The 115,343-nt window shown below is 72.3% G+C and carries 96 protein-coding genes and 1 riboswitch (2 of these 97 cut by a window edge); of the genes, 49 read left to right on the top strand and 47 right to left on the bottom strand.

Annotated elements, in window-relative coordinates; translation table 11 throughout:
- The 17 genes from AMK10_RS22120 to AMK10_RS22040 all read left to right on the top strand — a co-directional run.
- Positions 1-373, top strand: the 3' end of a protein-coding gene (locus AMK10_RS22120; RefSeq protein ID WP_073749641.1) for an ABC transporter substrate-binding protein. The gene continues 968 nt to the left of window position 1, outside the view; the window shows 373 of its 1,341 coding nt (coding positions 969-1,341); its start codon lies off the left edge, out of view; its stop codon occupies positions 371-373.
- Between the two features lie 98 nt (positions 374-471).
- Positions 472-2,529, top strand: a complete 2,058-nt coding sequence (locus AMK10_RS22115; protein ID WP_073749640.1) for a beta-galactosidase — start codon at positions 472-474, stop codon at positions 2,527-2,529.
- A gap of 205 nt (positions 2,530-2,734) precedes the next feature.
- Positions 2,735-3,919 carry a S8 family peptidase gene (locus AMK10_RS22110; RefSeq protein ID WP_073749639.1) on the top strand — a complete coding sequence of 395 codons (1,185 nt, stop codon included), beginning with the start codon at positions 2,735-2,737 and terminating at the stop codon, positions 3,917-3,919.
- Between the two features lie 369 nt (positions 3,920-4,288).
- Complete coding sequence (locus tag AMK10_RS22105; RefSeq protein WP_073749638.1) at positions 4,289-8,578, top strand: discoidin domain-containing protein; 4,290 nt, start codon at positions 4,289-4,291, stop codon at positions 8,576-8,578.
- Between the two features lie 329 nt (positions 8,579-8,907).
- On the top strand, positions 8,908-9,225 hold the full coding sequence (locus tag AMK10_RS22100; RefSeq protein WP_073749637.1) for a cupin: 318 nt from the start codon (positions 8,908-8,910) through the stop codon (positions 9,223-9,225).
- A gap of 119 nt (positions 9,226-9,344) precedes the next feature.
- Positions 9,345-10,259, top strand: a complete 915-nt coding sequence (locus tag AMK10_RS22095; protein WP_073749636.1) for a YihY/virulence factor BrkB family protein — start codon at positions 9,345-9,347, stop codon at positions 10,257-10,259.
- 49 nt (positions 10,260-10,308) lie between these two features.
- Positions 10,309-11,001, top strand: a complete 693-nt coding sequence (locus AMK10_RS22090; RefSeq protein WP_073749635.1) for a GNAT family N-acetyltransferase — start codon at positions 10,309-10,311, stop codon at positions 10,999-11,001.
- Between the two features lie 5 nt (positions 11,002-11,006).
- Complete coding sequence (locus tag AMK10_RS22085) at positions 11,007-11,888, top strand: ABC transporter substrate-binding protein (protein WP_073749634.1); 882 nt, start codon at positions 11,007-11,009, stop codon at positions 11,886-11,888.
- A 67-nt stretch (positions 11,889-11,955) separates the two neighbouring features.
- Positions 11,956-12,699 (top strand): helix-turn-helix domain-containing protein, encoded by a 744-nt coding sequence (locus tag AMK10_RS22080; protein ID WP_073749633.1) that lies wholly within the window; start codon positions 11,956-11,958, stop codon positions 12,697-12,699.
- Positions 12,700-12,755: 56 nt separating this feature from the next.
- Positions 12,756-14,012 (top strand): MFS transporter, encoded by a 1,257-nt coding sequence (locus AMK10_RS22075; protein WP_338014658.1) that lies wholly within the window; start codon positions 12,756-12,758, stop codon positions 14,010-14,012.
- A 101-nt stretch (positions 14,013-14,113) separates the two neighbouring features.
- Positions 14,114-14,377, top strand: coding sequence for a type B 50S ribosomal protein L31 (locus AMK10_RS22070; protein ID WP_073749631.1), 264 nt, complete (start codon positions 14,114-14,116; stop codon positions 14,375-14,377).
- 112 nt (positions 14,378-14,489) lie between these two features.
- A complete protein-coding gene (locus tag AMK10_RS22065; protein WP_073749630.1) occupies positions 14,490-15,437 on the top strand; it encodes a carbohydrate kinase family protein in 948 nt (315 codons plus the stop codon).
- A gap of 49 nt (positions 15,438-15,486) precedes the next feature.
- The gene (locus AMK10_RS22060; RefSeq protein WP_073749629.1) at positions 15,487-17,382 is read left to right on the top strand and encodes an acyl-CoA dehydrogenase family protein; all 1,896 of its coding nucleotides are present in this window, start codon (positions 15,487-15,489) and stop codon (positions 17,380-17,382) included.
- Entirely contained in the window at positions 17,379-17,558 is a 180-nt protein-coding gene (locus AMK10_RS22055; RefSeq protein WP_073749628.1) for a hypothetical protein, read from the top strand. The genes AMK10_RS22060 and AMK10_RS22055 overlap by 4 nt, the downstream gene beginning before the upstream one ends.
- 164 nt (positions 17,559-17,722) lie before the next feature.
- A riboswitch (cobalamin riboswitch) is annotated at positions 17,723-17,909 on the top strand.
- 103 nt (positions 17,910-18,012) lie between these two features.
- Complete coding sequence (locus AMK10_RS22050; protein ID WP_107428474.1) at positions 18,013-19,008, top strand: ABC transporter substrate-binding protein; 996 nt, start codon at positions 18,013-18,015, stop codon at positions 19,006-19,008.
- A gap of 29 nt (positions 19,009-19,037) precedes the next feature.
- Positions 19,038-20,087, top strand: coding sequence for a FecCD family ABC transporter permease (locus tag AMK10_RS22045; RefSeq protein WP_073749626.1), 1,050 nt, complete (start codon positions 19,038-19,040; stop codon positions 20,085-20,087).
- A complete protein-coding gene (locus AMK10_RS22040) occupies positions 20,084-20,899 on the top strand; it encodes an ABC transporter ATP-binding protein (protein ID WP_073749625.1) in 816 nt (271 codons plus the stop codon). Before AMK10_RS22045 ends, AMK10_RS22040 begins: the two co-directional genes overlap by 4 nt.
- Positions 20,900-21,094: 195 nt before the next feature.
- Here the strand turns inward: AMK10_RS22040 and AMK10_RS22035 are convergent, their stop codons facing one another.
- Positions 21,095-22,105 (bottom strand): PRC and DUF2382 domain-containing protein, encoded by a 1,011-nt coding sequence (locus AMK10_RS22035; RefSeq protein ID WP_073749624.1) that lies wholly within the window; start codon positions 22,103-22,105, stop codon positions 21,095-21,097.
- A gap of 362 nt (positions 22,106-22,467) precedes the next feature.
- Between AMK10_RS22035 and AMK10_RS22030 the strand changes: the two genes are divergently transcribed.
- Together AMK10_RS22030 and AMK10_RS22025 are read left to right on the top strand one after the other, a co-directional pair.
- Complete coding sequence (locus tag AMK10_RS22030; protein WP_073750143.1) at positions 22,468-23,070, top strand: adenosylcobinamide amidohydrolase; 603 nt, start codon at positions 22,468-22,470, stop codon at positions 23,068-23,070.
- Between the two features lie 48 nt (positions 23,071-23,118).
- On the top strand, positions 23,119-24,015 hold the full coding sequence (locus AMK10_RS22025) for an NAD(P)-dependent oxidoreductase (RefSeq protein ID WP_073749623.1): 897 nt from the start codon (positions 23,119-23,121) through the stop codon (positions 24,013-24,015).
- 31 nt (positions 24,016-24,046) lie between these two features.
- Here AMK10_RS22025 and AMK10_RS22020 read toward each other — a convergent pair whose 3' ends face one another.
- Together AMK10_RS22020 and AMK10_RS22015 are read right to left on the bottom strand one after the other, a co-directional pair.
- A complete protein-coding gene (locus AMK10_RS22020) occupies positions 24,047-25,306 on the bottom strand; it encodes a sulfite oxidase (RefSeq protein WP_073749622.1) in 1,260 nt (419 codons plus the stop codon).
- A gap of 319 nt (positions 25,307-25,625) precedes the next feature.
- On the bottom strand, positions 25,626-26,507 hold the full coding sequence (locus AMK10_RS22015) for an RNA polymerase sigma factor SigF (protein WP_073749621.1): 882 nt from the start codon (positions 26,505-26,507) through the stop codon (positions 25,626-25,628).
- Between the two features lie 440 nt (positions 26,508-26,947).
- Between AMK10_RS22015 and AMK10_RS22010 the strand changes: the two genes are divergently transcribed.
- The 4 genes from AMK10_RS22010 (at position 26,948) to abc-f (ending at position 32,444) form a co-directional block, all read left to right on the top strand.
- Positions 26,948-27,808, top strand: coding sequence for a GNAT family N-acetyltransferase (locus AMK10_RS22010; RefSeq protein ID WP_079180819.1), 861 nt, complete (start codon positions 26,948-26,950; stop codon positions 27,806-27,808).
- A 24-nt stretch (positions 27,809-27,832) separates the two neighbouring features.
- Complete coding sequence (locus AMK10_RS22005) at positions 27,833-29,029, top strand: PP2C family protein-serine/threonine phosphatase (protein WP_073749620.1); 1,197 nt, start codon at positions 27,833-27,835, stop codon at positions 29,027-29,029.
- A gap of 115 nt (positions 29,030-29,144) precedes the next feature.
- Positions 29,145-30,350 carry a glycoside hydrolase family 6 protein gene (locus tag AMK10_RS22000; RefSeq protein WP_073749619.1) on the top strand — a complete coding sequence of 402 codons (1,206 nt, stop codon included), beginning with the start codon at positions 29,145-29,147 and terminating at the stop codon, positions 30,348-30,350.
- Between the two features lie 396 nt (positions 30,351-30,746).
- Entirely contained in the window at positions 30,747-32,444 is a 1,698-nt protein-coding gene (gene abc-f, locus AMK10_RS21995) for a ribosomal protection-like ABC-F family protein (protein WP_073749618.1), read from the top strand.
- On the opposite strand, the gene AMK10_RS21990 is transcribed toward abc-f, so the two are convergent.
- Entirely contained in the window at positions 32,408-32,914 is a 507-nt protein-coding gene (locus AMK10_RS21990) for an NUDIX domain-containing protein (RefSeq protein WP_073750141.1), read from the bottom strand. The two genes, abc-f and AMK10_RS21990, sit on opposite strands and share 37 nt — an antisense overlap.
- 183 nt (positions 32,915-33,097) lie before the next feature.
- On the opposite strand from AMK10_RS21990, the gene AMK10_RS21985 reads away from it, so the two are divergent.
- Together AMK10_RS21985 and AMK10_RS21980 are read left to right on the top strand one after the other, a co-directional pair.
- A complete protein-coding gene (locus tag AMK10_RS21985; protein WP_107428473.1) occupies positions 33,098-36,589 on the top strand; it encodes a phosphodiester glycosidase family protein in 3,492 nt (1,163 codons plus the stop codon).
- 229 nt (positions 36,590-36,818) lie between these two features.
- Positions 36,819-37,970, top strand: coding sequence for a GH12 family glycosyl hydrolase domain-containing protein (locus AMK10_RS21980; protein WP_073749617.1), 1,152 nt, complete (start codon positions 36,819-36,821; stop codon positions 37,968-37,970).
- Between the two features lie 63 nt (positions 37,971-38,033).
- Here AMK10_RS21980 and AMK10_RS21975 read toward each other — a convergent pair whose 3' ends face one another.
- The 6 genes from AMK10_RS21975 to AMK10_RS21950 form a co-directional block, all read right to left on the bottom strand.
- A complete protein-coding gene (locus tag AMK10_RS21975) occupies positions 38,034-38,444 on the bottom strand; it encodes a PTS-dependent dihydroxyacetone kinase phosphotransferase subunit DhaM (protein ID WP_073749616.1) in 411 nt (136 codons plus the stop codon).
- Entirely contained in the window at positions 38,441-39,058 is a 618-nt protein-coding gene (dhaL, locus tag AMK10_RS21970; RefSeq protein WP_073749615.1) for a dihydroxyacetone kinase subunit DhaL, read from the bottom strand. Before dhaL ends, AMK10_RS21975 begins: the two co-directional genes overlap by 4 nt.
- Before the next feature lie 38 nt (positions 39,059-39,096).
- Positions 39,097-40,083 (bottom strand): dihydroxyacetone kinase subunit DhaK, encoded by a 987-nt coding sequence (gene dhaK / locus AMK10_RS21965; RefSeq protein ID WP_241839627.1) that lies wholly within the window; start codon positions 40,081-40,083, stop codon positions 39,097-39,099.
- A 195-nt stretch (positions 40,084-40,278) separates the two neighbouring features.
- Entirely contained in the window at positions 40,279-41,031 is a 753-nt protein-coding gene (locus AMK10_RS21960; protein WP_073749613.1) for an SDR family oxidoreductase, read from the bottom strand.
- 29 nt (positions 41,032-41,060) lie between these two features.
- The gene (locus tag AMK10_RS21955) at positions 41,061-42,245 is read right to left on the bottom strand and encodes a glycoside hydrolase family 26 protein (protein ID WP_073749612.1); all 1,185 of its coding nucleotides are present in this window, start codon (positions 42,243-42,245) and stop codon (positions 41,061-41,063) included.
- 112 nt (positions 42,246-42,357) lie between these two features.
- A complete protein-coding gene (locus AMK10_RS21950; protein WP_073749611.1) occupies positions 42,358-43,647 on the bottom strand; it encodes a cytochrome P450 in 1,290 nt (429 codons plus the stop codon).
- Positions 43,648-43,848: 201 nt separating this feature from the next.
- On the opposite strand from AMK10_RS21950, the gene AMK10_RS21945 reads away from it, so the two are divergent.
- Together AMK10_RS21945 and AMK10_RS21940 are read left to right on the top strand one after the other, a co-directional pair.
- Positions 43,849-44,364: a tyrosinase family oxidase copper chaperone gene (locus AMK10_RS21945; RefSeq protein ID WP_073749610.1), complete on the top strand. Its 516-nt coding sequence runs from the start codon at positions 43,849-43,851 to the stop codon at positions 44,362-44,364.
- Positions 44,365-44,383: 19 nt separating this feature from the next.
- Positions 44,384-45,244, top strand: coding sequence for a tyrosinase family protein (locus AMK10_RS21940; RefSeq protein ID WP_073749609.1), 861 nt, complete (start codon positions 44,384-44,386; stop codon positions 45,242-45,244).
- A gap of 73 nt (positions 45,245-45,317) precedes the next feature.
- Here AMK10_RS21940 and AMK10_RS21935 read toward each other — a convergent pair whose 3' ends face one another.
- The 9 genes from AMK10_RS21935 to AMK10_RS21895 form a co-directional block, all read right to left on the bottom strand.
- Positions 45,318-45,599: a chaplin gene (locus AMK10_RS21935; protein ID WP_073749608.1), complete on the bottom strand. Its 282-nt coding sequence runs from the start codon at positions 45,597-45,599 to the stop codon at positions 45,318-45,320.
- A 149-nt stretch (positions 45,600-45,748) separates the two neighbouring features.
- Positions 45,749-46,912 carry a GNAT family N-acetyltransferase gene (locus AMK10_RS21930; protein WP_073749607.1) on the bottom strand — a complete coding sequence of 388 codons (1,164 nt, stop codon included), beginning with the start codon at positions 46,910-46,912 and terminating at the stop codon, positions 45,749-45,751.
- Positions 46,909-47,586, bottom strand: a complete 678-nt coding sequence (locus tag AMK10_RS21925; RefSeq protein WP_073749606.1) for a YveK family protein — start codon at positions 47,584-47,586, stop codon at positions 46,909-46,911. Before AMK10_RS21925 ends, AMK10_RS21930 begins: the two co-directional genes overlap by 4 nt.
- Complete coding sequence (locus AMK10_RS21920; RefSeq protein WP_073749605.1) at positions 47,583-48,734, bottom strand: glycosyltransferase; 1,152 nt, start codon at positions 48,732-48,734, stop codon at positions 47,583-47,585. Before AMK10_RS21920 ends, AMK10_RS21925 begins: the two co-directional genes overlap by 4 nt.
- On the bottom strand, positions 48,731-49,492 hold the full coding sequence (locus AMK10_RS21915) for a polysaccharide deacetylase family protein (RefSeq protein ID WP_073749604.1): 762 nt from the start codon (positions 49,490-49,492) through the stop codon (positions 48,731-48,733). Before AMK10_RS21915 ends, AMK10_RS21920 begins: the two co-directional genes overlap by 4 nt.
- Positions 49,482-51,098, bottom strand: coding sequence for a lipid II flippase MurJ (locus tag AMK10_RS21910; RefSeq protein WP_073749603.1), 1,617 nt, complete (start codon positions 51,096-51,098; stop codon positions 49,482-49,484). Before AMK10_RS21910 ends, AMK10_RS21915 begins: the two co-directional genes overlap by 11 nt.
- Positions 51,095-52,471 carry an O-antigen ligase family protein gene (locus AMK10_RS21905; RefSeq protein ID WP_073749602.1) on the bottom strand — a complete coding sequence of 459 codons (1,377 nt, stop codon included), beginning with the start codon at positions 52,469-52,471 and terminating at the stop codon, positions 51,095-51,097. Before AMK10_RS21905 ends, AMK10_RS21910 begins: the two co-directional genes overlap by 4 nt.
- 3 nt (positions 52,472-52,474) lie before the next feature.
- A complete protein-coding gene (locus tag AMK10_RS21900) occupies positions 52,475-53,950 on the bottom strand; it encodes an exopolysaccharide biosynthesis polyprenyl glycosylphosphotransferase (RefSeq protein ID WP_073749601.1) in 1,476 nt (491 codons plus the stop codon).
- Positions 53,947-55,122, bottom strand: a complete 1,176-nt coding sequence (locus AMK10_RS21895; RefSeq protein WP_073749600.1) for a glycosyltransferase family 4 protein — start codon at positions 55,120-55,122, stop codon at positions 53,947-53,949. Before AMK10_RS21895 ends, AMK10_RS21900 begins: the two co-directional genes overlap by 4 nt.
- Before the next feature lie 581 nt (positions 55,123-55,703).
- Here AMK10_RS21895 and pgm point away from each other — a divergent pair.
- Positions 55,704-57,350 (top strand): phosphoglucomutase (alpha-D-glucose-1,6-bisphosphate-dependent), encoded by a 1,647-nt coding sequence (gene pgm, locus AMK10_RS21890; protein WP_073749599.1) that lies wholly within the window; start codon positions 55,704-55,706, stop codon positions 57,348-57,350.
- A gap of 91 nt (positions 57,351-57,441) precedes the next feature.
- Here the strand turns inward: pgm and rho are convergent, their stop codons facing one another.
- The 5 genes from rho to AMK10_RS21865 form a co-directional block, all read right to left on the bottom strand.
- A complete protein-coding gene (gene rho, locus AMK10_RS21885) occupies positions 57,442-58,581 on the bottom strand; it encodes a transcription termination factor Rho (RefSeq protein ID WP_241839626.1) in 1,140 nt (379 codons plus the stop codon).
- Between the two features lie 426 nt (positions 58,582-59,007).
- The gene (gene meaB / locus AMK10_RS21880) at positions 59,008-59,997 is read right to left on the bottom strand and encodes a methylmalonyl Co-A mutase-associated GTPase MeaB (RefSeq protein ID WP_073750139.1); all 990 of its coding nucleotides are present in this window, start codon (positions 59,995-59,997) and stop codon (positions 59,008-59,010) included.
- Positions 59,998-60,007: 10 nt separating this feature from the next.
- A complete protein-coding gene (gene scpA, locus AMK10_RS21875; RefSeq protein ID WP_073749597.1) occupies positions 60,008-62,251 on the bottom strand; it encodes a methylmalonyl-CoA mutase in 2,244 nt (747 codons plus the stop codon).
- Positions 62,251-64,107, bottom strand: coding sequence for a methylmalonyl-CoA mutase subunit beta (locus tag AMK10_RS21870; protein ID WP_073749596.1), 1,857 nt, complete (start codon positions 64,105-64,107; stop codon positions 62,251-62,253). The genes scpA and AMK10_RS21870 overlap by 1 nt, the downstream gene beginning before the upstream one ends.
- A 167-nt stretch (positions 64,108-64,274) precedes the next feature.
- Positions 64,275-66,659 (bottom strand): ATP-binding cassette domain-containing protein, encoded by a 2,385-nt coding sequence (locus AMK10_RS21865; protein ID WP_073749595.1) that lies wholly within the window; start codon positions 66,657-66,659, stop codon positions 64,275-64,277.
- A 288-nt stretch (positions 66,660-66,947) separates the two neighbouring features.
- Here AMK10_RS21865 and AMK10_RS21860 point away from each other — a divergent pair, with 288 nt between their 5' ends.
- Positions 66,948-67,442: an SHOCT domain-containing protein gene (locus AMK10_RS21860; RefSeq protein WP_073749594.1), complete on the top strand. Its 495-nt coding sequence runs from the start codon at positions 66,948-66,950 to the stop codon at positions 67,440-67,442.
- Between the two features lie 99 nt (positions 67,443-67,541).
- Positions 67,542-68,339 carry a tyrosine-protein phosphatase gene (locus tag AMK10_RS21855; protein WP_073749593.1) on the top strand — a complete coding sequence of 266 codons (798 nt, stop codon included), beginning with the start codon at positions 67,542-67,544 and terminating at the stop codon, positions 68,337-68,339.
- A gap of 121 nt (positions 68,340-68,460) precedes the next feature.
- On the opposite strand, the gene AMK10_RS38150 is transcribed toward AMK10_RS21855, so the two are convergent.
- Entirely contained in the window at positions 68,461-69,048 is a 588-nt protein-coding gene (locus AMK10_RS38150; RefSeq protein WP_073749592.1) for a hypothetical protein, read from the bottom strand.
- Positions 69,045-69,620 (bottom strand): hypothetical protein, encoded by a 576-nt coding sequence (locus tag AMK10_RS21845; protein ID WP_073749591.1) that lies wholly within the window; start codon positions 69,618-69,620, stop codon positions 69,045-69,047. Before AMK10_RS21845 ends, AMK10_RS38150 begins: the two co-directional genes overlap by 4 nt.
- 216 nt (positions 69,621-69,836) lie before the next feature.
- Between AMK10_RS21845 and AMK10_RS21840 the strand changes: the two genes are divergently transcribed.
- Entirely contained in the window at positions 69,837-70,319 is a 483-nt protein-coding gene (locus tag AMK10_RS21840) for a GNAT family N-acetyltransferase (protein WP_073749590.1), read from the top strand.
- A gap of 60 nt (positions 70,320-70,379) precedes the next feature.
- Here the strand turns inward: AMK10_RS21840 and AMK10_RS21835 are convergent, their stop codons facing one another.
- Positions 70,380-70,766, bottom strand: a complete 387-nt coding sequence (locus AMK10_RS21835; RefSeq protein WP_073749589.1) for a VOC family protein — start codon at positions 70,764-70,766, stop codon at positions 70,380-70,382.
- A gap of 237 nt (positions 70,767-71,003) precedes the next feature.
- Here AMK10_RS21835 and AMK10_RS21830 point away from each other — a divergent pair, with 237 nt between their 5' ends.
- A complete protein-coding gene (locus AMK10_RS21830) occupies positions 71,004-71,573 on the top strand; it encodes a DUF6328 family protein (protein WP_073750138.1) in 570 nt (189 codons plus the stop codon).
- A gap of 8 nt (positions 71,574-71,581) precedes the next feature.
- On the opposite strand, the gene AMK10_RS21825 is transcribed toward AMK10_RS21830, so the two are convergent.
- Together AMK10_RS21825 and AMK10_RS21820 are read right to left on the bottom strand one after the other, a co-directional pair.
- Positions 71,582-72,409, bottom strand: coding sequence for a VOC family protein (locus AMK10_RS21825; RefSeq protein ID WP_073750137.1), 828 nt, complete (start codon positions 72,407-72,409; stop codon positions 71,582-71,584).
- Positions 72,410-72,538: 129 nt separating this feature from the next.
- On the bottom strand, positions 72,539-72,871 hold the full coding sequence (locus AMK10_RS21820) for a DUF6479 family protein (RefSeq protein ID WP_073749588.1): 333 nt from the start codon (positions 72,869-72,871) through the stop codon (positions 72,539-72,541).
- Between the two features lie 186 nt (positions 72,872-73,057).
- Between AMK10_RS21820 and AMK10_RS21815 the strand changes: the two genes are divergently transcribed.
- From AMK10_RS21815 to AMK10_RS21785, 7 genes are all read left to right on the top strand, one after another.
- On the top strand, positions 73,058-73,453 hold the full coding sequence (locus AMK10_RS21815; RefSeq protein WP_073749587.1) for a hypothetical protein: 396 nt from the start codon (positions 73,058-73,060) through the stop codon (positions 73,451-73,453).
- 38 nt (positions 73,454-73,491) lie between these two features.
- Positions 73,492-74,064, top strand: a complete 573-nt coding sequence (locus AMK10_RS21810; RefSeq protein ID WP_073749586.1) for a 2Fe-2S iron-sulfur cluster-binding protein — start codon at positions 73,492-73,494, stop codon at positions 74,062-74,064.
- On the top strand, positions 74,061-75,047 hold the full coding sequence (locus tag AMK10_RS21805; protein ID WP_073749585.1) for an FAD binding domain-containing protein: 987 nt from the start codon (positions 74,061-74,063) through the stop codon (positions 75,045-75,047). The genes AMK10_RS21810 and AMK10_RS21805 overlap by 4 nt, the downstream gene beginning before the upstream one ends.
- A gap of 49 nt (positions 75,048-75,096) precedes the next feature.
- Positions 75,097-77,190 (top strand): xanthine dehydrogenase family protein molybdopterin-binding subunit, encoded by a 2,094-nt coding sequence (locus AMK10_RS21800; protein WP_073749584.1) that lies wholly within the window; start codon positions 75,097-75,099, stop codon positions 77,188-77,190.
- Between the two features lie 152 nt (positions 77,191-77,342).
- The gene (locus tag AMK10_RS21795; protein ID WP_073749583.1) at positions 77,343-77,804 is read left to right on the top strand and encodes an ATP-binding protein; all 462 of its coding nucleotides are present in this window, start codon (positions 77,343-77,345) and stop codon (positions 77,802-77,804) included.
- Between the two features lie 149 nt (positions 77,805-77,953).
- Positions 77,954-79,354 carry an NADP-dependent succinic semialdehyde dehydrogenase gene (locus AMK10_RS21790; RefSeq protein ID WP_073749582.1) on the top strand — a complete coding sequence of 467 codons (1,401 nt, stop codon included), beginning with the start codon at positions 77,954-77,956 and terminating at the stop codon, positions 79,352-79,354.
- 15 nt (positions 79,355-79,369) lie between these two features.
- Positions 79,370-81,733 (top strand): phosphoketolase family protein, encoded by a 2,364-nt coding sequence (locus AMK10_RS21785; protein WP_073749581.1) that lies wholly within the window; start codon positions 79,370-79,372, stop codon positions 81,731-81,733.
- 69 nt (positions 81,734-81,802) lie between these two features.
- On the opposite strand, the gene AMK10_RS21780 is transcribed toward AMK10_RS21785, so the two are convergent.
- Together AMK10_RS21780 and AMK10_RS21775 are read right to left on the bottom strand one after the other, a co-directional pair.
- Positions 81,803-82,210 (bottom strand): hypothetical protein, encoded by a 408-nt coding sequence (locus AMK10_RS21780; RefSeq protein ID WP_073749580.1) that lies wholly within the window; start codon positions 82,208-82,210, stop codon positions 81,803-81,805.
- 110 nt (positions 82,211-82,320) lie between these two features.
- Entirely contained in the window at positions 82,321-83,436 is a 1,116-nt protein-coding gene (locus tag AMK10_RS21775) for a baeRF3 domain-containing protein (protein WP_073749579.1), read from the bottom strand.
- A 138-nt stretch (positions 83,437-83,574) separates the two neighbouring features.
- Here AMK10_RS21775 and AMK10_RS21770 point away from each other — a divergent pair, with 138 nt between their 5' ends.
- A complete protein-coding gene (locus AMK10_RS21770) occupies positions 83,575-84,069 on the top strand; it encodes a DUF1269 domain-containing protein (RefSeq protein ID WP_073749578.1) in 495 nt (164 codons plus the stop codon).
- Between the two features lie 46 nt (positions 84,070-84,115).
- Entirely contained in the window at positions 84,116-85,468 is a 1,353-nt protein-coding gene (gene glsA, locus AMK10_RS21765; RefSeq protein ID WP_073749577.1) for a glutaminase A, read from the top strand.
- Positions 85,469-85,472: 4 nt separating this feature from the next.
- Here the strand turns inward: glsA and AMK10_RS21760 are convergent, their stop codons facing one another.
- Positions 85,473-86,294 carry an endonuclease I family protein gene (locus AMK10_RS21760; protein WP_073749576.1) on the bottom strand — a complete coding sequence of 274 codons (822 nt, stop codon included), beginning with the start codon at positions 86,292-86,294 and terminating at the stop codon, positions 85,473-85,475.
- A gap of 212 nt (positions 86,295-86,506) precedes the next feature.
- Between AMK10_RS21760 and AMK10_RS21755 the strand changes: the two genes are divergently transcribed.
- The 5 genes from AMK10_RS21755 to AMK10_RS21735 all read left to right on the top strand — a co-directional run bounded on the left by AMK10_RS21755 (position 86,507) and on the right by AMK10_RS21735 (position 91,803).
- On the top strand, positions 86,507-86,713 hold the full coding sequence (locus AMK10_RS21755) for a hypothetical protein (protein ID WP_073749575.1): 207 nt from the start codon (positions 86,507-86,509) through the stop codon (positions 86,711-86,713).
- An 80-nt stretch (positions 86,714-86,793) separates the two neighbouring features.
- A complete protein-coding gene (locus AMK10_RS21750) occupies positions 86,794-87,951 on the top strand; it encodes a methyltransferase (RefSeq protein WP_073749574.1) in 1,158 nt (385 codons plus the stop codon).
- Positions 87,952-88,169: 218 nt separating this feature from the next.
- A complete protein-coding gene (locus AMK10_RS21745; RefSeq protein WP_073749573.1) occupies positions 88,170-88,382 on the top strand; it encodes an EF-hand domain-containing protein in 213 nt (70 codons plus the stop codon).
- A 239-nt stretch (positions 88,383-88,621) separates the two neighbouring features.
- Entirely contained in the window at positions 88,622-89,563 is a 942-nt protein-coding gene (locus AMK10_RS21740) for an oxygenase MpaB family protein (protein ID WP_073749572.1), read from the top strand.
- Positions 89,545-91,803 (top strand): serine/threonine-protein kinase, encoded by a 2,259-nt coding sequence (locus AMK10_RS21735; protein ID WP_073749571.1) that lies wholly within the window; start codon positions 89,545-89,547, stop codon positions 91,801-91,803. Before AMK10_RS21740 ends, AMK10_RS21735 begins: the two co-directional genes overlap by 19 nt.
- A gap of 10 nt (positions 91,804-91,813) precedes the next feature.
- On the opposite strand, the gene AMK10_RS21730 is transcribed toward AMK10_RS21735, so the two are convergent.
- Positions 91,814-92,440, bottom strand: coding sequence for a DinB family protein (locus AMK10_RS21730; protein ID WP_073749570.1), 627 nt, complete (start codon positions 92,438-92,440; stop codon positions 91,814-91,816).
- A 152-nt stretch (positions 92,441-92,592) separates the two neighbouring features.
- Here AMK10_RS21730 and AMK10_RS21725 point away from each other — a divergent pair, with 152 nt between their 5' ends.
- Entirely contained in the window at positions 92,593-94,167 is a 1,575-nt protein-coding gene (locus AMK10_RS21725; RefSeq protein WP_073749569.1) for a phytoene desaturase family protein, read from the top strand.
- A 9-nt stretch (positions 94,168-94,176) separates the two neighbouring features.
- Here AMK10_RS21725 and AMK10_RS21720 read toward each other — a convergent pair whose 3' ends face one another.
- The 11 genes from AMK10_RS21720 to AMK10_RS21670 form a co-directional block, all read right to left on the bottom strand.
- A complete protein-coding gene (locus AMK10_RS21720) occupies positions 94,177-95,151 on the bottom strand; it encodes an acetylxylan esterase (RefSeq protein ID WP_079180818.1) in 975 nt (324 codons plus the stop codon).
- Between the two features lie 4 nt (positions 95,152-95,155).
- Entirely contained in the window at positions 95,156-97,558 is a 2,403-nt protein-coding gene (locus tag AMK10_RS21715) for a polysaccharide lyase 8 family protein (RefSeq protein WP_073749568.1), read from the bottom strand.
- An 11-nt stretch (positions 97,559-97,569) separates the two neighbouring features.
- The gene (locus tag AMK10_RS21710; protein ID WP_073749567.1) at positions 97,570-98,727 is read right to left on the bottom strand and encodes an SGNH/GDSL hydrolase family protein; all 1,158 of its coding nucleotides are present in this window, start codon (positions 98,725-98,727) and stop codon (positions 97,570-97,572) included.
- On the bottom strand, positions 98,724-99,803 hold the full coding sequence (locus AMK10_RS21705) for a DUF1565 domain-containing protein (protein ID WP_073749566.1): 1,080 nt from the start codon (positions 99,801-99,803) through the stop codon (positions 98,724-98,726). The genes AMK10_RS21710 and AMK10_RS21705 overlap by 4 nt, the downstream gene beginning before the upstream one ends.
- On the bottom strand, positions 99,800-100,402 hold the full coding sequence (locus AMK10_RS21700; protein ID WP_073749565.1) for a DUF624 domain-containing protein: 603 nt from the start codon (positions 100,400-100,402) through the stop codon (positions 99,800-99,802). The genes AMK10_RS21705 and AMK10_RS21700 overlap by 4 nt, the downstream gene beginning before the upstream one ends.
- Positions 100,403-100,404: 2 nt before the next feature.
- Positions 100,405-102,399, bottom strand: coding sequence for a hypothetical protein (locus tag AMK10_RS21695; RefSeq protein WP_073749564.1), 1,995 nt, complete (start codon positions 102,397-102,399; stop codon positions 100,405-100,407).
- Positions 102,400-102,402: 3 nt separating this feature from the next.
- Positions 102,403-104,190 (bottom strand): heparinase II/III domain-containing protein, encoded by a 1,788-nt coding sequence (locus AMK10_RS21690; protein WP_198959762.1) that lies wholly within the window; start codon positions 104,188-104,190, stop codon positions 102,403-102,405.
- On the bottom strand, positions 104,178-104,942 hold the full coding sequence (locus AMK10_RS21685; RefSeq protein ID WP_073749563.1) for an SDR family NAD(P)-dependent oxidoreductase: 765 nt from the start codon (positions 104,940-104,942) through the stop codon (positions 104,178-104,180). The genes AMK10_RS21690 and AMK10_RS21685 overlap by 13 nt, the downstream gene beginning before the upstream one ends.
- 45 nt (positions 104,943-104,987) lie before the next feature.
- Positions 104,988-105,842 (bottom strand): carbohydrate ABC transporter permease, encoded by an 855-nt coding sequence (locus tag AMK10_RS21680; RefSeq protein WP_241839625.1) that lies wholly within the window; start codon positions 105,840-105,842, stop codon positions 104,988-104,990.
- Between the two features lie 49 nt (positions 105,843-105,891).
- The gene (locus AMK10_RS21675) at positions 105,892-106,773 is read right to left on the bottom strand and encodes a carbohydrate ABC transporter permease (RefSeq protein ID WP_241839624.1); all 882 of its coding nucleotides are present in this window, start codon (positions 106,771-106,773) and stop codon (positions 105,892-105,894) included.
- A 97-nt stretch (positions 106,774-106,870) separates the two neighbouring features.
- Positions 106,871-108,139 carry an ABC transporter substrate-binding protein gene (locus AMK10_RS21670; protein WP_073749560.1) on the bottom strand — a complete coding sequence of 423 codons (1,269 nt, stop codon included), beginning with the start codon at positions 108,137-108,139 and terminating at the stop codon, positions 106,871-106,873.
- A gap of 225 nt (positions 108,140-108,364) precedes the next feature.
- Between AMK10_RS21670 and AMK10_RS21665 the strand changes: the two genes are divergently transcribed.
- Entirely contained in the window at positions 108,365-109,504 is a 1,140-nt protein-coding gene (locus tag AMK10_RS21665) for a LacI family DNA-binding transcriptional regulator (RefSeq protein WP_073749559.1), read from the top strand.
- Positions 109,505-109,632: 128 nt separating this feature from the next.
- Here AMK10_RS21665 and AMK10_RS21660 read toward each other — a convergent pair whose 3' ends face one another.
- The 3 genes from AMK10_RS21660 to AMK10_RS21650 all read right to left on the bottom strand — a co-directional run bounded on the left by AMK10_RS21660 (position 109,633) and on the right by AMK10_RS21650 (position 114,155).
- Positions 109,633-111,018: an endo-1,4-beta-xylanase gene (locus AMK10_RS21660; protein WP_073749558.1), complete on the bottom strand. Its 1,386-nt coding sequence runs from the start codon at positions 111,016-111,018 to the stop codon at positions 109,633-109,635.
- A 594-nt stretch (positions 111,019-111,612) separates the two neighbouring features.
- The gene (locus AMK10_RS21655; protein WP_073750134.1) at positions 111,613-112,257 is read right to left on the bottom strand and encodes an SIMPL domain-containing protein; all 645 of its coding nucleotides are present in this window, start codon (positions 112,255-112,257) and stop codon (positions 111,613-111,615) included.
- A gap of 29 nt (positions 112,258-112,286) precedes the next feature.
- Entirely contained in the window at positions 112,287-114,155 is a 1,869-nt protein-coding gene (locus AMK10_RS21650; RefSeq protein ID WP_073749557.1) for a serine hydrolase domain-containing protein, read from the bottom strand.
- 466 nt (positions 114,156-114,621) lie between these two features.
- Between AMK10_RS21650 and AMK10_RS21645 the strand changes: the two genes are divergently transcribed.
- Positions 114,622-115,343 carry the beginning of an acyl-CoA synthetase gene (locus AMK10_RS21645; protein ID WP_073749556.1) on the top strand. It continues 778 nt past the right edge of the window, so 722 of the gene's 1,500 nt are visible here — the first part of the coding sequence; it begins with the start codon at positions 114,622-114,624; the stop codon falls past the right edge of the window.

The raw sequence follows: 115,343 nt of genomic DNA, 5'->3' as shown, positions 1-115,343 counted from the left end.
GATGAAGGACGGCAAGAACAAGGACCTGGCGTACGCCTTCAACGAGTACGCCAACCACTCGGACGGCGTCCAGGCGCGCATCAAGGCCGGGGCCTTCCCCGCGACCACCGCGGACCTCTCCTCCGCCAGCTTCCTCGACACCGCCTTCCCGTACTTCGGCGGCCAGAAGGCGAACGAGATCTTCGCCCGCTCCGCGAGCCAGGTCCCCGAGGACTGGTCGTACCTGCCGTACCAGGTCTACGCCAACTCCATCTTCAACGACTCCGTCGGCAAGGCGTACGTCTCCTCCACCACGCTGGCCGACGGGCTGAAGCAGTGGCAGAAGGCCGCCGTCGCCTACGGCACGGACCAGGGCTTCAGCGTCAACAAGTGACAACCCGCCGCTGACCCGGCAACCGGGGCGGCCGCCCGTACCTCAGACGGGCGGCCGCCCCGCGCTGTACTCGCACCTCCGCATCCGAAAGGATCATCATGACCTCCTCCCCGCGCGCATGGCTGCGCCCGCTCTCCGACGACAGCCCCGCCCACCTCGCCTACGGGGCCGACTACAACCCGGAGCAGTGGCCGCGCGAGGTGTGGAAGGAGGACGTACGGCTGATGCGCGAGGCCGGCGTGACCGTCGTCTCCGTCGCCATCTTCTCCTGGGCGCGGCTGCAGCCGGCCGAGGACCGCTGGGACTTCGGCTGGCTGGACGAGATCCTCGGTCTGCTCCACGACAACGGGATCGCCGTGGACCTCGCCACCGCCACCGCGTCGCCGCCGCCCTGGCTCTCGACCCTGCACCCGGAGATCCTGCCGGTCACCCGGACCGGTGAGACCCTCGCCCAGGGCGCACGGCAGCACTGGCGGCCCACCTCGCCCGTCTTCCGCACGTACGCCCTGCGGCTGGTCGAGGCCATGGCCACCCGTTACGCGGACCATCCCGCGCTGGTCGCCTGGCACATCTCCAACGAGCTCGGCTGTCACAACATCTACGACTACTCCGACGACGCCGCGCAGGCCTTCCGCGACTGGCTGCGCACCCGCTACGGCACACTCGACGAGCTCAACCGCGCCTGGGCCACGTCCTTCTGGTCCCAGCACTACGGCGAGTGGGAGCAGATCCTGCCGCCGCGGCTGGCCGCGAGCCACGCCAACCCCACCCAGCAGCTCGACTTCAAGCGCTTCTCCTCGGACGCGCTGAAGGACTATCTCCGCGCCGAACGCGCCATCCTGCGCCGCATCACGCCCGGCATCCCGGCCACCACCAACTTCATGGTGATGAGCGGCACCAAGGGCATGAACTACCCCGACTGGGCCGAGGAGATCGACTTCGTCTCCAACGACCACTACACCCGCCCGGGGCCGCAGCGCCTGGACGAGCTCTCCTTCTCCGCCGGCCTGACGCACTCCATCGCCGGCGGCAAGCCCTGGTTCCTGATGGAGCACTCCACCAGCGCGGTCAACTGGCAGACCGTGAACGTCGCCAAGAGCGAGGGCGACCTCGCCCGCGACTCGCTGCTCCACGTCGCCCACGGAGCCGACGCGGTCTGCTTCTTCCAGTGGCGCCAGTCCGCCGCGGGCGCGGAGAAGTACCACTCCGCGATGGTGCCCCACGCGGGCCCGGACAGCGAGGTGTTCCGCTCGGTGACCGCCCTCGGCCGGACCCTGGAGGCGCTCGCCCCGGTCGCCGGCTCCGTGCGCGCACCGGCGCGCGCCGCCCTGGTGTACGACTGGGAGTCGTGGTGGGCCGTCGAACGCGACTCCCTGCCGTCGTCCCTGCTGGACTACCGGCAGGAGGCACTCGACTGGTACTCGGCCTTCCTGGCCCTGGGAGTCCGGGTGGACGTCGTGACCACCGAGGCGGACCTCACCGGCTACGACTTCGTCGCGGCCCCCCTCCTGCACGTCGTGCCCCAGGCCCTCGCCGGCCGGCTGGACGCCTTCGTGCGCGGCGGAGGCCACCTCGCCACCACCTACTACTCGGGAATCGTCGACGAGAACGACCACGTCCACCTCGGCGGATACCCGGGAGCGCTCCGCGAACTGCTGGGCATCCGGATCGAGGAGTTCGGCCCCCTGCTGGACGGCACGGACGTACAGCTCGACAACGGTCTGACCGGCACCCTGTGGACCGACCGGATCGACCTGACCGATCCCGATACCGAGGTGCTCGCGCGGTACGGCACGGGGGACCAGGCAGGGCGCCCCGCGCTCACCCGGCGCCCCCTGGAAGGCGGCGGTTCGGCGGCCTACGTCTCCACCCGGCTGAGCGGCGACGGGCTGTCCGAGGTGCTGCGCTCCCTGCTCTCCGCCGCCGGAGTGTCCAGCGAGCTGCCCGCCGGTGTGCGGGGGCACGTGGAGCCGACGGTGCGTACGGACGGCTCCCACGCGTACTGGTTCCTCGTCAACCGTACGGACCAGGAGGCCGTGTGCGGGGCGGTGGCGGGGGAGATCCTCACGGGGCCGTCCGCCGACGGCGGCCTCGTCCTGCCCCCGCGCGGGGTCGCGGTGCTCCGCACGGCGCACGGCGCGACGCCCTTCGTCTGAGCGGGCCCGGCCCCGGCGTGCCGCCGCGCATGCCGGGGCCGGTTCCTCCCGGTCGCCAGGAAGCGGCCTCCCCGTGTACTGATCGTTGCGCTGTACGGCTGACGTGGCTCAAGGCCCTCCCCGGATGTGGACGAAAGGTCAGGTGTTCGCATGTCGCGGGCCCGACGCGGTCCGCGATCCGCTCCTCCACCTCAAGGGAGAACGCATGCGCCTGCGCGCCCGCTGGGCACCAGCCGCTCTACTGCTGATCGCCCCCCTGATCGGCACCACCACGGCCACGGCCGACACCGGCGAGACCCTCGTGCCGGTGCAGAAGTCGGCCCGGGCTGTGCCCGGGCAGTACATCGTCACCGTTTCGCCCGGACAGACACCGGGCGTCATGGCCGAGCAGCTGGGTGTCGACACGCTCTTCACCTACAGCAAGGTCCTGCACGGCTTCGCGGCCTCGCTCACCCCCGCCCAGCTCGAGAAGGTGCGCGCCACGGCGGGTGTCCAGGCCGTGGAGGAGAACAGCGAGGCGTCCGTCTCGCCGCCCGCGGCCAAGAAGGCATCCGGGAGCCGGGCCGTCGCGGGCAGCTGGGGCCAGGACCGCATCGACCAGCGCGCCCTGCCGCTGGACGGCACGTACGACGTGACCGGCACGGGCCAGGGGGTGACCGCGTACATCCTCGACACCGGCATCGAGTCCGCGCACGCAGAGTTCGGCGGCCGGGTCGGCGCGGGGTACGACGCGGTCGGGGACGGCCGTGACGGCGAGGACTGCAACGGTCACGGCACCCATGTCGCCGGGACCGTGGCCGGCGCCACCTACGGTGTCGCCCCCGCGGCCTCCCTCGTCCCGGTGCGGGTCCTGAACTGCGAGGGCTCCGGCACCTGGGCCGGCATCATCGCCGGCCTCGACTGGATCGCCCAGAACGCCGAGCAGCCCGCGGTCGTCAACGCCTCCCTCGGCGGGCCCGCCTCGTCGGCCGTGGACGACGCCTTCGACGCGCTCGCGGCTGAGGGCACCCTGCCCGTGGTCGCGGCGGGCAACGAGAACCAGGACGCCTGCGACGTCTCCCCGGCGCGCGCCGACGGTGTGCTGGCCATCGGGGCCAGCGACGACCAGGACCGGCAGGCCACGTTCAGCAACTGGGGCACCTGTGTGTGGGAGTACGCCCCCGGTGTGGACATCGTGTCCGCGAACCTCGGCGGCGGCTCCACGACGCTGAGCGGAACGTCCATGGCCAGTCCGCACGTCGCCGGTGTGGCCGCCCTCTTCAAGGAGCAGAACCCGGACGCCTCCCCGCAGGAGGTCGCCGACTGGCTCGCCGCGGAGGCCACCCCGGACGTCCTGACGGGACTGGGATCCGGCTCGCCCGACCTTCTCCTGTACACCGGCGGCCTCTGAACCTCGTCTCCGGCCGCATCCGAGCGGGGTCCGCGTCCAGCGGGCCCCGCTTTCGCTGTGCCGTGGAGCAGGCACTTTCCGGAACCTTGCAGTCCCACGCAAATTTCCTACGTTGCTCGCCGGTCGCCGCGTCACCAGTCTCGACCTCCCAAATCGACTGTGCCGACAGGTCTTTGTTCATACCGAGCTGTCCGTTCCCGCGCTCCGTTTTCTGTCCCAACGGTGGACGCTCTCGCACTTCTCTGCAACTCTCTGACAGCTGCGAGCAAATCTAAGCTGAGTATGCGCAGAAACAAGTGTCACAAGGGCAGTAACAGACAGAGCCGCGCCCTCGGCGCATCATGCGCCGAGGCCGAAGATCGGGGACTTATGAGAGCCCAACGCTGGAGATGGCGGGCCCTTTCCGCCATGGTCACCACCAGTCTTCTGATGATCGGCTGGCCGTCGTTCACCGCTGCGGCGGCCGACGGCCCCAACATCGCCGCAGGCCGGACCGCCGCCGCCAGCAGCACGGGCGGCGAGTACGCCGCCCGCAACGTGACGGACGGCAACCAGGCGACGTACTGGGAAGGTTCGGGCGGCACGCTCCCGCAGTGGGTACAGACCGACCTCGGCACGACCGCCCGGGTCGACGAGGTGACGCTGAAGCTTCCGGCGGGGTGGGAGGCCAGGCAGCAGACCCTCGCCGTCCAGGGGAGTGCCGACGGCACCAGCTTCTCGACCCTGAAGACCTCGGCGGCGTACACCTTCAGCCCCGGCACCTCCAACACCGTGAAGATAACCTTCCCGGCCACCCAGACCCGGTTCGTGCGGGTGAACGTCACGGCCAACACGGGATGGCAGAACGCGCAGCTCTCCGAGCTCGAGGTCAGGGCCGCGGGCGAGTCCTCCGTCAACCTCGCGGCGGGCAGGACGCTCAAGGCGAGCAGCTGGACCGAGACGTACACGGCCTCCAACGGCAACGACGGCAACCGGGCCAGCTACTGGGAGAGCAGGAACAACGAGCTCCCGCAGTGGATCCAGGCCGACCTCGGTTCCTCGGTCCGGGTCGACCGGGTCGTGCTGCGGCTGCCCGACGGCTGGGAGCAGCGCACCCAGACCCTGAAGATCCAGGGCAGTGCCGACGGCACGGAGTTCAGCGACCTGACGGCGTCCAAGGCGTACACCTTCAACGCCGCGGGCGGTCAGTCGGCGACGATCTCCTTCGACGCGACCACGACCCGCCACGTGCGGGTGCTGGTCACCGCCAACTCCGTCCAGCCGGCCGCCCAGCTCTCAGAGCTGGAGATCTACGGCCCGGCCACCGGTGACACGCAGGCGCCCACCGCGCCCTCCGGGCTGGCCTTCACGGAGCCGGCCACCGGGCAGATCAGGCTGACCTGGTCGGCGTCCTCGGACGACACCGGCGTGACGGGTTACGACATCTACGCCAACAACACGCTGCTGACCAGCGTGGCGGGCGGTGTCACCACCTTCACCGACACCCGCCCGGCGAGCGAGACCGTCTCCTACCACGTCCGGGCCAAGGACGCGGCGGGCAACCAGTCGGGCAACAGCAACACCGTCACCCGCACCGGCGACTCCGGTGACACGCAGGCGCCCACCGCGCCCTCGGGCCTGGCGTTCACGGAGCCGGCGGCCGGGCAGATCAAGCTGACCTGGACGGCGTCCTCGGACAACAAGGGCGTCACGGGCTACGACGTCTACGCCAACAACGTGCTCCGCAAGAGCGTGGCCGGCGACACGACCACGTACACCGACACCCAGTCCGCCGCCACGACCGTCAGCTACGTCGTGCGGGCCAAGGACGCGGCCGGCAACGTCTCCGGCGCCAGCAACACCGTGACACGGAACGGGTCCACGAGCGGCGCCTCCAACCTCGCCGTCTCCAAGCCGATCACCGCGTCCTCGGTCGTCCACACCTTCGTCGCGGCCAACGCCAACGACAACTCCCTCACCACCTACTGGGAGGGCGCGGGCGGCAGCTACCCCAACACCCTGACCGTCAAGCTCGGGGCCAACGCCGACACCGAGAGCGTGGTCGTCAAGCTCAACCCCGACAGCGCCTGGGGAGCGCGGACCCAGAACATCCAGGTGCTCGGCCGTGAACAGGACGCCACCTCCTTCACGAGCCTCGCCGCCGCCAAGGACTACGCGTTCAGCCCGGCGACGGGCAACACGGTGACGATCCCGGTGACCGCCCGGGTGGCCGATGTGCAGCTGAAGTTCACCTCCAACACGGGTTCCGGTGCCGGTCAGGTCGCCGAGTTCCAGGTGCTGGGCACTCCGGCCCCCAACCCGGACCTCCAGGTCACGGCTGTCGCCGCCTCACCCTCGGCCCCCGTTGAATCGGACGCCATCACCCTGTCGGCCACCGTCCGCAACTCCGGCGCGGTCGCCTCTCCCGCCGGGAAGCTGGACTTCGAGCTCGGCGGATCCAAGGCCGCCACCGCCTCGGTGGGCGCACTTGCCGCGGGCGCCTCCACCCAGGTCACCGCGTCCGTAGGAGCGCGTGACGCGGGCAGCTACACCCTCGGAGCGGTCGTCGACCCGGCGGGCGAGATCATCGAGCAGAACGAGACCAACAACCGCTTCACCAGCGGCACCCCGCTGGTGGTGAAGCCGGTCTCCAGCTCCGACCTCGTGACGAGCGCGGTCACCACCTCCCCGTCGTCCCCCTCGAACGGCGACACGGTCACCTTCTCCGTCGCCGTGAAGAACCAGGGCACCGTCTCCTCCGCGAGCGGCAGCCACGGCATCACCCTCAGCCTCATCGACTCCAAGGGCGCCACGGTCAAGACCCTCACCGGCGCGCACAACGGAGCCATCGCCGCGGGCTCCACGACCGCACCGGTCTCCCTCGGCACCTGGACGGCCGCCAACGGCTCGTACACGGTGAAGGTGGTGCTCGCCGACGATGCCGAGGAACTGCCGGTGAAGCGCGAGAACAACACCAGCACCGAGTCGCTCTTCGTCGGACGCGGCGCCAACATGCCGTACGACATGTACGAGGCGGAGGACGGTGTCACCGGCGGCGGTGCCAAGGTCGTCGGCCCCAACAGGACCGTCGGCGACATCGCGGGTGAGGCCTCCGGCCGCAAGGCCGTCACCCTCGACAGCACCGGGAACTACGTGGAGTTCACCACCCGGGCGACCACCAACACCCTGGTCACCCGGTTCTCCATCCCGGACTCAGCCGGCGGCGGCGGCATCGAGTCGAAACTGAACGTCTACGTGGACGGCACCTTCCTGAAGGCGATCGACCTCACCTCGAAGTACGCGTGGCTGTACGGGAACGAGACCGGACCGGGCAACGACCCCGGCTCGGGCGCGCCCCGGCACATCTACGACGAGGCGAACGTCATGCTGGGCAAGACCGTCCCGGCGGGCAGCAGGATCCGGCTGCAGAAGGACGCGGCCAACACCAGCACCTACGCCATCGACTTCGTCAGCCTGGAGCAGGTCTCCCAGGTCGCCAACCCGGACCCGGCCACCTACACGGTGCCCGCCGGCTTCACCCACCAGGACGTCCAGAACGCCCTGGACAAGGTCCGGATGGACACCACGGGGAAGCTCGTCGGCGTCTACCTGCCTGCTGGTGACTACTCCACCGCCAGCAAGTTCCAGGTCTACGGCAAGGCCGTGAAGGTCGTCGGCGCGGGCCCCTGGTTCACCCGGTTCCGCGCCCCGTCCACGCAGGACAACACCGACATCGGATTCCGTGCCGAGGCGAGCGCCAAGGGCTCCTCGTTCTCGGACTTCGCGTACTTCGGCAACTACACGTCCCGCATCGACGGGCCCGGCAAGGTGTTCGACTTCTCCAACGTCTCGGACATCGTGATCGACAACATCTGGAACGAGCACATGGTGTGCCTCTACTGGGGCGCCAACACCGACAGCGTGACCATCAAGAACTCCCGGATCCGCAACATGTTCGCCGACGGCATCAACATGACGAACGGGTCCACCGACAACCACGTCACCAACAACGAGGCACGGGCCACGGGGGACGACAGCTTCGCCCTGTTCTCGGCCATCGACGCGGGTGGCGCGGACATGAAGAACAACGTGTACGAGAACCTCACGTCCATCCTCACCTGGCGGGCCGCGGGAGTGGCCGTCTACGGCGGCTACGACAACACCTTCCGCAACATCCACATCGCCGACACCCTGGTGTACTCGGGGATCACGGTCAGTTCGCTGGACTTCGGCTACCCGATGAACGGATTCGGCACCGGCCCCACGGCGATCGAGAACGTGTCGGTCGTACGGGCCGGCGGACACTTCTGGGGAACGCAGACCTTCCCCGGGATCTGGCTCTTCTCGGCCTCCAAGGTCTTCCAGGGCATCCGGATCTCGCACGTCGACATCGTGGACCCGACGTACAGCGGGATCATGTTCCAGACCAACTACGTGGGAGGACAGCCGCAGTTCCCGATCAAGGACACGGTGCTCACGGACATCTCGATCACCGGTGCGCGCAAGAGCGGTGACGCGTTCGACGCGAAGTCCGGCTTCGGTCTGTGGGCCAACGAGATGCCGGAGGCGGGCCAGGGGCCTGCCGTCGGTGAGGTCACCTTCAACGGGCTGAAGCTCAGCGGCAACGCCCAGGACGTGAAGAACACCACCTCCACCTTCAAGATCAACATCAACCCGTAGGGTCTCCGGGCCGCACGCCGGGGTGTCTCCCGGGTCCCCGGCAACGGGGTCCGGGCGGCACCCCTCCTCGACAACGTGATGTCCGCGGTCCTCGCCGACGAGGACGCGGACATCGCCGCGCTGCTCGACACCGCGGAGCAGCAGGTCAACCAGGTTCTGGCCGACCGGTGACGGAAGTGCGGGGGCAGGGGCGCGACGTCCCGGGCCCCCGTGTCCGGACCGTCCGCGAGCGGCCCGCCGGACGCGTCGGGCCCGCTGCCCGGCGGCACCGCGGCCTGGCCGCGCGGGACGCGATAGCGGGGGAGCGGAGGCTGCGGCACAGTGGTCGTATGGACGATCTCAACGCTCTCGCCGACGAGCACCTGGCCGCGGCCCGCACCCACGCGCACGGGCGCAGCGCGCACCTGCTGCTGCGCCAGGAGCCACTGCGGCAGACGGTGATCGCGCTCACGGCGGGATCGGCCCTGGACGAGCACAACGCGCCTCCCGCGGCCTCACTCCAGGTGCTGCGCGGCTCGGTCCGGCTCACCGCGGGGTCCGGGGACGTGGACCTCGCGGAGGGCGGACTGCACCCCATTCCCCAGGAGCGGCACGGGCTGCTGGCGCTGGAGGACTCGGTGGTGCTGCTCACCGCGGTGAACGACTGAGAACACCTGGAGTAGGGCCAGGGGATCGAGGCATGAGAGAAAGGGGGACGTCAGAACGCCGCGCGCACCCGTGACGGCCTCCTGACGTCCGCCTCTCCTACGTCCCCCGGAGTATCCGCGTGCCCAGCAGGACCCACACCCCCCGCGCGGAACGCGTCCCGTCCCAGGCCGGGCGTCCCGCGAAGCCGCCGAGGCGCTGGGGCACCGCTCTGCGCCGTACCCCCGTCTCCCTGTGGAACGACGACCTCTCCGACTGGGCCGCGGCCCTCACCTACTACGCCATCCTCGCGCTGCTCCCGGCCCTCCTGGTCACCGTCTCCGTCATCGGACTGGCCAACCCGGGCGCCACCAACGCGCTGATCGCCGACATCACGGCCTTCGCCCCGGCCGAGTCGGGGGCCGCGCTGCGCCGCCCCCTCGAGGCGGCGACCCAGGAGCGCACCGCCGTCTGGCTCCTGGTGGTCACGGGGAGCGTGAGTGCCGTGTGGTCCGCCTCCAGCTATCTGGCGGTCTTCCGCAGAGCCATGCACGCCATGCACGACGTGAAGGACACCAGGCCCCCTCTGCGTCAGGCACACATCATCGTGGTCTCCGCCATCGGCCTGCTCGTCCTGCTGATGGCCAGCGCCTTCGCCCTGGTGCTGACCGGCCCCCTGGCGCGCTGGCTCGGCCACCGGCTGGGCCTGGACCAGGCGGGCGAGACGCTCTGGGCGGGCCTCAAATGGCCGGTGCTGCTCTGTCTGGTCGCCTGTCTGATCGTGGTCCTCTTCAGTACGGGACCCCGCTCCGCGCGGGGGGTGCGGCAGGGGCTGCCCGGCGGGGTCCTCGCGGCGTTCCTGTGGCTGATCGCCTCGGCGGGCTTCGCGCTGTACGCCACCCACGTCGCCAGCTACAGCCGGCTGTACGGATCGCTGGCCGGCCTGGTCGTCTTCCTGATCTGGATCTGGTTCACCAACCTGGCGCTCCTGACCGGCGCCCAGTTCAACGTCGAACTGGCCCGCACGGAGAACCGGCCCGCGCAGGACGCGGACTGAGGGGCCCGGGGGCCTTGTGGGAGCGCTCCCAAAGGAGAAGGATGGAGCGATGACACAGACCGCCCATGTGCGTTCCTACCGTCCCGGCGACCAGGAGGCCCTCGCGGACATCTGTGTCCGCACGGCCGACAACGGCGGCGACTCCCGGCATCTGTACCCGGACCTCGGACTCATGCCCGCGCTGTTCGCCGAGCCCTACGCCCACCTGGAACCCGAACTGGCCTTTGTCCTCGACGACGGCGCGGGGCAGGCGGTCGGCTACGTCCTGGGGACCGCGGACACCCCCCGGTTCGTGGACGCCTTCCGTGACACCTGGGTGCCCCGGGTGACCGGCCGCTTCCCCGAGCCCGAGGGTGAGCCCCGGAACCTCACCGAGGCGATGACGGCGCTGCTGTACCGCCCCGAGCGCATGATCCTCCCGGAGCTCCGCGAGTATCCCGCGCACCTGCACATCGACCTGCTGCCGCCGTGGCAGCGCAAGGGGTACGGCAGGGAGCTGATGGGTGCCTTCCTGGGCGCGCTGCACGAGCGGGGGGTTCCGGCCGTCCATCTGTCCATGGTCACGGCCAACACTCCGGCCAGGGCTTTCTACGACCGGCTCGGCTTCGAGGTGATCGACGTGCCCGACCCCGGCCCGCTGACCTATCTCGGGCGCTCGACGGGGGGTGTGGAGTCGATGGGCTGGGCAGGTAGTCAGGGGCGAGCCCGGGCGAGGGCCGTGGCCGCCGGTTCGGAGGGGTGAGTGGAATGACGGAGCAGAGCGCGTGGAGTTTCGCGGACGACCGGGGTCAGCTGGCGGCCGCGGACAGCCGCCCGTCCCGGGTGCTCGCGTACATCCAGGCGGGCGCGACGCTGTGGGACTACGGGATCCACCCGGAGGGGATCTTCGGTTCGGGGCACGACGGGCCGGAGCCTGACCTGGCCAAGACGGGCACGCTCCCGCTGGACACGGTGGACTACCGGGGCGCGGGAGACGACCTGGACGTGGAGACGCTGTTACGGGGCGCGCCCGACCTGGTGGTGGCCGTCAGTTACGGTCACGGCCAGCTCTACGGACTGGACCCGGACACCGCCAAGCACCTGGAGGAGCGTGTCCCGGTCGTCGTGATCGACGTGGGCCAGGCGCGCACCCTGGACCAGGTGTCCAGGCGTTTCGCCGAGCTCGCGCACGCGCTCGGGGGTGAGCGGGCTCCGGACGAGGCGAGCGGGACGGCCGCCGCGCGCGAGCGGCTCCGGGCCGTCGTGAGCGCCTTGCCGCAGGCCCCGAGGGTGGTGGCCCTCTCGCCCGCCGGCCAGGAGCAGGCGTACGTCGCCCGCCCCCAGATGTGGCCCGAGCTGCGGGTGCTGGCCGAGCTGGGGGTCGGTCTGGTGCCCCCGCCCGACGGGGCCGGGGTCAACTGGGCCACCCTCGGCTGGGGGGAGACGGCGGCCCTGGAACCCGGCATCGTCCTCGCGGACGTACGGTCCAACGCCGTCCCGCTCGACGACATCGCCGCACCGGAGTGGCAGGACGCCGGGCGGCGGGTGCGGACCGTGCCGTGGAATCCGGAGCCGCTGTGCAGCCCGCGGGCCCACGCGCGCTTCCTGGCGCTGGTCGCGGACGCGCTGGAGGGATCCTCGGCCGGCTGAACAAGTTTCCCAAATAAATTCTGCAAAAACTATTTGGCAAAGTGCCGAACCGCTCTAACCTGCGGTCATGGACAACGACGCGACACACCGCGTGCTCGACCCCGAGCAGGACCCGGCGGCACTCAAGGCGCTCACCCACCCGCTGCGCCTGAAACTGCTCGGACTCCTGCGTCTCCACGGTCCTGCCACCGCCAGTGAGCTGGCGGCCAGGACCGGGGAGTCCTCCGCGTCGACCAGCTACCACCTGCGGGTGCTGGCCAAGTACGCCTTTGTCGCCGAGGCCGAGCACCGCGACGGACGTGAGCGCCGCTGGAAGGCGGTGCACTCCGTCACCTCGACGGACAACGCGGCGATGCTGGCCACCCCGGCGGGCCGGGCCATGACCGTGCTGGGCAGACGCCGCCAGATCGAGCACCTGCTGCAGACGGTGGACCGGCACGAGGCGGACATCGAGGCGGGCCGCCTGGGCGAGGAGTGGCACGACCCCTCGGGGATCGACGACCTGATGCCGCTGCTCACCCCGGAGTCCCTCCGCGAGCTCCGGGACACGATCGGCGCCAAGCTGGCCGAGCTGACCGCGCGCGACGAGCACGACCCCCGGGCCGAGCGGGTCGTGCTGCTCACCGCCGGACTCCCGCTGGCCACCGACGGCCGTCGCGCACCGGCCGGCGGCAAGGGTCCGGCCGACCGGAGCGCATCCGCCGGCGACGAGGCTTCGGCCGGTGACGGCGCACTCGGCGGCGACGGGCCTTCGGCCGACCGGGGCGCGTCCGCCGGCGACGAGGCCCCCGGCACCGGGAACGCCGCGTGACCCCGCAGCCGGGCGGCGGGCCCGGGGAACGTGCCGCGCGCCGAAGATTCGTCACGGTGTCGTTCCTTTTCTGGCTGCCCGCGGGTCTCGCTCTGGCACCGATGGTCCTGCTGCTCACCGAGCGCGGGCTGACGCTCGCCGCCGTCGCCGCGGCCTACGCCGCCCACTCCCTGACCGTGGCCGTCCTCGAACTCCCCACCGGCGGGCTCTCCGACGTCATCGGCCGCCGCAAGGTCCTGGCCGGTGCCGGGATGCTCAACGCCGTCGCCCTCGCCCTCATAGCCCTGGGGACGACCCCGTGGGTGATCATCCCCGGTATGGCCCTCATGGGGGCGGGACGGGCCCTGTCCAGCGGCCCCGCCGAGGCCTGGTACGTCGACACCGTGCACGCCACCGCCGGCCCCGACGCCGATCTGCGTACGGGTCTGGCGCACGGCAGTGCAGCATCGTCCGGCGCGATCGCGCTCGGTGTGCTCGTCGGCGGCGGTACGCCCTGGCTGCTCGGCCTCGGCACCGGCCCCGGGGAGGGCCTGCGGGCCCTCACCTCCGATCTGGTCCTGCCCCTGTCCGTGCCCGTGCTCCTCGGCGCGGCCGTCCACGTCGTGTTCGTCTTCTACGTCCTGGCCGCCCTGACCGAGCCACCCCGCCCCGCGGCCACCTTGCGCGGAGTCCTGCGGGGCGTCCCCGGCGCCATCGGCGCGGGTCTGCGACTGGGTGCCGGGGACGCCCTCATCCGCCGCATCCTGATGACCACGGGCGCCGCCGGCACCGCGCTCGCCGCCCTCGAACTGCTCACCCCGGGCCGCGCCGCCGTGCTGACCGGGTCCCCGGAGTCCGGCGCGGTGCTCTTCGCCGGACTCGCGGCGGCCGGGTTCGTCTGCTCCGCGCTCGGCAGCCGCCTGGCGCCGCTCGTCGCCCGGGTCGCGGGGGACGGGGAGCGCGCGGTCCTGGTGAGCCTCGGCGCCAGTGCGGCCGGCCTGCTGGTGCTCGGCGCCACCGTCACCGCCTCCGGCGCCCCGGCGGCAGCCCTGGCCGCCGCCGGCTACGGGCTGGTCTATCTGGGCCTCGGCTCCGCGGGCCCCAGCGAGAGCGACCTCCTGCACCGCCGCGTCGACACCTCGGGCCGGGCGACGGCCCTGTCCGTGCAGTCGCTCGCCCAGCAGCTGACCGGAGCCGCCGCCGGCCTGGTCGTCGGCCTGCTCCCCGCAGGACCGCTGCCCTGGCTGCTCGCTGCCGCGGCCCTGCTCGCCGGAGCGCTGCTCTGGTCCCGGCGCACCGCCGTCGCTCCGGCGCCCGAGTGGGGCGGGGCCTGAAGCACTGCTCCGTACGGACGCCCCCCGATCGCGCCCGCCTCCGGGGTTCGGGACGCTGGCCCGGAGCGGGACGCGAGATCCCCGTACCCCCAGGAGCAGGCATGCAGCAGGACAAGCACCCGTCGTACCGTCCGGTGGTCTTCCGCGACCGGTCCGCCGGTTACGCCTTTCTGACCAGGTCCACCGCGTCGAGCGAGCAGACCATCGACTGGGACGACGGCAACAGCTATCCGGTCGTCGACGTGGAGATCTCCGCCGAGAGCCACCCGTTCTTCACCGGCAAGGCGCGGGTGGTCGACACCGAGGGCCAGGTCGCGAAGTTCGAGCGTCGGTACGGCGACGAGGGGCGCGGGGAAACCCCCTGAACCCCGGGTCTCCACGGCTCCCGCGCACCGGGCAGAATCAGCGGCGCCATGCCCCCGTGACAGCCGCGCTCCACCGGCCGGCCCGCCCGCGTTCCCCAGGAGACCCGCGCCCATGCCCGACAGCCCCGCCCTCCTGGTCATCGGCGAATGCGTCGCCGACATCGTCCGGACGCCGGGCGGGCCGGACCGCACCCACCCCGGCGGCAGCCCCGCGAACGTGGCGTACGGGCTGGCCAGGCTCGGCCGCGACACCACCCTGATCACCCAGCTCGGTCCGGACGCCGACGGGCGGCTGATCCGGGACCACCTCGCCGGCGCCGGGGTGCGGGTGCTGACGGACGGGAGCCCGGAGCCCACCCCGGCCGCCACCGTCGAGCTGGACGACGAGGGCCGCGCGGCCTACGCCTTCGCCATCACCTGGACGCTGCGCCCGGTCGAGCTGCCCGCGTCACCGCCCGTGCACGTCCACACCGGGTCCATCGCCACCGCCCTGGAACCCGGCGCGGACACGGTCCTGGGCCTGGTCGAAGCGCTCCGTACGACCGCGACCGTGAGCTACGACCCCAACGTGCGGCCCGGCCTCATGGGGGACCACGCCACCGCCGTCCGGCGAGCCGAGCGCTGCGTCGCCCTCAGCGACATCGTCAAGGCGAGCGACGAGGACCTGCGCAGGCTCTATCCGCACGAGGCCCCGGAGAAGGCCGCCGAGCGCTGGCTGCGCTCCGGGCCCGCCGTCGTCCTGCTCACCCGGGGAGCCGAGGGGGCCCAGGCGTTCCTGCCCGGCGGGACCGTCGCCATCGGGGCGCCGCCCGTCCGGGTCGCGGACACCGTGGGCGCGGGCGACGCCTTCATGTCCGGCACCCTGCACGCGCTGGCCGCGCACGGACTGCTCGGCGCGAAGGCCCGTGCGCGGCTGCGCTCGCCGGACGCCGCCACCCTCGGCGACGTACTGCGCCACGGAGTGGCCTCCGCCGCCGTGACCGTCCGGCGGACCGGTGCGCTGCCTCCCGACGCGGAGGAGCTGGCAGCGGCTCTGACCAGCGCGCCTGCACCCGGGTGATCGGAGTGACGGGGGTGTCCTCGCACGCACCTTCCTCGTTCAGTCCGGTATGACCGTGACCCTCACCGAAACCGCTCCACCGTCCACCACCGAACTGCTGACCGCCGTCCTCCTCGGTCCGGAACACCGCCGCGAACACGGCTTCTGGCAGCGGCTGATCAGCACAGAACCGTTCCGCCGTCCCGTCGGGGGAACGCCCGAAGAGCGACTGGAACTCGCCTACGACCGGTTGCGGGTCCTCAACCTCTCCCTCGACAGCGGGGCGCGCCTCGCCGCCGACCCACGCGCCCTGGCCGCCCTGCACGCCTGGCTCGGTCCGGTCGACCCCGCGCTGACCACCGTCGCGGGCATCCACTACAACCTCTTCCTCGGCAGCCTCCTCGATCAGGACGGCGCGGGCCACCGCGATCTGTCGGACTATCTGTCCCTGCGCCGCATCGGCACGTTCCTGTGCACGGAGGTGGCACACGGCAACAACGCGGCGGCCATGGAGACCACGGCGACCTACGACCGCGAACGGGACGGATTCGTCCTGCACACCCCGAACGCGGGCGCGCAGAAGTTCATGCCCAACACCAGCCCGGCGGGCGGCGCCAAGTCCGGACTGGTCGCCGCACGCCTGGTGGCCGACGGCTCCGACCACGGGGTGCGCCTCTTCCTGGTGCCGCTCACCGACGACGAGCGCGCGCTGCCCGGCATCAGGGTGCGGCGGCTGCCTGCCCGGATGGGCAGCCCCGTGGACCACTGCCTGACCTCCTTCGACCGGCTCTTCGTGGCACGCGACGCCCTGCTGGGAGCCGACCGGGAGGAGGGCGCCCAGGGGGAGTTCAGGACGGCACCGGGGGACAGGCGGAGGCGCTTCCTGACCTCGATCGGCAGGGTCATCCACGGCCGCGTCTCGATGAGCGCCTGCGCGGCGGGCTCGGCCCGCGCGACCCTGGCGGTCGCCGTGCGCTACGGGGGCCACCGGATGATCTCCGGTTCCCGGCGCACACCGCCCGTCCCGGTCAACGCCCACCGCACCCACCACGGGCCGCTCGCCTCGGCCATGGCCACGGTCTTCGCCATGAGCCTGCTGCACCGCCGGGCACAGGAGCGCTGGGAGAGCTGTACGGAGGACGGCAGGGCCGAGGCGGGGACGCTCGTCGACGTCGCCAAGGCATGGATCACATGGCGGGCCCGGGAGGTCATCGTCGAGAGCCGTGAACGCTGCGGTGCGCAGGCGCTGCTGGAGAACAACGGCATGACCGAACTCGTCACGGGTGTGGAGGGCGCCATCACGGCCGAGGGCGACAACATCGCCCTCTACGCCAAGGCGGCGGCCGACCTGCTCCTCTCCGCCGGGACCGGCGGTGCCCCTGCCGAGCCGGGCGGGCCCGGCCGGGTCCCCGCCGAGCCCGGGCGCGAGGGGACCGGCCCCGTCCCGGAGCCCGGCGACCTCGCCGACCCGCGCTTCCTGGTCCGGCTCCTCGCCGCGCTGGAGGACATCTGGTTCGACCGCGCCAGGGCCCGGGCGCAGCGGGTACCGGGCACCGACGTACTCGCGCAGTGGAACGCGGCGTCCGGGCCCGCTGTCCGGGGCGTCGAGGCCTATGCCTACCGGCACGCCGCCGAGGCCTACGCCGAGGCCCGCGCCGCACTGCCCGAGGGGGCGGCCAGGGAGCGGCTGGGGGAACTGGAGCGGCTGTTCGCCGTGGAGTGGGTCGCCCGCAACAGCGGCGACCTGCTGGCCGCGGGCCTGCTGAGCGCCGGTCAGACCGAGGCACTGGCCGAGACCGCCGAGGAGCTGATCACCGCCGTCGCCGCGCACACCCCCCAACTCGCGGACTCCTTCGCCCTGCCCGCCGAGCTGCTCGCCGACTGGCCCATCGCGGGCCCCGGCTACGCCGACGCCTACGACGATCCCAGGGGCCCCTGGAACAGCGGTCCGGCGGACGCCCGATGAGCGCCGCGCCCCCGGCCCGCGAGGCACGGCCGATGGGCCACCGCGTCGCGGAGGGCCTGGAGATCCTCGGCACGAGCGCGGTCCTGCTGGCCTACTGGGGCACGGTGTCCGTGCTCGCCCGCGTGGGCGAGGGACCGCGCACACGCCGCGGTGAATCGGTTCGCCCCAAGGGCTGACCCGCCCGAGGACCTGCCGGCCGGTACGGAGGACGACGTCCCGCCCGCCGTACCGGCCTTGCCCGCCGTATCGCCGCTGCCCGCTGTGCCGGCCTCGCCCGTCCCACCGCCAGGGCCCCGGGAGCGAGATCCGCACCGGCCGCCGAAGCCGCCGTCACGTCGCGTGATAGCTTGCAGACGCCAGTCACACTCCACGTGGAGTCAGGGAATCCGGTGCGAATCCGGAGCTGACGCGCAGCGGTGAGGGGGACGGGCGGGGCCACGGCCACTGGGACACCCTCGGGTGCCCCGGGAAGGCGCCCCGTCCGGACGAACCCGAGTCCGAAGACCTGCTGGCACCCGCTTCCGTACCCGGGAGCGGAACTCCGTACGGGCTCCGCGCATGAGCCCAGAGACGCCGAGGGACCCTGTGCCGCCCATATCCAGCACCGTACGCCGAACCACCCCTGTCCTCATGGGACTTGTCCTGCTGACCGCATGCGGGGGCACCGGTACCACCGACGCCGCACCGGGCGGGAGCGCCGCCGGATTCCCGGTGACGCTGAAGAACTGCGGACGCACCGTCACCGTGGACTCCGCACCGCGCCACGCGGTCTCCCTGGACCAGGGATCGACGGAGATCCTGCTCTCCCTGGGCCTCGCCGACCGGCTCGCCGGGACCTCCACCTGGACCGATCCCGTGATGAAGGGCCTGGAGAAGGCCGAGGCGAAGATCCCCCGCATCGCGGAGAACCGCCCCTCCTCGGAGAAGGTCCTCGCCCTGGAACCCGACTTCGTCAGCGCCTCCTTCGAATCGACCCTCGGCAAGGGCGGCGTCGCGCCGCGCGAGCAGTTCGAGGACCTCGGAGTGCCGACGTACATCTCGCCCGCCGACTGCACCGCCAAGGACAACAGCGGCAGCGGCGACGGCTCCCGTACGGAACCGCTCACCATGGACAGCGTCTACACCGAAGTACGCGAGCTCGCGCGGGTGTTCGGCGTACCGGAGCGGGGCGACTCGCTCGTCGCCCGGCTCCAGGCCCGGATCGGTGCCGCGACCAAGGACATCGACGCGTCCGGAACGAGCCTGCTCTACTGGTTCGCCAACTCCGAGGCCCCCTACATGGCGGGCTGCTGCGGAGCCCCCGGCATCATCACCGGGGAACTCGGCGCGGAGAACGCCTTCGACGACACCCACGAGGAATGGCCCCAGATCAACTGGGAGACCGTCGCCGACCGGAACCCCGACGTCCTGGTCATCGGCGACCTCACCCGGAAGTCGCAGACGGCCGAGAGCGCCGCGAAGAAGATCGAGTTCCTGGAGTCCAACCCCGTCACGAAGAACATGGACGCGGTACGGCACAAGCGGTACGTCCTGCTCAGCGGCCAGGCCATGAATCCGACGATCCGGACCGTGGAGGGCGTGGAGCGCGTCGCGGCCGGGCTCCGCTCGTTCGGGCTCGCGGGGTGACGGACACCGGACACGCCCCGGACGTACGCGTGGAACTGCCGCCGGTGGGCCGCACCGCCGGTGCCCGCGTGGTGCGCGACGGCCTCCTGTGGGCCGGAGGTCTCGCCCTGCTGCTCCTGTCCGTCGCGGTCGCCGTGACGATCGGCCCCGCCCGCATCTCCGTCCCGGACGTCTGGTCGGCCGTGGCCTCGCACCTCGGGCTCACCGAACCCCGGCTGACCCCGATCCGCGACGGCATCATCTGGAACCTGCGCATGCCCCGCACCCTGCTCGCCGCGGTGTGCGGGGCCGGGCTCGCGGTGTGCGGCACGGTGATGCAGTCACTGCTGCGCAATCCGCTCGCCGATCCGTTCGTCCTCGGCGTCTCCTCCGGGGCGTCCACCGGCGCGGTCGTGGTCGTCGTGCTCGGCGTCGGCGGGGGAGTGGTCCCGGTCTCGGCCGGGGCCTTCGCCGGTGCCCTGTGCTCCTTCGCCCTCGTCCTGCTGCTCAGCCACACCCTCGGCGGCTCGACCGACCGGGTCGTCCTCTCCGGGGTCGCGGCCATGCAGCTCTTCTCGGCGCTCACCTCCTTCGTCGTGATGACCGCGGCCGACGCCGAGCAGACCCGGGGCGTGCTGTTCTGGCTGCTCGGCTCCCTGAGCGGGGTCGGCTGGGGCGATGTGTGGACGTGCTCGGCCGTGCTGGCCGTGACGCTGCTGATCTGCCTGGGTCACGCCCGTACGCTCGACGCCTTCGCCTTCGGCCAGGACGCGGCGGCCGCCCTCGGGGTGCACGTGGCCCGCACCCGGATCGTGCTGCTCTGCACGACCGCGCTGCTAACGGCGGCCCTCGTCAGCTCGGCGGGTGCCATCGGGTTCGTCGGCCTCGTGCTGCCGCACGCGGCCCGTGCGCTGGCCGGTTCGGGGCACCGGCGGCTGCTGCCGCTCACCGCGCTCGCCGGGGCCGTCTTCCTGGTCTGGGTCGACACCCTGGCCAGAACCGTCCTCGACCCCCAGGAGGTGCCGGTCGGCGTGGTCACCTCCCTCATCGGCGTACCCGCTTTCGTCCTGGTCCTCTACCGCACGCGGAGGAGCACATGAGCCGTCAGACGCACCCCGGGACCGTCGCACCCGCGCCCGGCGAGGGGCTGAGGGCGTCGCGGGTCAGCCGGGAGGCGGGCGGACGGCTCGTCGTGGACGGGGTGAGCATCGCCCCACCGCCCGGCAGCACGACCGGGCTCCTCGGACCCAACGGCTCGGGCAAGACCACGCTGCTCAGGGTGATGGCGGGCGTGCTGACCCCCGGCCGGGGCGTGGTCACCCTGGACGGCCGCACCCTCGCCGAGACCGGCCGCAGGAGCGTCGCCCGCCGCGTCGCCGTGGTCGACCAGCATGCCGTCACCCAGGTCGAGATGAACGTGGCGGACGTCGTACGCCTCGGCCGCATCCCGCACCGCCGTGCCTGGTCGGCGCCCGGCCCCGACGACGAGGACGCCGTACGCGAGGCGCTGGCCCGCACCGGACTCGCCGACCGCGCGGGCCAGTCCTGGCACACCCTGTCCGGGGGCGAGCGCCAGCGCGTCCAGATCGCCCGGGCGCTCGCCCAGCGGCCGCGCGAACTGCTGCTGGACGAGCCGACGAACCATCTGGACATCCAGCACCAGCTGGAACTGCTGTCCCTCGTCGCGGCGTTGCCCGTCACCGCGGTGATCGCACTGCACGACCTCAATCTGGCGGCGATGTTCTGCGACCGGGTGACGGTCATGAAGGAAGGCCGCGTCGTGGCCGGCGGAACGCCCTCGGAGGTGATCACCGAGGAACTCATCGCCGATGTCTACCGTGTACGCGCGGTGGTGACGCGGGAAGGCCCGGACGGCCGGCCCTCGGTGCGGTTCCTGCCGGGGAGTCCGTGACGCACGGGCCGGCCGCACGAGCGGAGCGGCACCACGAGAGGGCGGGCCCGTGTGCGGCACCACGAGAGGGCGGGCCCGTGTGCGGCACCACGAGAGGGCGGGCCCGTGTGCGGCACCACGAGAGGGCGGGCCCGTCGACCGACCGGGACCGCCCCTCGCTCGCTGTCGCGCGGCCTCGTGCCGCTGGGTGAGGGGTCAGCGACGACGTCCCTGGCCGAACTCGCCGCCCGTGTCCTTGCCGCTGCCCATGTCCTTGCCGTCCGCGTAGTCGATCTTCTCCTTGCGGAGCTCGGCGGAGACTTCCTTCTGTTCGGTGACCTTGCTGGTTTCGAGACGGACCCGCTCCACCGGGACCGCCTCCTTGCGGACGGTGGCTCGTTCGGCGTGCAGGGTGACCTCGACGTCCTGTTCGCCGAGCTCGCTCGTGCCCTTCACACCCGTCGTCCGCTCGCCCGGCTTCAGAGGCTCGCGCACCACGCGTACCTCCTCATGGGACACGGGCACCGTACGCGTGACGTTCTCGGTCACGACGTACTTGTGCAGGCGCGCCCTTCCGCTCTCGTACTCCTCGGTGCCGACCTGGAGCTGCTCCTCGGACCGGATCATCTCCTCGCGGCCGGTGCCCGCGGCGGACCGTTCGGCTCCGGCTCCGGCGAGCGGGCGGGACGTGGAGGAGGTGTCCATGTCCATGTCGCGGTGCCTGCCCGTGCCGGCACCGGTGGTGCCCATGCCGGCCGCCGTGCCCGAGGTCTTCGCCTGTCCGGCCGAGGTGGTGCGAGCGGTACCGGTTCCGGCGGCGCCCGCGGCGCCCGCGGCACCGGCGGCTCCCATGGCTCCCGTTCCCGTCCCGGACGTCGTGCGGGCGTCGCCGCGGCCGGTCGCCTTCCTGGTCATCCCGTAGTGCCGGTAGAGCTCCTCCTCCTCGGACACGGAGAGATGCGCGTCGGCGTCCACCCGGGGGGCTTCCTTGACGCGGTCCTTCGTATGTGAGACGTGCAGGTCGGAGCCCACGCTGCGGGCTCCGGCAAGCGGTACGAAGCTCTCCTTCATGCCGAACATGCCGGTCTTGACCGTCACCCAGTCGGGCTTGCCGGTGTCGTCGTCGACGTACACCCGGCCAACAGTGCCGACCTTCTCGCCGTCGCTGTCGTAGACGGTCAGACCGTCGAGTTCTCCGGAATCCGTGAAACCGTCAGCGGCTCCCATGGCCGATTCCTCCTCGCCCGGGCGCGTCCTGTGTGGTGGGTCCACCTGGGGTGGCGCGTCCGGGTTCCATCGCGCCTCACCCGGATGGACGCTGCAACTTCCCGGCCGTGGCGGCGAGCGGCCCGGGACACCGGGGAGGGGCGGTGGCCCCGTTCCACGCGGATGTCGGCCCTCCCCTCCGGTTACGCCATTCGGGTGAGCACTCGCCTGGGTGCGCCGAATGTGCGGACAGGGCGCGCCCGTATGATCGACGCGCTGTCGCCGACCGCCGGCCGGCCTGTCGGGAGGGGTGCGCCATCGGATCCACGGGCGTCCGCCTGCCCCGGCAGCGCGGCGAGCTGCTCGCCAGGCGGGAGGACGGCCTGGGGCTGCACCACCTGGTCTGGAGGCTGGGACCGGGCTGGCGGGTGTGCAGCAGTGCCGTGCTCGGCGGCGGGATCGGACCGCGCGCCTGGATCCTGAACGCCCAGGTGCCCGGCGGCTACCCCCGGCTCGACCCCGACCGCCACCTCCGTGAGATCGCCGCCGCCGAGGCGCTGGAAGGGCCCGGCGCCGGACTGATGACGGCCGCCGACGTCACCGCGTACACCGTCGCGGACGACGGTGGCGCGACCGCGACCGTCACCAGCGGCCTCGGCGTACGGGGATGGGCCGCCGCCCCCGCCGAAGGGTCCGAAGACCCCCTCCCGCCGGGCACCGTCAACATCGTCGTCGTCCTGCCGGTACCCCTCTCGGACGCCGCGCTCGTCAACGCGGTGGCGACCGCGACCGAGGCGAAGGTCCAGGCCCTCGTGGACGCCGGGCTCGACTGCTCCGGGACCCCGACGGACGCGGTGTGCGTCGCCGCGCCGGACCCGGGGGAGCGGCCCGGTGAACCGTTCGCCGGGCCCCGTTCGCTCTGGGGCGCGCGACTCGCCAGAGCCGTCCACCGTGCTGTGCTGGACGGCGCGCTGCGGCAGTCTTGAGGCCCCACGGGTCGCCAGACCGCCCGCACCGACGAAGGGACTCTCCCCATGGCCACCGACTCCCCGGCGGACACCGCCCCGGGCGCACCGACCGTCGCGGTCCTCGGCACCGGGATCATGGGATCGGGGATGGCCCGCAGCCTGCTCAGGGCGCGGCTCCCCGTCCGGGCCTGGAACCGCACACACGCCAAGGCCGAGCCGCTGGCCGCCCAGGGCGCCACCGTGACGGACACGGCCGAGGAAGCGGTACGCGGGGCTGACGTCGTCCTCACCGCACTGAACGACGGCCCGTCCGTGGCCGAGACCCTCACCGCGGCGACGCCCGGCCTGCGCCCGGGACAGGTCTGGCTGCAGAGCGCCACCGTCGGGCTCGACTCCACGGCCGAACTGGTCCACCGGGCGGCCGGCCTGGGACTCGTCTACCTCGACGCCCCCGTCTCCGGCACCAGACAGCCCGCGGAGCAGGGCACCCTCACCGTGTTCGTGTCCGGCCCCTCGGGCGCACGCGCCACGGTGCTCCCCGTCCTGGAGGCGATCGGGCAGCGCACCGTATGGGTCGGCGAGGATCCCGGAGCCGCCACCCGGCTCAAACTCGTCGCCAACACCTGGGTGATCAACCTGGTCAACGGCGTGGCGGAATGCCTCAATCTCGCCGAGGGTCTGGGGCTCGACCCGCAGCTGTTCCTCGACGCGATGAAGGGCGGCCCGCTGGACACGCCGTACCTCCAGGCCAAGTCCGCCGCCGTGCTCTCCGGCGATCTCAGCCCGAGCTTCGCGCTCTCCACCGCGCTCAAGGACTCCCGGCTGATCCTCGACGCGGCCGAGGCCGCGGGCGTGAGGCTCGATCTGGTCGCCGCCTCCGCCGAGCGCTTCGGCCGGGCGGAGGCGGCCGGACACGGTGACCAGGACATGATGGCCACGTACTACGCGGGCCGCCCCGAGTAGTAGGGCGGCAGCGCGTACGCCGAGAAGTACGTCAGACCACGGTCACCGGGTGCCGCACCACCGCGTCGAAGAGGTAGCCCTGCGTGTTGTGCGCCGTGGTCTCCGGCTGGGTGCGGCCCGAACGGTCCGTCGCCCGCGCGAGCAGCACGCCGGGGCCCGTCGCCTTCGGGACCCAGTCGGCCGTCCACCGCACCCAGCTCCCGGATCTTGGTTCGTCCCGCAGCCTGGCCGGGCGCCAGTGGCCGCCGCCGTCGGTGCTGACCTCGACGTGGCGCACCGGCGCGCCCCCCGACCACGACCGGCCGGTGAGCAGATGCCGCCGGTGCGCCGCGAACGAGGCACCGGGGGCCAGTTCGAACGCGCTCTTGAGCGTCTGGCGGGTGAGCGGCGCGCTGCCCTCGGGAGGATGACCGGGGCCGAACAGCCGGTACAGGCCGGTGTTCCACGGAGTCAGCAGCGGCTCGGCGCTCACCTCGATGTCGCCCACCCACTTGATGTTCGCGATGCCCACCCAGGACGGCACGATCAGCCGGACCGGGGCGCCGTGGTCGGGCGGCAGCGGCTCGCCGTTCATCTCGTACGCGAGGAGCACGTCGTCCAGGGCCTTCGCCACCGGCAGCGGCCTGCGGACCCGGCCCAGATTCGTACCGTCGCTGACGACCTCAGCGTCCAGCCCGCGCGGCAGCACGTCGACCGCGTCCCGGCCGATGCCCGCCAGGCGCAGCACATCGGCCAGCCGCACCCCGCGCCAGCGTGCCGTCCCGATCGCGCCCAGGGTCCACGCCGTGCCGCTGACCGTCTGGCCCTGCTGCGAGGTGAAGAAGCTCCGGCCGTTGCCCGCGCACTCGACGAACGCAGTCCGGGACACGGACGGCAGGGCGAGCAGGTCCTCGTAGGAGAAGTCCACCGGGCCGCCCGTGAGTCCGCTGCCCCAGACGGTCAGCTTCCAGGCCGCCGCGTCCAGGACCGGCGTCGCCGTGTGGTTGCGGACGAAGAAGCGGTCGGCGGGGGTGAGCAGCCCGGTGTCCCGCAGCGCCGCGAAGTTCGTCTCCGCGTTGGTGCCGCGGACCGTGAACAGCTCCGGCGGCAGGGGCTTCACCACGCCGGCGAGGGTCTGCGCCGCCCGGGCGGGAGAGGCGAGTGCCGGGACGAGTGGTGCGGCGACCGACGCGGCGGCCACCAGCTTCAGCAGATCACGCCGGTCGATCCCGGCCGATCTGGCACGGCCAGCGGCCCACTGGCCCAGCCGTATCCGGTCGTACGCGGCTTCGGACGGCGGTACGGACGTCATGAGCGCTCCAGAGGAGGTCGAAGGGAGGCGCCCGCGAACCGGGGCAGGGAATCCACCGCCCCGCGCGGCCCGGGGCGGCCGGGCGGCGGATTCCCTCTCACACGCCTCCGGCGGCCGGCGGCCTACTGGTCAGTGACCGTAGAGGCCGCCCGGGCGGCTGCGGAAGCGACTCGCTCACGTGTCCACGAAGCTGCAACGCCGCCGCAACACAAGGCGCAGGACCGGCCCCCACCGCCGGGGACCGGCCCTGCGCCGACTCGTCCGTCCTGTCTCTCCCGCTCGGTCCTGCGTGAACCCGCTCGGTCCTGTGTGAACCCGCTCAGTCCTGCGTGAACATCCCGCTGCGCAGCTTCCGCAGGATGCGGCTGAGCAGCCGCGACACATGCATCTGCGAGATGCCGAGCTCCTCGCCGATCTGAGCCTGTGTCATCTCCTGGCCGAACCGCATGTCGATGATGCGGCGCTCACGTGCGTCGAGCTCGCCCAGCAACGGGGCGAGCGTATGGAGGTTCTCCACCGACTCCATCGCGGGGTCCGGTTCGCCGAGCACATCGGCGTAGGTACGCCCGCCGACCGCGCGGCTCGCCGGCTCCGAGGCGTCGGACGGCATGTCCAGCGATCCGGCCGTGTAGCCGTTGGCCGCGACGATGCCCTCGGTGACCTCTTCCTCCTCCAGACCGAGGTGCTCGGCGAGCTCCGTCACGGTCGGGTCCCGGTCGAGTCCGGCCGCCAGGGTCTCCTTCGCCTTCGCGAGGTCCACCCGCAACTCCTGCAGCCTGCGCGGCACATGGACGGCCCAGGTGGTGTCCCGGAAGAAGCGCTTGATCTCGCCGACGATGTACGGCACGGCGAACGACGTGAACTCGACCTCGCGGGAGAGGTCGAAGCGGTCGATGGCCTTGATCAGGCCGATGGTGCCGACCTGGACGATGTCCTCCATGTCGCCGCTGCCCCGGTTGCGGAAGCGGCCGGCCGCGAACCGCACGAGGGAGAGGTTCATCTCTATCAGGGTGTTCCGGGCGTACTGGTACTCATGGGTGCCCTCTTCGAGGACCTGCAGACGGTCGAAGAAGAGCTTCGACATCCTCCGCGCGTCCTGCGGGGCGATCCGCCCGGCGTCCTCGATCCAGGGAAGCCCGTCCGAGACGCCTGCCCGTTCCGCAGCTGTGGTGTGCGCGGTCTGTGCAGTGTGCGCCGTCATCCCGTCACGCTCCTCAGGTCGTGGGCCTCGAGGTGTAGGCGCCTGCCCGATGGGCGGCAACTCATGCACAGGAAGGCTGTTTTGAGTCAGACCCGTCCCGGTATTGGCCGAGAAGCTTCATGATCGCCCGCGGAGGGCGTGACGGCGGAGCCCTCGTGGGCGCGGGAGCACACAGAACCGCCCCACCGGTACGGGGGAGCCCGGTGGGGCGGCCGTATCCAGAGTGCCACAGCCCGGGGCCTGTTGGGGCCGTATCCGGATCAGCGGTACACGATTGGCCGGACCTGCACACGTCCCCCTTTCTGTGTGCTCTGCCGGCCCGCCGGGCGGGCCCGCCTGTTGCACGTTTGTGAAAAGAGGGCCGCACGGGAATAGGTACGGGGCGAAACGGGCTTTCACCCCTGTCGCCGGCCCCCGATCCCGACGGAGTGAGAGAGTCCATGCCCGAGGCCACATCGCCGCTCACACAGCCGCCCACGCTCCTGCCCCCGCCCCCGGCCGCGTCGCCCGAAAGCGGGCCGTCGCGGAGTGCCGGGCCCGGGCCGGAGGGCGACACCCTCCATCCGCTGGACAATCCCGCACGCTCCTCCCTGACCGGCCCCCATGCCCACTTCGCCGAGCGCAGCGGCCGCATCCTGCGCTACCGGCCCGACGTCACCCCCTGGCTCGCCCTCCCGGATCACCCCGACGCCCAGGACTGGGTCGATGTCGCCACGCTCGCGGGCCCCGGCGCGTCCGTCACCCTCACGGCCTTCCGCGAGCCGCCGCCGGCCGACTGGGAGATCGTCTTCCACGCGGAGGGCGTACAGATGGTGGACCGGGCCGTGGACGCCGCGCCCGACCCGGAGGCGGTGCTGCTCGGCCCGGCCGACGTGCCGGAGATGCTGGACCTGGTCGAGCGGACCCGCCCCGGCCCGTTCCTGCCGCGCACCGTGGAGCTCGGGACCTATCTCGGCATCCGCCGCGACGGGGTCCTGGTCGCGATGGCGGGCGAGCGTCTGCACCCGGCCGGCTGGACCGAGATCAGCGCGGTGTGCACCGACGAGTCCGTGCGCGGCCAGGGGCTCGCGAGCCGCCTCATCCGGGCCGTCGCCCACGGCATCAGGGAGCGGGGCGAGACCCCCTTCCTCCATGCGGCTGCATCGAACACCGGTGCCATCCGGCTCTACGAATCCCTCGGCTTCACCCTGCGCCGCAGGACCGCCTTCCTCTCCGCGATCGTTCCGGCGGACGCGGTGACACGGACCCGCGCCAGGACCCCGGACCAGGGGGCGGGTAGTTTGGAACAGGTGGGGCGGTAGCGACCGATATGCGGGAGGCGCGGCGTGGTCAAGGGGCTCCGGCGCCCGTCGGCGGCGCGCGACGTGTCGCCCTGGTCCGATCCGGGTGAGACGGAAGCGGGCGCCGCCCGCATCGGGTCCTGGACGCTCGCGCTCGTCATGCTCCTCCTGACCTTCGCGGTCGTCCTGCTGGACGCCCTCACCGGCTCCGACCTGCCTCTCATCCCGCTCCTGGTCGTGCTGCCCGCGCTGGCCTCGGTCTTCTGCACGGTCCGCCAGACCACCGGAGTGGCGGTATGGGTCACGCTGGTCGTCGTCGGTTCCCGCATCGCCTCGACCGGGGCGTTCTGGGACGTGGTCTTCCTCATCGGCTTCACGGCCCTCGCCAGCGCCCTCGGCGTCGTCGCATGCGCCGCGCGCATCCGGCACGCCACCGAGGTGGCCAGGCTCCGCTCGGCGGCCGTGGCGCTCCAGCGGCAGATCCTGCGCCCGCTCCCCATCGTCACGCGGCAGGTTCTCGCCCAGGGTGCCTACGCGCCGATCGAGGAGGACCGCTTCGTCGGCGGCGACATCTACGAGGTGGTCCAGTCGCCGTACGGGACCCGGGTGATCATCGGCGACGTCCAGGGCAAGGGGCTGCCCGCCATCGGCACCGGCTTCGCCGCCCTCGGTGCCTTCCGTGAGGCCGCGGTGAAGGAGCGGGAGCTCACCGCCGTGGCCGACTCCGTCGAGGACGCGGTCGTCCGGCACAACGCCTTCTCCGCCGAGAACGGGGAGGAGGAGCGCTTCGTCACCGCCCTCCTGCTGGCCTTCGACGACGGCGACCGGGTACGGGCCGTCAACTGCGGCCATCTGCCACCACGGCTGCTGTGCGACGGCAAGGCGTCCCCGATCGCCCTGCACCGAACCTCCGTACCCCTCGGCATGGCGGAGCTCAGCGGTGAGGCGCGCGAGGGCGAGTCGTTCGCCTTCCCGCCCGGTGCCGCGCTGCTGGTCTTCACCGACGGGGTGACCGAGGCACGCGACGTGACCGGCGCCTTCTACCCCCTCGACCAGCGGCTCGGCGGATGGGCGGACCGCGAGCCGCCCGAGGTCCTGGACGCGCTCCTGGGCGATCTGGAGGAGTTCTCCGGGGGAGTGCGGCGCGACGACATCGCCGTACTCGTGCTCAGCAGACCGCACGGGAACGGGAGCCCGGACCCGGCCCCCGGTGCCGCCGCGGCCCACAGTCCCACGAAGTAACACGCGCACCGCTCTTGACGCGTCCACGGCCCTCGGGAACGCTCATGGGAGCGCTCCCGCCGCTGCTGATGGGAGCGCTCCCGCACGTTCGTCGCGACAGAGGATGGACACACCCATGCGCACCAGAGCGACCCTGTTACGAGCCCTGCCGCTGGCCTGTGCGGCGGCTCTGCTGATGACCGTCCAGGCGGTCGCGGCCGGCCCCGCGGACACGGCGCGGGCCGACGGGGCGGCGGAGCGGACCGGCGACCGGAGCACCCGCCTCTACACGCCCGACGCCAACCCCGGCGCGTACAGCCAGGCCCTGGACCTCGCACGCAAGGGGCAGCTGCGCGACGCCGCGGGCATCGTGGCCATGGCCCGCACCCCGCACGCCGTCTGGTACGGGGACCAGAGTCCCGCCGTCGTCGAGAAGGAGGCGAAGCGGGTCGTCCGCGAGGCGGCGGCGCAGCGCTCCGTCCCGGTCTTCGCCCTCTACAACGTCCCCGGCCGGGACTGCGCCAACTACTCCGGCGGCGGGGCCTCAACGACCGCCGAATACCGTGAGTGGATCGACGCCGTCGCCCGGGGCATAGGCGGCCACGAGGCCATGGTCGTCCTGGAGCCGGACTCGCTCGCCCTGCTTCCCGCCGACTGCGGCCAGGACGATGCCGAGGGCACGAGGACGGCCGCCCGCTACACCGAGGTGAACTACGCGGTCGACACCCTCGAACCGCTCGCCCGGACCAAGGTCTACCTCGACACGGGGCACCAGGGCTGGCACTCGGTCAACAGCATCGTGCCGCGCCTGCTGAAGGGCGGAGTGGAGCGGGCCACCGGCGTCTACACCAACGCCTCCAACTACCACACGGAGGACGCCAACTCCTGGTACGGCACTCTGATCTCGTCCTGCCTGGCCTACGTCGACAAGGGCGGCGACAGCGCCGAGTGCCCCAACCAGTGGTGGCCCCGGGCCGACGCCCAGGCCTGGCTGGACGCCAACGTCGACACCGACCCCGCCCGGATGAAGCACTTCGTCACCGACTCCAGCCGCAACGGCCTGGGCACCTGGACGGCACCCGCAGGGAAGTACACCGACGCGCAGGAATGGTGCAACCCGCCGGACCGGGGCCTGGGCGCCCGGCCCACCACCAGCACGGGCGACCCGCTCCACGACGCCCGGCTGTGGATCAAGATCCCGGGGGAGTCGGACGGACTCTGCCTGCGCGGCACGGAGGGTCCCGAGGACCCGGAGCGCGGCACCGTGGACCCCGCCGCCGGAGCGTGGTTCCCCCAGCAGGCACTCGAGCTGGTCAGGTTCGCCCAGCCGCCCCTGCTCTGACGAGGCCCGCCGGCCCGGTGCGCACAGGCACCGGGCCCGCGTGGGTTCGGATGCCGAGTGTTCAGGGGCGGGCGGAGCCGGTGCCCGGCCGGCTCCGCCCGCCGTGCCGCCTGACGGGCCGTCGGCGCGGCCATGGTCCCGGTGGGCGGGAAAATCCACCGTGGCCCGCCCGCCGGACGGGTAACATGAGCGCCATGGGTACCTTGTACTTCTTTCTCTGAGTTCCGGCCAGGACGCCGCCGCGTGACGGCGGCCGTCGCCGTGTGACGCCAAGGGCCACACCGCGCGACGCAGTCCCTTCCGCTGTCCGACGACACGTCGGCCCCCCAGCGCGCTTCCGTCCGCGACGACGACGTGCGTGCCGCCGAGGGCCCGTCACCTCAGGGAAAAGCATCTATGTCTCTTCAGTCGCACCCTGCCCAGCTCGCCATGAACGACGTCTCCAAGGCCTACGGCGACCGCTCCGTCCTCGACCAGGTGTCCCTCACCGTCCGCCCCGGCGAGAAGGCGGGCGTCATCGGCGAGAACGGTTCCGGGAAGTCCACCCTGCTCCGGCTGATGGCCGGAGCGGAGGCCCCGGACAGCGGTGACATCACCGTCGGCTTCCCGGGCGGCACCGGCCACCTCTCCCAGACCCTCGCCCTCGCCCCCGGCAGCACCGTCCAGGACGCCGTCGACGAGGCACTCGCCGAACTCCGCGCACTGGAGCGCCGGATCCGCGCCGCGGAGGAGGAACTGTCCGCGGAGGAGCCCACCGACGCGCGGCTCGCCGCGTACGGCGACCTGCTCACCGCCTACGAGCAGCGCGGGGGATACGAGGCCGACGCCAGGACCGGAGCAGCCCTGCAGGGCCTGGGCCTCGGCTCCCTCGCCCGGGACCGCAGGCTCGGCTCGCTGTCCGGCGGCGAGCAGTCCCGGCTGGCCCTGGCGTGCGTGCTGGCCGCCGCTCCGGAACTCCTGCTGCTCGACGAGCCCACCAACCATCTCGACGCCGACGCCGTCGGCTGGCTGGAGGCCCATCTCCGCGCCCACCGGGGCACCATGGTCGTCGTCACCCACGACCGGGCCTTCCTGGAGCGCGTCACCACCGTGATCCTGGAGGTCGACCGCGACCTGAGGGGCGTCACCCGCTACGGGGACGGCTGGGACGGATACCGCAGGGCCAAGGCCGCCGCGCGCGCCCGATGGGCCCAGAACCACCAGGAGTGGCTGACGGAGCTGGCCCGCACCGAGGAACAGGTGAACGCGGCGGGGCAGCGGCTCGCGGGCACCGGCAAGGACCCGGGGCAGGGCTTCGGGAAACACCGCAGGTCGCACGAGGCCAAGCTGTCCGGCCAGGTCAGGGCGGCCAGGACCCGGCTGGAGGCACTGCGCCGCTCACCCGTCCCCGCGCCGCCCCGTCCGCTCCGCTTCACCGCCGAACTCGCCGTCGCGTCCGGGGCCGGAACCCCCGTGGAAGGGAGCGGCGGCTCCGGTCCCGTCGCCGAGCTCGACGATGTCGTCGTCGGCGCACGCCTGGACCTGCCCTCCCTGCGCGTCGCGCCCGGGCAACGCCTTCTCGTCACCGGACCCAACGGCGCCGGCAAGACCACGCTCCTGCGCGTCCTGGCCGGCGACCTGGCCCCGGACGCCGGTACGGTCCGGCGGCACGGCCGGATCGGCTACCTCCCGCAGGAACTCCCCGCCCGCCCCACCCGCCGCACCCTGCTCGCCACCTTCGCGGCGGGCAGGCCGGGACACCCCGACGAGTGGGCCGGCGAACTCCTGGCGCTCGGCCTGTTCCGCCCGGAGGATCTGACCGTGCCCGTCGCGGCCCTCTCCGTCGGGCAGCAGCGCAGGCTGGCCCTCGCGCGGCTGGTGACCCGCCCGGCGGACCTGCTGGTCCTCGACGAGCCGACGAACCACATCGCGCTCGGGCTGGTCGAGGAACTGGAGGCCGCGCTCCAGCAGTACGGGGGAGCCGTCGTGGTCGTCTCGCACGACCGCAGCTTCCGCGGACGCTTCACCGGCGACCGCCTCGAACTCCGGGCGGGCCGGGTGGCGACGGACCCGGCTGCCTACGCCTGGGAGGGTGCGCGGCCCTCCCGTACGTAGGCGAGCAGGCGCTCGACGAAGACCCGCTGGCCCGTGACCAGCCGTTCGAGGGCCTCGTCCGGGGTGCACCAGGCGAACCGGTCCATCTCCGGGAACTCCTGCCGCACCCCGGACCCCCTCGGCCACTCCATGGTGAAGGTGCCGGGAACCGCCTCGGCGGGGTCGAGCGAGGCCTCCACGGCCCATACGGTCACGATCTTGCCGCCCGACTGCCGTGCCTCGCCGAGCGGCACCCACGCACCGTCCGGCAGGGCGAGCCCGAGCTCCTCCTCGAACTCCCGCCGGGCGGTGGCGGACGGCTCCTCGCCCGGGTCCTGCTCCCCCTTGGGGACGGACCAGGCGGCCGTCTCACGGTGGGCCCACAACGGCCCGCCCATGTGGCCGATCAACACCTCGGTGTCCCGGCCGCCGTCCGCGCGGGCGGCGATCCGGAAGAGCAGAATTCCCGCGCTGCGCTTGACTGCCGACATGTCGTCAAGTGTGCGGCCCGGCCCGCGCGAAGGCCACCGGTCCGGGCCGCCGCGGGTCACTCCTTCGCCGCACACTGTTTCTCCTGATGTCCCCGTTGTCCTCTGGTGCGACCCACCGTGTCCGGTCATGCTGACCGCCGACAGCGTGAATCGCGTGCAATCCGCTCCGCACCAGGAGGATTTGTGGGCCTTGGCACCTTCCGCAGCACCCTGCCACCCCTCGTGCTGCTGGCGACCGTGGCGGTGGCGGCGGCCGGGTCCGTCGTACCCGCGGCGGCCGACACGACTCCGGACCCCCGTCCGCACACCAGCGCCGAGAGCCTCAGACCCGTCGCCCCGCCGGCGCCGAGCGCCCCGTCGGGCGAGGCGGCGTCCGTCCTGGACGGCGACGGCATCGAGACCGCCCGCGCCACCCGCCCCCTCGCACCCGGCGTCAGCCTGAGCTCGTACGACCGGCTGGAATCCGACAAGTGGCTGCGGGTAGACACCCTCTCGGTCGATCTGGACGGCAGCGAGGTGCGCGCCGACTACCTGTCGTCGGGCAAGGTCTCGGACCGGCACACGGTCTCCGAGCTCGCCGCCGGGCACGACCCGGGGAAGGGCCGCCGTACCGTCGCGGCGATCAACGCGGACTTCTTCGACATCAACCAGACCGGAGCGCCCCAGGGCCCCGGAGTCCGGGACGGCCGTACGGTCCACTCCCCGGCCGCGGGCGCCAACCGCGCGGTCGGGATCGGTCCGGAGAACGCGGGCCGCGTCCTGGAGCTGTACTTCGAGGGCACGCTGACCCTCCCCTCGGGTGAACACCCGCTGGCCGCCTACAACGCGGCGAACGTACCGGCCGGCGGTGTCGGCGCCTACACCTCGGCCTGGGGGAGCGCCGACCGCGCCCTGACCGTCGACGCCGCGCTGCCCGTCGCCGAAGTGGCCGTCCGTGACGGCGAGGTCGTCTCCGTGTCCGGGACACCGGGCACCGGGCCCGTGCCCGAGGACACCGTGGTCCTCGTCGGCCGGGAGGCCGGGGCCGCTCTGCTGGGCGCGCTGGCGCCGGGCGACCCGGTCTCCGTCGCATACAGCGCGCGCACCGACGGCGGAGCCGTCCCGCGTACCGCTGTCGGGGGCAGGGAACTGCTCGTCGTCGACGGTGTGGCCCAGAACCACGACGGCGAGGGCAACAACACCGCCGCGCCCCGCACGGCCGTCGGCTTCTCCAAGGACGGCCGGACCATGCAGGTCGTCACCGTCGACGGCCGGCAGGCCGACAGCGGCGGCGTCACCCTCACCGAGCTCGGCGCGATGATGCGGCACGCGGGCTCGTACAGCGCGCTGAACCTCGACGGCGGCGGCTCCTCGACGCTCGTGGCCCGTGAGCCGGGCAGCGACGAGCTCCAGGTCGAGAACAGCCCGTCGGACGGCAGCGAGCGCACCGTGCCCAACGGCCTCGCCCTGACCGCCCCCGACGGCAGCGGCCGTCTCGAAGGGTTCTGGGTGGGGACGCGTACCCCGGCCGGTGCCGCCCCCGGCGACGGCCCGGTCACCGGAGGCCATCCCGAGCGGGTGTTCCCCGGCCTGACCCGCAGGCTCACCGCCGCGGGATACGACGAGACGTACGGCCCAGCGGCGGGCACACCGCACTGGCGTGCCGTCAGCCCGGCGATCGGCAGCGTCGACCGGCAGGGCACGTTCACCGCGCGTCGCGGCGGCACGACCGACGTACAGGCGGAACGTGCGGGCGCGCACGGCGGGACCACGCTCACGGTCCTGGACCGGCTGGCCCGGATCCTGCCCACCACCACGCGGGTCGGGCTCGCGGACGGGGACGCCACCGGCTCCTTCGGCATCGTCGGCCTCGACGCCCACGGCACGAGTGCTCCCGTCGAGCCCGCCGACCTCACCCTCGACTACGACCGGGCGCTGTTCTCCGTCGAGGACGACGGCCAGGGGTCCTTCACCGTACGGTCCCGTACCGGCACCGGAGCGGGACGGATCACAGCCACCGTGGCGGGCGTCAGCACCACCCTCGCGGTGAGCGTCGGGCTCAGCGAGCAGGCGGTGTCGGACTTCGAGGACGCCGGATCCTGGAAGTTCAGCCAGGCCCGCGCCGACGGTTCCCTCGGCGCGACACCCGAGGGGCACACCGGCACGGGCCTCCGGCTCACCTACGACTTCACCCGCTCGACGGCGACGAGGGCCGCCTACGCCGCCCCGCCGCAGCCGGTCGCCGTGCCGGGCCAGCCGCAGGCGTACACCCTCTGGATCAAGGGCGACGGCAACGGCGCCTGGCCGACCCTCCATCTGAAGGACGCGGCGGGCTCCGACCAGCTGCTGCGCGGTCCCTACATCACCTGGACCGGCTGGCGGCAGGTCACCTTCGCGGTGCCGCCGGGCGTGGCGATGCCGCTGTCCGTGCACCGCTTCTACCTCGCCGAGACGGCAGCGGCCCGGCAGTACACCGGCGAGATCGTCGTCGACGACCTGACGGCCCAGGTCCCGCCGACCGTCGAGCTTCCCGAACAGGCCGTACCCGCCGACCCGTTGATCGACTCCGCCGCCACGACCGAGGGCAGGGACTGGCAGTTCGCGGTGATGTCCGACGCCCAGTTCGTCGCACGCGACCCGGACAGCGCCATCGTCCAGCAGGCCCGCCGCACCCTGCGCGAGATCAAGGCGGCCCGGCCCGACTTCCTGGTCGTCAACGGAGACCTCGTCGACGAGGGGTCGCCGGCCGACCTCGCCTTCGCCCGGCGGATCCTGGAGGAGGAACTCGGGGACGCGCTTCCCTGGTACTACGTGCCGGGGAACCACGAGGTGATGGGCGGGAAGATCGACAACTTCGTCGCCCAGTTCGGTCCGGCCCAGCGCGCGTTCGACCACCGGGGCACCCGCTTCCTCACCCTCGACACCTCGAGCCTCAGCCTGCGCGGTGGAGGATTCGCACAGATCGAGCAGCTCCGCGCCCAGCTGGACGCGGCGGCGGAGGACCGGTCCGTCAGCTCTGTGATGCTGATCGAACACGTGCCGCCGCGCGACCCGACCGCGCAGAAGGGCAGCCAGCTGAGCGACCGCAAGGAAGCCGCCCTCGTCGAACAGTGGCTCGCCGGCTTCCGCCGCACGACGGGCAAGGGCGCGGCCCTCATCGGCAGCCACGTGGGCGTCTTCCACGCCTCGCACGTCGACGGTGTCCCGTATCTGGTCAACGGGAACTCCGGCAAGGCCCCGGCGGGTCCCGCCGACGAGGGGGGCTTCACCGGCTGGACCCTCGTCGGCGCCGACCGCGTGTCGTCCGGTGAACAGGCCGCGGCGCGCCGGCAGCCGTGGCGGGGCGGCCCCGACTGGGTCTCCGCCCAGACCCGCGCCCATGTCGACGCGCTGTCCCTGGACGCGCCCGCCGAGCTCGTCGCGGGGGAGCGTACGAGGGTCGCCGCGAGCGTCACCCAGGGGGCGCGGAAGGTACCCGTCGCCTTCCCGCTCAGCGCGGACTGGACCGGCTCCCCGAACGTGCGCGTCTCGGACGCGGACGACGCCCGTGGGCGGCACATCGCGACGTTGGACCCGGCCACGGGCACGCTGACCGCGCTCCGGCCGGGCACCATCACCCTCGCGGTGACCGTCAACGGAACCACCCGGCAGGTGCGCATCGCGATCGCGGCAGGGGCGGTGGAGCCCGCCGCCTGACACGCCCCGGCCGCACCCACCGCCGCACGGCCCCCGGACCCGTCCGGGAGCCGTGCGGTGTTCCGTTGTGGTGGCCAAGGGCCGGGCGTGTGTTGGCATTTGGTGCGGACTGAGCCTTGCGCCGGTTCCCGCCAGCCCCATAGGTTCCACGCTGGAACGGAGTGGGAGCGCTCCCAGTTTCCCTGCCGGGGTGTCCTCACGGGCACCCCGGCTCTACCGAAGGGACATCATGAAGAGCCCCGTCCGCCTATTGCGGTCCATCCGCACCAAGGCCGCCGCCCTGTTCGTGGCCGTGGCCTCGTGCGCGGCCCTCGCCACGGCCGCCGCACCCGCGCACGCCGACACCCTGATCTGCGAGCAGTACGGCACGACCGTCATCCAGGGCCAGTACGTGGTGCAGAACAACCGCTGGGGCACCTCCGCCGAACAGTGCGTCAACGTCACGGCGACCGGCTTCGACGTCACCAGGGCTGACGGCTCGGTGCCCACGAACGGGGCACCCAAGTCGTATCCCTCCGTCTTCAACGGCTGCCACTACACGAACTGCTCACCCGGCACGAAGCTCCCGGCGCAGCTGAGCACGATCAGCAGCGCGCCGACCAGCGTCAGCTACCGGTACGTCGACAACGCCGTCTACGACGCGGCCTACGACATCTGGCTCGACCCCACGCCGCGCAAGGACGGCGTGAACCGCACCGAGATCATGATCTGGTTCAACCGGGTGGGCCCCGTCCAGCCGGTGGGCTCGCAGACCGGGACCGCCACCGTCGCCGGGCGCGGCTGGGAGGTGTGGACGGGCAACAACGGCGGCAATGACGTGATCTCGTTCGTGGCCCCGTCCGCGATCGCGAGCTGGAGCTTCGACGTCATGGACTTCGTGGACGCGACCGTCGCCCGGGGCATGGCGCAGAACTCCTGGTACCTCACCAGCGTCCAGGCAGGGTTCGAGCCGTGGCAGGGCGGTGCCGGCCTCGGGCTCGGCTCGTTCTCCTCGACCGTCGAGCTGGGCGGCGGCACCGGCGGCCCGGGTGAGCCGGAGGAGCCCGGGGAGCCGGCCGAGCCCGCCGCCTGCCGGGTGAGCTACACGGCGAACTCATGGACCGGCGGCTTCACCGCCGAGGTCAAGGTCACCAACACCGGCAGCACCGCGGTCGACGGCTGGGAGCTCGGCTTCACCCTGCCGACGGGTCAGACGGTCACCCAGGCGTGGAACGCGACGCTCACCCCGTCCTCCGGAACCGTACGGGCCGTCAACGCCGCGTTCAACGGACGGATCGAGCCCGGCGGCAGCCAGTCCTTCGGCTTCCAGGGCGCCTACTCCGGCACGTACGCCAAGGCCACGCGGTTCACCCTCAACGGGACCGTCTGCACGGCGGTCTGAGCCCCACCCCCTCGGACCCGCGCCGGCCGCCCCTCCCTACCGGGGCGGCCGGCGCGGCAGGCCTCACGCCTTCCGGTATCCGTACGCGTCCGTGGCCGCCGCCTCCACGGTGTCCAGATCGCCGCCCGCCGACGCGGTCACCAGCGCGGCGACCGCCCCCTCGACGAACGGGGCGTCCACCAGCCGTGCCCCGTCCGGCAGTTCAGCGCCCTCCGCCAGCATCGACTTCACCGTGAGCACCGCGCTCCCGAGGTCCACGAGCAGCGCGACCCCGGCGCCCCTGTCGACCTTCCGGGCCGCCTCGGCGATGAGCTCCGTGCTCGTCCCCAGGCCGCCGGCCGAGGTCCCGCCCGCTGCCGCCACCGGCGCCGTCGCCCCGCCGGCCGCCAGCCCGATGGCCAGTTCGGCCACGGCCGCGGCGACCGGGCCGCTGTGCGAGACGAGCACGATCCCGACCTGGTTCTCCTCGCTCATGCCCCGCCCCCACCGCTCGGCTCCCCGGCCTCGGCGAGCGCCCCGATCAGCAGCGCGGCCGAGGTGGCCCCAGGGTCCTGATGTCCGACGCTGCGCTCACCCAGATAACTCGCCCTGCCCTTGCGCGCCCTGAGCGGTACGGTCGCCAGCGCACCGGCGAGCGCCGCGTCGTGGGCCTCCCCGAAGGAGGAGCCCAGCACCTCCACGGCCGGGAGCAGCGCGTCGAGCATCGTCTTGTCCCCGGCCTGCGCGCCGCCGAGCTGCGCGACCGCCGAGACACCCACCCCGAGCGCCTCGGCCAGCTGACCGGGGTCCACCTCGTCCGAGTCGCCCAGCGCCTTGCCCGTTCGCCGCAGCAGAGTCCCGTACAGGGGTCCTGACGCCCCGCCGACGGTCGAGATCAGCTGCCGGCCCGCCAGCGTCAGCACGGCGCCGGGCGTGGCAGGGGCCTCCTTCTCCAGGACCTCGGTCACCGAGGTGAAGCCGCGCCGCATGTTGCTGCCGTGGTCCGCGTCCCCGATCGCGGCGTCGAGCTCGGTCAGCCGGCCCGCCTCACGGTCCACGGCGGCCGCGGTGGCGGCCATCCAACGGCGGAAGAAATCGGTGTCGAGCACAAGATCTCCTGTTCCTCGCGGGCGGTGGGCGATCTCCGTCACCGGCCCCAGCGGAGCGCGGGCGTCTGTACGGGCGCGTCCCAGAGCCGCACCATCTCCTCGTCCACCTGGCAGAGCGTCACCGAGCACCCCGCCATGTCCAGCGACGTCACGTAGTTCCCCACCAGCGTACGAGCCACCGGCACACCGCGCTCCGACAGCACCCGCTGGACCTCGGCATTGAACCCGTACAGCTCCAGCAGCGGTGTCGCCCCCAGGCCGTTGACCAGCACCAGCACCGGACCGTTGGGCCGCAGGTCGTCCAGCACCGCGTCCACGGCGAAGTCGGCGATCTCCCCCGAGGTCATCATCGGACGGCGTTCCCGGCCGGGCTCGCCATGGATGCCGATGCCCAACTCCAGCTCGCCCGGCGGCAGATCGAAGGTCGGGGTGCCCTTCGCCGGTGTGGTGACGGAGCTGAGCGCCACCCCGAAGCTCCGCGAGGACTCGTTCACCCGGCGCGCCGTCGACTCCACCCGCTCCAGCGGGGCCCCCTCGTCGGCGAGCGCGCCGGCGATCTTCTCGACGAACAGGGTCGCCCCCGTACCCCTCCGGCCGGCCGTGAACGTGCTGTCTGCGACCGCCACGTCGTCGTCCACCAGGACCCGGGCGACCTGGACCCCCTCGTCCTCGGCGAGTTCGGCGGCCATGTCGAAGTTCAGCACGTCGCCCGTGTAGTTCTTCACGACGAAGAGCACGCCCGCGCCGCTGTCGACCGCGGCGGCCGCCCGCACCATCTGGTCGGGCACCGGCGAGGTGAAGATCTCCCCGGGGCACGCGGCCGACAGCATCCCCGGCCCGACGAACCCCGCGTGCAGCGGCTCGTGTCCCGACCCGCCGCCCGAGACCAGCGCCACCTTCCCCGCCACCGGCGCGTCACGCCGGACGACGACGCGGTTCTCCGGGTCCACGACCAGCTCGGGATGGGCGGCGGCCATTCCGCGGAGTCCGTCCGCGACGACGGTCTCCGGCACGTTGATGAGCATGCGCAACGGTTCCTCCTGGGGGAGCGCGCCGGCCGGTCGTGGCGACCGGCCGTCAGCGTGAATCCGATCCTCGTGTCTCAGGTGCGTACGCCACCCAGTATCGAAGAGACGCGCGTGATCGGGAAGCGACGCGTCGCGGGGCGGTGCGTCCGGTCCGCTCCGTGGGAGGAAAGCTGCGGAAGGCGGTGTACCGCCTCACCCCTCCCGTGCGACGGCGGTCGTGAGCCACTCGTCGAAGGTCCGCACGCCCCGGGGGCCCGGCCCCGCGGGGAGCTGACCGCCGCCGGCCATGGCGGCCCCCGCGGCGCCCGGGACCCGCACGGGCAGCACCAGTCTGCGCTCGCCGCGGGCCCGCAGCACCTTGCGGACCAGGTCGACCAGCTGCTCCTCGCGCGGCCCCGCGAACTCCGGCGCCATGCCCCGGGGCGCGGTGAGCACCAGCTCCACCAGATGCCGGGCCACCTCCTGGGCCGCCACCGGCTGGGTGCGCATCCGGGGCACGACGGCGAGCGGCTTCGGGCTCTGGTCGAGCGTCTGCAGGACGAACTCGTGGAACTGCGTGGCGCGCAGCACGGTCCACGGCACCCGGCCACCCCGTACGGTCTCCTCCTGGGCCAGCTTGCCCTGGTAGTAGCCGTGGCGGACCCGGTCGACGCCGACGATGGACAGCGCGAGGTGGTGGCGGACTCCGGCGCGCGCACCGGCGTCCAGCAGATTGCGGCCGGCCGTGCCGAAGAAGGCCACGGCCTTGGCACGGCCGAGCGTCATCATGTTGCTCACGTCGATGACCGCCTCCACCCCCTCCAGCGCCGCGTCCAGTCCCGTGCCCGAGACCAGGTCCACGCCGTGCGACCGCGCCAGCACCACCGGCTTCTGGCCCGCCGCGGTCAGTTCCCCGACCACCAGCCGGCCCACCACTCCCGTTCCGCCCGCCACCGCCACGCGCATGCCCTGCTCCTTCGTTCCCGGGACCGTCCTCAGTCGCGTACGCAGAACTCGCGGTCGGTCAGCCACTGCCCGAACCAGTCGCTCAGCGGCACCGTGATGCACCAGCCCTTCTCGTTGGGGTCGGGCGTGGGAACCGTGGGCGCCGGCTTGTCGGGCTTCGGCGCGGGCGTCGTGACCGGGTCGGGCGCGGACGGCTCGGCGTCCGGCAGTCCGCTCAGCTTCTCGCGGAAGACCCGCGAGGACTCGGGGTTCTCGGCACACTGCCACACGCCGTGCGGGCAGTAGTCCGTGATCGTCTGGTAGACCGGCTTGTGACGGTCGATCCACTCCAGCATGCGGCGCATGTACTCGGGATTGTCGCCGTTGCGGAAGAGCCCCCACTCCGGATACGAGATCGGCTTCCCGTGCTCGGCCGCGAAGTCCACCTGCTTCTGCAGGCCGTACGGCTCGTTCACCTGCTCGTCGAAGGTCCGCGCGGGCGGCTGGTCGTAGGAGTCCATGCCGATGATGTCCACGACGTCGTCGCCCGGATAGCACTCCGTCCACGGCACGGCGTCCCGCCCCCTGCTCGGCGCGAAGTCGAAGCGGAACTTCTGCCCGGACACGGACCGCATCGTGGTGACGATGCGGTTCCAGTACTCCTTCCACGCGACGGGATCGGGCCCGCACCTGTGCGTGTACGTCGTGCCGTTCATCTCCCAGCCGAGCACGATCACCGTGTCCGGGACGCCCAGCAGGACCAGACGCTCGGCCAGCTTGCGGAAGTGCTCGTCGAACTCCCCGGCGGCACCGGCGCGCAGCAGGCTCCGCACCTCCGCGTCGGAGACGCGCGCCTCGTTGCGCTCCAGCATCGGGGTGTTGAGTACGAACATCCGGTCGTCGGCGGCCCTGCGCCAGGCGGCCCACGAGGCGAGGAAGCCCGGGCGGCCCTCGATGTTCTCCCAGAGGTCGCCCGGCAGATAGGTGTGCCCGACGCGCAGCTCCGTACCCCCGAGCCAGCGCGACAGCTCCTCCATCCGCTGGATGCCCTGGGGGCCGTAGTCCAGATAGGCGCCGATGGCGGTCGTTCCGCCGGCGACCGGAGGGGCCGGCGCGGCACTTTTCCCGGACTGGGCGTCACCGACGTCCTGATTCGCGACGAACGCTCCCCCGACGAGAAGGCCGAGCGCGGCAGCCCCGGTGCCGAATGTGATGAGACGGCGCTGTACGGGCACGGCTCCTCCTTGGGTTGTGGCCTGTATCCGACCCTTTCGACCCTAAGGAGAAATATTCAACTACGGGTGGTGGTATCGCCCGTGAATAGACCATTAGCGACACGCGCAGGATTCATTGCGCCCCATTCGGGTGACAGAATTCGAAGGCGAAGGGGAGCGAGCCGACGCGATTGTCGAAATTCGAATCGACCAGACGCGGTTCGCCCGCCGCCCGGACCCCCGACCGACGGGTGAGCAATTCCCGGAAGAGCGCCTTCATCTCAAGTTTCGCCAGATGCGCCCCCAGACAGTGGTGCGGGCCTCCGCCGCCGTATCCGAGGTGCGGATTGGGGGACCGGGTGATGTCGAAGGAATCGGGGTCGTCGAAGACGGACGCGTCCCTGTTCGCGGACGCGTAGAGCAGCAAGACCTTCTCCCCGGGCACGAACGTGCGGCCGCCCAGGGCGCACTCGGCCGCCACCGTCCGGCGGAACTGGATGATCGGCGTCGAGTGCCGGACGATCTCGTCGATCGCCCCGTCCGCGTACCGGTCGAAGTCGGACTCCAGGAGCTCCCGCTGCTCCGGATGCGCGGTCAGCAGCACCAGCCCGTGGGCGATCGCGTTCCTGGTGGTCTCCACGCCGGCGACGAGCAGCAGCGAGAAGAACGCGCCGAGCTCACGCGAGGACAGGGCCTGCCCGTCGACATCCGCCCGGACGAGCGCGGAGATCACGTCGTCCTCCGGGACGCGGCGCCGCTCGCGGGCGACGGCCGCCATGTCCAGCTGCATCCGGGCCAGGGAGCGCAGCCCTCGTCCCGGCACCCGCAGCCTGGCCAGGCCCCTGCGCCGGACCCCGACGTACTCGGACGCCAGGTCGATGCGCGAGGCGATCCGGGCCCGGCGGGACGCCGGGATGCCCATCAGGTCGCAGATCACCTCGAACGGCATACGGGCGCCCGCCGAACGCATGAAGTCACCGGGGCCCTCGGCGGCCATCTCGTCCGCAAGCCGCCGCGCGACCGCGCCGATGTTCTCCTCGGCCGCGGCCAGCAGTCGCGGGGTGAAGGCGCGGGAGATGGTCCTGCGCAGCCCGGCGTGCTCGGCGCCGTCCATGTTGACCATGGAGTTGCCGAAGACCGCCTTGGCCCAGCGCGCCGGCTCCGGGGTGGTGACGCCGGGCGCGCTGGCGAAGACCTGCGGCCGCCTGCTGGCCGCGCGCACGTCCGCGTGCCTGACCAGCGCGTGGAACGGCGCACCCGATCCCGTACGCGGAGTGAAGAGGACCGGTGCGTCGAGCTCCCGCAGCCGGGCGAACGCGGACAGCCGCTCCGGCCTGGGCAGCCGCCAGAAGCCGGGATCGGCCAGGTCGGCGGAGGCCTCCCTCCGTACGCGGCCGTTGCGTACCTGCGTCTGCGCGTTCATACAACCTCCGGGAGCTCGGACGGCCATGCTGTCCCGGCGCGCCGTGCCGCGCGGCCGACACGACCGGACCGGCGGGCGAATTCCCACGGTCGCGCGATGCGTCCGTGCTGCGTAACGGATGAGAACCGTTCGAGCCCCGTCTCGTTGCCACTCACGAGCGAGACATCTCGCACGTGCGGACGAGAGGCAGGTACACCCATCATGAACACGACCACCGGCGCGAGCGGGGAACCGTCCCGGACCACCGGCCCGGCCCGCCGCGCCGTACTGCGCACCGCCTTCACGGCGACCGTGATCGCCTGCACCGGCGGCGCGCTCGCCCCGGTCCTCCTCCGGAAGCCGGAGGGCGGATCCCCCGGCCAGGACCGGGACGCCGTGGGGCCCGAGCGTTTCTCCGAGGTGTACAAGGGCCGTGACATCCGGGGCACGGCCACCGCCGACGGGGCGGACGCCCACCCGTTCGCCGGCGCGCAGCCGTACGCGGGCGCGCAGCCGCTCACCGGTGCGCAGCCGTACGCGTCCGGCGCCGCGGCGGCACCGGACGCCGAGATCCACATCGACGGCAGGGCGCTGCACGTCATGCGCCGCGCGGACGGCACCTACCTGAGCACCGTCAACCACTACGAGTCGTTCCCGACGCTCCGGGAGACCGCCCGCGCCGCGGTCGACGAGCTCGGCACCGCCCAGCTGTCCGCCGTCTCCCCGCACACCATCTGAACCCTAAGGACGAGCACGGGTGTACAACCGCAAGAACCAGCGCGATCTGACGCGCACCGAGAAGAAACGCCTGGTCGACGCGATCCTGGAGCTGAAGCGCTCGGGACGCTACGACGAGTTCGTCAGCCTGCACCGGCAGTACTACGTCACCGACGGCGAGACCGGACCGCGGCCCGCCCACATGACCCCGTCCTTCTTCCCCTGGCACCGCAGGTACCTGCTGGAATTCGAGGCGGCGCTCCGGTCCGTCGACTCCCGGGTGTCGATCCCCTACTGGGACTGGACCCGGGACAACACCACGAGCTCCTCCCTCTGGGCGGAGGACTTCCTCGGCGGCAACGGCAGGCCCGGCGACCGGCAGGTCATGACGGGGCCGTTCGCCTACCGGCGGGGGAACTGGCGCATCCGCGCCGGGGTCACCGACGACCCCTTCCTGCGGCGCAATCTCGGCCGCCCCTCCTCGCCGGTCACGCTGCCCCGCGCGGCGGACGTGGACCGCGCGCTGCGCGACCCGGTCTACGACACCGCGCCCTGGAACAGCGTCAGCGCCACCGGATTCCGCAACAGGATCGAGGGCTGGGGCATCCGAGGGGGCCGCGGTGTGGCCAACCACAACCAGGTGCACCGCTGGATCGGCGGGTCGATGGGGGGCGCGGCGTCGCCCGACGACCCCGTCTTCTGGCTGCACCACGCCTTCATCGACCTGCTCTGGGCGCGCTGGCAGAAGGCGCATCCACGCTCGCGCTATCTGCCCTCCCGCGAGCTCCCGGAGGACGACCCGCAGCGGGACCGGGTGTTCCCGGCCGACCGGCCCATGCCGCCCTGGGACGTGCGGCCCTCACAGCTCATGGACCACACCCGGCTCTACCAGTACGTCTGAACGGCGCCGCGCGAAGGGCCTCCCCTTCCCGCCCTGGGGCGGAGGGGGAGGCCCTCACGGTGCTGCGGGGAGATCAGTGGCCGTAGCCGTACTCGCCCTTGTCCTCGTGGCTGTCCGAGACGTTGGCGCAGGTGTTGCCGAACGCCGGGTTCAGCAGCGCGATCACGTTCACGGTGTTGCCGCAGACGTTGACCGGGACGTGCACGGGCACCTGGACGACGTTGCCCGAAAGGACGCCGGGGGAGCCGGCCGCGACGGCCTGCGCGCCGGAGTCGGCGGTGGCCAGGCCGGCACCGCCCGCGAGCAGGGCACCGGTACCGGCCATGACGGCGGCAGCCTTCGAGATACGCGACATCAGTTCTCCTTGAGAGGAACGAGAGGGGCCGCCTGGAGTGCGGCCGCTGTGCACTGACAACGCGGAAGTCGACAGACGGTAACGGACCGGCGCAAAAGTCATCATCTCGGCCCAACTCCGGCCGATGAGATGAAGTCCGGCCGACAGGATCAACGCATGCCGATGAGCGCCCGCCCGGCCGACGGCAGTTCGCCGAGCACACCGCGCCAGTCCCGCGCCGCGGGGAAGCGGGACTTCACCGCCTCCGCCGCCCGGTCCCGCGCCAGGATCTGCGCCTCACGCAGCCGCAGCGACGGGGCGAGGCCGGAACGCGCCAGCAGCAGGCGCTGGTTGACCACCGGCACGGGTGACCAGTTGTTCTTGTACTGCTCGGAGCCGCGCAGCAGGCTCAGGACACCCCGCTCCAGACCGCCCGCCTCCCGCGCCAGTTCGCGCATCAGCATCGACGAGACGTCCACCTTCTTCCTGAGCCCCGGATCGACCCCGTACAGATAACCGCCCGTCAGCTGCGCGGACCGGAGCGAGAGATCCGCCGCGACCACCTGTCCGTCGAGCACGAACTCCCTGACCGAGGCCTCGCCGTCGCGCACCATCCGGCGGGTGCTGCGCACCAGATGCGCGCAGAACCGGGGCCGTAGATGCTCCTCGTTGACCCCCCTGCCGAGCCACTGGAGTTCGTGCAGCCGCAGCAGGTTGCCGATGGCGCCCGGCACCCGGTGCACGGACGCCTCGCGGCACTCGATGCCCAGCGAGTCGATCCGGCGCAGCTTGGCGCGGACCCGCTGGCCACGCGAACCGGTCATCCGCCCGATGAGGACCTCGATCGGTTCGCCCGGCAGCTCCATGCAGGTCGAGTCCGTGAGGCTGCTCCGCGCCCCGGACCAGGCGTCCGCCAGCAGTTGCGCCGAGGCGCCGGGCCGCACCTCGCGCAGATCGACGACCGTGTGCGCGGCGGCGCGGTGCAGCCCGCGCTCCAGAGCCATGACCGCGCCCTCGGTGTCCTCGGCGTCCACGAGGATGTCGGAGTAGTCGGAGATCGCGCCGCCCAGCGGCACCAGCAGCGGCATCGGACGGTGCGCCAGCATCAGCGGGGCCGCGCCGATCAGCCGGCCGCCCCGCCGGGCGAGGACGAGGCGCAGTCTGCCCTGGGTTCCGTAGGAGAGCCACCACGAATGGAGCCACGCGTGGCTCTGGAACGGGGTGGCGGTGGGGCAGCGGCGGTGCAGCGCGTCCCATTCCGCGGCGAGTGCGGTGAACTCGGCGAGGTCCCGGCAGAGGGTGGCGGTGAGCCGCCCGCGCGTGTCGGTGGTCATCGTACGAGCTCCCGTTCGCCGGCGGGGGCGTCCGTGCCGCCCTGGGCGGGACCCGGGACCTGGGCGGTGACGTCACGGCGGCCGGCCCGGGGGCGGACCAGCAGGACCAGCCCGCCCGCCAGTCCGCCCGCGCTCGCGCCCACGGCCGTGCCCAGCGGCACCGACGGGGACACGGGATCGCCCGGCGGCACCGCGTGCGAGAACTTGATCAGGCTCACTCCGGTCTCCTTCGCGACATGACCGCTGCTTACGACCAGCGCCTCGGTGACCGCGTTGGCGATGTCCGCCGCGCGGTCCGGATCGGCCGACGTGCCGGTGACGGAGATCATCGGCGAGTCGGGCGAGGTCTCGGACACCACATGCGTGCGCAGTCGGCGCACCGGCTCACCTGCGGCGCCCTTCGCGTAGGAGAGGGTCGCGTCGCTGGTGGCGAGACGGCCGTACGACTGCGCGTAGCCCAGCGCCGCCGCCGGGTCGGTGCCCTTGCCCGCGGTCACCATGGCGTAACCGGTGGCCGCGTACTGGGGCGTGGCGAGCATCCCGTACGAGAACCCGCACGCCGCCCCGAGAAGGACGCAGGCGGGCAGGGGCCACCAACTGGGCCGTAGGGATGCGGTGCGGAGCCTGCGGAACCGTCCGGGGACGGCAGGCTGCTGCGCGGGCGACTCGGTCATGGGTGTGCTCTCTCGGTCGGGGGGACGGTGGCGTGTGCGTAGACGTCCATGAGGCGCCGGCTGCTGAGCCGGATGTCGTAGTGGTCCACGGCGGCCGGCGGCGGCAGTCTGCGGGGGCCGCTCCCGCTCAGGCGCCGCAGCGCGGCGGTGAGTTCACCGGTGAGGTCCGAGGCGGTGAGGTCCGGGGCGCCGGGGGAGGCCCCGACACGGGTCGTTCCCGGCACCCGCCCCGCCAGGTCCTCGATGGCGGGGCAGGCCGCGTGCACCACGGGCAGTCCCGCGGCCAGGGCCTCGACGGCGGCCAGCCCGAAGGACTCCTCCCGGGACGCCGAGACGAACGTGTCCACGGCGCTGAGCACGGCGGGGATTCCGGGGGCCCTGTCCCCGGTGCCGCACTCCCCGAGGAGGCGGACGCGGCCGGCCACGCCCAGCCGTGCGGCGAGCGCGCGCAGCGGCCCGGCCTCCGGCCCGTCCCCGGCCAGCACGAGCCAGGCACCGGGCAGCGCGGCGACGGCCCGGAGCGTGGTGTCGAAGCGCTTTCCGGGCACGAGCCGGCCCACACCCCCCACCACGAAGGCGCCCTCGGGGATGCCCAGCAGCGCGCGGGTGGCGCGGCGCCGCTCGCCGTCGAAGCGGAAGGCGGCCACGTCGACGCCGTTCGGGACGGTATGGATGCGGGCCGCGGGCACCCCCCAGTCGCGCAGCCGGCCGGCGACGGTGTCGGAGACCGCGACGGTCGCCGCCCCGAGCCGTTCGGTGCGCAGGTAGAGCTCCCGGGTGCCACGGGTCAGCGGCCGGCCCTCGATCTCCGCGTGTCCCAGCGAATGCTCGGTCGACACCACGGTGGTCCCGGCGAGCCGTGCCGCGATCCGCCCGTAGACGCACGCCCGGTACAGATGCGTGTGCACGAGGTCGTACGAGCCCCTGCGGATCAGCCGGGCCAGCCTGGGCACGGCGCCGAGGTCGCGGTTGCTCCGCATGCCCAGGTCCCGGACCCGGACGCCGTCGGCGCGCAGTCCCTCCGCGACCGCACCCGGATTGGTCAGCGTCACCACGTCGCACCGGACCGGCAGATGACGCAGCAGCAGCCGCAACTGCTGCTCGGCCCCGCCGATGCCGAGACCGGTGATGACGTGCAACGCCCTCATCCGGCGTCACCCGTCCGTGCGCAGCGGTGCCGCAGCCGGTGGCGCAGCTCCTTGGCCCGCAGCCGGGTGGACCGGTCCGCGTGGCTCACATGGGTGCGGGGAAGGGCGAACGGACCCGACAGGGAACCCGGGACGAGCGCGCAGCCATAGGCGTACCCCGCCTCCCGTACCGCGCCGAGCACCCGCCGGTCCGCCGTGCCGTACGGATAGCAGAAGCCGGGCGGGGCCTGGCCGGTGAGGCGGGCGAGCGCCTCGCGGCTGCCCCGCGTCTCCTCGCGCAGCTCGTCGTCGGACAGCGCCGTCAGATCCCTGTGGAGCATGCCGTGGGAACCGACCTCCATCCCCGCCGCCGCGACCGCACGGATGCCCTCCGCGGTCAGCAGCGGTCTGCGGGGGCCGAGCGGATCCCATGTGTTCGTCCCGCCCGGCCGTCCCGGCAGCACGAACACGGTGGCGGTGCAGCCGTGCGCGAGCAGCACCGGGAGCGCCTCGTCGAGGAAATCGGCGTACCCGTCGTCGAACGTCAGCCCGACCAGGCCGCGTTGCCCGGCGGCCCGGGCCCGCAGCATTTCCGTGATCCCCACGCCGGTCAGGCCCCTGCGCCGCAGCCAGGCCAGCTGCTCGTCGAGGCGGGCGGCGGAGACGGTGATGCCGTACGGATCGTCCGACGGGTCGCTCACCGAGTGATACGTGAGGATCCACGGCTGGGACCGGCGAGGGAGCGTACGGGCACGGGGTGTTGAGGTGTCAGCGGCCATGGGTGAACCTCTGTCGGATGAGTGCCAGCAGATGAACGGCTTCCGGTGCTCTGAGCGCGAGAGCCGTGAGGAGGAAGGCGAGGGGTACGACGACACAGCCGGCCGCGAGACCGGGCAGGGCTCCGGACACCAGGCCGACCGCCGCACGGCCCGCCAGCGCCGCCACCGCCGCCGCGGCCGCGGGCCTGGCGAGGGAGAGGGCCACCGAACCGGCCCGTACGGCGACGGCCCGTGAACGCAGCCCCAGGAGCATCGCCAGCGCCGCCGTGCTGATGCCCGCCGCGTTGGCGGCTGCGATGCCCTCGACACCGAACGGCGCGGTCAGGACCAGCCCGGCCCCGGCGGTCACCAGGAGGCCCGCGCCCATCGCTGCGAGCGGATACCAGGTGGGCCGGCCCGCCGAGAAGAACGGCCTGCACAGGGCGCCGACCAGCGTGTGGCCGAGCAGACCGAGCGCGTAGACCCGCATCACCCCGGCCGTGGCCGCCGTGTCCGCGGCATCGAAGGCGCCCCGCTGGAAGAGGACTTCGACGATCTGCGGCGCGCATCCGAGTACCGTCGCGGTGCCCAGCAGCACCACGGTCCCGGCCAGGGCGAGATCGCGCTCGACCCGACGCCGGGCGCCCTCCCGGTCCCCGGCAGCCATGGCCCGGGCGACGACGGGGAAGGTCACCGTGCAGATCATCATGGAGAGCACCATCGGCAACTGCGCCACCTTCTGGGCGTAGTTGAGATGGGAGATCGCCCCGTCGGGCAGGGACGAGGCCAGGAAGCGCTCGACGAAGACCTGCGACTGACGGCTCACCACGAACAGGACGACCGGCGCCAGCACCGCCGCACCGAGCAGGGCCGGGCCGCGCTCCCGCGCCGCCCTCCGTACCCGCCCGCGCCGGCCGGGCACCAGGGCCACGAAGGTGGGCAGCAGGGTCAGGATCATCAGCACGCTGCCCAGGGCGACCCCGGCGGCTGCGGCGCGCACCCCCCAGACGGAGTGCAGTGCCAGCGTCATGCCGATGATGCCGATGTTGTAGGCGATGTAGACGCCGGCCGGGCCCAGGAAGCGGCCGTGCGCCCGCAGCGCCGCACTGAAGTATCCGGTGATCCCGAAGGTCAGCACCGTGACCGCCGTCAGCCGGGTGCAGTCCACGGCGAGCCGGGGATCGTCCAGCCCGGGTGCCAGGACGCCGACGGCCCAGGGCGCGCCCCAGACCAGCAGGGCGCCCACACAGGCCAGCGCGGCCGACAGCCGGGGCAGTGTCGCGGCGACCAGCGCCCGTACGGGATCCAGTGCGAGCCCCCCGGCGGCGCGCCGGGTCAGCGCCAGGCTGAACGCGGGCACGAGCAGCAGTGCCATGCCGTCCTCGATCAGCAGCGTGGCCGCCATCTCCGGCACGGTCCAGGCGATCAGGAAGGCGTCGCTGGCATGACTCGCGCCGAAGAGCCGGGCGATGGCCTGGTCCCGGACGAGTCCCAGCAACGCGGCGACGACGGTCAGCCCGGCGGCGCCGCCCGCCGCGCGTGCAAGGAAGCGGCCGGGGCCCGCCGGAGCATCACGCGTGGACGGTCCGGAGACCGCCTCCGGGGGCGTGCCCGTGGTGGTACTCACGCTGCGGTCGTCCTCTCAGGACCGGCCAGCGCCCACCACGCCGCCAGACCGAGCACGATCCCGGTGAGGACGGTGGAGGGGCCGCCGATGTCCGCGTACAGGAAGTCCACGGTCTGCCAGGTCATCAGCCCGACGGCGGCCAGCCCGCAGTCGACGGCGGCGGTGCCCCGGGACCGGTGGAGCACGAGCCTGCGCACGCAGCCGGCCAGGAGCGCCGCCCAGGAACCCACCAGGGCGGTGAAGCCGATCAGACCCTGCTCGCTCAGCACCAGCAGATACATGTTGTGGGGGGACAGCAGCGGCTGCTTGCGGAACTCCTGCCCCGCCCCCTCGGTGTCGCTCCCGGCCGAGAGCCCGATGGACGCGTGCGCGTCCCGGTGGGCGGGGAAGCCCTTCAGGCCGACCCCGGCCGCCGGGTGCTCGCGCCACATGCCCTCGGCCGCGGCCCACATCGTGTAGCGGTCGTTGACGGACCGGTCGGGCGCGCTGGTCACCTCGGTGATGCTGCTGAGCCGCTGCGAGATCATCTCGGAACCGACACCGAGGCCGCCCACGAGCACCACCCCGGCCGCGCCCAGGACCGCCAGAGCGCGGACGGCCTGACGGAGCCCGGTCAGCGCGATCACGGCGAGAGCGCCCGCGGCCGTCGCGATCCAGGCTCCCCGGCTGAAGGACAGCGCGAGCGGGACGACCAGCAGCGCCGCGGTCACCGGCGCCCAGACCCGCAGCCACCGGGGGGCGCCCGCGGAGGGCCGGAGCGCGAACGCCGCTGCCGCGAGCAGCCCGTAGCCGACGACCGTGGCCATCCCCATCACATCGCTGGGGCCGAAGGTGCCGACCGCGCGGATCTCCTCGCCCATGTACGAGGCGCCGGTGCCGGTGACGTACTGGTGGACGCCCGTCGCGCCCTGGACGACCGCCAGCAGGACCAGCGTGCCGGTGAGGACACGGAACCCCTGGGCATCCCTGACCAGGAGGAGGACGGCGGCCGGCACCAGGACGAAGACCTGGAGGTACCGCACGAATCCCGGCAGGGCCGCCGCCGGGTCCGCGGCGCAGATCGTGGCCAGGGCGAGCCCGGCCACCGGGAGGCCCAGCACGAACGCCGCGGCCGTGGTGAGCGGACGCCGCCGCAGGAACAGCAGGCGGCTCGCGCAGACGAGGACGGCCACACCCGAGAGGAGGTCGGCGGCCGTGGCGCCCGTGCTGTCGGCGCCGTCGGACGGCACGGCCACGAGCAGGACGGTCGCCACCAGAGGCAGCAGCGGCCACCGGCGGGCCCACCCGCGCAGAGGCGCGTCCTCGACGACGGCCGTCGCGGGGGGCCGGACGGGGGTCCGTACGGTGGGTGCCGCGGTCACGGTGAGTGTCACGGTTCAGCTGCCCCCGAGCCGGAACACCGAGCCGGCCGTGCGCGCGAGCACGCACACGTCCTGCCAGAGCGACCAGGTGTCGATGTACCTGTTGTCGAAGCGCGCCCGGTCCTCGATGGAGGTGTCGCCGCGCAGCCCGTGCACCTGCGCCAGCCCCGTGATGCCGACCGGCATCCGGTGGCGGCTCCGGTAGCCGGGGTGCGCGAGGCTGAACTGCTGCACGAAATAGGGGCGTTCGGGGCGCGGGCCGACAAGGCTCATGTCCCCGCGCACCACGTTCCACAGCTGGGGCAGCTCGTCGAGCGACGTCCTGCGCAGCGTTCTGCCGACCCGGCCCATGCGGTTGTCCGTGGACACGTTCCACCGGGTGGCCGACTCGTGCGCGTCGGCGGGGCGCAGGGTGCGGAACTTCAGCAGGACGAACGGCCGCCCGTCCCTGCCGACCCGCTCCTGCCGGAAGATGACGCCGGGGCCGTCGCACAGGCGTACGGTGAGGGCGCAGGCCGCCATCACCGGGGACGCCACGACCAGGGCGACGGCGGCCAGGGCGGCGTCCATGACGCGCTTCACCCGCTGCGCCACCGGGCGGTGCGGCCTCGTGTGCAACGGGTGGGCGGCGAAACCCCACAGGTGGTCGGGCCGGGCCGTGCTCCGGAAGCGTCCGGCCGTTCCCTGATCGGTGATCAGCCAGACCTGGCAGCCCTGCCGGGCGAACAGGGCGAAGAGCTCCTCGCCGTCCGGCACCGACTCGGGCGGGACCGTGAAGACCGCGTGCCGCACGGAGTTCTGGATGACCGCACGCCCCGCGTCCTGCACCGACGCGAGGACGGGAAGCGCGGTGCCGCTCGCGGGGGCGGGGATGTCGCCCGCCGCAACGCCCACCCGGCCGACCGGCCGCATCCCGTACCGCGGATGTTCCTGGAGGACCGCCGAGACCCGGTCGGCGAGCGGCCCGGACCCGACGATCAGTGTGGACCGCGGACGGCGCGCGGCCGACCGGAACCGGGCCCGGTGCACGAGGGCGCGCCCGGCGCAGCACAGCAGTGTCTGCGCGGCGGCCGCGAGGGCCAGCGCCGCCCAGCCGACGGCGTAGCGCGAGCCGCATGCCGCGAGCACCTCGGCGGTCGCGTACCACTGCACCAGAGCGAGACCGGACAGCGCGGGCAGCTCCGCCAGGACGGACGGGGACAGCCCGGTCCTGAAGAGGCCACGCCAGGAGTTCAGGAGCAGCTGGACGGCTGCCTGCAGCAGGACGACCGCCGGCGGCCACGGCCACGGGGCGAGAAGCGCCGTGGCCAGGCCGAGCGCCAGGCAGTCGGCGGCCATCAGCGCGGCGGGGGCCGCCCTGCGCCTCCCGCCCGGTACGGCTGGGGCGGCCGGCCGTCCGCCGCCGCTGCGGGGCGGGCGGATCGCGTACACCGCACGCCGTACGGCGGTGGCCTGGGCGGCTCGGGGGACAGGTGCACTCTCCGTCGTCATCGCTCGGTGCGCTTCCTCGTCATGGGGCGGGACTGGCCGACAAGTTCCTGGTAGAGGCGCAGCACCGCTCCGGCCGTCCTCGTCACGTCGAAGACCGACCGCGCGCGGCTCTGCGCGGTGCGGCCGAGTTCCGCGCGCAGGGCCGGGTCCGTCAGCAGGGCGGTGAGCGCCGCCGCGAGAGCGGCGTGATCCTCGGGCGCCACGAGGCAGTGGGGCACGTGCCCGGGGGCCAGGCTCTCCCGTGCCCCGTTCACGTCCGACAGCAGGACGGGAGTGCCGCAGGCCATGGCCTCCAGGGGGGCCAGCGCCATCCCCTCCCAGCGGGACGGGAGCACCAGCAGATCCGCGGCCCTGAGCCAGGGCCGCACATCCGCGCACCCCCCGGCGAACAGCACACCGGGTGGAGCCAGGCGCCGCAACTCCTCCTCGTGCGGTCCGTCGCCGACCAGCACGAGCCGCGCGCCGCCGGCGCGGACCGCCCGCCACGCCCGTAGCAGTACGTCCTGGCCCTTCTGCCGGCTCAGCCGCCCGACGCAGACGACGAGCGGCGCGTCCGCCGGGACACCGTCGAGCAGAGGGAGCGCGGCACGGGCGTCCACCGGGGTGTCCACGCCGGAGGGCCGGAAGCGGGTGAGGTCGATCCCGTTGTGGATCACCGACCAGCGAGCCGCGATGCCCGCGTGCAGCCCGGCGCGGCGCTCGGACTCGCTGACGCACAGGATGCGGTCGCTCCAGCGCGCCCCGAGCCGTTCCCACGCCTTCGCCAGACCGGCGGCCCTGCCCTCGAGCGCCTCGAACGACCACGCGTGCGGCTGGAACACGGTCGGGACCCGGCCGCGGACGGCGAGACGTCCCGCGAGCCCGGCCTTCGAGCTGTGGGCGTGGATCACATCGGGGGCACACGCGCGGACCAGGCGGCCCGCCGTGGCGATCTCCCGCCCGAGTCCCGGTCCCGGGGAACGCTCGGCGGGCCACACGCAGACCCGGGCCCCGGCAGCGGCGGCGCCTTCGGCCAGCTGACCGTCCGCCGGGCAGGCCACGACGGGCCGGTGGCCCGCACGGACCTGTGCCGCGACGAGGTCGGTGACGACCCGGGCGACGCCGCCGTCCACCGGCTGGACCAGATGAAGGACCGTCAGTCGGTTTTCCTCGGTGCAACTCTTCTGCAGCACGCAGGCTCTCTTTCACATGCCCCGAAGAGCCGGTTCGGTTATACACCGGCGGCAATGAATATGGCGGCGGAGATCGAGTGGGTAAAACCGAAACGCACTGTGACAGAACGTGCGTCGGAATACACGTATGACTCGCGCGCAGTCTTCACGGACTACCCGTGAGCAGGCAGCCGGAACTCGGCTGCCGAATCCTGCGGCGTGTCAGTGCAGGGTGGACGCTTTGGTTCCCGGCCCTGCCGCATGATGGCTCTGCCGTGCGCGTCCGCTCGTTTTCCGCGGGGTTCCCTGAACGTGCCCGGAGTTGAGCCGTCCCGGTTTTCGCCCGGTTGGGTCACTGAATTCGGTGCGCGGTGTTTGTCGCCGCCCCTGGCGCATTCGGGGGCTTGCCGGAATCGGCATGCTTTCCGCGTGAACCGGCCAATCATCGTGAAACGGCCTGTGTTCCGCCGTCCTCCGGATGTACTGCTGATCCGCCCCCGGTGCCCGGGAGCGCGGCGGACGAGGCAGTATCGGGTACGACGCGTGATGATCGTCCGTCCCGTGGCGGTCAGCGAACGGCCGATGACGACAGAGGAGAACCGATGGTTCACGAACGGGCCGGTCAGCCGGCGCAGCCCGGAGACCTGGTGGACGTGGCACGGCTGGTGACGGCCTATTACACGGTCCACCCCGACCCGGCCGAGCCCGGCCAGCGTGTCGCCTTCGGAACCTCGGGCCACCGGGGCTCGGCCCTCGCGGCGGCCTTCAACGAGGACCACATCGCGGCCACCACCCAGGCGATCTGCGAGTACCGCACCCGCCAGGGCACCGACGGGCCGGTGTTCCTTGGGGCGGACACCCACGCGCTGTCCGAGCCCGCCCGGATCACGGCCGTGGAGGTGCTGGCGGCGAACGGGGCCACCGTCCTGATCGACACCGACGACGGCTACACCCCGACCCCGGCCGTCTCGCACGCGATCCTGACGTACAACCGGGACCGCACGTCCGGACTCGCCGACGGCATCGTGGTCACTCCGTCGCACAACCCGCCCGCCGACGGCGGCTTCAAGTACAACCCACCGCACGGCGGTCCGGCGGGCTCGGACGCCACCTCCTGGATCCAGGACCGGGCCAACGCGCTCATCGAGGGCGGGCTGAAGGAGGTGCGGCGCATCCCGTACGCCCGCGCCCTGGCCGCCGGTACCACCGGGCGGCACGACTTCCTGACCTCCTACGTCGACGACCTCCCGGCCGTCCTCGACCTGGACGCCGTACGCGACGCGGGCGTCCGGATCGGCGCCGACCCGCTCGGCGGAGCCTCGGTCGCTTACTGGGGCCGCATCGCCGAGCGCCACCGGCTCGACCTCACCGTCGTCAATCCGCTCGCCGACCCGACCTGGCGCTTCATGACGCTGGACTGGGACGGGAAGATCCGGATGGACTGCTCGTCGCCGTACGCCATGGCCTCACTGATCGAACAGCGCGACGCCTACGACATCTCCACGGGCAACGACGCCGACGCCGACCGGCACGGCATCGTCACGCCCGACGGAGGGCTGATGAATCCCAACCACTACCTCGCCGTCGCGATCCGCTACCTCTATTCCCACCGGGAGGGGTGGCCCGCCGGTACAGGCATCGGCAAGACCCTGGTCTCCTCCTCCATGATCGACCGGGTCGCGGCGGACCTCGGACGGCAACTGGTGGAGGTCCCCGTCGGGTTCAAGTTCTTCGTCGACGGACTGTTCGGCGGCACCCTGGGCTTCGGCGGGGAGGAGTCCGCAGGGGCCTCCTTCCTGCGCCGCGACGGCCGGGTGTGGACCACCGACAAGGACGGCATCCTGCTCGCCCTGCTGGCCTCCGAGATCACCGCGGTCACCGGCTCCACACCCTCCCAGCACTACGGCGAACTCACCGCCCGCTTCGGCGATCCGGCCTACGCCCGGGTCGACGCGCCCGCGACCCGCGAGGAGAAGGCGGTGCTGGCCAGGCTCTCCCCGGAGCAGGTCACCGCCGACACCCTGGCGGGCGAGCCCATCACCGCGGTGCTCACCGAGGCGCCGGGCAACGGCGCGGCCATCGGCGGGCTCAAGGTCTGCACCGACAGCGCGTGGTTCGCGGCCCGCCCCTCCGGCACGGAGGACGTCTACAAGGTGTACGCCGAGAGCTTCCAGGGCGCCGGACACCTGGCCAGGGTCCAGGACGAGGCCCGCGCCCTGGTCTCCGACGCACTCGGCGGCGCGGGCTGAGCGACGGGCACCGAGCGGCGGGCCCGGGACACCCGGGCCCACCGCAGTCCGGCCGACTCGGGCGCGGCGGACCGCGCGGCGACGGTGCCGGTCACGCGTCAGGGACGGTCTGCCGGATCTGGCGGAGGAAGGCCGCGTTGTCGGGGGTCCTGCGCAGCCTGTCGAGCAGTGTTTCGAGCGTGGCCCCCGCCTCCCGGGACCGCAGGGCGCGCCTCAGTCCCCGTACGGCGGCCAGTTCGGCCGCGGGCAGCAGGAGTTCCTCACGGCGGGTACCGGAGGGCGTGATGTCGACCGCCGGGAAGACCCGCCTGTCCGCCAGCGCGCGGTCGAGGCGGAGCTCCATGTTGCCGGTGCTCTTGAGTTCCTCGAAGAAGTAGTCGTCGGCGCGGGAGCCGGTGTCCACGAGCACGGTCGCCAGGATGGTGAGCGAGCCGCCCTCCTCGGCCAGCCGGGCCGCCCCGAACAGCTTCTTGGGTCCGGTGAGCGCGGAGGCGTCCACGCCGCCGCTCAGAGTGCGCCCGCCGGCCCCGCTGCTGTTGTTGTGGGCGCGGCAGAGCCGGGTGAGGGAGTCGAGGAGGATCACGACGTCGCGGCCCTGTTCGACCAGCCGCTTGGCCCGTTCCACGGCGAGCTCCGCGAGCGCGATGTGCTCCTTGGCGGGACGGTCGAAGGTGGAGGAGTACACCTCGCCCCGCACGGAGCGGCGCATGTCGGTGACCTCCTCGGGGCGTTCGTCCAGCAGGACCACCATCAGATGGGCCTCGGGATGGTTGGCGGCGACCGCCGCCGCGATCTGCTGGAGCAGCACCGTCTTGCCGGTCCTGGGAGGAGCGACGATCAGGCCACGCTGGCCCTTGCCCACCGGTGAGACGAGGTCGATGAGGCGCGGAGCGGGGCCGCCGTCCGGTGTCTCCAGGCGCAGCCGCTCCCTGGGGTGCAGCGGGGTGAGGTCACGGAAGTGCGGCCGGCCACGGAGCTCGTGCGCCGCACGGCCGTTGACCGAGTCGACCAGGGACAGCACGCGAGGACGCTCGCAGGTGCCTTCGACGAGATCGCCCTTGCGCAGGCCGTGCTGCCGGATCAGGGCGGGCGCCACCTGGATGTCGCGGGACGAGGGATGGCCGCCGTCGGTCCGCAGGACGCCGTGTCCGTTCTGCGTGGTGTCGAGGACACCGACGGCGTGGACGGGCTGGTTCTGCCGGACTGCGGGGCGTTCGAGCGTGCTGGTCATGGTGGGTCCTTTCGCGGACATGGCGAATGAGAGGTCCGGCGAAGGCAAGGCGGTGATGTCACGCCTCGTACGAAGGGCGGAAAGGGCCCGGACCGGACGGAAGAGGTGGTGCGAGAAGCTGGATCGCCGGTCGTCACAGGACGGGCGCAACAGCGGGAGAGAAGCATCGGCGCCCGATTCGGGCGTTCACGTATGCTGCTCGCACCGTAGCACGTGGGGAGGAATGGGGGAAGAGGCCGGGCTCCCGGCCGGGTTCCGGCCCGCCGCGGTGGCGGACGCCGGGTGGACGTCCGCCGGGCGGCGGGGAGATGCTCACCAGGGCGGTGGGCCGGGCCCGGCCCTGACGCAGGCGCCGTATCGGATCCCACCGCTCGCCGCACCCCGGCGAGCTCCCACCGCTCGCCGCACCCCGGCGACGACGTGCCCTCAGCCCTCCCCGCGGAACGCCTTCAGGATCTGCTCGGCCGCGAGCGTTGCCGTCAACTCGCCCCCGCGTACCCGCTGTTCCAGCTCCGGGGTGAGCGTGCGCACCGCCGGGTGGGCGCGGAGGCTGTCCAGCAGGTCGTCGCGGACCATCGTCCACGTCCAGTCCACCTGCTGCTCGCGGCGCTTGGCCGCGAGCCGGCCGGTGGAATCCAGGAGGGTGCGGTGCTGCTCCAGCCGCTCCCACAGCGTGTCGAGCCCCGTCGACTCCCTGGCGCTGCACGTCAGCACCGGGGGAGTCCAGGCCGCGTCCGCCGGGTGCATCAGCCGCAGGGCACCCGCCAGCTCACGCGCCGCGGAGCGCGCGTCGCGCTCGTGCGGGCCGTCGGCCTTGTTGACCGCGATGGCGTCGGCCAGCTCCAGGACCCCCTTCTTGATGCCCTGCAGTTGGTCGCCCGTCCGGGCCAGGGTGAGCAGCAGGAAGGTGTCGACCATGTTGGCGACGGCCGTCTCCGACTGCCCGACCCCCACCGTCTCCACCAGCACCACGTCGTAGCCCGCCGCCTCCATCACCACGATGGACTCACGCGTCGCCTTGGCCACCCCGCCGAGCGTCCCGGCCGTGGGGGAGGGCCGTACGAACGCTCGCGCGTCCACCGCCAGCCGCTCCATCCGGGTCTTGTCCCCCAGGATCGAACCGCCCGTCCGGCTGGAGGACGGGTCCACGGCCAGCACCGCGACCCGGTGCCCGAGGCCCGTCAGCAGGGTGCCGAGCGCGTCGATGAACGTGGACTTGCCCACGCCAGGCACCCCGCTGATCCCGATCCGTCTGGCCCGGCCCGCGTGCGGCAGCAGCTCGCTCAGCAGCCGCTGCGCCAGCACACGGTGATCGGGGCGGGCGGACTCCACGAGCGTGATCGCCCGCGCGACGTACGCACGCTTCCCGTCGAGCACGCCCTTGACGTAGGCGTCGATATCGATGTTCGCGGCCACCTTCAGCGGCTCACAGCTCGTGGCCGAGCGAGGCACCGAGCCGCGCGACCAGGTCGTGGGCGGCGTCCGGGATCACCGTGCCGGGCGGGAACACCGCGGTGGCACCCGCCTCGTGCAGCGCCTCGACGTCCTGCGGCGGAATCACCCCGCCCACCACGATCATGATGTCCTCGCGGCCTTCGGCGGCCAGCTCCTCGCGCAGCGCCGGGACGAGCGTGAGGTGACCGGCGGCCAGCGACGAGACGCCCACGATGTGCACGTCCGCCTCGACCGCCTGCCGGGCCACCTCGCCCGGCGTCTGGAACAGCGGGCCGACGTCGACGTCGAAGCCCAGGTCGGCGAAGGCCGTCGCGATCACCTTCTGGCCGCGGTCGTGCCCGTCCTGGCCCATCTTGGCGACGAGGATGCGCGGGCGCCGCCCCTCCGCCTCCTCGAACTCTCCGACCAGCGCGCGGGTGCGGTCCACGGACGGGGACTCTCCTGCCTCTTTGCGGTACACCCCGGAGATCGTACGGATCTGGCCCGCGTGCCTCCCGTACACCTTCTCCAGCGCGTCCGAGATCTCTCCGACCGTGGCCATCGCCCGGGCCGCGTCGACCGCCAGCGCCAGCAGATTGCCCTCCAGGTCCGGCCCCGGCTCCCGGCCCGCCGCGTCGGTCAGCGCGCGCAGGGCGGCCTGGCAGGCGTCCTCGTCGCGTTCCTCACGCAGCCGGCGCAGCTTCTCGATCTGCTGGGCGCGCACCGAGGAGTTGTCGACCTTGAGCACATCGATCTTCTCGTCGGTCTCCACCCGGTACTTGTTCACCCCGATGACGGGCTGGCGGCCCGCGTCGATCCGCGCCTGCGTACGCGCGGCGGCCTCCTCGATCCGGAGCTTCGGGATGCCCGCGTCGATGGCCTTCGCCATGCCGCCCGCGGCCTCGACCTCCTCGATGTGCTGCCAGGCCCGCTGCGCCAGGTCGTGCGTCAGCTTCTCGACGTACGCGCTGCCGCCCCACGGGTCGATGACCCGGCAGGTGCCCGACTCCTGCTGGAGCAGCAGCTGGGTGTTGCGGGCGATCCGCGCCGAGAAGTCCGTCGGCAGGGCCAGCGCCTCGTCCAGTGCGTTGGTGTGCAGCGACTGGGTGTGGCCCTGGGTGGCGGCCATCGCCTCGACGCAGGTGCGCGTGACGTTGTTGAACACGTCCTGGGCGGTGAGCGACCAGCCGGACGTCTGCGAATGGGTGCGCAGCGAGAGCGACTTGGGGTTCTTCGGGCCGAACTCCTTGACCAGCCTGGCCCAGAGCAGCCGTGCCGCGCGCAGCTTCGCGACCTCCATGAAGAAGTTCATGCCGATCGCCCAGAAGAACGAGAGCCGCGGAGCGAACGCGTCCACGTCGAGGCCCGCCTCCTGACCGGCCCGCAGATACTCCACCCCGTCGGCCAGCGTGTACGCCAGCTCCAGATCGGCCGTCGCACCGGCCTCCTGGATGTGGTAGCCGGAGATCGAGATCGAGTTGTAGCGCGGCATCTTCTGCGAGGTGAAGGCGAAGATGTCGGAGATGATCCGCATCGAGGGGCCGGGCGGATAGATGTAGGTGTTGCGGACCATGAACTCCTTGAGGATGTCGTTCTGGATGGTCCCGGCCAGCTTCTCGGGCGCGACGCCCTGCTCCTCCGCGGCCACGATGTACAGCGCGAGCACGGGAAGCACCGCACCGTTCATCGTCATCGACACCGACATCCGGTCCAGCGGGATGCCGTCGAAGAGCTGCCGCATGTCGTAGATCGAGTCGATCGCCACACCCGCCATGCCGACATCGCCGGTCACCCGGGGGTGATCGCTGTCGTAGCCCCGGTGGGTCGGAAGGTCGAACGCGACCGAGAGACCCTTCTGCCCCGCCGCCAGATTGCGCCGGTAGAAGGCGTTGGACTCCTCGGCCGTGGAGAATCCGGCGTACTGACGGATCGTCCAGGGCTGATTGACGTACATCGTCGGATACGGGCCACGCAGATACGGCGCGATGCCCGGGTAGCTCCCGAGGAAGTCCAGCCCTTCCAGGTCCCGTCCGGTGTAGAGCGGCTTGACCTCGATGCCCTCCGGGGTCTCCCAGAGCAGCTCGTCCTCCGAGCGGCCCGCCGACTCCTTCACGGCGGCGCGCCACTGCTCGTCGGACACCTCGGCGGGAGCGTCCCCGGACAGGGCGACGCCGGAGAAGTCCGGCACCACGGACGCGGGGGTCTCGGGAGACCCGGTGGTCTCAGGGTTCTGCATCACGCCGCTCCCATGCGGTCGAGTACGGACGAGAGGACGGCGACCGCGTCGCAGCCGGCGAACACATGGACGTCGGCCCCGGGGAAGGCGTCCGGCCGTCCGGCGAGGAAGACCTGCTCGGCGCCCGCGGCCCTGAGCGCCGCGGCGACGTCCTCCGCCTGCTCGGCGTAGAGGGCGTCCGTCGAGCAGAGGCACGCGATCGTGGCCCCGCTCGCGCCGAAGGCCGCCGCGGCGGTCGACGCGTCCACGGAAGCCGGTTCCTGAACGGGCTCGATGCCACCCGCGAGGAAGAGATTCGCGGCGAAGGAGGCCCGCGCCGTGTGGGCCGATGCGGGTCCCAGCGCGGCGAGGAAGACCCGGGGACGGCTCCCCGTGGCGGCCAGATACCGGTCCGAGCGGGCGCGCAGCGCCTCGAACGCCTCGTCGCGCCTGACCCGGGGCAGCCCGCCGTCCGACGGGGCGGCGGGGGCCGGTTCGCGCTCCACGGGCCGTTCGTCGATGGCCGGGAACTCGCTGACCCCGGTCACCGGCTCCCTGCGACGGGCCAGGTCCCTGCTCCGGGCCGCCCAGGTGGCCGCGAGCCGCTCCCGGATCATGCCGGAGCGCAGCGCGGCGGCCTGGCCGCCGGCCCGCTCGATCTCCTGGAAGAACGACCAGGCGGCAGAGCTGAGTTCCTCGGTCAGCCGCTCGACGTACCAGGAACCCCCGGCCGGGTCGGTCACCCGGGCCAGATGCGACTCCTCCATCAGGATCGTCGAGGTGTTGCGGGCGATGCGCCGGGCGAACGCGTCCGGCAGTCCCAGTGCGTGGTCGAACGGCAGCACGGTCACGGACTCCGCGCCGCCCACGCCCGCACCCAGGCATGCCAGCGTCGTGCGCAGCATGTTCACCCAGGGATCGCGGCGGGACATCATCACGGACGACGTCACGGCGTGCTGCCGCTGCGCCCCGGCGCCGGGAGCACCGCAGACCTCGGCGACGCGGGACCACAGCCGCCGCGCCGCGCGCAGCTTCGCGATCGTCAGGAACTGGTCGGCCGTCGCCGCGTACCGGAACTCCAGCTGTCCGCACGCCTCCTCGACGGAGAGCCCCGCCGCCGTCAGCTCCCGCAGACAGGCGACGCCCGTGGCCAGCGAGAGCCCGAGCTCCTCGGCCGCCGAACCGCCCGCCTCGTGGTACGGAAGGGCGTCCACCGCCAGCGCTCGCAGCCCCGGGTACTCACTGGAACAGACCCGCGCCCAGTGGACCGCGTCGCCGAACTCCGGCTCCGTGCCGCCGCGGGCGGCCTGCCCGAGGGGATCGGCCCCGAGGTTTCCCCGCAGCGTCTCCTTCGCGTGCCCGCGCGCCTCGTGGAGCCGGAGCAACTCCCGTACGGCGGGCCCGGTGCCGGCTCCCGCGTCGATCGCCACGGGCGCCAGATCGAGGTACACGCCCTCCAGGGCGCGGGCCAGACCCTCGACCGGAACCCCGCCGGGCCCGCCGACGGCCAGCCAGAGCGAGGTGACGCCGTTCTCCAGGTCCCCGAGCAACGCCTCGTTGAGGCGTACGGGGTCGGTGAGCGCGTGGCGCTGGCGCACGTCCCAGCCGTTCGTGGTGTTCCCCACGGCCCTGCTGCCCCGGGTGAAGGGGGCGAAGCCGGGCATACCGGGGTCCGCCGACCCGTCGGCGGAGGTGTACAGCGGGCGGGCGGTGAGCCCGTCCCCGAGCGCGGTGGACAGTGCTTCCTCGGCCGCCGCCCCCGTGACTTCCTTGCCCGACCTGCGCAGTACGCCTTCGACGAGGCTCTGCCACTGGTCGTGGGAAGGGTCGGGGAAATCGGAGGCCGGAGAAAGCCCGTCAGCAGGCAGGACCGTCATGGTCAGATGCTAGGTCAGCGCTCTGACGAGCAGCAGGGCCACAGAATGTGACCTTGCCCTCTCTCAGCGGTACGAGAACCTCCCTCGCCGCAGCCGTCCCCGCCCCGCGACGGCGGCCCGGGTGAACGCCGACGCCGGACAGGGGCGTTGGCACCGGGCCGCCCCTGTCAGGCGCCGACGTAGGCCGCGAGGTGCTGCGCGGTGAGGGTGGACCGGTCCGCGACGAGGTCGGCGGGTGCTCCCTCGAAGACGATCGTGCCGCCGTCGTGACCGGCGCCCGGGCCCAGGTCGATGATCCAGTCGGCGTGTGCCATGACCGCCTGGTGGTGCTCGACCACGATGACCGACTTGCCGGAGTCGACGAGCCGGTCCAGCAGGCCGAGCAGCTGCTCGACGTCGGCGAGATGCAGGCCCGCGGTCGGCTCGTCCAGGACGTACACGCCGCCCTTGTCCGCCATGTGGGTCGCCAGCTTCAGCCGCTGACGCTCCCCGCCGGAGAGGGTGGTGAGCGGCTGGCCGAGGCTGAGATAGCCGAGTCCGACGTCCGCGAGCCGGCCGAGGACGCGGTGCGCCGCGGGGGTCGCGGCCTCACCGGCGCCGAAGAACTCCTGGGCCTCGGTGACCGGCATGGCCAGCACCTCGCTGATGTCCCGTCCGCCGAGCAGGAACTCCAGCACCGCGGGCTGGAACCGCTTGCCCTCGCAGTCGTCGCACGTCGTGGAGACGCCGGCCATCATCCCGAGGTCGGTGTAGACGACCCCTGCGCCGTTGCAGGTGGGGCAGGCGCCCTCTGAGTTCGCGCTGAACAGGGCCGGCTTCACGCCGTTGGCCTTGGCGAAGGCCTTGCGGATCGGGTCCAGCAGCCCGGTGTACGTCGCCGGGTTGCTCCGCCGCGAGCCCCGGATCGCTCCCTGGTCGACGAAGACCACGTCCTCACCCGCGGGGATCGAACCGTGCACGAGCGAGCTCTTGCCCGAACCGGCGACACCGGTGACGACGGTGAGCACCCCCAGCGGCACGTCGACGTCGACGTTCCGCAGGTTGTGCGCCGTCGCGCCGCGGATCTCCAGCGTGCCGGTGGGCTTGCGCACCGCCTCCTTGAGCGTGGCCCGGTCGTCGAAGTGGCGGCCGGTGATGGTGTCACCGGCTCGCAGTCCCTCGACCGTGCCCTCGAAACAGACGGTGCCGCCGGCCGTTCCGGCGCCGGGGCCGAGGTCGACGACGTGGTCGGCGATCGCGATCGTCTCCGGCTTGTGCTCCACGACGAGCACGGTGTTGCCCTTGTCCCGGAGCCGCAGCAGCAGGTCGTTCATCCGCTGGATGTCGTGCGGGTGCAGGCCGATGGTGGGCTCGTCGAAGACATAGGTGACATCGGTCAGCGAGGAGCCGAGATGACGGATCATCTTGACCCGCTGCGCCTCGCCGCCCGACAGCGTGCCCGAGGGGCGGTCGAGCGCCAGATAGCCGAGGCCGATCTCCACGAACGAGTCCAGGGTCTGCCGCAGCGCGGTGAGCAGCGGCGCCACCGACGGCTCTTCGAGACCGCCCACCCACTCGGCCAGATCGCTGATCTGCATGGCACAGGCGTCGGCGATGCTGATCCGCCCGATCTTCGACGACCTGGCCTCCTCGCTGAGCCGGGTGCCGTCGCACTCGGGGCAGGTGGTGAAGGTGACGGCGCGTTCCACGAAGGCCCGGATGTGCGGCTGCATCGCGTCCTTGTCCTTGGACAGGAACGACTTCTGGATCTTGGGGATCAGGCCCTCGTACGTGAGGTTCACGCCCTCGACCTTGACCTTGGTCGGCTCGTGGTGGAGGAAGTCCTGCATCTCCTTCTTGGTGAACCTGCTGATCGGCTTGTCCGGGTCGAGGAAGCCCGACTCGGCGTAGAGCCGCACGGTCCAGAAACTGTCCGACTTCCAGCCGGGGATGGTGAACGCGCCCTCGGCGATCGACTTGGAGTCGTCGTAGAGCTGGGTGAGGTCGATGTCGGACACCGTGCCGCGGCCCTCGCAGTGCGCGCACATGCCGCCGGTGCGGTTGAACGTCGCCCTGACCGTCTTCTTGGCGCCCCGCTCGACGGTGATCGCCCCGCTGGCCCGGACCGAGGGGACGTTGAACGCGTACGCGCCGGGCGGGCCGATGTGCGGATCGCCGAGCCGGCTGAACAGGATGCGCAGCATCGCGTTGGCATCGGTCACGGTGCCGACGGTGGAGCGGGGATCGGCGCCCAGCCGCTGCTGGTCGACGATGATCGCGGTGGTCAGTCCTTCGAGCACGTCGACCTCGGGCCGCGCGAGCGTCGGCATGAAGCCCTGCACGAAGGCGCTGTAGGTCTCGTTGATCATCCGCTGCGATTCCGCGGCGATGGTGCTGAACACCAGCGAGCTCTTGCCCGAGCCGGAGACTCCGGTGAACACCGTGAGGCGGCGCTTCGGGATCTCGACGCTGACGTCCTTCAGATTGTTCACACGCGCTCCGTGCGCGCGGATCAGATCGTGGCTGTCGGAAACATGCGGCGCGGGCGACCGCCTGTTCGTCCTCGTGGCCATGCTCGTCGTGTCTCCATCTGTTGCGCGGGCCGCCTGCGCGGTCGCCTGCCGTGTCACCGGCACGTGCGCGGCAACGGTCGTTGTCTACCAGACCGGTTGTGCGGTCCGGGGAGTTCTCGGGAACAGGGCCGGCCGAAGCGCGGTGTTCCGTGTTTCACGCTACGGGCGGCGGTCCGCTCACGCTTCTCGATTCCTGACCGGCTGGTTCGTCATTGGATTTCACAATGCGTCACTGAATGTCCGAAGTTAAGCTTCAGTCGACCCAGCACCGCAGGGGAAGGACGCACCGTGGCCGTGGGACCAGTGGAGTACCTCGTCGTCACCTTTCCCGGGGGCCGTTTCGCCGACGTGATCGCGCCCGTACTGGTGGACGCCGTCGCCTCCGAGGCGGCACGCATCCTCGATCTGGCATTCGCCCGCAGAGCGTCGGGCGGAGCTCTCGAACGCCTGGAGCTGCGCGAGATGGACCCTCAGGGGCTGCTGGCCTTCGAGCCGCCCGAGGGCGGCCGGGACGGGCTGCCGCAGATCACCGATCTCGAGGTGCTCGAACGCCTGCCGGAGGGTGACTCCGCCGCCCTGATCGTGTGGGAGGACCTCTGGTCGGTCCCGCTCACCCGGGCGGTCCAAGAGGCGGGCGGCCGTCTCCTGGCGCATGAGCGCGTCCCCGCCGACGGGGGCGACGACGTCATCACGCTGCTGGAGAGGCTCGCGGCGCTGAGGCAGCAGGGGGCACTCAGCGAGGCCGAGTTCGCAGCCCAGAAGACCAGGATCCTCGCCGACTGATTCCACGTCGGCCGGCACCTCACGTTTCCTTTGTCGAAATGCGCACGCCGTGCGACGTTGATTCCGACCTGCAGTCTGTCGGGAAAGAGGCAGTTCATCGTGCAGACCGCCCGGGCCGTCCCCGCAGCCACCGTTGTCAACCTGCGCGATCTGGGCGGCATCGCCCTGGGGCGCGACCACCGCCTGAGGCAGGGAGTCCTGCTGCGCTCCGGCCAGCTGAGCGACTTCGACGCGGACCACGACATGGCCGTGGCCGCCCTCGGTATCCGTACGGTCGTCGACCTGCGCACGGCCGAGGAGCGCCAGTGGGCGCCCGACCGTCTCCCGCCGGGCGCCAGGCTCTTCGTCGCCGACGTCCTCGGCGACAACCCGGGCGTCGCCCCGGCCCGGCTCAGGGCGCTGCTCAACGACCCGGACGGAGCAGCGAGCCTCCTCGGCGGCGGGAGGGCGGAGGAGATGTTCGCCCAGACCTACCGGAAGATGGTTCTCTCTCCGGGGGCGGCGGCCGCCTACCGGGCCTTCCTCGACACCGCCGCCGACCCCCGCGCCCGGCCCCTGCTCTTCCACTGCGCCACCGGGAAGGACCGCACGGGGTGGGCGGCGGCGCTGCTCCTGATGACGGCGGGTGCCTCGCGGGACGTCGTACGCGAGGAGTTCCTCGCGGTGAACCGGGCGGTCCGTGCGGCCTTCGGGCCGGCGCTGCGGCGCTTCCTCGACGAGGGCGGCGACCCGGACATCGCATCCGCGGTCATCGACGCCCGGCCCCGGTACCTGGAGGCGGCCCTGGACGCCATGGACGAGCGCTGGGGCGGTCTCGACGGCTATCTGAGCAAGGCGCTGCGCCTTTCCCCCGCCGTGGCCGAGCGACTGCGCGAGGACCTCACGGTGCCGGTGTGACGGTCCGCGCGTGTCCGACTCACATCCCGCCGTGCCGGTCCGGCGGCCCGTCCGCGCAGGCGGAGGCCCGGTGCGAAGTCCTGGGACTCCGCACCGGGCCGGTGTGCGACAGCGGTGCCGCTCAGATCTTCAGCAGCTGTTCGCTGATGTCGCGGTAGTGCTGGAGCGCCACGCGCAGCTCTTCCGTCTGTGCCTCGGTGTCCTGCTCCCGCCAGCCCGCGCGCAGGACGCGCCTGCGTTCCGCGAGGGCCTCGGTCAGGCCCGAGACGATCTCGTCGAACGTGCCCTCCGCCTCCTCGACGGCCCGGCGGGGGTTCTCGACGAAGTCGGTGACCGCGTGGTGCATGCGCCGGGACAGCTTGTCCTGGTCGTTCCTGGAGACCAGCGGTCCGTCGGCCTGCGCGGTGCCCGGCACGTCGGGGGCCGTACGCGGGGCGGGCGGCACATCGTGGTCACCGGGACCGCCGTTCCGCGGGCCGCGGGCCGTGGTGTCGCGGGCCGTCGTCTCGGCGGACGCGGGTCGGTCCGTCACCGCGGGAGCCTTGCGCGCGTCGGTCGTGGAGACCGGTTCCGCCGTGGGGGCCTTGCGCGCGTCGGTCGTGGAGACCGGTTCCGCCGTGGGGGCCTTGCGCTGGTCCGTCGTCGGGACCGGGTCCGTCGCGGAGGCCGGCTCTGTCGTGTGGGTGGTTCGTCCGGTGGAGTCCGTCACGCTGATGCACTGCCTTTCGCCTCGTGCCGGCCCGCGTGGACCGGCTCATCGGGTGAGTCCGCGAGCAGGACGTCGAAGAGCGCTCGGGCCTCGATCAGGGCCCTCCGCATCTCCTCCGTGCCGCCCTGGCCCCTTACGGCCGTGTGCACCCTCCGATAGCCGTCGACCTGCTCGGCGTGATGGACCGAGAGGGCGGCCGTCTGCTCCTCGAAGCTGTCGCCGTCCGGGAAGCCCCGGTCCCGCGCCAGCTGCGCCAGGAGTGCGTCGGCCTCGACGACCGCGTCCCTGGGAGAGTCGATGAACCGTTCCCTCACCTCGGCCCAGCGGCGTGCGTACGCCTCGCGGGCTTCTGGCGAGAGGGGCCGTTCGGACAGGGATCCGTGCAGCTTCACCCGCTCGGCGAGCTCGTGCTCGGCCGCCTTCGTGTCGCCGTCATGACGGGCGACCGTGCGGTCGTACTCGGGTCCGAAGCGGCGCCGCAGCCCACGCCCGCCGGTCTTCTGCCCGCGGACGAGGACGAAGGCGAGTGCTGCCACCAGGACGACGGCAACGATGATCACCACGGTCGTCATGTCAGGCACTCCCGTCGGTTCGTGGTCGGTGCGTCGTGCTGTTCCACTCCCGTCAACTCCTCTCGTTCCGGGCCCGGTTCCGGATGCCGTCCGGGCGGTGCGCATCAGTCGTGTACCCCCTCGAAGCCGTTCGAGGCAGGGTTCGTCCCGGAGCGGCCCGGAGGCGGGGGGAAGTGGCGGGTGTGCCGGGCCCTTCACGTGCGTAATACTCGCCTCATGAGATCGAGCATTACGGGAGGCCGGGGCGGCGAGATCCGGATCAGGCGGGCCGTCGCACGGGACGCCAAGCGGCTGACCCGCCTGGTCACCTCGTCCCGCGCCTACGAGGGCCACTACGCGCCCATGGTCGCCGGATACAGGATCGGCCCCGACTACATCGAGACGCACACCGTCCATGTGGCCGCCGACGACGAGCGGGTGCTCGGCTTCTACGCGCTGATCCTGTCGCCCCCGGAGCTCGACCTGATGTTCGTCGCCGACCACGCCCAGGGCCGGGGCATCGGCCGGCTGCTGATCGGCCACCTGCGCGGCGAGGCGCACCGCGCCGGCCTGGACGCCGTGCGCGTCGTCGCGCACCCGCCGTCGGAGGGCTTCTACCGCAGCGTGGGGGCGGAACGCACCGGCGTCGTGCGTGCCCGGCCGCCCGCGGTGATGTGGGACAGGCCCGAGTTCACCCTCGCGGTGGGCGGTGCCTCCTGAGCCGTGCGGCCCGGCCGGATTCCCGGCCGGGCCGCACGGTGGTGCCGACGGGGTGCGCCGCTACGACCATCCGCCGTACGGACGGGTGATGAGCTCCATCCCGTGACCGCTGGGGTCGGGGAAGTACACCCCGCGCCCGCCGTCGTTGTGGTTGATCTCGCCGGGGTGCTTCTGATGGGGATCGGCGTAATACGTGATCCCCTGCGCCGTGATGCGCTCGAAGGCCGTGTCGAACTCGGCCTCCGAGATCAGGAACGCGTAGTGCTGGACGGTGATCGATCCGGCGGGAACGGTCGCGAAGTCCAGGGTGACGCCGTTCGCGAGAACGACCGGAATGAATGGTCCCCATTCCGTTCCGGTGGGGAGATCCAGGATGTGTGCCAGGAAGTCAGCGGACTCCCGGTTGTCCCGGCAGTGAACGATGGTGTGATTCAGCTCGACCGACACTGTGGAATGCCTCCATCAGGCATCTCACGGGCTACCTCCACGCCTCACCCGGCCGGTGACCGACGCGCGATGCCGTACCGAAGATCCTAGGCGAGCCCTCACTCCGCGTCGAGGCCGATGGCTGTCCGGTCCCTCGTTCCGCGCTGTGGTGGACTTCCGGGCGGCTGCCACCATGGAGTGCATCACGACGCCTTCGCGGGGAACCAGTACCACCTCCACGAGGTGGGGGAGGTACCGATGGGACGGACACCGGACGGACGCGGCGAGCGGTCCGGCACGAACCCGCACAGCGGGCGCCACGAGACCGAGGAGGAGCGGGCGGACCGGCAGTGGGGCGATCTGCTCCAGGAGCTCCGGGTCGCGCAGACCGGCGTGCAGATCCTGTTCGGCTTCCTGCTCGCGGTGGTCTTCCAGCCCCGCTTCGCCGAGCTCTCCACCGTCGACCGCACCATCTACGTCGTGACCGTGATGCTGGGGTCGGCGACCGCGGCCGCGCTGATCGGGCCCGTCTCCTACCACCGGCTGCTCACCGGCCGCAGGATGAAGCCGGAGACGGTCATCTGGGCCTCGCGGCTGACGAAGATCGGGCTCGGCCTGCTCTTCTGCACGATGTGCAGCGCCCTGCTGCTCATCCTGCGGGTGGCGCTGCACAACGCGGTGGCCCTGTGGCTGGTGGGCGGGATGGCCCTGTGGTTCCTCGCCTGCTGGTTCGTGTTCCCGCTGTGGGCGATAGCCCGGGGCGACGGCCGGCGGCCGTCGGACGGGAAGAGCTCAAAGGACGCGGAGGAATCCGGCCAGGACCGCTGACCGGCCGCTCAGCCGTCGTCGGCGCTCGCCGGGCTGCGTACGTCCGTCACGGTGAACAGCCCGCCGTCCGGGTCACGCAGCGTCGCCTCCTTGCCCTGGGGCACGTCGCGGCGCTCCACGACGGTCCCTCCGTGCCGCTCCGCCGAGAGGACCGTCGCGTCCACGTCGGCCACCGGGAACTGCACCTGCCAGTGCGGGCGCACCTGCGGGTCGGGGGCCGACTCGACGGCGCCCGAGCTGATCCGGGCCAGCGGGCGCCCGTTGCAGCGGACGAGGACCTCTTCCTTCACGTACGCCACCTCGCATCCGCCGGGCTCGCCGCTCTCCCAGCCGAGCACCTCGCCGTAGAAGATCGCGGCGTCGAAGGCGTCCCTGGTACGCAGCCGGAGCCAGGCGTGCGCCCGGTTCCCGGACGGTGCCAGCGTGGCCGCGCGTCCGGTCCACTCCCAGACGCCGAAGGACGCCCCGTCCCGGTCGGCGGCCAGCACGGCGCGGCCCTGCCCGAGCGTCAGCGGGCCCACGGCCACGGTCCCGCTGCGTTCACGGATGCGGCTCGCGACGAGATCGGCGTCCCGGACCGAGAAGTACGGCATCCAGGCCACGGCGACCTGGAAGGCGGAGGCGACCGCGCCGATGCCCGCCGCCGGCACACCGTCGGAGCGGGCCATCACGAAGTCCCTGCCCAGCGGTCCCCGGCGGAACGTCCAGCCCAGGACGGCGCCGTAGAAGCGCTGCGCGTCCTCCAGATCGCGGGTGACCAGGTGGACCCAGCACGGCGCGCTCGCACCGCTCAGCACTGCCGGTTCCGGCGCGGTCCGCGGTTCGCTAGAGGTCATGTCCACTGCCTTATCGGTTCTGCGGCATGACTTCTTCGGTGCCGCCCGGCCAGGACCAGCCTCGTGGCCCCCGGCGACTCCCGCAACACGCGGAGCCGCCGGCCGGACCTGGCCGGACCCGCGCGGCCGTCAGTCGCGCGGGCGGTCGGGATCGGGCGGGATCACCTCGTTGCCGTGACCACCGAGCTCGTACGGTGAGAGGGCGCTGCCGTTGTCGGGGAAGCTGTCCGAGCCGTGCTTGTCACTCTCCTGGATCTCCGTGCGGTGATCGGGCCGGTGCGGCTGCTCCTCGGGGCGCGGCGGCGGCAGCTCCTTGTCCCGGCGCCGCATGCCCCACCAGAAGCCGCCGATCAGCAGTACCACCACGGCGAGGCCGACGACGCCGATGGTCACGCCCACTGCTCCGGGGCCGTCGGCGAGGGTGGCGGCGAGCGAGTCGCTTGCTCCATTCGTTACGTCCATGCATGGCGCATACCCCGGGAGACCGACCACAGACAGATAATGGCTCTAATTCATGTTTTATGAGGATGTAAAAGCGAATGCGTTTCATGCGGCGTCCGCGCATCGTTCGCTCGTGTCGCAGACAGGCAGCGGCGGGGTGAGCCTGGAATGAGTCACCTGACCCCGCTCCCGGCGAAAGGAACCCAGTTGAACAGCACGCAGGGACAGACACAGGAACACCAGGAGAGCGGCGACGTCGTCGTCGCGGTGACCGGATGCCCCAAGGACGACGCGCGCATCGTGTTCGACGTGCTGCGCCGCTCCTTCGTCTCCGACCGCCCGGCGAGCGACGCCCCCGAGGACGCGTCGGACATCCGCCCCACCGTGTGGACGGCGACCGTCGACGTCACCGAGGTGAGGGCCGGGCCCGAACCCGCCCGGCTCTCGGCGCCGGTGACGGTCGAGGCACAGGGCGGCTACTGGGCGGTGGACCGGCTCCGCGAGCATCTGGCGGACGCCTTCACCGTACGGGTCGTCGGAACGGCGGCGGGCGACCAGGAGCAGGAGATCCGGCTGCGCCTGGAGAGCCACCGCCCGGCCTGACCGCGGACGCACCACCCGAACCCGGAAGGTACGCGTACATGGATGCCATCCCCGGGACCGTCGGGACGGACGCGGCACAGGCGCCGGTTCCTCCCGACCGTTCCACCTTCACGCTGTACGTCAACGGCACCGCCCGGACCCTCACACTCGACCACCGCACCACCGTGCTGGACGCGCTGCGCGAGCATCTCGGGCTCACCGGGGCGAAGAAGGGCTGCGACCACGGGCAGTGCGGAGCCTGCACCGTGCTCGTCGACGGCCGGCGCGCCAACAGCTGTCTGCTGCTGGCCGTCGCCCAGCAGGACGCCCGGATCACCACCGTCGAGGGACTCTCCCGCGGCGGCCGGCCGCACCCGCTGCAGGACGCCTTCCTGGAGCGGGACGCCCTGCAGTGCGGCTACTGCACCCCGGGGCAGCTCTGCTCGGCGGCCGGCATGCTCGGCGAGGCCGCGGACGGCTTCCCGTCCCACGCGACCCCGGGCACCGCGCTCGCCGACCCCGGGCCCGCCCGGCTCGGCGCCGACGAGATCCGCGAGCGGATGAGCGGCAACCTCTGCCGGTGCGGCGCCTACCCCCACATCGTCCGGGCGATCCAGGACGTGGCGCCGTGAAATCCTTCGCCTATCTGCGCCCCGGATCGGTGGCCGAAGCCGTCCGCGCCGGCGCGGAGGACCCCACCGCCCGGTATCTCGGCGGCGGCACCAACCTCGTCGACCTGATGAAGCTCGGGGTGGAGGAACCCGGTCTGCTCATCGACGTGAGCCGGCTGCCCCTGGACCACGTGACCCGCACCGGTGACGGCGGCCTCCGGATCGGTGCGACCGTACGCAACAGCGACCTGGCCGCCCACCCCGACGTACGCCGGAACTACCCCGCCCTGTCGCAGGCCCTGCTCTCCGGCGCGTCCGGACAGCTCCGCAACACCGCGACCACCGGCGGGAACCTCCTCCAGCGCACCCGGTGCCCGTACTTCCAGGACGTCTCCAAGCCCTGCAACAAGCGGACCCCCGGCTCGGGCTGCCCGGCCCGGGAGGGCGCCCACCGCGACCTCGCGGTACTCGGACACTCGCAGGACTGCGTGGCCACCAACCCCTCGGACATGGCGGTCGCCCTCGCGGCCCTGGACGCCACCGTCCTGCTGCACGGGCCCGAGGGCGAGCGGACCGTGCCCGTCACCGGCTTCCACCGGTTGCCCGGTGACAACCCCGACCAGGACACCGTGATCCGGCCGGGCGAGCTGATCACCGACGTGGTGCTGCCGCCGCTCCCCGACGGGACCCTCTCGCTGTACCGCAAGGCACGTGACCGGGCGTCCTACGCCTTCGCGCTGGCCTCCGTCGCGGCCGTACTCGGCGTGCGCGAGGGCCGCGTCGAGTACGCCGCGCTCGCGTTCGGCGGGCTCGCGCACCGGCCGTGGCGCGCCCGCGCGGCCGAGGACGCCCTGCGGGGTGCCCCCGCCACCGAGGACGCCTTCACGCGGGCCGTGGACGCCGAACTCGCGGCCGCCAGGCCCCTGCGTGACAACGGCTTCAAGGTGGAGCTGGCCCGAAGGCTGGCCGTGGACGTACTGGCCCGGCTGGCCGCCGGGCGGTAGCCGCCTGACCCACCGGTCCCTCACACCCCGACGAACCGAGGACTCCGTCATGAGCGACTCCCCGCAGGCACTGGGCGCGCCCGTCGTCCGCCGCGAGGGCCGGGACAAGGTCACCGGCACCGCCCGTTACGCCGCCGAGCACACCGGGCCGGACTCCCTGTACGGCTGGATCGTCCCCGCCACCGTCGCGCGCGGACGCGTCACCGCGATCCGCACCGCGGACGCGCTCGCCGTGCCCGGGGTGCACACCGTCCTGACCCACGACAACGCGCCGCGGCTCCAGGAGCCCGACGACCCGGTCCTGGCGGTGCTCCAGGACGACCGGGTGCCGCACCGGGGCTGGCCCGTCGCCCTCGTCCTGGCCGAGAGCACCGAAGCCGCACGGGCAGGCGCCGGAGCCGTACACGTCGAATACGCCACCACCGCCCACGACGTCGTCCTCACCCCCGGCCACCCGGGCCTCTACACCCCCGACCAGGCCAACGGCGGCCACCCCGGCCTGCGCGAACGCGGGGACGCCGGGCGCGCTTTCGACGCCGCGCCCGTCCGGATCGACGCCACGTACACGCTGCGGGGCCTGCACAACCACCCCATGGAGCCGCATGCCTCCACCGCCCGGTGGGCCGACGGCCACCTCACCGTGCACGACTCCAGCCAGGGTGCCGACGCCGTGCGCGAGGGCCTCGCCCAGGCACTCGGCCTCGACCGGGACCGCATCACCGTCGTCTCCGAACACGTTGGCGGCGGCTTCGGCTCCAAGGGCACACCGCGCCCGCAGGCCGTCCTCGCCTCGATGGCCGCACGGCACACCGGGCGCACCGTCCAGCTCGCCCTGCCCCGGCGGTACATGGCCGCGCTCGTCGGACACCGCGCGCCCACCGTCCAGCGGGTGCGGCTGGGCGCCGACCGCGACGGCGTGCTCTCCAGCGTCTCCCACGAGATCGTCACGCACACGTCGCGGATCAAGGAGTTCGTCGAGCAGGCCGCCGTACCCGCTCGCGTCATGTACGCCTCGCCCCACAGCCGCACCGAGCACCGGGTGACCGCGCTCGACGTGCCCAGCCCGTCCTGGATGCGCGCACCGGGAGAGGCCCCGGGCATGTACGCCCTGGAGTCGGCCATGGACGAACTGGCCTGCGTCCTCGGGATCGACCCCGTCGAACTCCGGCTGCGCAACGAGCCCCAGGCCGAACCCGACAGCGGACGCCCCTTCAGCAGCCGCAATCTCGCCGCCTGTCTGAGTGAGGGCGCCCGCCGCTTCGGCTGGTACGACAGGGACCCCCAGCCCGCCACCGGCGAGGACGGCCCGTGGCTGCTCGGCACCGGAGTCGCCTCGGCCACCTATCCCGTACTCCTGTCGAAGTCCGCCGCCTCGGTGCACGCCGCGCCCGACGGCACCTTCCGCGTCGCCGTCGACGCCACGGACATCGGCACCGGCGCCCGCACCGTCCTCGCGCAGATCGCCGCCTCCGCCCTGGGCGTGTCCCAGGAGGACGTCCGGATCGACATCGGCAGCAGCGATCTGCCCACCGGGTCCGTCGCGGGCGGCTCCTCGGGCACCGCCTCCTGGGGAACGGCCGTGCACAAGGCCGCCACCGCCCTGGTGGGCCGGCTGGCCGGGCACACCGGGCCGCTCCCGCCCGAGGGACTCACCGCCACCGCCGACACCGCCGAGGAGGCGGGGGAGTCCCCGTACGCCCGGCACGCCTTCGGCGCTCACTTCGCCGAGGTCGCCGTCGACTCGCTCACGGGCGAGGTGCGGGTACGCAGGCTCCTGGGCGTGTACGCCGCCGGACGCATCCTCAACTCCCGCACGGCACGCTCCCAGTTCATCGGCGGAATGGTCATGGGCCTCGGCATGGCCCTCACCGAGGGCAGCTCCATGGACCCGGTCTTCGGGGACTTCACCGAGAGCGATCTCGCCTCCTACCACGTGCCGGCGTGCGCCGACGTCCCGGACATCGAGGCGCACTGGATCGACGAGCACGACCCGCACCTCAACCCCATGGGCAGCAAGGGCATCGGCGAGATCGGCATCGTGGGGACGGCGGCGGCGATCGGGAACGCCGTGCGGCACGCCACCGGTGCCCGGCTGCGCGAGCTGCCCCTCACCCCGGACAAGATCCTGCCCTACCTGCCCTGACTCCCTGTGACGGTCCGCCTCGGTTGCGCGACCGGCCCACTCGGGTCACCCTGATGAGTGACCCAGAAGCAACAACTGCTCACGCTTCGTGTTCGGGGGTCGTTGGTCAGACGGGGTGAAGCACGTGGGCCTCGCGGTGAGGAGCCTCGACGATGACCGTTCCACTCGACCGGCACTATCTGGTCGAACTGCAGGTGTCGGCAGAGCGCATTTCCCAGCTGCGGCGCATCGTCGCCGCACACCTTCGTCACTGGAGTCTCGATCTGCACGTCCGGCCCGTGTGCCGGGCGGCCGAGGAGCTCCTGACGAACGTCCAGCGACATGTCGGCGACGACAACCACTGCGTCGTCGAGCTCCGCTGGACCGGCCGGCACCTGACGGTGTCCGTGGCCGACAACGACGCCCGGATGCCCCGGCTGCTCGACGGCGGTGGCGGCGGCCTGAGCCGCGTCATGGCCCTGAGCGACAGCTGGGGGACCTGCCGGACCACCGACGGCAAGGTCGTGTGGTTCACGCGCTACGCCGAGACGCCGTGCACCACCGGACTGCTCCCGCGCACGCCGCTGCCCGGCGGACGCAGCTTCCTGAGCACCCCGGTCGCCGAACTCGTGTGACCAGCAGCCCGTCGCCGGCCCGGCCGGTGCGGACGGCGTGCCCGGAGCACGCATGATCCGCACCGGCCGGGTACGTGTGCGTGAGGGCCGCGTTGCGCACCGGCGTGCGGCGCGGCACGGTCGGAGAACAGACGCAAGGAGGCACTGCCATGCCCATCGCGACGGTCAACCCCGCGAACGGCGAGACGCTCAGGACATTCGACGCACTGGACGAGCGGGAGACCGAGCGCATGCTCGACGCCGCGCACCGCGCCTTCCGCCGCTACCGCACCACGGACTTCGCCGAGCGCGCCCGCCTGCTCGGACGGGCCGCCGACCTCCTCGACGCGGACCAGCCGGACATCGCCCGGACCATGACCACGGAGATGGGCAAGCCGGTCAAGGCCGCCAGAGCCGAGGCCGCCAAGTGCGCCAAGGCGATGCGCTGGTACGCAGCCAACGCCGAACGCCTGCTCGCCGACGAGCACCCCGACGACACCGACGTCAAGGACTCCGGAGCCTCACGCGCCCGGGTGCACTACCGGCCGCTGGGCGTGGTCCTCGCCGTGATGCCCTGGAACTTCCCGCTCTGGCAGGTCATGCGCTTCGCCGCGCCGGCGCTCATGGCGGGCAACGCCGGTCTGCTCAAGCACGCGTCGAACGTGCCGCAGACCGCTCTGTACATCGAGGACCTGTTCACCCGCGCCGGGTTCCCCGAGGGCTGCTTCCAGACACTGCTCATCGGCTCGGGCGCGGTCGAGGCGGTCCTGCGCGACCCCCGGGTCGCCGCCGCGACCCTCACCGGCAGCGAACCCGCCGGCCGCGCCGTCGCCTCCGTCGCGGGCGACGAGGTGAAGAAGACCGTGCTGGAGCTCGGCGGCAGCGACCCGTTCGTCGTCCTGCCCTCGGCCGACGTCGACAAGGCCGCGGCGACCGCGGTGACCGCACGCGTGCAGAACAACGGGCAGTCCTGCATCGCCGCCAAGCGCTTCATCGTCCACGCCGACGTGTACGACGCGTTCGCCGAGCGGTTCACCGCCGGGATGAGCGCCCTCACCGTCGGCGACCCGATGGAGGAGTCCACCGACGTCGGGCCGCTCTCCAGCGAACAGGGCCGCACCGATCTGGAGGAGCTCGTCGGCGACGCCCTCGGCAAGGGCGCCACCGCGCTCTGCGGGGGCGGTCGGCCCCGCGGCCTCGACCGCGGCTGGTTCTACGAGCCCACCGTGCTGACCGGAATCACCCCCGGCATGCGCATCCACCGCGAGGAGACCTTCGGCCCGGTGGCGACGCTCTACCGCGTCGCGGACCTGGACGAGGCCGTGGAACTCGCCAACGACACCCCCTTCGGACTCAGCTCCAACGTCTGGACGCGCGACGAGGGCGAGATGACCCGCTGCGTGCGCGACCTGGAGGCGGGCGGGGTCTTCTTCAACGGGATGACGGCCTCCCATCCCGCACTGCCCTTCGGCGGGGTGAAGCGCTCCGGATACGGGCGGGAGCTGGCAGGACACGGCATCCGCGAGTTCTGCAACGCCACCACCGTCTGGTACGGACCCGATGCCGGCTGACCCGGGAGAAGCCTCATGACAGACGCCCTGTCCGACACCGAGCTCGCGGCCCTCGACGCCCACTGGCGCGCCGCCAACTACCTGGCGGTCGGCCAGATCTACCTGCTGGCGAACCCCCTCCTCGAAGAGCCCCTGGCGCCCGGGCACATCAAGCCGCGGCTGCTGGGCCACTGGGGCACCTCGCCCGGGCTGAACCTGGTCCACACCCACCTCAACCGCGTCGTCAAGGCACGGAAGCGGCCGGCGCTGTGCGTCTGGGGGCCGGGCCACGGCGGGCCGGCCGTCCTCGCCAACTCCTGGATCGAGGGCAGCTATGCGGAGATCTACCCCGATGTCGGCCGCGACCGCGCCGGTATGGGTGCCCTGTTCAAGCAGTTCTCCTTCCCCGGCGGCGTGCCCAGCCATGTCGCCCCGGAGACACCGGGCTCCATCCATGAGGGCGGTGAGCTCGGATACGCGCTCGCCCACGCCTACGGCGCCGCGTACGACCACCCGGAGCTGCTCGTCGCCTGCGTCATCGGGGACGGGGAGGCGGAGACCGGACCGCTGGCCACGTCCTGGCACTCCAACAAGTTCCTCGACCCCGTCCACGACGGCGCGGTCCTGCCGGTCCTCCATCTCAACGGATACAAGATCGCGAACCCGACGGTGCTCGCCCGGCTCCCCGAGGACGAACTCGACGCCCTCCTGCGCGGATACGGCCACGACCCCGTCTACGTCGAAGGGGACGACCCCGCGACCGTCCACCGCGCCATGGCCGCCGCCATGGACCTCGCCCTGGACCGCATCGGTGCGTACCAGCGCGCGGCCCGGACCGAGGGCGCCACCGAGCGCCCCCGCTGGCCGATGATCGTGCTGCGCACCCCCAAGGGCTGGACGGGGCCGGAGGACGTCGACGGGCTCCCCGTCGAGAACACATGGCGCGCCCACCAGGTGCCGCTGCCCGGGGTCCGGGACAACCCGGACCACCTGCGGCAGCTGGAGGCGTGGATGCGCTCCTACCGGCCGGAGGAACTCTTCGACGCCGAGGGCCGGCCCACCGCCCAGGTCCTGGACTGCGTCCCCGAGGGCGCGGCACGGCTCGGCTCGACGCCGTACGCCAACGGCGGGCTGCTGCTGCGCGATCTGCCACTGCCCTCCCTGGAGGACCACGCGGTCCCGGTCGACAAGCCGGGGACCGTCCTGCACGAGCCCACCCGCGTGCTCGGCGGCCTGCTCGCGGACGTCATGGCGGCCACGGCCGGGCGCAGGGACTTCCGTGTCGTCGGCCCCGACGAGACGGAGTCCAACCGCCTCGGCGCGCTCTACGAGGCCACCGGCAAGGCATGGCAGGCCCGGATCCTCCCGACCGACGAGCACCTGGCGCGCGACGGCCGTGTGATGGAGGTGCTCTCCGAGCACCTGTGCCAGGGCTGGCTGGAGGGATACCTCCTCACCGGACGGCACGGCCTGTTCTCCTCGTACGAGGCCTTCGCCCATATCGTCGACTCGATGGTCAACCAGCACATCAAGTGGCTGCGCACCTCGCGCCGACTGCACTGGCGCGCGCCGGTCGCCTCGCTGAACTACCTGCTCACCTCGCACGTCTGGCGCCAGGACCACAACGGCTTCTCGCACCAGGACCCCGGCTTCGTCGACCACATCCTCAACAAGAGTCCCGAGGTCGTCCGGGTCTATCTGCCGCCGGACGCCAACACGCTGCTGTCCACGGCGGACCATGTGCTGCGCAGCCGCGACTACGTCAACGTGATCGTCGCGGGGAAGCAGCCCGGCTTCGACTGGCTCACCCTCGACGAGGCCCGCGCGCACTGCGCCCGTGGCGCCGGGATCTGGGAATGGGCGGGCACGGAGGACGGCAGCCGCGAACCGGACGTCGTGCTGGCCTGCGCGGGGGACGTGCCCACCCTGGAGACGATGGCTGCGGCCGGGCTGCTGAGGCGTCATCTTCCGGAGCTGGCCGTGCGCGTGGTGAACGTGGTCGACATGACCCGGCTCCTGCCGCACGAGGAGCACCCGCACGGGATGCCGGACGCGGAGTACGACGCCCTCTTCACCCGGGACAAGCCGGTGATCTTCGCGTACCACGGGTATCCGTGGCTGGTGCACCGGCTGGCCTACCGGCGCGCGGGCCACGCTCAGCTGCACGTGAGGGGCTACAAGGAGGAGGGGACCACCACCACACCGTTCGACATGGTGGTCCGCAACGACCTGGACCGCTACCGGCTGGTCATGGACGTGGTCGACAGGGTGCCCGGGCTGGGCGTGCGCGCCGCCGCCGTACGGCAGGCGATGGCGGACGTCCGCACCCGCCACCACGACTGGATCCGGGAACACGGCACGGACCTGCCCGAGGTGGCGGACTGGGCCTGGGACGGCTGAACAACCGGGGCGACGCACTCCGGCCGGCCTGCTTCCTCGCAGGCCGGCCGGAGTGCGCGGGCGGGACGTTCAGCTCACGGTCGTGCGGACGACCGGCGAGACGGCGCCTCCACCGACGATACGGAGGGCGTTCTCGCCCTTGATGCCCAGCTTCACCCGCAGGCTGTACTCGCCGCCGGCGGCCGTCCTGATCGTGGCGGGCAGGGAAACCCAGCGCTTGCCCTGCTTCTGCTGGAGGGTGATCGGGGTGCCGGAGGTGATGTTGCGGGCGGAGCCGTGGATACGGAACTCCTCCCACGCCGCGACGGCACGCGCGGTCGCGTGCGCGGAGATGGCCGGGCGTGTGGCCAGGTCGTGCGCGCGCTCCCCGGACGGCGGTGCGGGGACACCGGACGACGCCGCGGCCCCGCCCACCGCGCCGGCCAGTGCCACCGCCGTCAGCAGGGCTGCCGCCGATGCGCGCCTGAATCGGTCCATGAATGGCTCTCCTTCGTGCACCGCGCGATCGGCGAGACCAACGCGGCGAGATCGACTTCGGAGCGCCAAACCTAGACATATTTCACATAATCCTCACGTAGGACACGCGGTCAGAAGCGGAGAGCCGCCGCGATGCGCCCGTGGTCCGCGAGGGAGTCGTCGGCGACGAAGGACACCTCGCAGCCGTTGTCCAGCGCCGTTTCGACGAGCTCGTCGACGATGTCCTCGCGGACCTGGTCGTCCGTCGCCGGAGTGACGTCCGGTCCCACCGGCTCCAGGTGCCCGTCGGTGATCCTGACCGTCCGCTTGAAGTGCTCCTCGACCGCGACCAGCCCCGCCCGGCCCTCGCGCACGGCCAGCCACACCTCGTCGAGCCCGCCGGCGAAGGAGCGGCTGCTGAGGGCGTTGTCGAACCTGTCGCGGATCTCGGAGGCCGTCTGCTCGCGCCAGCTCGCCAGGGCAGGGGTCAGCTCCTTGAGAAGCTCCGGCGCGGTGGTGCCCGGGGTCGTGCCCTTCGCGACCCTGGCGACGGCCGGCTTCGCGCTCTCGCCCACCTCGTCGAGCAGGGAGAGTGCCGGAGCCAGACCGACCAGGAACAGCGGGCGCGGGTCGGCCGCCATGACCGCGCGCAGGTGTTCGTCGACCGTGCGCAGGAAGTTGCGCGTGTCCTCGCTGTTGTACGTGCTCGGGGTGTCGCCGATGCGCTCCTCGCGCTGCGGATTGGGCTCCTCGTGCGGGGCGGTCAGCGGGAATCCGTCCCGCGCCTCGGCCCGCAGGCCGTCGTTCGTGCCCGAGAACAGCATGGCGTGCTCCGCGGAGACGCTGAGCACCCAGAAGAGCCGGGCCCCGGCCTTGGCCGACACCAGGTTGCGGGTCAGATAGCTGTCGCTGAGGACCACGCGCTCGGGGGCGGTGCGGGGCAATTGCCAGATCTGGTACCCGTCCACGTCGGCGAGGATGACCAGGGCGTCCAGCGCGCGGCGCTGGTCCACTTCCTCCACGGCTCGGTCGAGCTGCGCCTTGAGCGCCATCCGGGCGTCACGGGTCACCTGCGGGTCGGTATCCAGGCGCCCGGCCGCCTCGGCCACGAGATTGCGCAGCCGCACGGAGTCCTGGGCGTTGTCCGGCGTCGTGCGGTGGGTGGGCATCGTCAGGGACAGGGCCGGATACGGCCTGTTCCTGCGGAGTTCCTGCAGAAGGCCGGGGGTCAAAGCGTCCGTGTCCATCGTTGTCTCCCGGAGGGGTCGGGGTCCGCGGTTCTGGTGCCGCCCCCGTGGCGCGGAGCGGGTCGTTCGACGAGTCAATTCATACCTTTTGATCCTAATATGAGCGAGTTATTCCCTTCTCTTCCGGAGGTACAAGCGATGTCCACGCTCACCGTGTGGAAGTTCCAGTCGGCCGATGGCGCGGAGAACGTGGAGACCGCCCTGAAGTCCCTCCAGAAGGAGGGGCTTCTGAAGATCATCGACGCCGCCGTCGTGACCTGGCCGGCCGAGCGCTCGAAGCCGAGGACGAAGCAGTTGATCAACCTCGTCGGAGCGGGCGCGCTGAGCGGCACCTTCTGGGGGATGCTCTTCGGGCTGATCTTCCTGATGCCCCTGCTCGGCGCCGCGATCGGGGCCGCCGCGGGTGCGCTCGGCGGAAAGCTGGCCGACGTCGGCATCGACGACGACTTCATCGCGGAGGTCAAGCAGCAGGTGACCCCCGGAACTTCGGCGCTCTTCCTGCTCACCACGGCCGAAGTGCCCAGCCGCATCGGCGAGTCGCTGCCCGGCGGCGGCGCCGAGTTGCTGCACAGCAACCTCGACACCGGGCGCGAGGCCAAGCTCCGCGAGATCTTCGGCGACGAAGCGGAATGACGGACGGCCGCGCGGCCGGTCACCCCCGGCGTCCGGCGGGCCGCCGGTGACCGCGTCAGAAGCCGTCACGGACGCGCTGCGCGATCTGCACGCGCGCTTCGCCGGCGTACGGGAGGGCCGACGCGCCGACTACATCCCCGAGTTGGCGCGGTCGGACCCGGACGCCTTCGGGCTCGCCGTCGTCAGCATGGACGGGCACTGCTACAGCGCCGGAGCGGCGGACACCGTCTTCACCCTCCAGTCGGTGTCCAAGCCCTTCGTGTACGCCCTCGCCCTGTCCGCGCTGGGGCTCGACGAGGTGGGCCGCTGGGTCGGCGCGGAACCCAGCGGTGAGGCCTTCAACGCCATCAGCCTGGAAGCCCGTACCGGACGGCCCGCCAACGCCATGGTCAACGCCGGTGCCATCGTCGCCACCGCGCTGGTCCCCGACAGCCCGGACCATCCGGCGTTCTCCCGCATCCTCACCTGCCTGAGCCGGTTCGCCGGGCGGCGGCTGGACGTCGACGAGGACGTGTACGGCTCCGAGGCCGGGACCGGTGACCGCAACCGGGCCCTCGCCTATCTGATCCGCAGCACCGGGGCTCTGCCGGTCGATCCCGTCGCCGCGGTGGACACCTACTTCCGGCAGTGCTCCGTGCGAGCCACCGCCGTCGATCTCGCCGTGATGGCCGGGACCCTCGCGCACGGCGGGGTCAATCCGCTGACCGGCGAGACCGTCGTCTCGCCGGAGGTCGCGGCACAGGTCCTCGCCGTCATGGCCACCTGCGGCATGTACAACGCGTCCGGCGAATGGCTGCTGAGAGTGGGGCTGCCCGCCAAGAGCGGCGTGTCCGGGGGGCTGATCGCCGCGGGGCCCGCCCGCTTCGGCCTGGCCACCTACAGCCCGCTCCTCGACGCCACGGGCACATCGGTGCGAGGGCGGGCCGCGCTCGGTGCCCTGTCGGAACGCCTGGGACTCCACCTGATGAGGAACCCGGCGCTGCCCGGCTCCACGGTGACCCTGGTCACCACCGCCGATGTGCTGCCCTCGGCCCCGTCCGGCAGCCGGGAGCGGGCGCTGCACGAGCGTGTCGGTGTCGTCGCCGCGCAGGGTGCCCTCGACTTCACCGCCGTCGAGCGTGTGCTGTACGCCCTGGACGAGTCCGGCCCCGACCGGGTGGCGGCGGTCGTGCTGGACCTGCGCGAGGTCACGGGCGTGGACCCGGTCGCGCTCTCCCTGCTGCACGCGGGTCTGGCCAGGCTCGCGCGGGACGGCCGGCGCGCCGCCGTCGTCGATCCCGGCGACCGGCTCGGTACGCCGGACCTGGTGCGGGAGCGGACCGGCCAGGACCTGCCGCGCTTCGGCTCCCGCGAGGAAGCCGTGGAGCGCTGCGCGCAGGCCGTGGCCGACCCCGTGTGAGCCCCTACCAGATGGCCTCGACCCACTCCGGGTGGTCGATGAACGGGTTCCGGTTGTGCTGGAACCGGTCGAATATGACCTCGTTGCGGTTCTGCTCGAAGCTGTCCGGCGGGTCCTCCTGGCTCCACTGCTTCAGCACGGAGAGGCGTCCGATGTTCGGAGCGGAGCCGTTGCTCACGCTGTCGTTGGGTTCGAGGTCGGCGAAGGAGTCGTCGCCCTCGTAGCGCACCGCCATGTAGAGGATCATCCGGGCGACGTCGCCCTTGACCGCGTCGCGCGGCTCGAAGGAGTCGCTGTCGGTGTAGTTGCCGGCCGCCCCGGACACGGCGCTGCCGCCGTTGTCGAAGTCCTTGTTGCCGCGGATGGAGTTGACCTGGACGTCCTCCGGACGCAGGTGGTGGATGTCGGTGCCGGGCCCGGTCGAGGTGCCGAAGTCGCCGTGGGACTTGGCCCAGACGTGCTCGCGGTTCCAGTCGCCGACGGCGCCCCCGTTCTCGCTCTTGGACTGGGAGCGGCCGGTGTAGAGGAGGATCACGTTGGAGGAGTTGGAGGGGTCCTCGTCGGTGGCCTTGAGCGCGTCCCATACCTGGCTGTAGGAGAGCTTGGTCTGGTCGCTGATGATCGTGTGCAGGGAGTTCTTCAGCGCGGTGCCGGTCTTGCCGAGCGCGTCCTGGTAGTAGGTGTCGTCGAGTGCCGCGGCCGAGGACGTGGTCCCGGCCGTGCCGGTGGTGGCGGCGGGTGCGGTGGACGCGACTCCGGTGAGTACGACGATCGAGGCGGCTGTGGCGATCAGTGGACGCGCGTAGATACGGCGACGACTGGACATGTGGGGTGTCCTCTCCGAGATGGTGAACGGTGTCGTGGTGGCCGTGCGGGGGCTGCTCGTCCGGGAGCCTTCCACACGCACAGTGCTCGTAGTGTGAACGTTGCGTATTCATCATGTGCAAGTCAAGTGACGCCTCGTGGACGGCCGCCGGGGTATCGGGGTGCGCCGACCGCGCACCGGCGCGAGAATTACCGCAAGGACGAGGAGGCGGTATGAGCGAAGAATCCGAATCCGTATCCGTACCGGAGGTCCGGGGGGTGACTCCCGACCGTCTGCTGCACACCGGCGGGAGCGAACAGCCCACTGCGGAGGACCTGGTGCTCGCCTCCGGGCGGGATGTGACCCCCGAGAGTCTGGAGTGGGCACGGCGCAGGCTGTCCGAGGAGGGCCGCTCGGCCATGGAGAAGCGGCTTCCGTAGGCCGGGCGGGGTGGCGGAGGGGGGCCTGGGGCGGGGAGCGTGCAGGGCGCTCCCCGCCACTCGGTTAGCCTGAACGCAATATGAACCGTTTGACGACGTCACAGGGCGAATTCGATCTCGCCCGCTTTCCCGAGAACCCGCGCGATCCCCTCCGTGCGTGGGACGCCGCCGACGAGTATCTGCTGAACCGGCTGGACGGCGCCGAGGGGAGCGAGCCCGTCCGTCCGTCCGGCACCGTCGCGGTGGTCGGCGACCGCTGGGGCGCTCTCGCCACCGCGCTGGCCGCCCACCATCCCGTACAGATCACCGATTCGTACCTCGCGCGGCGCGCCACGACGGCCAACCTCGCGCGCAACGGCCTCGATCCGGACTCGGTGCGCATGCTGTCGGTGCGCGACACCCCGCCGGAGCGCGTGGACCTCCTGCTCGTGCGGGTGCCCAAGAGCCTCGCGCTCCTCGAGGACCAGTTGCACAGGCTCGCCCCGGCCGTGCATGCCGGGACCGTCGTCATCGGCACCGGCATGGTGAAGGAGATCCACACCTCCACCCTCAAGCTCTTCGAGCGGATCATCGGGCCCACCCGCACCTCCCTCGCGGTGAAGAAGGCGCGGCTCATCTTCTGCACCCCGGACCCGGCCCTCCCCAGGACCCCCAGCCCCTGGCCGTACCGCTACGCCCTGCCCGGCGACGTCGGTGCCGTCTCCGGCCGCACGGTCACCAATCACGCCGGGATCTTCTGCGCCGAGCGCCTGGACATCGGCACCCGCTTCTTCCTGAAGCACCTCCCCGCACGGACGGGCCCCGACCACGTCGTCGACCTCGGCTGCGGCAACGGCGTCGTGGGGACGTCCGCCGCGCTGGCCAACCCGGACGCCACCGTCACCTTCATCGACGAGTCCTACCAGGCCGTCGCCTCCGCCGAGGAGACCTTCCGGGCCAACTCCGCCCCGGACGCCGAGGCGCACTTCCTGGTCGGCGACGCGATGGCGGACGTGCCCCCGGCGAGCGTGGACCTCGTCCTCAGCAACCCGCCCTTCCACTCGCACCAGGCGGTCACCGACGCCACCGCCAGGAACATGTTCCACGGAGCGCGCGCCGCGCTGCGTCAGGGCGGTGAGCTCTGGGTCGTCGGCAACCGGCACCTCGGCTACCACACCCAGCTGCGCCGCATCTTCGGCAACTGCGCCACCGTCGCGGGCGACCCGAAGTTCGTCGTCCTGCGAGCCGTCAAGCGCTGAACCGCTCCGGCGGATGCGCCTCATGGGTGAACGCCGCGTAGGCGGTCCGGTGCGTACGGTGACCGCGAGGGTTACGGTCGAACCGCTACGACGCCGTAGCGGGCTTCCGGCAGTGGCATGCGAAGGCGGGGATCCGGCCGGTCCCCACCACGGAGGCGGTCCTGTGCCGCCGCACCGCCGGACCGGGCCACCGAGCGACAGAAAGACGGGAAGAAACCATGGGCAAGCTGACTGACGCCGAGGTCGATGACCTGTTCGCGACGATCGACACGGACGGAGACGGGACGATCCGTCTGCGGGAGCTGAGGGACTACGGCCAGGCCCACGGCGGCACGCTCGAGGGCACGAAGCTCGCCGACTTCGTCAAGAGCGCCGACACCGACGGCGACCGGAAGATCACGCTCGCCGAGTTCAGGTCCTTCTTCGTCTGACCGCACCGGGCCGGCCCGGTGGCACCGGCGGGGCCACGGACCAGGACGGCGGCGCGCATCGGCTCCCGGGCCGGTCCGCGCCGCCGGGTCCGTGATCGCCTTCGTCGGCACCCTCCCCGGAACGCGCGCGGTTGCTGTATGCATGTGAGGGAGAGCGCTTGTCGCGCGTTCCGGTCTCCCCGGCACGACGTCCGGGCCATGGGGCGCCGGGACCACCGCCGATCGGAGGGCACGAGCCGATGAACGACGCCGATCCGGGACTCTTCGGCCCCGACTCCGTCACCTGGCAGATGCACGGCGACCCCATGATGTGGGTGGCCGGAATCCGAGCCCTCTACCTCCAGGCACTCCACCCGCGCGCCGTGCGCGGCGTCATGCAGAACTCCGACTTCCGTAAGGACGCCTGGGGGCGGCTGCTGCGTACGGCCGACTTCGTCGGGACGCTCACCTACGACACCGCGCCCGCCGCCGAGAAGTACGGCGCGAGGGTCCGCAGGATCCACCGGCTCCTCAAGGCCACCGACCCCGGCACCGGCGAGGTCTACGGCATCGACGAACCGGAGCTGCTGCTCTGGGTGCACTGCGCCGAGGTCGACTCCTATCTCCAGGTCGAGCGCCGCTCCGGCTTCCCCCTCAGCGACGCCCAGGCCGACCGCTACATCGACGAGCAGCGGGAGAGCGCACGCCTCGTCGGCCTCGATCCGTCCGGCGTTCCCGCCACGACCCGGGCGCTCGCCGCCTACTTCGAGCGGGTCCGCCCCCGGCTCGCCGCCGGTACCGAGGCTCTGGACGTGGACGACTTCCTGCGCAGCCCGCCGGTCCATGCCCTGCTGACCCCGGCGCGTGCGCTGCTGTGGAGGCGTGTGGCGGCACTGGCCTACGACTCCCTGCCCCCGTACGCCCATGAGCTCTACGGCAGGACCGCGCCGCCCCCGGCGGCAGTCGACCGCCGCCTCCGCACCACAGGGACCGCCCTGCGCGCCGTCCCCGCACGCCTGCGCTGGTGCCTGCCGCCCGGGCACATCGTGAACGCGATGGCACGGCTGGGCCCTGGCAGCAGGCCCGCCCCGTACAAACTCCGCAGACAGGCCGCCATACTGGACGGGCCGGGGAGGGTGCAGCGGCAGGCGAGCAGCGGAGCAGACGGGGGCGGCAACAGGCGATGGCGGACACCAGGCTGATCCAGAGCCGCTACCGGCTGCTCGATCTGATCGGGCGCGGAGGCATGGGCGAGGTATGGCGTGCGCGCGATGAATCGCTGGGCCGCCAGGTCGCCGTCAAGTGCCTGAAGCCGATGGGGCCGCAGCACGACCAGGACTTCACCCGCATCCTGCGCGAGCGCTTCCGCCGCGAGGCACGGGTGGCCGCCGCGCTCCAGCACCGCGGAGTCACCGTCGTCCACGACTTCGGCGAGTCGGACGGCGTCCTCTACCTCGTCATGGAGCTCCTGGAGGGGCGCAATCTCAGCCAGCTCCTGGAGGACAACAAGCAGCACCCGCTGCCCGTGCCGGACGTCGTCGACATCGCCGACCAGGTCGCCGACGCCCTCGGCTACACCCACCGCCAGGGCATAGTGCACCGCGACCTCAAGCCCGCCAACATCATGCGGCTCGACGACGGGACGGTGAAGATCTGCGACTTCGGCATCGCCCGGCTCGGCCACGACATCGGATTCACCTCGCGTCTCACCGGCACCGGCATCGCCATGGGCACCCCGCACTACATGTCGCCGGAGCAGATCAGCGGCGGCGAGGTCGACCACCGCAGCGACCTCTACTCCCTGGGCTGTGTGCTGTACGAGATCGCCACCGGCGTACCGCCCTTCGACATGGACGACGCCTGGGCGGTCCTCGTCGGACACCGCGACACCGTTCCCGAGCCGCCGCGCGCCCACCGCGCCGAACTCCCGCGCTTCTTCGACCGGGTCGTCCTGGACCTGCTGGCCAAGACACCGGGGGAGCGGCCGTCCGACGCCGGTGACCTCAGGGCCCGCATCGCGCTCGGGCGCACCGGCGAGCAGCCCCGGCCGGGCAGGGTACGGCTGGCCCCGCCCGTCCCGTTCCAGCATCCCGGCCGCGCGCCCGCGGGGCAGGAGCCCCGGCTGCCCTCCTGGACCCGCGGCATGACCACCGGTCACAAGGCGCGCGGCTCCGCCCCCGGGACCGAGGTCATCGACCAGGCGGTCGCGCTGACCGGTGCGTGGACCACGGGGGTGGTCCCGGGGGCCCTCCCCGGCGCCCTCCCGCCCGGCGGGACGGCCCGTCCGACCCCGCCCCCCGAACTGCTCGCCACCCTGGCCGGCCGGCACAGCGCCGGGCTCAACCTGGGGCGGCTCGGCCACTGGGAGGAGGCGGGCGACGTCCACCGCACGGTCGCCTCGGCACGCGAACAGGCGCTGGGCCCCGACCACCCCGACACCCTCGACAGCCGGTACGAGGTGGCGTTCAGCCTCAGCCGCACGGGACGCGCCGAGGACGCGCTGCGCGAGTTCGGCGCGGTCGCCGACGGCCGCGAACGGGGCCTGGGCCCCGATCACCCGGATACCCTGGCGGCCCGTCAGGAGACCGCGTACGTCCTCGGGCAGCTCGGCCGGCACTTCGAGGCGCACCAGGTCTACGCCGCGGTGCTCGCCTCACGGGAGCGCTCCATGGGGCCGGACCACCCCGACACCCTGCGCTGCCGGCACAACCTGGCCTTCAACCTCAGCAGGCTGGGCCGTCTGGAGGACTCGTACCGCATGGCCCGCGAGGTGGCGGACGCCCGCGGCAGGCTGCTCGGTGCGACGCACCCCGACACCCTGGCCACGCTGTACGAGGTGGCCTACACCCTCGGCCGGCTGGACCGCTGGACCGAGGCACTGGGGACCTACCGGGAGGTGGCGCAGGCCCGGGCGGCCGCACTCGGCGCCGACCACCCCGACACGATGTCCGCGCGCTACGAGGTGGGCATCAGCCTCGGCAGGCTCGGCCGCAGCGCCGAGGCGCTGGAGCTCTACCGCGCGCTGGCCGAGGACCGCACCCGGGTGGGCGGGCCCGCGGACCCGGAGACCCTGCGCGCCCGGCACGGCCTCGGGGTGAACCTCGGGCGGATGGCGCGCTGGGAGGAGGCGCTCGCCGAATCCCGCGAGGTCTGCGCGATCCGGGAACGCGCGCTGGGCCCCGACCACCCCGACACGCTCGTCAGCCGCCGGGAGGTGGCCGTCGGGCTGGGCTGGCTCGGCCGCTGGGCCGACGCCCTCGCCGACTACCGCACGGTCGCCGACGCCCGCGAACGGGTCCTCGGCGCGGACCATCCCGACACCCTCGCCAGCCGCAACGACGAGGCGCACTGCCTGGAGCAGCTGGGCCGGAGCACGGAGGCGGTCGACCTCTACCGCCGCGTCGCCGACCTGCGCCGGCAGCGCGGCATCCCTCCGCACTGACCGTCAGGCCTCAGGCCAGGCCGCCCCGTACGCGATAGAGGTCGCGCAGCAGCGCGATCTCCGCCCCGTGGTGCAGCACCTCCTGGTTGACCCACCACACGGTGTCCAGGAAGGGGTCCTCGGGGTCGCTGCCGTACGGGTAGGTGCTGTGCCCGACCGTGTCCAGCGCCGCGTCGTCGGCTCCCAGCAGCGCCGCGCGCCAGGCGGCCGCCGAGGCGCCGAAGTCCGCGAGGGCACCCGCCGCGTCCCCGCGCACGTGGTACGCGTCCCGGGTCATGGTGTGGTTCCCCGCCGTGTGGTCGGCGCGCAGGACCAGCAGCTCGCTCAGATGGCTCAGACGCCACGCCAGCGTGGTGAACGGCGGCGGCGAGGGATGCGGGAAGGGCGCCGTGTCGCGTCCCCACTCGCCCGCGCCCGTCAGGACGGTCGCGCCCTGCCCGGGCCCCGCGGCGTGCCGGCGGACCGACCAGCAGCCCGGCACCGGCTCCCACAGATACTCCTCGTCGGTCAGCGCGGGGGCCGCCACGTCCGTGCCGTTGCCGCTGTCCACGAAGGGACCCGCCAACCGGTTGGTGAGGCGTTCGCACGCCCAGTCGAACTGCTCCAGCAACGGGATCAGACGTGCGGGCGTGTCCATGAACTCTCCTGACGGGCGCGGAAGGACGTGGTCCGGGCCAGCACCCTGCCACAGCGCCCCACCGAGGGCCCATCGCTTTTCGGCGGCCCCGCCCGTCCGCCACGGAGCGGTACCCCTGTCCAGGGACGATCATCCCGTGCTACGAAGGGGCCATGCCCGCTGACGAGACGGCCTCACCCGGCACACCCGCCCGCTCCCACTACGACGCGGTGATCGTCGGCGGCGGCCACAACGGCCTGGTCGCCGCCGCCTACCTCGCCCGCGCCGGCCGGTCCGTCCTCGTCCTGGAACGGCTCCCGGGCACCGGAGGAGCCGCCGTGTCGACGCGCCCCTTCGACGGGGTCGACGCCCGGCTGTCCCGCTACTCCTACCTCGTCTCGCTGCTCCCGGAGAAGATCGTCGGGGAGCTCGGCCTCGACTTCGCCGTACGCAAGCGCACCGTCTCCTCCTACACCCCGGCCGTGCGCGGCGGCAGGCACACCGGACTGCTCGTCGGCGGCGACGGCACCCGCGACTCCTTCGCCGCGCTCACCGGCGACGACCGCGAGTACGACGCCTGGCAGCGCTTCTACGCGATGACGAGGCGGGTCGCCGAACGGGTCTTCCCGACGCTCACCGAACCCCTTCCGGAGCGCGAGGCCCTGCGGACGCGCATCGACGACGCGGACGCCTGGCGGACGCTGTTCGAGGAACCCATCGGCGTCGCCGTCGAGGAGAACTTCGCCGACGACCTCGTCCGCGGAGTGGTGCTCACCGACGCGCTGATCGGCACCTTCGCCGACGCCCACGACCCGTCCCTGCTCCAGAACCGCTGTTTCCTGTACCACGTGATCGGCAACTCCACGGGCGACTGGGACGTGCCGGTCGGCGGCATGGGTGCGCTCACCGACGCACTGGCCGGCGCGGCCCGCGCCGCCGGCGCCGAGATCCGCGTCCTGCACGAGGCGACCCGCGTCGAGACGGACGGAACCCGGGCCGAGGTCACCGTCCGTTCACCCGGCGGCGAGCACGTCGTCGGCGCACGACGGGTCCTGGTCAACGCGTCGCCGCAGGCCCTGGCCACGCTCCTCGGAGAGGAGCCGCCCGCCCCGGCCGAAGGCGCCCAGCTGAAGGTGAACATGCTGCTCACCCGGCTGCCCGGGCTGCGGGACCGCACGGTCGACCCGCGCCGGGCGTTCGCCGGGACCTTCCACATCGCCGAGGGGTACGGGCAACTGGCCACCGCCCACCGGGAAGCGGCGGCCGGGCGGCTGCCCGGCGCGCCGCCCTCCGAGATCTACTGCCACTCGCTGACCGACCCGTCGATCCTCGGCCCGGACCTCGCTGCACGTGGCTACCAGACCCTCACGCTCTTCGGACTGCACACCCCCGCCCGGCTCTTCGCGGCGGACAACGACGGCACGCGCGCCGCCCTGCTCGACGCCACCCTGGCCCAGCTCGACGCCCATCTCGACGAGCCGCTCGCCGACTGCCTCGCCCTCGACGCCCACGGCAGGCCGTGCATCGAGGCGAAGACACCCCTCGACCTGGAGCGCGAGATCGGGCTGCCCGGCGGCCACATCTTCCACCGCGACCTCTCCTTCCCGTACGCCACCGGTGACACGGGCCGCTGGGGCGTGGAGACCGCCCACGCCAACGTGCTGCTCTGCGGGGCCGGCGCGGTGCGCGGGGGCGGGGTCAGCGGGGTGCCCGGCCACAACGCCGCCATGGCGGCGCTGGGCCGGTGACCGCCGCCCCTACTGCCCGAACACCCCGCGCAGCGCCTCGAGCTTGCGCGGCAGGTCGTACTCCGCGCCGCCCTCGTGGCCGTTGTACGTGAACACCTCCAGCTCGGCCGGGCCCGCGTAGGCGTGGTACGCCGCGAACACGGTCGAGGACGGGCAGACCCGGTCCATCAGCCCCACCGAGAGCCAGGCCGGGGCCGTGGCCCGCGCCGCGAAGTTGACCCCGTCGAAGTACGAGAGGGTCTCCATCGCCTCCTCGATCCGGAAGCGGTGCCCGGACAGCCAGCGGGCGATCTCCGCGTACGGGCCCGAGTCCGTGATCTGCGAGGCACGCCGGAAGTGGCAGAGGAACGGCACATCGGCGACGGCCGCCGCCACGTCGTCGCGCAGCCCGGCCACGGCGAGCGCGAGCCCGCCTCCCTGGCTGCCGCCGAGGACCGCGACCCGCGAGGGATCCACCGCCTCGTGGGCCCGCACCGCGTCGACCGCGCGCACCGCGTCGGTGATGAGGCGCCGGTAGTAGTGCCGGTAGGGGTCCTCGATGCCCCGGGTGAGGAACCCGGGGGAGGAGGAGCCGTGGCCGTCCGGGCCGATGTCCGGGGTGTCCGCGGTGTTCTTGCCGCCGCCGCCCTGGCCGCGGTTGTCCATGACCAGATGCGCGTAGCCGAGCGCGCTCCAGGTCAGCCAGGAGTACGGGATGCCGCGGCCGCCGTTGTAGCCGATGTACTGGACCACCGCCGGCAGCGGGCCGGAGCGGACACGCGGGAGCATCAGCCAGGCCTTCACCGGCTGCCCGCCCCAGCCGGCGAACGTCACGTCGAAGACGTCCACCGTCGCGAACCCGGCGTCGTACGGGACGAAGGAGGCGTCCAGGCCGTGGCGTGCCGTCTCCGTGAGGGTCTTCTCCCAGAACGCGTCGAAGTCGGCGGGCTCCTCGGGCTCCGGCCGGTACTCCCGCAGCCGCTCCAGGGGCATGTCGAACAGCAAGGGTCTAGCTCCTCTTCAGGGTGAGGTTGAGGGTCGCGCCGTGCAGACCGGACGTGTCGGCGGTGATCCGCAGGCCCCGCCGCGTGGCGGTGGCGCGGATGCCCGGGTCCGCGGCGGCGACCGTGAGACCGGGCCTGGCCAGGTCGAGCACCACCGACGGCCGCAGCTGCGTCGGGTCGGACAGGGCCACGGTGAGCGTCCTGCCCTCGTTGCGCACCAGCACCGACGCGGGTCCGTCACAGGTCAGCTCCTGCGCGGTGCCGGCCGCCCAGAAGTTCGCGGCGAGCAGCCCGTCCGCCGCGCGGCGCACGGCGTGCACCGCCGTCGAGCGGGCCACGAGCTCCACCGGGGGCGCGGCGGACCACCGGCGGGTCCGCGCCACCGAGGCCGCCGGGGCCTGGAGCCAGAAGTAGCCGGCCCCGGCCGGAGCCGCCCCGTGGTCCTGCCACAGCGTCAGATACGGGCGGGTGACGGGAGTGTCCGTGCCGTACTTGAGGTTGATCTCCCGCCAGGTCGCCGTGCGCTCCTCGCGCAGCCCGCGCAGCGCGGTGGGCTCGGGGAAGACGTATCCCCCGGTCCCCTCCAGGTGCACCCAGCGGACCGTGCCGAGCTCCGCCGACCAGTCCGTGCCGGTGGGCGCCGGACTGCCGTCGACCAGCAGTGCCGCGGCCGGATCGCTCAGCTTGCGGTTCTCGACGACGGTCTCCACCGTCCCCGACTCCGCGCCGATCCCGGAGCCGACGCACGCGATCACGTCGTCGAGGCAGAACCAGCTCTTGAGGCCGTGCAGCGTGCTCCCGTACGCCCGCAGCTCCATGCCGTACGCGCCGAGCGTCGTGCCCGGCAGAGCCGTGCCGCCCGCCCAGTCCGCGGTGCTCGTCGTGCGCTGCCCCGCGGCGTCCGCCGGGCGTCCGGCCACGACCGTGGTGCCCGGCAGCCTGGCGGGGTCGACGGTGGGCCAGTAGTCCTCGCTGTAGTGCCCGAGGTCACCGGTGTACAGCTGCACCATGCCGTCGGAGAGGTGCCAGCCGTGCAGATTCTCGTTCTGGATCGACTCGTAGTTGTAGATCCGGCTGGAGTACGCCGAGATGCCCAGGGCGAACGAGGGCCGGTGGTGCGCCGCCTTGTCCATGCGGGGGTGCTGCTTGTGGGCGACCAGCGGCCCGCGCGCGGGGACGGCGGAGCCGATGATCCCCAGGGCGGCGACCAGTGACGCCGGGTCGGTGACCGCGAGGAAGTCCCGGTAGGTGTCCTCGGCGATCCACTGCTTGACCAGCGCGGTGAACTCGTCGGCCGTGTCGCCCGGGAAGCCGGGGATGAGCCGCAGGACCGCCTCGATGACCGTCTGCGCGGAGGCGTGGCCCTGCTTGCTGGGGCGGGCGATCTCGCGTCCGCACACCGACGCCATCACGTCGCCACGCGCCAGCAGCGGGTCGAAGCCGTCGACGACCCAGCTGCGGACGTTGTCGAGATCGGGGTCGGTGACCCTCCACTCGGTGCCGGCGAGCAGATTCAGCAGCCGGGAGAGGCTGTTGAGCAGCTCCTTGCCGTAGCCGCCGTTGTACGGGTGCTTGTAGTGCTGGAGGAACGAGCCGTCGGAGTAGAAGCCCTCGCCGGTGCCCGCCGTGCCGTCCGTACGGTCGTTGAACGCCAGGACGCTGTTGGCACCCGAACCCTCGACGTCCGAAAGAGCGTCACGGACCCGCGCCAGGGAGTCTCCGTCGTCCCGCAGCACCGCGTTGACGGCGACCACGGTGGAGACCCACACACGGTTGGCTCCGGTCGCGATCTGGCGGTCCGCGCGCCACAGGTTCGGATCGGGTGTGTAGTGCCGCACCGCCTCGGTGATCCGGCCCAGCCGCTCCGCACCGAGCTCGTCGTACAGCAGCACGGCCGCGTCGTTCAGCGCGAGCGCCGAGCCGATCTCCCAGTCCCAGTCGTTGTCGAACCGGGTGTGGCCGGGGCCGTAACGGTTCGTCAGCATCCAGTCGACGCCCGCGAGCAGCAGGTCGCGCAGGGTGGTGTCGCCGTGCTGCGGGGTGCCGGGGACGGCCCACGCGGTCGCGATCGTGGCGAGGCGCTTGAACGACGTGGTGACGTGGTTGGAGAGCGCCGTGCTGGTCAGATCCGCGAACAGCCCGTCGGTGCGGGACGGGTCGAGGCCCTTGGCCGCCGTCGTCGCGGCCCGGCCGGTCCGGGCGACCGCCGCGGCTATCCGCTCGTCGGACGGATCGAGGCCGGCGCCTCCGGTCAGCAGGGTGTGCCAGCGGCCGCGCAGCGCGGCGGCGTCCCCGGCCGCGGCGTACGCGGCCGTGGGGGTGAGGCTCAGGGGAAGGGTCACGGCCGCGCCGAGGGCCGCCGCTCCGGCCAGGACCGTGCGGCGCGTGGCGCCCTTTGCTGGGTTCATGGGTCGGGTCCTCACAGCAGTATTCGGCGGTCGACGGCCGCGGCGAGCGCGGCGTGACCGGAGGGATTGGGGTGCAGGCCGTCGCCGCTGTCGAGCGTGGGAAGCAGCCGCGACGGGCGGGCGGGGTCGCGCAGCGCGGCGTCGAAGTCGGCGACCGCGTCGAACAGCCGCCCGGTGCGCACCGCGCGGTTGATCTGCTGCCGCACCTCTTCGAGCTCCGGTGTCCAGCGGGTCCAGCCCTCGAACGGGGTGACGGTGGAGCCGACGATCCGCAGCCCCGCGCTCCGGGCCCGCAGCACCAGCTGGCGGAAGCCGGCCAGGACGCGCGCGGGGTCCGTCTGGGACGGGGGCTGCTGGAGGTCGTTGACGCCCAGCTGGACCAGCACGGTGCCCAGTCCCGGCAGCGTGAGGACGTCCCGGTCGAACCGGGCCTGGCCGCCGGGCCCGAACCGGGCGTCGTCCAGCAGCAGCCTGTTGCCGCTGATGCCGAGATTGGCGACCGCCGATCCGGGGAGGCGCCGCGCCAGCTGGTCGGGCCAGCGAAGATCGGCGTCGTCGGGCGTGCCGACGCCCTCCGTGATCGAGTCGCCGAGCACGGCCACGGACGGCCCGTACGCACCGCTGACCTCGACACCGGTCAGGAGGAACACCGAGGCCGTGCGTACCCCGTCGACGCTGTGCGAGGCATGCGTGTTGCGGTGGAATGACAGCGGCCCGGTGGGCCCGGGCAGTCGGGTCTCCACCGTGAGCGCCGACGCCTCGGGCACGCGCAGCCCGCCGACCGGGTCGCTGATGAGCGAGGCGCCCGCGGCCAGCCACGCCTGCCGCCGCCCGCCGAACGTCACGGCACGCCCGCCCGCGGTCACCGGACCGATCATGACCGGCACGGTGCCGAAGGCGTTCCCGTACCGCAGCCGCACCCCGCCCCCGGCCGACAGGCGCACGGTCGCCGAGACCACCCCGTCGGTCAGCCCGGCCGAGGCCACGGTGTCCGTCGCGGTCGGCGCGGTCTGAGCGGTGGCCCAGGACGTCGTCCACGAACCGGCGCGCCCGGTCCCGCCGGACTCCCCGGCCCCCGCCGCACGGGCGGCGGGCGCCGCGGCCACCACCGCCACACCCGCGGCGGCCGCCGTCAGTACCCCGCGTCTCGCGGGCCCCCTGACGGTCACTGCGGGCACGTCCCTGTCGGGTCGTACTCGCTCGCGTAGGTGCCGACCGCGTCGCCGCCGGTGTTGCCGCTCATGGTGTTCGTGCACACCGGTCCCTGCGGGGTCCGCATGAACTTGATCCCGCCGCCCGCGTTCGAGGTGATGGTGTTCCCGTAGACACTCGTGTCGATGCCGTCGGCCGCGGTGTCACCGCCGAGCCGGACACCCGCGCCCACGTTGTCGTGCACGGTGTTGTAACGGAAGATGTTGCCGCTGCCGCGTGCGTCGAGCCCGCCCGAGCTGGAGTCCTTCTGGCCGCTGCAGTCGTTGTACTCGACGTAGTTGTTCGTGGAGTTCTCCTTCACGTCCACGCACTCGTTGCCCCGGGTGACGATGGTGTTGTGGTGGATCCGGTTGTTCCTGCTGACGTCGGCCGCCGCGTCCGGGGCGCCGTTCGCGCCCTGCTGCTCGGGCGCCGTGCCGAGGTAGATCCCCTCGCCGTTCTTGCCGCCTCCGCCGAACTTGAAGTCGGCGACCCCGCAGTCCGTGATGGTGTTGTCGTCCACCTCAGCACCGGTGACCAGATAGCGCAGCCGCAGGCATTCGTCAGCCGCGTTCTTGAGCGTCATCCCGGTGATGCGCAGGGCGCCCACCCCGTTCCCCGGGGTCGTGCTCATCACGTAGACGAGCTTGAGGCGGTAGCCGGACACGTCGGCTGCCGAGCCGTGCAGCCCGTCGACGGTGAAGCCGCTCAGGGTCGTCGAGTCGTGCCGCACCTGGATGACGCGGCTGTCGCCCGCGCCCTTCACCACGGCGTTCGAGGGACCCGTGATCGTGACCCCGGAGCGCGTGGTGACCACGTCCTGGCGGTACGTGCCGGCCGCGAGGTTCACCACCGAGCCGGTGGGGGCCAGGTCCAGGGCCTTCTGGATCGTCGCGAGCGGCGCCCCCGCCGACGTACCGGAGTTGGTGTCGGCACCGGACGGCGAGACGTAGTACGCGGTGGCCGTCACGGCGGCCGAGGACGGCGGGGAGAGCAGCAGCGGGGTGCCGGCGGCGAGCGCGGCGACAAGGGCGGAACGCAGTAAACGGCTCATGAGGTGTGCCTCCTGGGATCGGCGAAGGACAGTGCGAGCAGTACGGGAACGCTGGGGCCCAGGAGCAGCGGGCCCAGCGGTACGACGAGGGAGAGCAGTACGGCGGAGACCACGGCGCCGAGCAGCGCCGTGCCCCTGGCCGGGGAGCCGAAGCCGAGCGCCAGCGCGCCCGCCGACCAGGCTCGGACCGACCCCTCACAGGTCCGTCCGGCCTCGGCTGCGAGGGCGACGTGGTGGATGACGAACGCGGCCCCGATGCCCGCCTGGGCGGCGAGCAGCACGAAGGTCCAGGGCTCGGAACGGCCGAGCAGATACGCGATGTTCGCGACGAGGACGATCGCCGCCGCCGTGGACAGCAGCCCGTGCCGCCACAGGACCCGCCAGTAGCGGGGGAACTGGGCGAAGGTGTTGGCGAAGACCCGGCTGTCCCCGTCCCGGCGCCAGAGCTGCAGCGCGTGACCCATCGCCGCGAGCGCGGGCAGCCAGGTCACGACGCCCAGGGACAGCACGCTGCACGCGGCCCCCGCGGCGGCCGGGAAGGCGATGAACTCCAGACGGCGCAGCAGCGTCGCCCCGCCGGACGGAAGGATTGCCTGCATGGTCAGCCGACCTTTCCCGTGTAGGGCTCCGCCGTGTCGAGGAGCACGCGCCCGCCGAGCTCCAGCCGCGTGCAGCGCACCACGTACGGTGTGCCGTCGGCGCCGAGCAGCACGGCGGCGGCGTCCGCGTCGACCGCTTCGTGACGGATGCGGCGGGCGACGGGGGAGAGCAGCACGGTCTCCCCGGCCTCCGCGAAGGCGACCCCGTGGCCCTGCTCGCACGGCAGCCGTTCGCCGCCCGGCGTACCGCCCGGGGCGATCGCGGTCAGGAAAGCAGCGTCACGGACCGGCTGGGTCGTCGCCCGCAGGGTGTGCAGCGTGCGGGTCAGGCGCAGTCCGGGCGTGCTGGAGGTCGGATTGGCCTCGACCTCGGTGACTCCGGCGCTCTCGCCGACGGCCGGCCCGCCGGGCGGTGCGAACCGCCGCACGAGGGCGGTGGCCGCCCCCGACCTGATCAGCCTCGATCCGTCGGGCAGCGGTTCCGTCGGCCGGTCGGTCTGGAGCAGGAACGTCCACGCGCGCTCCTCCCGCGCCTCTGCCAGGTCGAGCAGGACGAGCCGTCCGGACGGCGTGGACACCAGGGTCCGGTCCAGGCGCCGCACGCCGAGCGCGGGATCGTACATCGCGGCGATCTCCGCGGTGGCGTGCGCCCAGCCGCCCTCACCGTCCACGAGTACGTCGCGCTGCCCGGCCTGACGCTCGTACGGGATGCCCTGGTAGACGTGGTACCGGTCCTCGTCCGCGTAACCCTGCCCGTCCACCAGCAGCAGGTTGTGGTGCGCGGCGCGCTTGCGGTTGCTGTAGCCCTCGTCCACGGCGAGGAAGGCACCCTGCGACACCAGCACGAACGACCCGGAGTCGGGATGGTGGTGCCCCTGGTTCAGGGTCTCCCAGCCCAGCTCCGCCCGGTGCTTCGCCGAGGTCTCCCACGCCGTACGGCCGCCGCCCGGACTCGCCTTGAACGACACCAGCGTGGCGTCGTCGTCCCAGCCGGTACGGGCCGTGAGCAGCCCGAGGTCCGGGAAGTAGGCATGGGTCTCCGAAGGGCGCGCCGCCGCCACCGACGGGTCGTACCAGAGGTACTCCAGATACGCCTCCGGCAGGATTCCCGGCCGCACCCCGCTCTCCGCGGCCTCCTGCCACAGCAGTTCGCCCGAGGCCAGATCGCCCATCCACTGGGCCTCCGGAATGCCGTACTGGGCCGCGAGCCGGTAGTACAGCCCGGCGCTGTGGCCGCTGCGCCGGTCGTGGCAGTCTCCGTGGTCGACGTTGAAGGCGAAGCCGGGCGCGGTCTGGTGGAGCCGGTAGCGGAACGTGGAGGAGAGGAAGCCGCCGCGCCCCCACCAGTCGATGCCCTCGGCCTCCTGGAGCAGATCCAGATGGATCGCCAGGAACGGCACACCGTAGCGCCAGTACACGACGCCCTCGGCGTGCGAACCGTCCGGCGGCATCAGGTCCAGGACCGTGCCGAGGTTGTCCCTGGCCCGGTCGGTCCACTCCTCCTTGCCCAGCACGTAGCCCGCCGTCGCCAGACCGGCGTAGCAGATCCAGTTGTGGTTCTGCCAGTACGAGGACGACCACCAGCTGCCCTCGCTCGCCACCGCGAACTCGTACATCCGGCGGCCCTGGAGCAGCAGCTTGTACCGCAGCAGCGCCCTCACCTCGTCCGGGAGGTCGTCACCGATCCACCGGTGGGCGAGCGAGAGGTGGTGCAGCAGCCAGCCCGCGTCCAGATCGTGGTCAGGCATATGGGCCCGGCCCCAGTGCGGCAGCCGTACCGCGGCCTCGATCCAGCGCCGGCTCTCGTCCAGATGCGCGCGGTCACCCGTGGTGCGGTACGCCAGCGCGGGGTTGGAGGCCGCGGGCCCGAGCCAGGTGATGCTGGCCAGGGGATGGGTGCGGGGCGGGGTGAGGCCGCGGTGGCGGGCGGCCTCCTCCCGCAGCCGGAGCTCCTGTGCGGGGCGGGGGCCCGGCGGTGCGGTCGCGGAGAGGAGCACGGGTCAGCTCCCCGTTCCGAAGCGCGTGACCGTACCGTCCGCCAGTTCCACCGTCAGCTCCTCGCCGTCGATCCGCACACCGGTCACCGCGGGACCCGCGGACGCCGCCTGGTACACCGAGGCGAAGGTGATCCGCTCCGCCTCGGCGCTGAAGTCGACCCGGGTACGCGTGCGCTGAGGGTCGTCTGCGGGGCCCGGACCCGGCCGCGAGAACGGACGCACGTCCGCCCCCGGGGTGTGCGTGTGCCAGCCGTGCAGGGTCTCGTCGCCGTACCACGTGGTGCGCACCGGACCCGCGGCCTGCTGCTGGATGTCCAGGGCGGTCCCCGGGCGCAGCTGGGCCGTGACGCGCCGCGCCTCACGGCCCGTCACGGTCAGCAGATCCACCAGGCAGCAGTCGCCCGCCACCACCCTGCGCACCGCGCGGACACCCTCGTACGCGGTGGTGACCTCCGCGGTCACCGAGACGGCGTCCGAGGCCAGGAGCACGCCCGCGCACTCGGCCTGCTCCGCGCCCTCCACCCGGAACGCGGGATGCGCCTCGGACGAGGCGTACAGCTCCCTGAACTCCGCGTGCGCGTACGGCACCTGGCCGGGATCGGGCTGCCAGGGCGTGGTGTCCCCGTACAGATACAGCGACAGCTTGTCGCGGTGCCCGTGCGAGCCGCCGTGCGGGCCGTAGTCCAGCAGGGCGTGGATGCCGGCCGTCCGCACCACCCCGTAACCGGCCACCGGGAACACGGTGACCGCGTCCGGTGCCGGGCGCCGGGGCAGCGGCGGCCCCGCGAACCATCCGGACAGCTCGCGGTCCAGCCCGTCGTCGTGGGCACCCAGCTCGGCCCGGGCCCGCTCCGCCACCGCTTCCAGCCGGTCAGAGGGCACCAACTGCTGTGCCAGCGCGACCAGTTCGAGCCACTCCAGGGCGAGTGGATTCCTGAGGTACGGGCCGTCGTGCAACGCGGGCAGCACACCGCCGGGAGTCGCGACGGCTGCCAGTACGTCCGTCATCCCGGCCAGCACCCCGGCCACGTCCGCGGGGATCGCGGCCGGATCGGCGGAGCGCAGCGCCAGCAGCGCCGCCCGCAGCACGAAGCCGTGGTAGTAGGTGCTGCCCTCCCACTCCCAGCCGTCCTCGGCGACCGCGACCCGCAGGTGGGCGTACAGCCCGGACCCACCCTCCAGCCACTGCTTCGCGCCGTCCCACTCCAGGCCCCGGGCGGCCGAGGCCGCCCGGCTCGCGGAAGCCCCCGCGGCGTTCAGCCAGGCCGTGTAGTTGGACGCCAGGTCGCCCCGGCCGGTCAGGACCCCGCGGGCCTCGGCCGCCGCCTGCTCCAGCTCGTCCAGCAGGGGCAGGAGCGGCGCCAGGCCGTCCGTGCCGTCCTCGGCCAGCGTGATCACGGCGTGCCCGATGTTCACCGCCCAGATCGCGTCGGTCAGCGCCTGGTGGAAGAGCCGGCCGCGCAGCATCCAGCCCTGCGCCTCGCCGTGCCGCTCCGTGGCGAGCGACGCGTACAGACCGGCGTACTCGGTGAGCCGCGCCACCGCCTCGGCCCGCTCGCCACGGTGGGCCAGCACTCGCAGATGCCGGGCCCACGCCTGGTGCGACAGCACCACCCACGCGCCGCGCACCGCCGGGGTGTCCACCCGGCAGCCGTGGGCGCACCGCGCCCCGCCCTCCGGGAAGACCCCGGCGAGCACGTCGCCGTGGTCGAGCTCCACCCCGTGCGCCGGGCAGACGTACGCGTGCCACCAGCCGCCCCGATCCCGGGGGATGCGCCTCAACGCGGCCATACGCCACCGTCGATGTCCACCGTGGTGGCGGTGAGGAACCCGGAGGCGGGCGAAGCCAGGTGGACGACGGCGTGTGCGACGTCCTCGGGCGTGCCCGCCCGGCCGACCGGGATGCCGGCCTCCATCGCCTCCTGCGCGGGGGCGGCGGTGAACGTGTCGTGGAAGGCGGTGCCCTTGATGAAGCCGGGAGCGACGGTGTTGACCGTGATGCCCGTGCCCGCGAGCTCCTTCGCCAGGCCCTTGGTGAAGCCCCGCACACCCGCCTTGGCGGCGGCGTAGGCCACCGAGCCGGGGCCGCCGCCGTTGTGCGCGGCCAGCGAGGACATCGTGATGATCCGTCCGGCGGACGACTGCGTCAGGTGGGGCAGGGCGGCCCGCACGGTCCTGAAGGCGGAGGTCAGATTGGTGGAGACGACCCGCTCGAAGTGGTCGTCGGACATGTCCGCGATCTTCTCGCGGCCGATGAGGTGTCCCGCGTTGCAGACGAGGACGTCCAGGCCGCCGAGGAAGCCGGTGGCCTCCTCGACCAGCAGGTCCACCTCGTCCGACAGCGTCGCGTCGGCCCTGAACGCCTTGGCCCTGCGGCCCAGTGCCTCGATGGCGGAGACGGTCTTCGCCGCCTCGTCGGCGGAGGAGTGGTAGTGGACGGCGACATCGGCACCGGCCTCGGCCAGGGCGACGGCGATGGCGCGGCCGATGCCGTGCCCCGCCCCCGTGACGAGCGCGCGGGAACCGTTGAGATCAGCAGACATGGGTGAAGCCCTTTCGGTGACCGGCCCGCGAGGGGCCGGAACCGGTCACTTGAGACCGGCGGTTGCGAAGCCCTGCACGAAGTAGCGCTGGCCGATGAGGAAGAGGACGACCATCGGCAGGGTGGCGAGCGTGGTGCCGGCCATGAGGAAGTGCCACTGGGTGCCGTTCTCCGTCTTGAAGACGGAGAGGCCCACCTGGATCACCCGCAGGCTGTCCGTATGGGTCACCAGCAGCGGCCAGAGGAAGTTGTTCCAGGAGGATTCGAAGGTCAGCAGCGCCACCGTGATGAAGGCGGGCTTGACCTGCGGCGACATGATCCGGGCGTAGATCCGGAACTCGCCGAGCCCGTCGAGCCGGGCCGCCTCCTCCAGCTCCACCGGGAGATCCAGGTAGAACTGCCGGAAGAGGAAGACCGCGAACGGGGTGACGGCGCCGGGGACGATGAGGGCCCACCAGGAGTCCAGCCAGCCGCTGCCGCCCTGGCCGAGGATGTCGTTCCCCCCGGCCAGGGGCATGAAGCGGACGATCAGGAACTCCGGGAGCACCTTGGTGTACGTGGGGATCATCAGGGCCGCGATAAAGAGATAGAAGATCATCTCGCTGCCGCGGAACTTGATGCGTGCCAGCGCGTACCCGGCCATCGAGGCGATCAGCACGTTGAGCACGGTGTGGCTGATCGCGATGATGAAGCTGTTGCGCGCGTAGGTCGCGAAGGGCGCCGCCTTCAGCGCGTCCAGGTAGTTCCCGCACTGCCAGTGCTCGGGGAGGAGCCCGGCGTCCTGAGACGCGATCTCCACCGGCGTCTTCAGCGAGGTGAGCACCATCCAGACGAACGGCACCACCATCAGCAGGGAGACGACGGACAGCGTCGCATAGAGCGCGATCCGGCCGGCGGACACGGGCCGTACCCTGGTCCGTGCACGCGGCGCGGGAGCCGGCTTCAGCAGCTCAGTTGTGGCCACGGGTGCCTCCCATGATCCGCTTGTTGACCAGGGTGAAGCCCATCAGCAGCACGAAGAGCACCAGGGACTGCGCGCTCGCGTAGCCGACGCGGAATTCCCGGAAGGCGGACTTGTAGATCTCGTACGTCATCATCGTGGTGCTGTTGGCGGGGCCGCCGTCGGTCAGGATGTAGATCTGGTCGAACGACTGGAACGCGCTGATCATCGAGGTGATGAGCACGAAGAACGTCGCGGGCTTCAGCAGCGGCAGCGTGATCGAGAAGAACTGCCTGACCTTGGAGGCCCCGTCCACCGACGCCGCCTCGTAGAGCTCCCTCGGCAGCGACTGCAGCGCGGCCAGATAGATCAGCATCTTCATGCCGATGCCCTGCCAGATGCCGACGAGGATCACCGAGGGCAGCGCCCAGGTCGTCGAGGACAGCCACGCGGGGCCGTCGATGCCGAGGAACGCCAGCAGTGCGTTGAGCAGGCCGTTGCCCGGGTTGTAGATCCACAGCCAGACCAGCGCGATCGCGACGGTCGCGGTGACCTGGGGCAGGAACACGGCGGTCCGGAAGATGCCGCGCGCCTTGAGCCCCGTGTGCAGGGCGAGGGCCACCAGCAGGCCCAGCGCCATCCCGAACGGCACGGTGAAGAAGGTGTAGAGGAGGGTGTTGACGATGGACTTGCGGAAGACCGCGTCGTCCAGCATGTCCCGGAAGTTGGCCAGACCCACGAACTCCGGTGCGGTCAGCACGTCGTACTTCGTGAAGGCCAGGGCCACCGAGACCACGACCGGAAGACCGATCCACAGCGAGGCGTGCAGCAGCGCGGGCGCCACCATGAGCATGCCCGCCCGGCGCCGACGGCGTCCCGGGCCGGTGGGCACGCGGCGGGTACGCCGCGGCGCCGGGGTCTGAGGAGGGGAAGGCGGCCTGGCCGGCCTCGCCTTCACTACGGTTGTCGCTCCCATGGTGACGGGCCTTTCACATCCGGCCGATGGCGGCCTCGGCGAGACGGCCGAGCTCCGCGATGGCGTCCTTCGCGGACTGACCGCCCACGATCGCGGGCTCCAGCGTCGGCTTGATCTTTTCGCGGATCTCCATCCAGGCGGCCGTGCCGCCCTCGGAGACGGCGTGCTCGAGGTTCTGGAGGGAGAGGTCGACGAACTGGTTCTCCTTGACGTAGCTCGTGTCGTCGAGGTCGCGCAGACCCGGGACCGACCCGCGCTGCTCGGCCGCCCCCAGGATCGAGTCGGGAGTGGCGAGGTACTCGACGAGCGCGCGGGCCGCCGCCGGGTGCTTGGAGCGCGCGGACTGGGTGACGAGCGTGCCGCCCTGGAGCATCGCCGGCCTGCGGTTGGCGAGCACGAAGGAGCCGAGCTTGTCGTCCTCGATGAGGTCGGGGTTCTGGTCCTTGACCTGCTCCCACAGGGCGCTGGTCGTCATCATCATCGACGCCTTGCCGGTCTGGACGTTCGAAGGGGCCCCGGCGTCCGTCTTCTTGGCGTAGTCCGCCGAACCGTCCTTGATCAGGTCCTTGAAGAACTGCAGCGCCTCGACCCCGCGGGAATCGGTGAACAGCACCTTCTTGCCGTCCGCGCTGAACAGCTGGCCGCCGTTGGCGAAGAGGAAGGTCTCCCAGCACTGGCGCAGATCGATGGAGAAGGGGTCGAAACCGACGCGTCCGCCCTTGGTCAGCTGCTTCGCCACGGCGCGCAGCTCGGCCCAGTTGGCCGGCGTCTTCCTGATTCCGGCCTCGGCGAAGTGGTCCTTGCGGTAGACGACGATGCGGGTGTCGAGCACGACGGGCAGGGCGTAGAGCTTGCCCTCGTAGCGCGAGGGCTCCAGCACCCGCTCCTCGTAGTCGTGCGCCGACGCGAGCTTCTCCGGCAGCTCCGCGATCGCCTGCTTGGCGGCGAACGGCGGTATCCAGCCGACGCCCATCATCAGCACGTCGGGGAGCAGCCCGCCCGCGAGCCCGGTGGTGATCTTCTCGTTGAGCTGGGCGTACGTGGTGTAGTCCACGTTCACCTTGACGTCCGGATACTTCTTCCGGAACCCGCCGAGGATCTTCTGCTCCAACAGCGTCTTCCCGTCGGCGCCTTCGTAGATCGGCGTGAGCAGCGTGATCTCGCCCTCGGCGGGGCCGTCGGCCGAGCCGGCGGACGACGCGCCGCCGCCGCATCCGGCGAGAGCGGCGGCGGCGGTGCCCGCGCCGATGGCAGTGAGCACGGACCGTCTGTTGAGTTCCATGGGACACCCCTCTTGAGGTGGAGTCGGTGGATCGATCCAGCGGGGACGGCCCAGCCATGGCTGGGAAGTGCTGGTAAATCGATGCAGTGATGCTAGGAACGCCGTGAGAGTGGCGTCAACAGCTGGTGCACAATATTTTTCAGGGAAGTTAACGGGTGTACCGGTAGAGCCAGTTCAGTAAATCGGTACACTAGCGTCGGCAGTGCGTTCCGAACCGGAGGTGGCATGAGCGTGGTAACGATCCATCAGGTCGCGGAGGCCGCAGGGGTCTCCGCGAGCACGGTCTCCAACGTCCTCAACGGGCGTACGGACCGTATGCAGGCGGCCACCCTGGCTCGCGTGGAGCAGGTGATCGAGCAGCTCAACTACCGGCCCAACCGGGCGGCCCGCATGCTGCGCACCGGGCGCATCAAGGTTATCGGCCTGATCGTGCCGTCCGTGGCCAACCCCTTCTGGGGGGCGCTCGCCAGGGAGCTGGAGGCCATCGCCCTGGCCGAGGGCTATCACGTACTGCTCTGCAACAGCGAGCGTGACCCCGCCCGTGAGCTCAAGTACGGGGAGGAGCTGCTCGCCGACGGAGTGAGCGGTGTGGTCCTCTGCTCCTCGCTGCCCTCGCTCGAACACATGGCGCCGCTGCTGAGCCGCGGGCTGAAGATGGTGGCCTTCGACAGGACCGCTCAGGCGGGCGACCCGTCGTCACTGGCCAGCATCAGCGTGGACAATGCGATGGGGGCCGAGCTCGCCACCCGCCACCTGATCGAACTGGGCCACCGCAGGCTCGCCTTCGTCTCCGGCTCCGTCAACAGCGTCAACCGCCGGGAGCGGTTGCGCGGCTTCCGGTCGGCCCTGGAGGCGGCCGGGCTCGACCCGGCGGAGGCGATCGTCTGGCCGGGCGCGGACACCACCGAGTTCGGGGACAAGGACGCGGCCGAGCTCGGCCGGAACGCGGCCAGGGAACTCCTCTCGCGGCCGAGCCCTCCCACGGGCTTCGTCGCGATCAACGACATGTGCGCGATCGGGATCTGCCGGGGAGCCAAGGACGCCGGGCGCAGCGCGGGACGGGACGTCTCGGTGGTCGGCTTCGACGACATCCTCCTCGCCGACCTCTTCGAACCCCCGCTCACCACGGTCCGCCAGCCGCTCCCGGAGATGGCCGCCGAGACCTTCCAGCAGCTGAGGGCGCGGATCGACTCCGCTCCGTCGGCCGGCCGGTCGCTGCTGATCAGACCCCGTCTGGTGGTACGCGAATCGACGGCCTCCGCCCCGGAGGCGGTACCCGTCGCGGGACAGACGCCCGCGAAGGGCCGGAGGGCCTCCGCCCCGGCGCTCGCCTCGACGGGAGCCGGCCGTCCCGCCGCCGGCTGAGCCCGGGCCGGGGGCGGCCGGACAGCGCTCCGCCCCGTCCGGTCGGCGGCCGGACGGGGCGGATTCGAGGAACGGGACGGGACGAGTGCGGGCTTCGCCGCGCCCCGTTCCGGAGGATGGCCGCTCCGTCAGGAAGCGGTGCAGGCGCCGACGACCGGCGCCGCGGTGCTGCCGTTCGTCGTCACGGTGAACCCGAAGCTGGTCGACGCGCCGGCCGCCAGGGTCCCGTTCCAGGTGGGCTTCACCGTCATCACGCCACCCGAGGTCGTGGGTGTGCCGTTCCATACGGCGGAGACCGTCTGGGGCGAGGGGATGGTCACCGGAACCGCCCAGGTGGTGATGCCCGACCCGCCGGCCTTGATGGTCACCTCCCCGTTGTACCCGCCGCCCCAGGACGCCGTCCGGGTGTACGTCGCCGTGCAGGCACCGGTGCCGCCGCCGTCACCGCCGTCGCCGCCTCCGCTCGACCCGCCGAGCGCCGCGAGCACCGCGTCGTAGGCCGGCTTCTTGTTGTAGTCGCCGTCGAAGAGCAGCGGCGTACCGCTGCTGCGCCACGAGTACTTGTCCGTGACACCCCAGACGGTGAGGCCCTTGCAGCCGGTGACCGCCAGGCAGGCGTTCACCACCTTGGTGTAGTTCGCGGCCTGGGCCGTACCCGAGCCCTCGATGTCCAGCTCGGTGATCTGAACGTCGACACCGAGATCGGCGAAGCGCTGCAGATTGGCCTGGAAGTCGGAGGGAACCGGCGAGTTGCTGTTGAAGTGCGACTGGAAGCCGACGCAGTCGATCGGGACGCCGCGCTGCTTGAAGTCCTTCACCATGGCGTAGACCGCGTTGCTCTTCGCGTTCTGGCCGTCGGTGTTGTAGTCGTTGTAGCAGAGCTTGGCGTCGGCATCGACCGTCCGGGCGGTACGGAACGCCTCCTCGATGAAGCCGTCGCCGAGCTTGTCCTGGAACGGCGAGCTGCGCCGCGCCCCTGTGCTGCCGTCCTGGAAGGCCTCGTTCACCACGTCCCAGGAGTGGATCTTGCCCTTGTAGTGCGTCATCACCTGGGTGATGTGGTTGTTCATCGCCGAGCGCAGATCGGTGGCGGCCAGACCGCTCACCCAGCCGGGAAGCTGAGAATGCCACACGAGCGTGTGACCCCTGACCTTCATCCCCTTGCTCTGCGCGTGGCTGACGATCTGGTCCGCCGCGGTGAAGTTGAACGAGTTGCGGGTGCCTTCGAGGGCGTCCCACTTCATCTCGTTCTCGGGGGTGACCGAGTCGAACTGGGCGTCCAGTGTGGAGGCGTACGCCGCTTCGCCGAGGTGGTTGGCGGCCACCGCCGTACCGAAGTAGCGGCCCTTGGCGGCCGCGGCGTCACCGAGCGCACCGACGGCCTCCGCGCTGCCGGCGAGCGCGACGACACCGGCCGCCGCGAGGACACCCGCGGTGACGAGGGACAGCGCCCGTCTGGCACGGGCCGGCAGATGCGGACGGGCGGGGGTTCCGCCGGGTGGTATCTGGGCCATCACGTTTTCCAGCCTCTTCTTCCGGTTGCCGGGCGTACGAACAGGGGAGCCCGGACAGGGGATTCGGACCGTTCGAGGTGCTGTGCAGCCGTCGGCGGACGCGTTCAAAGGGGCGTGGCCGACGGGAAGACGAGCTGTGGAACAAGGGGAGCGAGGGAGAGTATGCGCCTAACGGGAAGTCAGGTCAACGCTGTGTTTCCGAAATATTTACGAGCGAACAGCCGCTCATCTGAAGGGAGTTGATGACTCTACCTGCGTAGAAGGCGAACCTTCGCAGGTGAGGCGTGCTCGGCTGTCGAGACTTCCTGGGATCTCGCTCAAGCGGATCGAAAGGCATGCATGGTAAATGGCGAAAGTTTCGGAGAGCTCTCGAAGGCATCGAAGGACGGTGCGCGAGCGGCGCGGATGCGGGGCGGAGGACCGGGGATGGGCGGCCCGGAGCGGCGGCGACCGGGCGCGGGCGGAGTGGAGGGGCCGCCGTGGACCGGGCGTGGGTGGCCCGGGCGGGAAGCGCCGGACGTGGGGTGCGGGCCGCGAGGTGCGGGCCGCCCGGAGAGGCGGACCGCGCCTCGCGCCGCGACGGAAGCGGCGGACTCAGCCGCTGATCAGGGCGAGGCCCAGTACGACTGCCGCTGACACGGTCACCTTGCCGGGCGCCAGATCACCGTCGCCGCCACCGCTCTGGCTGCTGCTGTGGCTGCGGTAGCTCTCCAACTGCTCGGAGTCCACGTCCTTGATGTGGATGACGGGCCCGAGCCGTGCCCCCGCCGCCTCGGCGTACAGGGCGGCCTTTTCGCGAGCCGCGTTCACGGCCGCCGTGCGAGCCTGGGCGCGGAGCTCCTTCTTGGCCCGTACGTCGAACTCGACGGCCTTGACCTCGTTCGCCCCCGCGTCGACGACGTCGACGAGTACGGTCTCCATGGTGTCCAGCGCGCGCAGCTCGATCACGAACGAGGCGGTGCACTCGTATCCGAGGAACTTGCGCTCGGCGCCGTAGGTCCACTTGGACGACAGATTCAGCCTCGATGTGGAGACGGCGGTCTCGGGTACCGCATGCCCGCGCAGGACCTCCCGGATGCGGTTGACCCCGCTCCGTGTGGCGGCGAAGGCCGCGCCCGGCTTGTTCTCGATCTGCGATATCGCGACACGGAGGCGTGCCAGGTCCGGGGCGGCGTCCACGCTCGCCGCTCCGAACACCGACACACCCCACGGGGTGTCTATGGACTGGGTTGCATTCATGGTGCCATCCAACCAGCCCCGGCCGGGGATCAGTTCGGGGAGAGCGTCCACCCCGTCGCCTCGACGCGGCCCGCGTCGCCCGGCCTGTTCCCGTCGAAGAGCGTCCGGCCGCCGTCCTCCACCCGGATGCCGTCGACGTACACACCGCGCCCGACGTACAACTGGTCCGTCGTGTAACGCCAGCGCAGTCGCACATCCGTGCCCTGCCGCCCGCTCAGGTCCGCCTCCACGCGGTGCCAGAGACGCCCCGACCAGCCGGAGACCGCGCCGTCCGGATGGGCCAGAGGCTCCCGGGGCCGCTCTCCCTGCGTCGGCACGGTGGTGAAGGGGACGGGCTGCCAGCTCCCCCCGGCGTCCGAGGACGCCTCCAGGCGGAGGAGGTCCGAGGCCGGCTCGGTGTCCCACCAGAGGGCGCAGCTCAGCACGGTGCGCGGGGAGGCGGGACGCAGGGCGGGCAGGGCGAGTGTCGCGTTCGCCGCGCTCGCCATGCCGGAGAACCAGGAGGTGCCGCCCCGGGCAGGGCGGACCGGAACCGCGCGGGCCATGCGGTTGGCGGCGGCGACCCGAGGGGCGCTGCCCGAACGCCAGCTGCGCACGGGGTGGACGGAGTTGCCCAGCACGATCAGGAACGAGTCCGTCGTCGGGTCGAGGACCAGGCTCGTGCCGGTGAAGCCCGTATGGCCCGCGGTGCGCGGAGTGGCCATCGCGCCCATGTACCAGTGCTGGTAGAGCTCGAAGCCCAGCCCGTGCTCGTCACCGGGGAAGGCGGTGTTGAAGTCGGTGAACAGCAGTTCCACGGACTCCTCGGACAGAATCCGGGCCCTGCCGTAGGAGCCCCCGTTGAGCAGGGTGCGGGCCAGGACCGCCAGATCCCAGGCGCACGAGAAGACGCCCGCGTGGCCGGCCACCCCGCCCAGGCTGAACGCGTTCTCGTCGTGGACCTCACCCCAGACCAGTCCGCGGTCCAGCCCCGACCAGGGGAGCCGTGCGTCCTCGGTCGCGGCGATCCTGGGCTTCCAGGAGGCGGGCGGGTTGTAGCGAGTGCGGTGCATCCCGAGCGGAGCGGTGATCTCCTCGCGGAGCAGGACATCCTGGGTGCGGCCGGTGATCTCTTCGAGGATCAGCTGCAACGAGATCAGATTGAGGTCGGAGTAGAGGTACTTCGTGCCGGGAGCCGAGGCCGGGACCTCGTCCCAGAGCAGACGGAGCTTCCCCTCGCGGGTCGGTTCCTTGTAGAGCGGGATCCAGGCACGGAAACCCGAGGTGTGCGTGAGCAGCTGACGGACCGTGATGTCCTGCTTGCCACCGCCCGCGAAGTCGGGCAGGTAGGAGGCGACCGGCGCCTCGAGCTCCAGCGCGCCCCGCTCGATCTGCTGGACGGCCAGGATCGAGGTGAACAGCTTGGACACCGAGGCCAGGTCGAAGACGGTGTCCTCGGCCATGGCGATCTGCTGCTCCGGGGGGAACTCCACCCCGGTGTCGGTCTTCTCGTCGTACGCCGCGTAGCGCACAGCCCGCCCGATCGGCCGGTGCAGGGCCACGGTGCCACCGCGGCCCGCGAGCAGCACCGCGCCGGCGTACCAGGGGTGCTTCGGGGAGTCGGAGAGGAACGCCTCCGCGTCGGCGACCAACTGGTCGAGCTGGTCCGGCAGCAGTCCGGCCCGCGCGGCCGAGCCGCGGCGCAGTGTCGGTCGGCCGCGTCCTGATCCCATACCCGTCCCGGTTCCCGATGGTGCTTCGCCGTTCGCGGCGGCCTCCGTACCCCGTCCGGCGCCGGCCGCCGCTCCCGCGGCCCCCGCGAAGGGGATCGGAGCGAGAGCGAGCCCTCCGCCCAGCGCCAGTATCCCGCCGCCCAGTCTCCGACGGCTCATTCCCCTGCCCGACACGTCCCCGGCCATCCGGAACCCCTTCCCCTCACGTCGAAAGCACCCGCGTGAAATTAACTTTCGAAATCTCGTACGGTGATGAAACTTCCTGCCGAAGCGGAGAATACTGTCGGCGTGGCCCTCCCGTGGGCCTCTCGCACAACAAAGAATCTGACGCACCATCAGCGATGTCGCCCGGTGCGGAGACCCCGTACGACGGCAAGGCGTCGTGCGAGGGGCCCGACACGACGGCAGGTGCCCCGGGAGTGACGTGAGGGCCTGGTGCGACGAAAGGGACCTGGCGCGGGGCGAGGCGGGCCGTGTCGCGAGGTCAGTGGCCTTGCGCGGGGCGAGGCGGGCCGTGTCGCGAGGTGAGGGGCCTGCCACGAGGTGAGGCGGGCCTTCTCGCGTCGCGAGGGGGAGTGCCGGCCGGGCGCGTGCGGCGACACCGCGATTCCTGGCTCTTGACCTCCGATGTCCCGCCGCACAGGATCACGCCATGACAGGTGTACGCAGCAGCACAGTGGACGGCGTCGTGGCTCGCAGCGCGCGGCGCACCCCCGGGCGCACCGCTGTGCGGTACGGGGAGCGGTCCTGGACCTACGCCGCCCTGGACGCCGCGATCAGCACGGCGGCCGCCGTACTGACCGGGGAGCACGGGCTGCGCAATGGCGACCGGGTGGCGTCCTACGCCCACAACTCGGACGCGTACCTGATCGCCTACCTCGCCTGCGCGCGTGCGGGCCTCGTCCATGTGCCGGTCAACCAGAACCTGACCGGCGAGGACCTGGCGTACATCCTCGGGCAGTCCGGGAGCACCCTGGTGCTCACCGACCCCGGCCTCGCCGAGCGCGTCCCCGAGGGGCACGCGGTACGGCCGCTGCGCGACGCACCCGACTCCCTCCTCGGTGCACTGGACACCCCGCGCCCCTTCACGCCCGAGCGTGAACCCGGGGCTGAGGACCTCGTCCAGCTGCTCTACACCTCGGGCACCACTGCCCAGCCCAAGGGCGCGATGATGACGCACGGAGCGCTGGTCCACGAGTACGTCAGCGCCATCGCCGCGCTCGACCTGCGTGCCACCGACCGCCCGGTGCACTCGCTGCCCCTGTACCACTCCGCCCAGATGCACGTGTTCCTGCTGCCGTACCTCGCGGTGGGCGCCGAGAACACCATCCTCGACGCCCCGGACGCCGGCCGGATCTTCGACCTGGTCGAGGC

It is taken from the genome of Streptomyces sp. CB02058 (assembly GCF_001905505.1).
Lineage (GTDB): Bacteria > Actinomycetota > Actinomycetes > Streptomycetales > Streptomycetaceae > Streptomyces.
Note: the sequence above shows the minus strand (reverse complement) of the source record. Positions and strands in the feature narration are given on the sequence as shown.

Coding starts and splice junctions, on each gene's coding strand:
- AMK10_RS22115 (WP_073749640.1), top strand. CDS start 472: ATGACCTCCTCCCCGCGCGCATGGCTGCGCCCGCTCTCCGACGACAGC.
- AMK10_RS22110 (WP_073749639.1), top strand. CDS start 2,735: ATGCGCCTGCGCGCCCGCTGGGCACCAGCCGCTCTACTGCTGATCGCC.
- AMK10_RS22105 (WP_073749638.1), top strand. CDS start 4,289: ATGAGAGCCCAACGCTGGAGATGGCGGGCCCTTTCCGCCATGGTCACC.
- AMK10_RS22100 (WP_073749637.1), top strand. CDS start 8,908: ATGGACGATCTCAACGCTCTCGCCGACGAGCACCTGGCCGCGGCCCGC.
- AMK10_RS22090 (WP_073749635.1), top strand. CDS start 10,309: ATGACACAGACCGCCCATGTGCGTTCCTACCGTCCCGGCGACCAGGAG.
- AMK10_RS22085 (WP_073749634.1), top strand. CDS start 11,007: ATGACGGAGCAGAGCGCGTGGAGTTTCGCGGACGACCGGGGTCAGCTG.
- AMK10_RS22080 (WP_073749633.1), top strand. CDS start 11,956: ATGGACAACGACGCGACACACCGCGTGCTCGACCCCGAGCAGGACCCG.
- AMK10_RS22070 (WP_073749631.1), top strand. CDS start 14,114: ATGCAGCAGGACAAGCACCCGTCGTACCGTCCGGTGGTCTTCCGCGAC.
- AMK10_RS22065 (WP_073749630.1), top strand. CDS start 14,490: ATGCCCGACAGCCCCGCCCTCCTGGTCATCGGCGAATGCGTCGCCGAC.
- AMK10_RS22060 (WP_073749629.1), top strand. CDS start 15,487: ATGACCGTGACCCTCACCGAAACCGCTCCACCGTCCACCACCGAACTG.
- AMK10_RS22055 (WP_073749628.1), top strand. CDS start 17,379: ATGAGCGCCGCGCCCCCGGCCCGCGAGGCACGGCCGATGGGCCACCGC.
- AMK10_RS22050 (WP_107428474.1), top strand. CDS start 18,013: ATGGGACTTGTCCTGCTGACCGCATGCGGGGGCACCGGTACCACCGAC.
- AMK10_RS22040 (WP_073749625.1), top strand. CDS start 20,084: ATGAGCCGTCAGACGCACCCCGGGACCGTCGCACCCGCGCCCGGCGAG.
- AMK10_RS22035 (WP_073749624.1), bottom strand. CDS start 22,105: ATGGGAGCCGCTGACGGTTTCACGGATTCCGGAGAACTCGACGGTCTG.
- AMK10_RS22025 (WP_073749623.1), top strand. CDS start 23,119: ATGGCCACCGACTCCCCGGCGGACACCGCCCCGGGCGCACCGACCGTC.
- AMK10_RS22020 (WP_073749622.1), bottom strand. CDS start 25,306: ATGACGTCCGTACCGCCGTCCGAAGCCGCGTACGACCGGATACGGCTG.
- AMK10_RS22015 (WP_073749621.1), bottom strand. CDS start 26,507: ATGACGGCGCACACTGCACAGACCGCGCACACCACAGCTGCGGAACGG.
- AMK10_RS22010 (WP_079180819.1), top strand. CDS start 26,948: ATGCCCGAGGCCACATCGCCGCTCACACAGCCGCCCACGCTCCTGCCC.
- AMK10_RS22000 (WP_073749619.1), top strand. CDS start 29,145: ATGCGCACCAGAGCGACCCTGTTACGAGCCCTGCCGCTGGCCTGTGCG.
- abc-f (WP_073749618.1), top strand. CDS start 30,747: ATGTCTCTTCAGTCGCACCCTGCCCAGCTCGCCATGAACGACGTCTCC.
- AMK10_RS21990 (WP_073750141.1), bottom strand. CDS start 32,914: ATGTCGGCAGTCAAGCGCAGCGCGGGAATTCTGCTCTTCCGGATCGCC.
- AMK10_RS21980 (WP_073749617.1), top strand. CDS start 36,819: ATGAAGAGCCCCGTCCGCCTATTGCGGTCCATCCGCACCAAGGCCGCC.
- AMK10_RS21975 (WP_073749616.1), bottom strand. CDS start 38,444: ATGAGCGAGGAGAACCAGGTCGGGATCGTGCTCGTCTCGCACAGCGGC.
- dhaK (WP_241839627.1), bottom strand. CDS start 40,083: ATGCTCATCAACGTGCCGGAGACCGTCGTCGCGGACGGACTCCGCGGA.
- AMK10_RS21960 (WP_073749613.1), bottom strand. CDS start 41,031: ATGCGCGTGGCGGTGGCGGGCGGAACGGGAGTGGTGGGCCGGCTGGTG.
- AMK10_RS21950 (WP_073749611.1), bottom strand. CDS start 43,647: ATGAACGCGCAGACGCAGGTACGCAACGGCCGCGTACGGAGGGAGGCC.
- AMK10_RS21945 (WP_073749610.1), top strand. CDS start 43,849: ATGAACACGACCACCGGCGCGAGCGGGGAACCGTCCCGGACCACCGGC.
- AMK10_RS21935 (WP_073749608.1), bottom strand. CDS start 45,599: ATGTCGCGTATCTCGAAGGCTGCCGCCGTCATGGCCGGTACCGGTGCC.
- AMK10_RS21930 (WP_073749607.1), bottom strand. CDS start 46,912: ATGACCACCGACACGCGCGGGCGGCTCACCGCCACCCTCTGCCGGGAC.
- AMK10_RS21925 (WP_073749606.1), bottom strand. CDS start 47,586: ATGACCGAGTCGCCCGCGCAGCAGCCTGCCGTCCCCGGACGGTTCCGC.
- AMK10_RS21920 (WP_073749605.1), bottom strand. CDS start 48,734: ATGAGGGCGTTGCACGTCATCACCGGTCTCGGCATCGGCGGGGCCGAG.
- AMK10_RS21915 (WP_073749604.1), bottom strand. CDS start 49,492: ATGGCCGCTGACACCTCAACACCCCGTGCCCGTACGCTCCCTCGCCGG.
- AMK10_RS21900 (WP_073749601.1), bottom strand. CDS start 53,950: ATGACGACGGAGAGTGCACCTGTCCCCCGAGCCGCCCAGGCCACCGCC.
- pgm (WP_073749599.1), top strand. CDS start 55,704: ATGGTTCACGAACGGGCCGGTCAGCCGGCGCAGCCCGGAGACCTGGTG.
- rho (WP_241839626.1), bottom strand. CDS start 58,581: ATGACCAGCACGCTCGAACGCCCCGCAGTCCGGCAGAACCAGCCCGTC.
- scpA (WP_073749597.1), bottom strand. CDS start 62,251: ATGCAGAACCCTGAGACCACCGGGTCTCCCGAGACCCCCGCGTCCGTG.
- AMK10_RS21870 (WP_073749596.1), bottom strand. CDS start 64,107: ATGACGGTCCTGCCTGCTGACGGGCTTTCTCCGGCCTCCGATTTCCCC.
- AMK10_RS21865 (WP_073749595.1), bottom strand. CDS start 66,659: ATGGCCACGAGGACGAACAGGCGGTCGCCCGCGCCGCATGTTTCCGAC.
- AMK10_RS21845 (WP_073749591.1), bottom strand. CDS start 69,620: ATGACGACCGTGGTGATCATCGTTGCCGTCGTCCTGGTGGCAGCACTC.
- AMK10_RS21840 (WP_073749590.1), top strand. CDS start 69,837: ATGAGATCGAGCATTACGGGAGGCCGGGGCGGCGAGATCCGGATCAGG.
- AMK10_RS21830 (WP_073750138.1), top strand. CDS start 71,004: ATGGGACGGACACCGGACGGACGCGGCGAGCGGTCCGGCACGAACCCG.
- AMK10_RS21825 (WP_073750137.1), bottom strand. CDS start 72,409: ATGACCTCTAGCGAACCGCGGACCGCGCCGGAACCGGCAGTGCTGAGC.
- AMK10_RS21820 (WP_073749588.1), bottom strand. CDS start 72,871: ATGGACGTAACGAATGGAGCAAGCGACTCGCTCGCCGCCACCCTCGCC.
- AMK10_RS21810 (WP_073749586.1), top strand. CDS start 73,492: ATGGATGCCATCCCCGGGACCGTCGGGACGGACGCGGCACAGGCGCCG.
- AMK10_RS21800 (WP_073749584.1), top strand. CDS start 75,097: ATGAGCGACTCCCCGCAGGCACTGGGCGCGCCCGTCGTCCGCCGCGAG.
- AMK10_RS21795 (WP_073749583.1), top strand. CDS start 77,343: ATGACCGTTCCACTCGACCGGCACTATCTGGTCGAACTGCAGGTGTCG.
- AMK10_RS21790 (WP_073749582.1), top strand. CDS start 77,954: ATGCCCATCGCGACGGTCAACCCCGCGAACGGCGAGACGCTCAGGACA.
- AMK10_RS21785 (WP_073749581.1), top strand. CDS start 79,370: ATGACAGACGCCCTGTCCGACACCGAGCTCGCGGCCCTCGACGCCCAC.
- AMK10_RS21780 (WP_073749580.1), bottom strand. CDS start 82,210: ATGGACCGATTCAGGCGCGCATCGGCGGCAGCCCTGCTGACGGCGGTG.
- AMK10_RS21775 (WP_073749579.1), bottom strand. CDS start 83,436: ATGGACACGGACGCTTTGACCCCCGGCCTTCTGCAGGAACTCCGCAGG.
- AMK10_RS21770 (WP_073749578.1), top strand. CDS start 83,575: ATGTCCACGCTCACCGTGTGGAAGTTCCAGTCGGCCGATGGCGCGGAG.
- AMK10_RS21760 (WP_073749576.1), bottom strand. CDS start 86,294: ATGTCCAGTCGTCGCCGTATCTACGCGCGTCCACTGATCGCCACAGCC.
- AMK10_RS21755 (WP_073749575.1), top strand. CDS start 86,507: ATGAGCGAAGAATCCGAATCCGTATCCGTACCGGAGGTCCGGGGGGTG.
- AMK10_RS21750 (WP_073749574.1), top strand. CDS start 86,794: ATGAACCGTTTGACGACGTCACAGGGCGAATTCGATCTCGCCCGCTTT.
- AMK10_RS21745 (WP_073749573.1), top strand. CDS start 88,170: ATGGGCAAGCTGACTGACGCCGAGGTCGATGACCTGTTCGCGACGATC.
- AMK10_RS21740 (WP_073749572.1), top strand. CDS start 88,622: ATGAACGACGCCGATCCGGGACTCTTCGGCCCCGACTCCGTCACCTGG.
- AMK10_RS21735 (WP_073749571.1), top strand. CDS start 89,545: ATGGCGGACACCAGGCTGATCCAGAGCCGCTACCGGCTGCTCGATCTG.
- AMK10_RS21730 (WP_073749570.1), bottom strand. CDS start 92,440: ATGGACACGCCCGCACGTCTGATCCCGTTGCTGGAGCAGTTCGACTGG.
- AMK10_RS21725 (WP_073749569.1), top strand. CDS start 92,593: ATGCCCGCTGACGAGACGGCCTCACCCGGCACACCCGCCCGCTCCCAC.
- AMK10_RS21715 (WP_073749568.1), bottom strand. CDS start 97,558: ATGAACCCAGCAAAGGGCGCCACGCGCCGCACGGTCCTGGCCGGAGCG.
- AMK10_RS21705 (WP_073749566.1), bottom strand. CDS start 99,803: ATGAGCCGTTTACTGCGTTCCGCCCTTGTCGCCGCGCTCGCCGCCGGC.
- AMK10_RS21700 (WP_073749565.1), bottom strand. CDS start 100,402: ATGCAGGCAATCCTTCCGTCCGGCGGGGCGACGCTGCTGCGCCGTCTG.
- AMK10_RS21690 (WP_198959762.1), bottom strand. CDS start 104,190: ATGGCCGCGTTGAGGCGCATCCCCCGGGATCGGGGCGGCTGGTGGCAC.
- AMK10_RS21685 (WP_073749563.1), bottom strand. CDS start 104,942: ATGTCTGCTGATCTCAACGGTTCCCGCGCGCTCGTCACGGGGGCGGGG.
- AMK10_RS21670 (WP_073749560.1), bottom strand. CDS start 108,139: ATGGAACTCAACAGACGGTCCGTGCTCACTGCCATCGGCGCGGGCACC.
- AMK10_RS21665 (WP_073749559.1), top strand. CDS start 108,365: ATGAGCGTGGTAACGATCCATCAGGTCGCGGAGGCCGCAGGGGTCTCC.
- AMK10_RS21660 (WP_073749558.1), bottom strand. CDS start 111,018: ATGGCCCAGATACCACCCGGCGGAACCCCCGCCCGTCCGCATCTGCCG.
- AMK10_RS21655 (WP_073750134.1), bottom strand. CDS start 112,257: ATGAATGCAACCCAGTCCATAGACACCCCGTGGGGTGTGTCGGTGTTC.
- AMK10_RS21650 (WP_073749557.1), bottom strand. CDS start 114,155: ATGGCCGGGGACGTGTCGGGCAGGGGAATGAGCCGTCGGAGACTGGGC.